Source organism: Yoonia sp. 67-2 (assembly GCF_035117555.1).
GTDB lineage: Bacteria > Pseudomonadota > Alphaproteobacteria > Rhodobacterales > Rhodobacteraceae > Yoonia.
In genome coordinates, this window is the sequence record NZ_JAYKPK010000002.1 from 10,001 (window position 1) to 123,167 (window position 113,167).

Below are 113,167 nucleotides of genomic sequence, written 5' to 3' on the forward strand. Positions count from 1 at the left end.
GGACTGAACGCCGACCTGACCCAGAATATCGGCCAGTTCGATCCCATTCCAAGGGATCACCATCGACCAGGCCTCGACACAGCGGAAACGGTAGATGCGTTCTTCGACCGTCAGCCCGGCCAGCAGATCACCCAAAGCATAGGTGCCGGGGCGGTCCACCAGACCATCCACAGTGATCGACCAGGGGGATGTCACAAGCTGATGGGCGTTGGCGGCAGGATCACTCTTGCCGGTGCCGAATTCAAAGAAATTGTTGTAGCTGGTGATTTCTTCCAGCGTATTGGGTTCCATGTTCGATTGCGCCTGCGCTCTGCCGACAAGGCCAATCGCCCCCAACCCGGCGGTACCCGCCAGAATCTGGCGACGGTTCAGATATTGCGCCTTGGGCGTCACATCCGCTTGCGTCAGGTCGTTCTTCCAGCGATAGGCCATTGCTCTCTCCTTTGGTCAGTTGTCTTTATATACGACAAAAACCGCGCAATGGTTTCTCACGTTGCTGCCAGCCTCTGAAATGTTGCAGTTTCCCACATCGTTTTCACATCATTTCACGGCAGAGTGATTTGAAATTCTGACGGTCGCAGGCTTAGTCCGCCCGCTTTTTTGGTCAAGCGCGCTCGGCGGGAATCCCCTCTGATCCAGGTGCAGAGCGAGACGTAAAAAGCGCGATGCCAAAGCAAAGGCATTATAAATGAAAGAGGAAATTACCATGCTACGCAGAACTTTCATCGCACTTGCTACGACAACCGCCATGTCGTCTGTCGCTTTCGCCGATAACCACGAGATGGATATCGTCGACACCGCCGTCGCCGCAGGCACATTCACCACGCTGGTCGCCGCTGTTGAAGCCGCCGGTCTGGTCGACACGCTGAAAAGCGAAGGCCCGTTCACCGTCTTCGCCCCAACTGACGAAGCTTTCGCAGCGCTGCCAGAAGGCACCGTTGAGGGCCTGCTGGAAGATCCAGAAGCCCTGGCCGCGATCCTGACCTACCACGTTGTGGCAGGTGCTGTGATGTCGACAGACCTGACAGATGGCATGACAGCGACAACCGTGAACGGCGCTGACATCACCATCGGCACCACAGACGGCGTGACTGTGAACGACGCCAATGTCGTGACAGCAGATATCGCAGCATCGAATGGCGTCATCCACGTCATCGACGCTGTGATCCTGCCCCCAATGTAATCTGTCCCCCTTTGGACAAGGCAAAGCCCCGGTCACTGACCGGGGCTTTGTTATTTATTGCGACCGGCCGTGGGTGTGGTTGGACCTGAAGCCTCCGGCGGGGATATTTAGGCTCGGAAGATGCGAAAGATCAGTGCAAGGGCAGGTTAGGCGGCGCGATCCGGCTGCTAGTGGCAACCCGGTCGCCCACGATCAGCCCGTCCGACCCCGCCGTGACCTTGACCACAGCACCATCCATGACATCACCGCTCAGGATCATCTCGGCCAGTTGGTCTTGCAAGGCGCGCTGGATCACCCGTTTCAGCGGGCGTGCGCCGAACACAGGATCATAGCCTTCATCCGCCAGCCATTGCAGCGCGGCCTGATCCAGATCGAGGTGGATATTCCGCCCCGCCAGCCGTTTTTCCAGCAAACCCAACTGGATCGTCACGATCCCGGTCATATCCTCCCGCGCCAGACGGTCAAAGATGATGGTCTCATCCAGACGGTTCAAGAATTCGGGACGGAAATGCCCGCGCACGGCCTCCATCACATCGCGTTTCGCGGCGCTGGAATCCACCCCATCGGGCAGTTGGCTCAGCGCCTGCGCGCCAAGGTTCGAGGTCAGGATGATCAGCGTCTGCTTGAAATCGACATGCCGGCCCTGCCCATCGGTCAGCACACCGTCATCCAACACTTGCAACAGCACGTTGAACACATCGGGATGGGCCTTCTCAACCTCATCAAACAGGATCACCTGATAGGGTCTGCGGCGGACAGCCTCGGTCAGCACGCCGCCCTCATCATAACCGACATAGCCCGGAGGCGCGCCGATCAGCCGTGACACCGCATGTTTTTCCATGAATTCGGACATATCGATCCGCACCATGGCGCTGTCATCATCGAACAGATATTCCGCCACCGCCTTGGTCAGTTCGGTTTTCCCGACACCGGTTGGCCCCAGAAACAGGAACGACCCCAGCGGGCGGTTCTCGTCATTCAACCCCGCCCGCGCGCGGCGCACAGCATTGGCCACGGCCCGCACGGCGGATTTCTGGCCAATCACGCGCTTGCCCAATTCCTCTTCCATGCGCAGCAGCTTATCGCGTTCACCTTCCAGCATCTTCGACATCGGGATGCCAGTCCAGCGTTCGACGACTTCGGCGATCTGTTCGGGGCGCACGGCCTCTTCGACCATCAGGTCGTCATTCGCCTCAACCTCGGCCAGTTTGCGTTCCAACTGCGGGATCACGCCATAGGACAGCTCCCCCGCCTTCGCCAGATTGCCTTCACGCTTGGCGATATCCAGATCGGCGCGCGCGCGGTCCAGCCGTTCCTTGACGCCGCGGGTGTCTTCCAGCTTGTCACGCTCGGCCTGCCATTTCACCGTCATTTCTGATGCGCGGTCCTGCACATCGGCGAGTTCCTTTTCCAGCTTTTCCAGCCGGTCCTTGGACGCCTTGTCGTCTTCTTTCTTCAACGCCTCCGCCTCGATCTGCAATTGCAGGATCTGCCGGTCGAGCGCGTCAAGTTCCTCTGGCTTGCTGTCCACTTCCATCCGCAACCGGCTGGCGGCCTCGTCCATCAGGTCGATGGCTTTATCCGGCAGGAAACGATCGGTGATATAGCGGTGCGAAAGCGTGGCGGCGGCAACCAAGGCGCTATCCGAAATCCGCACCCCATGGTGCAATTCGTATTTCTCCTTAATCCCCCGCAGAATGCTGATCGTGTCCACGACAGTCGGTTCCTCGACCAGCAAAGGCTGGAACCTGCGGGCCAGCGCTGCATCCTTTTCCACATATTTGCGGTATTCGGCCAAAGTTGTCGCACCGATACAATGCAACTCCCCCCGCGCCAGCGCAGGTTTGATCAGGTTCGCCGCATCCATCGCCCCGTCAGCCTTGCCCGCGCCGACCAGCGTGTGCATCTCGTCAATGAACAGGATGATTTCACCCGCAGCGGCTTCGATTTCTTTCAGAACCGCCTTCAGCCGTTCCTCAAACTCGCCGCGATATTTCGCACCGGCGATCAAGGCCCCCATATCCAGCGCCATCAGTTTCTTGTTGCGCAGGGATTCCGGCACATCGCCATTGACGATGCGCAGCGCGAGGCCTTCGGCAATCGCGGTTTTACCGACGCCAGGTTCCCCGATCAGCACCGGATTATTCTTGGTCCGGCGCGACAAAACCTGCATCGCGCGGCGGATTTCCTCGTCCCGGCCAATGATCGGGTCGATCTTGCCTTGCTCGGCAGCCTCGGTCAGATCGCGGGCATATTTCTTCAGCGCGTCAAAGCCATCTTCGGCGCTCGCACTATCGGCGGTGCGGCCTTTGCGCATGTCATTGATCGCGGCGTTCAGCGCCTGCGCTGTGACACCACCGGCATCCAGCGCATCCTTGGCCTTGGATTTCACCAGCGCGAGCGCAGTCAGCAGCCGTTCCACCGGCACAAAACTATCGCCTGCTTTCTTGGCGATCTTTTCAGCCTCATCCACCACCTTGGCGGTGATATTGTCGAGATAGACCTGTGCGGCATCGCCCGTGACCTGCGGCAGCTTGGCAAGGCTCGCGTTGACCGCAGCCAGCACATCGGCAGGGCGGCCACCGGCGCGGGTGATCAGATTGGCGGCCATGCCTTCGGCATCATCCATCAAGGCTTTCAGCAGATGTTCGGGGGCCAGTCTTTGGTGATTTTCGCGCATCGCGATCGTCTGGGCCGCTTGAATGAAACCGCGCGACCGTTCCGTGAACTTGGTCAAGTCCATGGGCATTCTCCTTTGCTAAAGCACCCATGCGGCGGGACGCCCGATAGACGGCACATCCCCAATGGGCCTTACACAAAAGATGGGCGCGCGCGCAGGCTGGTTCAAGACCTATCAGCGCGGTTTCGGCGTCAGCAAACGGGCCGGTCTGATCCGTTCTGCCGCGTCAAACAGGCTGAAGGTCTGGTTGACGTAATTGACCACGCCGGACAGCTTTTCCAGATAGGCGGACAATTCCGGCGTGCGCTCCGCCGCAACCAGATTGATGGGGCGGTCCGGGCCTTCACCTTCAAACTGGCAGTAGAACAGCGGCTCACCCCGGCGCAGGATCAGGGGCTTCGTCGGGTCATGCCATTCAAAGGCCCACATCAACGGGCGCGGCCAGATATGGATCGGGAACCGCCCGCCGAAAATCGTGCCGGGCAAAGGATCAGCGCGGTAATGCGCAAAGGTGCCGAGCTGGGTCAGATAGACAGGCTCATCCGCGATAAAGAGATAAGGCAGCGTTAATTGCACCGTGGGCCGGTCGGCAAAGCGCCATTCGGCCTCATTCACCAAGGTCAGCACCTGCACCAGCTTGTTCGCGCGCACCGGTGATAAAGCACCGGCAAGATTGACCAAGACGGCCTTGCCATTCTCGTCGCGTTTGAACCCGATATGCAGATCAAACGGGCATTTCACCACGAAATACCGGCTTTCCATCTGCACCACTGCCGGACAACGGGCCGCCGATTTCGCATGGGCGCTGCTGGCACCCCGCCGCCCCATCAGCCGTTCGGGTGGGTCATAAAGCACCGCAGCTTTGTCATCCTGTAGCAGCCAGCCAACGTTGATCGGGCCAGATTTCGGATCCGCAGGATCGCGGTCAAAGGTGACGGAAAACTGCATGCAACCTCGCAACTGAACGCAGCCATGATGCGGCGGCAAGGCCGGGCGGTCAATCCAAAGCCTTGCCTGACAGCGCGCCAGCCGTTACCAGCGCGCAACAGCAAAGGAATGCCAAAATGCCCGATGACCGCCTGATCGTTGCGATGGATCTGCCCAATGTCGTGGCCGGTCTGGAACTGGCAGCCGCCCTTGGCGACAGCGTCAGTTTCTACAAGATCGGTCTGGGCATGCTGACAGGCGGCGGTCTGGCCTTGGCCAATGAACTAAAGCAGGATCAGGGCAAGCGTATCTTCCTTGATATGAAACTCTTCGATATCGGCGCCACGGTCGAGGCGGCAGTGCGCGGCATCGCGCAATTCGATCTGGATTTCCTGACCGTGCATGGCGACCCGCATGTGGTGCGCGCAGCCCGCGAAGGGGCGGCAGGGTCGGATATGAAAATCCTCGCCGTGACAATCCTGACCTCGCTGGACCGCGATGATCTGGATGCCTCCTGCATGAAGGCAGGCGATCTGACCGATCTGGTGCAGGAACGCGCCGGGATCGCCTTGATGAACGGCGCAGATGGAGTGATTGCCTCACCGCAAGAGGCCGCCTTGATCCGCGCCCTGCCAGAATCCGCAGGCAAGCTGATCGTCACCCCCGGCGTGCGGCCTGTCGGCGCTGACCTCGGTGATCAGAAACGTGTCATGACCCCGGCACAAGCCATCGCCAATGGCGCAGATCACGTCGTCGTCGGTCGCCCGATCTGGCAAATGGCCGATCCGAAAGCCGCCGCCGAAAGTATCCTGCGCGAATTGTTATCCCCGCAGGCCACAGCCCCTAATCGTTGATATCGGTTTCCCAGACCTTGACCTGCCCTTTGCGCAGCGCAAAAAACCGGCGCATCGCCAGATAGGACAAAAGCGAGAGCACCGCAAAGATCACCAGCGTCAGCGCCAGCCCGATGCCAGACACGCCGATCAGGATCAACAATCCCATCAGCCCCGCACCGATGGCAAAGCCCAGAAAGATATAGCCGGGGATCAACACCTCTGCCGTCGCCAGCACCAAGGCGGCTGACATCCAGACCCACCATTCTGCCCACAATGTCATATCAGCGCCCTTTCAACATCTTGAACGCATCGGCAAAGGCATCCAGCGCATTGGCGGGCAAGACCACGGTCTGGTTCCCCTGCCCCGCGCCCATCTTGGATATCGCCTCGACCTGTTTCAGCGCGACCTGATATTGCGCGGCCTCCAGGCCATTCTCGGCAATCGCGACAGCCACAACCTGCGTCGCATAGGCCTCCGCATCCGCCAGCACGCGGCGCGCTTTCGCCTCTTGCTCTGCCGCATACAAATCGGCATCGGCCTGCAATTCGACCGACCGTTTCTTGCCTTCGGCCTCGGTCACCTGCGCGCGCCGCGCGCGTTCGGCGTTCAACTGCTGCAACATCGCAGCACGGGTCGCCTGATCAAGGTTCACATCCAGAATTTCAGCCCGCGTCACCTCGATCCCCCAATCATCGACCTGTTGGGCGACCTGTTCGCGCACCGCCTCGATCAACCGGCTGCGATTGGCCTGCACCTGATCCAGCTCCATCCGGCCAATCTCGGACCGGACGATCCCCGCAACAGTCGTCGCAATCGCCGCATCCACGTCGCGGATCCGGTAAACCGTCTTTTCCGGCTCGATGATCCGGTAGAATACCGAGGTTTCGACCTGCACCAATACGTTATCCGAGGTGATCGCATCCTGCGTCATCGGCGGCAACTGGCGTTCTAGCACCGACACTTTATGCCGGACCCGGTCCAGAAACGGCACGATAAAGTTGATGCCTGGCCCCAGCACCGATTGGAGACGGCCAAGACGTTCGACCACATATTTCTCGGACTGCGGCACGATCCGCACACCGGCCATGATGCAGATGATGATGAAAACAGCCAGCACGAAATATACGATATTGGCCCCGATCATCTCGGCGATAAATGGATCGGGGTTCATGAGTGTATCCTGTCTGTTGCTGCGACTTTACTTAAGCACAGGTGCCGCCGTTTGCAATTGCGCCGCCGCAGGGGCATTGCTGCGAAACCGCGCCATGACCGCCGCACCAATCGCATCCGCCGTGGCCGGGCTCAGCGTCCAGCCCAAATGGCCATGGCCGGTGTTATAAAACACACGGTCATTCTTGCCCGGCCCGACACGCGGCATCATATTGGGCATCATCGGGCGCAGCCCAGCCCAAGGCACGCAGTTTTCGGTCGACACATCGGGGAAATGCGTCTCGCACCACGCGATCAGCGGGCGCACGCGGCGTTCCAGAATATCGCGGTTTTCACCGTTGAACTCCGCTGTCCCTGCCACTCGCAGTCGGTCCTGCCCCAGACGCGACGTCACAATCTTCGCCTTGTCATCCAACAGCGATGTCGTCGGCGCCGCCGCCTGACTGGCCGCATCGTTCAGATTGACCGTGATGGAATAGCCTTTGACCGGATAGATATTGACGCGATCCCCCAGCTTGGCCGCGAATTTACGGCTGGCGACACCGGCGGAAATGACGATCCCGTCAAACCGCGCCTCATCCCCGCATTCGACATAAACCCCATCATCCTTGACATGCAGATCAGTGACCGGCGCCCCCAGACGAAACTGCACGCCCTTGGTTTTCAGCCATTCCGCCAGCCCCATGGTGAATTTGTGGATATCCCCGGTGCTGTCGCTTTCGGTCCAGAACCCGCCGATGATATCGCCGCGCAGGGTAGGTTCGCGCGCCAGCACCTCATCCACCGTCAATTCGCGACGGTCCAGCCCGCCTTCGCGCAACAGACCATTGACCATCCGGGCATGGCGCAGATCCTTGTCGGTCTTGTAGAAATGCAAAATCCCCGCCGGGCTGAAATCGAAATCCACACCGGACTTTTCCGCCATCTCGGCCAGCCCCGCACGGGCCGCAACGGCAAGCCGGGCAGTCTTGACCGTATTGGACTTGTAATTCGGGATATTGCCCAGAAATTCCATCATCCAGCTGACCTTGTGCCAGCCGGGGCGTGGGTTCACGAACAAGGGCGCATCGCCCTGCAACATCCATTTGATGCCTTTCAGCACCGTGGACCATTGGTTCCAGACCTCAGCGTTGGAGGCACTCAACTGCCCGCCATTGGCAAAGCTCGTCTCCATCCCGGCATAACGCTGACGGTCATAGACCGTCACGTCGAACCCGCGGATCATCAGGGAATAGGCAGTGGTGACGCCGGTAATCCCGGCACCGATAACAGCAATCGAAGGCATGGCTATACTCCGCCAATCAGGCGCTTGCGCGCGTTCGCCCCCGCCGTTGCTGTGCCTGAGAGATTCACCCATTTACGGGCTTGCTCCTTCGGCGGACCATTCAAGGCCACTCTTCGGCGTGTTGCACCCCAACCGGTCCTTTGTGCCTGAGAGTGACCGGGGCGGTTGCTCCTTCGGCGACGGACATCCGTTCTCTCCCGGATGGCGTGTTCTGGGGCACGGTTAGGCCAGAACCTGCGACCACGCAAACAAATTCCCGCATCGTCCGAGCGTAAATATCCCCGCCGGAGGCATAAAGTCTCTTTTTTGTGCACCCGCAGCGACTATGATGCGCCATGCCCGCATTATGCCGCGATTGCCTGACAACATTCGACAGCGAAACCCGCTGTCCGGCCTGCCGCTCACCCCGCGTGACGCGGCACCCGGAATTGTTCGACCTCTCCATCGCGCATATGGATTGCGACGCTTTCTATGCTTCGGTCGAAAAACGCGATAACCCCGACCTCGCCGATAAACCCGTGATCATCGGCGGCGGCAAACGCGGCGTGGTCTCCACCGCCTGCTATCTGGCGCGGATCAAAGGCGTGAAATCCGCCATGCCGATGTTTCAGGCCCTCAAACTCTGCCCAGAGGCGGTGGTGATCAAACCGCGCTTTGACGCCTATACCAAAGCATCCCGCGCGATCCGGGCGATGATGGATGAACTCACACCGCTGGTCGAACCCTTGTCACTGGACGAGGCGTTCATGGACCTGCGCGGCACCGCCAAATTGCATCACGCGCCACCTGCCGTCATGCTGGCGCGGCTGATCAAGCGGATGAAGGATGAGCTGGGCCTGACCGGTTCGATCGGCCTGTCGCATAACAAATTTCTGGCCAAGGTCGCCTCTGACCTCGAAAAACCGCGCGGCTTTTCGATCATCGGCAAGGCGGAAACGACAGAATTTCTGCGCCCCCGCTCGGTGCGGTTGATCTGGGGCATCGGCCCAGCGGCACAGGCGAGCCTCGAAGCCGCAGGCATCCGTACCTTCAACGATCTGCTGCGCTGGGACCGGCGCGATCTGCATGCGCGATTCGGCAATATGGGCGAAAGGCTCTATGCCTTGGCGCGGGGCGAGGACGCGCGCCGCATCACCGCCAATGCGCCGGTCAAGACCCTGTCCAATGAAACCACCTTTCACGAGGATACCAGCGATGCAGATATCCTTGACGGCCATCTGTGGCGGATGGCCGAAAAGGTCAGCGCGCGGGCCAAGGCGACGGACAAGGCCGGGCGCGTGGTGCAGCTGAAGCTGAAAACATCGGATTTCAGACTGATCTCCAAACGCCACAGCCTGCATCACCCGACGCAACTGGCCGATGTGATCTATCGCACCGCACGCGGGCTTTTTGATCAGGTGTCAGGGTCCGGGCCTTACCGGCTGTTGGGGGTCGGCATATCCGACATATCCCCCGCCGCCGGGGCCGACCGCAGCGGCGATCTGCTCGATCCCGATGCGGGCACGCGCGCCAAGGCGGAAAAGGCCGCCGATGCGATCCGCGAAAGATACGGCGCTGATGCAATCATCAAAGGCCGCGCCCTGCGGTAAGATGGAACCCGTTCCACCCTACTCCGCCGCCACCCGCAGCGGCGGCCCACGCCCGATATCGGCAAGCTGAACAATCACCCCCGCCAAAAGATCACGAAACGCGGTAAACTGCGCGCTCGGCTCCAGCGTCTTTTCATTCATGTAAAGCCCGCGATCAATCTCCACCTGCACCGCATGCTGTCCGCGCGACGGGCGCCCATATTGCTGCACAATATACGCCCCCGCAAAAGGCATGTTGCGCGCAACCTTCAGCCCCGCAGCCGTAAAAGCCGCCTCAATCTGATCCATCACCAGACCAGAGGCTGTCGCGCCAAACCGGTCCCCCAGCACGACATCAGGACGCCCCGCGCCGGGCGGGCCCATATTCTCCAGCGCCTCATGCGGCATGGAATGGCAATCGATCAGGATCGCCTCACCAAACTGCGTGATGCTCTGATCCAGCAGCATCTGCAATTGATCATGATAGGGCCGCCAGTATTGCGTCACCCGCTGATGCGCCTCGACCAAGGTCAGTTTACCACGGTAAATCTGCCGCCCGTTTGCCACGACACGGGGAATCACGCCCAGCCCGCTGGCGATCCGCGGATTATGCGCATTGCGCCGCGCCCCTTCGACCAAGGCAGGGTCCAATTCATCCGGCCCACGGTTCAGATCCAGAAAGGCACGCGGCGCGGTCGCACAGAGCAAAGGCGCGCCCTGCAACGGAACCGCCGCAAAAAGCTGATCCACAAAAGCATCCTCGGAAGACCGGATTTCGCGCGCATCCAGCACCGACCGGCGCAGAAACGACGCCGGATAATCGCGCCCGCTATGCGGCGAGGCGAAAACCACGCTGGTCGTGCGGGACAATGGCTGCGTCAGATGATAGGGAAATGTCAGCAAAACGGCTCCTTCACCGCCCAAGCTAGCGCATTTCATGAATTGAGCAAAAGCCCTTGATCCCGGTTCCGACTCCTTTTATAGACCGCACGACTGACGCGGTTCATGCCGCGTCCTATTTCTTTGTAGGACGCTCATGACACGCTGACGACATGGATGATTAGCTCAGCGGTAGAGCACTTCGTTGACATCGAAGGGGTCACTGGTTCGATCCCAGTATCGTCCACCATGATTTCACGGGCCATTCCGGCCTTAATGCAACCCAAGGCGCAATCCGCGCGCCGCGACATGAAGGACACGCACCATGAAGGTCCGTAACTCCCTCCGCTCGCTCAAGCAGCGCCATCGCGATTGCCGCGTCGTGCGCCGTAAGGGCCGCGTCTATGTGATCAACAAGACGCAACGCCGGTTCAAAGCCCGTCAGGGCTAAGACCTGCGAAAGCAGCAGATTGAAAAGGTCGCACCTCCGGGCGCGGCCTTTTTTCGTTCCGGATAACCGCCCGAGCAAAATGGTCAGGAATTTCCCATCTCGCCTCTAAGACGACTGGTCAGGGGTGCGACAATCGGTCTAACCTCGCGCCAGACAAACGACCCTGGCAAAGGATGATGCGATGACCAGAACAACGATCATGAAAACAACAGCGATCTGCGGCGCTCTGCTTGGCTTTGCCGCGCCCGCGCTGGCGCAGGTCACCTGCGGTGGTGCCGGAACCGGCGGGCAATGGATCGGCGGGGATGAGGCGACATCAGACATCGCCACCGCTGATACCTATCGCGAACAGATGGCATTGGTGCTGGGCGGCAATGATTACGTCGCCCTTTTCACGCTGAGCGAGGCGACAGATATCCGCGTCGAAGCCGCCGGGCGCGGCGCGGGCGATCCGATGATTGACCTGTTGGATGAAGATGGCGGCATCATCCTGTCGGATGATGATTCGGGCGGCAATGCCGCATCACGTGCCGAAACCAATCTGGAACCGGGCAGCTATTGTCTGGCGATGCGCAGCTATGATGGCGGCCCGATGACCGCCTTCGTGCGGATCGGGCGGCAGGAACATGACCCGCTGACCGATGGCATCATGGATGATGCAGAACCCGCCGTCACCGGCAGCTGCGCCGATGCCACCCCGATGGGCCCCTTGGGCAGTGATGTCAGTGGCAGCGCCGCTGAAACGCCTTATTGGAGCTTCACCCTGGACGAGCCGACCCCGGTCACGATCACGGCGGTCAACGAATCAGCCGATCCGGTGATCACGCTTTACGATACCGCTGAAAACTATCTTGGCGAAAACGACGATTACGACGGTTTCAATTCCCGGCTCGACATGGCGACGCCACTGGAGGCCGGGACCTATTGCCTGAATGTCCGCGCGCTGTCGGATGATACTTTGCCGATCACCCTGAACGTCAGCCCCTATGACGCCCAGGCCGCGATGCTGGACATCTACGCCCGTGGCGAAGCCGCCCCACCGCTGGACGGCAGCGTGCCGGTCACCGATCTGGGTCTGATCAACACAAGGCTGCGGCAGGATGTGACCTCCAGCACAGATGTGGATTGGTTCACCGTGCAGGTCGATTCCTCCAGCCTCTTGCTGATCGAGGCGATCGGCAACGGCAATGTCGATCCCTGGCTGATCGTCTATGACGATCTGGGCCGCGAGATTGGTCAGAACGACGATTACGGCGGATCGCTCGACAGCCTGCTCGCCGCACGGGTGCAGCCCGGCGATTACCTGATCGGTGTGCGGCAATATGGCGACGGGCAGGGCCTGATCCGGCTGGTCATCGAACGCTTCGTGCCTGCGCAATAAGTCGGGCACCTGCCGCGATTGGATGGCGCAGTACCCCGCAGAAAGGCCTTCATTCTGCGGGGTATTGCAACCCGTTTCCAGATCAGTGAAATTTGCCCTAATAGCTTGATAGTAAAGGAGATATCAGGATGTTGCCAATTGGCAATTTTCTCATCCTGCGTGCTGCCGGACAGCCCTAGCGCCCGAAAGCATCCGCCAGCAACCGGGCCAGCGTCGGCTGATCCAGATAGCCGGTCGCTGGCATGCTGCGCTCTGACTGATATCGCCCGATGGCGCGTCTTGTATCATCGTCAAAGCGGCCATCGACGGACCCCGGATCAAACCCCATCTGCGACAACCGGCTTTCGATCAGCCGCCCCATCACCGGGTTGATGTTCAGCGCCTCCTCCTGGTTGCGCGCCTGATTATCGTCCACCGTCGGCGTCAGTTCGCGGTTCGCCTCTTGCGCAAAAATCCCCTCGGGATAGCGGTTCAGATAGGCGCGATAGCCCGCCTGCGTGCCGCGCGCGCCGGTTTCTTCCCAATAGGCGCGGTCAAGCCGTTCCGCCTCGGCCTGTGCGGCGGCATCGGCCACGTCAATCTCGGCCTGTCGGCGGCTCGCCTGCGCATCGATCCGGTTGATCTGTTCCGCCGTCAGATAGGATGTCTGTTCAAAACCATTGATCTGTTGCCAGTTGCGGACAGCCCGGCGCGTGCCTTGCCCGAAAATTCCGTCCACGCCGCGCGTGTCATAGTCAAGCAAGGTCAGATTGCCCTGAATGACACGGCGCTGGTCGCGGGTCAGGCCCAGCATCGCCTCGGCCTGTTCCGCCAGACGGACCGGATCATTCTCGATCTGGTCCAGACGGCGGCGCGCCTCGGCTGCATAGGGGCTGCCCGGATGACCCAGCAGAAACACACGATACGCATCGACGGTATTGGCCGCCTGCGCATCCTGCCAGAATGACAGCGACGGATCATTGGCCTGCGTCGGCTCCACCACGACAGAGCGGTCGGTCTGCATCACCAGAGAACGCGGCTGATAGCCCGCGATCTGCACCGCGCGGGTGTTGCGCGCAAATGCCATCACATCGCCGCCCTGCACGGCAATCGCATCGGTCATGATGTTGTCAGCCACATTGGGCGGGCCGGAAAACACGGTCACGCCTTGCGGAATGTCCAGATCGCCCAAGCCCTGCCGCAGATAGGGATCGATCTGGCTGGTATCGCTGGCATCCAGCCCCAGCACCAGCACCGCACGGCCGGGGGCCTGCCCCAGCACGGCCAGCACAGAGTCGATGCTCACCGCATTTTCCAGCGCGAACAGGCCCGCTTCTGCCGGTGCATCCGTTGCCAGCAACCATGTCCGCCGCCCATCGGTGACAAAACGGCCCGACAGGCCGACGACCATCCGTTCCGCGCCCCCGGCATCACCGGCCAGCGCATCCAGCAAGCGGCGCATATCCTGCCCGCCACCATTTTCCAGCGAACTGACGCGATACCCCGCATCCCGCAGGGCGCTGATGCCCACGACAACATCGGTCCCCCCCGCGACACGGCGGAACTCCTGATAGCGGTCCACCCCCATCAGCAAGGCCAGATCATCCGCGAAAAGCGGTGACGCCAGAACGGCAAAGACGGCGGAAAGGGTCAGTCGGCGCATGATGCGATATCCTTCAGTCAGGTTTCATAGGTCCGGCGATCCTCGATCACCAGACCGTCGCGCGGCAGGGTGCCGGGGGCGACACAGGTCACTTCGCCTTTCAGCTTCAGCACATCCACGACGATGACGGCGATGGCCTCCGCCACAAGCCCTTCGCCTTCGACATGGACCTGCATCACATCGGCATCGCCCTGCCGGTCCGCAATCACCCGCGCACGCAAAGCGCCCGGCACTTTCGCGACCAAAGCGGCGACCTGTTCGGGGCGCACGAACATGCCTTTGATCTTGGTGGTCTGATCGGCCCGGCCCATCCAGCCTTTGATACGGATATTGGTCCGGCCACAGGGGCTGGTGCCCGACAACACCGCGCTCAGATCGCCGGTGGCAAAGCGGATCAGCGGGTAATCCGGGTTCAGCGATGTCACCACGACCTCACCCACCTCACCATCGGCAACAGGATCGCCGGTGCCGGGGGTGACGATTTCGACGATCACGCCTTCATCGACGATCATGCCTTCGCCCGGCGCGGACTCGAAGGCGATATGCCCCAGATCGGCGGTGGCATAGCATTGCAGACAGGTGATCCCGCGATCTGCATAATACTGGCGCAATTGCGGGAAAAGCGCGCCACCCGACACAGCCGCCTTGGTGATCGCCAAGGTCACACCCATCTCATCCGCCTTTTCCAGCAGGACCTTGAGGTAGTCGGGCGTCCCCGCATAGGCGGTCGTGCCAATATCTACCGCCGCACGAACCTGCAATTCCGTCTGCCCGGTGCCTGCAGGCAAGACTGCCGCACCGACAGCCCGCGCCCCGTTTTCAAACATCGTGCCCGCAGGGGTCAGGTGATAGCCAAAACAGTTCTGCACGATATCGCCCGCGCCGATCCCGCAGGCATGCAGGAACCGGCCAAAGCGCCACCAATCATGCGATGACCCGCCCGGTTCATAGATCGGGCCGGGCGATTGGAACACATGGGTCAGGTTTGACACATGCAGCCCGCCAAAGGGTGGCTTGGACTTTTGCCACCCCCCCAGACCGGATTTGCGCAAGACCGGAAACAGCGTCAGATCAGCCAGCGAAGTGATGACCACATCCGGCAGGCAGGCATCCGGCATCGCGCGGACCAAAGCGATCTGCGCGCGCAACGCATCCAGTTGGGCGGCCTGCCGTGCCGCCGGACTGCGGGTTTCAAGATCATCAAAAAACGGGCTCATCATCTTCTCCTGTTCACATCCATGCAGCGACGTGAACAGGAACAGACCTGACCCTGCACGCGCTGCTATTCAATAACGGTCTATCAAGCGGCGCGCATAACTGTGTGACAACTCACGCCAGCCAGCGTTTGCGCCGCCGGTAACTGCGCACATCGCGGAACGATCTGCGGCCTTCATCCGACATGCCCAGATAGAATTCCTTCACATCCGGATTCTCGCGCAGCTCTGCCGCAGGCCCTTCCATCACGACACGGCCACTTTCAAGGATATAACCCTGATGCGCGAACCGCAGCGCGACATTGGTATTCTGTTCAGCGAGCAGAAAGGCGACACCTTCCTTTTCATTGAGGTTCTTCACAATGGTGAAAATCTCTTCCACCAGCTGCGGCGCCAGACCCATCGACGGCTCATCCAGCAGGATCGTCTCGGGTCGCGACATCAGCGCGCGACCAATCGCGCACATCTGCTGTTCCCCGCCCGAGGTATAACCCGCCTGACTTTTGCGCCGTTCTTTCAGACGCGGGAAATAGGTATAGACCATCTCCAGATCCGCTGCGACCGCCGCACCGCCGTCACGGCGGGTATAGGCACCCGTCAGCAGATTTTCCTCAATCGTCAGATGTTCAAAACAATGGCGACCCTCCATCACCTGCACGACACCTTTTTTGACGAGCGCTTCGGGCGACAGATGCTGCACCCGTTCACCGCGATAGATGATCGACCCTTTCGTCACCTCGCCGCGTTCGGAATGCAGCAGATTGGAAATCGCTTTCAGCGTCGTCGTCTTGCCCGCGCCATTGCCCCCCAAAAGCGCGGTGATGCCGCCTTTCGGCACTTTCAGCGACACGCCTTTGAGCACAAGAATGACGTGATTATAGATCACTTCGATATTATTGACCTCGAGCAAGGTCTCTGGCTGGGCTGTGTCTTGCATCCTAAACCTCCGGGAAATCGGACGGCCCGAAGGCCGCCCGCGTTGGGTTGGTTACAGGCAACCGGGGGTGATCCCGCTTTCCGCGGCAAAGGCAGCGGAATCTTCAGCCACCAAAGGCGCGATGACAGCGGCATCGGGCGAAATGAACCCAGTCAGCGGTTCCCAGACACCTGTCGATGCATTCCACTGCTGCACCAGACCCTGACCCGCGCCGCCATGGTTCTGGCAGGTCACGGCAAATTCCGGCCCGATCCCTTCCATACCCAGTTCGGCCATCCGCGCCTCGGTGATTTCCAGCGCCTCCATGCCGTCACGCACCATCGCCGCCGTCACATCAGCCACACCGTGGATTTCCTGCGCCTTGGCAATCGCTTCGGCGGCCAGCATCGCCGCATACATGCCGCGCACATAAAGGACCGATCCCAGATGCGACCCGTCACCGGCAGCATCGCCCGCATCATGCACCAGCGTGCTGATCTCGCTCAGCACCGGATAATCGGCCACCGGGTTCATGTTCAGCGATTTGTAACCATTCGCCGCCATCCCGGCAGGGGCCACATCATGTTCGGCACCGGCCCACCAATTGCCGATGAAATTCTCCATCGGGAAACCGATATTGGCGGCTTCCTGTACCGCGACCTGATTCATCACGCCCCAGCCCCACATGATCACATAATCGGGGCGTTCCCGGCGGATCTGCAACCATTGGGATGTCTGCTCTTGGCCGGGGGGATCAATGGCCAGCTGCGTCAGGGTAAACCCATGCATCGCCGACAGGTCTTCCAAGGTGCGGATCGGTTCCTTGCCATAAGCGGAATTGTGATAGACCAGCGCGATCTTCTTGCCATCCAGCGACCCGCCGTTTTCATCCAGCAGATAATTGATCGCGACCGAAGCCGCATCCCAGTAATTGGCAGGATAGTTGAACACCCAGTTGAACACCTCGCCATTCACGGCGGATGTCCGGCCATAGCCCATCGTGTGCAGCGGAATGCCATCCGCCGCAGCCTTGGGGATCAGCTGATAGGTGATGCCGGTGGACAAAGGTTGATAGATCAACGCGCCTTCGCCCTTCGTGGCCTCATAACATTCCACACCGCGTTCGGTATTATAGGCGGTTTCGCATTCGATCACGCGCACCGGCTCGCCACCGATGCCGCCATCGCGGGCGTTGAGCAGTTTGAAATAATCCTGATAGCCATCCGAAAACGGCGCGCCACCCGCCGCATAGGGGCCGGTGCGATAGCTCAGATCAGGGATGACCAGATCGGCCAAGGCGGGTGCTGCGGCCATGGTCCCCGCAAGGGCCATCGCAGCCAGTGTCTTCATCTTCATCGGTGTCTCCTCCCAATGGTTAAGATATGATGTGCCGGGGTGTGCCCCGATCCGTGTTTTTAATAAGGGAAAGGCCAAAGGCGCAGTTTCTCTTTCGCCAGCCGCCATAATTGCGCCAGCCCATGCGGTTCCTTGATCAGAAAAAACATGATCAGCCCGCCCACGATCACCAGTTGCAGATGCGCGACCAGATCGGTGGGCCAGCCCAGCACATCGACGCCAACCACCTTCAGCGCGACCGGCAGCAACACCAGAAACGCCGCCCCGGCAAAGCTGCCAAACAGCGACCCCAGCCCGCCGATGATGATCATGAACAGCACCAGAAATGATTTCTGGATGCCAAAGGCCTCACCCACCTCGACAGCCCCCAGATAGACGGCAAAGAACAAAGCCCCTGAAATGCCGATAAAGAACGACGATACCGCAAAGGCGGTCAGCTTGGCCTTGAGAGGATTGACCCCGATAATCTCGGCCGCGATATCCATATCCCGGATCGCCATCCAGGACCGGCCAATCGTGCCGCGCGTCAGATTGCGGGCGATCAGCGCACAGATGGTCAGGAATACCAGACAGATCATATATTGCGCCCAGGGTGCCGTATTCGGCCCGGTCACCGCGACCCCTGCGACAAAGCGTTCGGGCGCATTGATCTGGCCAGAGGCGGAATAATTGTAAAACCAGCTGACCTTGTTGAACATCCAGACAAGGAAAAACTGCGCCGCCAAAGTCGCGACCGCCAGATAGAACCCTTTGATCCGCAGGCTCGGCAGGCCAAAAGCCGCGCCCACCGCCGCCGTGATCCCGCCTGCCAGAATGATATGGATGACAATCGACACATCCGGAAAAGACGTCATCAGCTTGTAGCAAGCATAGGCGCCCACCGCCATGAACCCGCCGGTGCCAAGGCTGACCTGCCCGCAATAGCCGGTCAGAATATTCAACCCGATGGCCGCAATCGCATAGATCAGAAACGGCACCAAGATTGCATTCGCCCAATAGGCATTGACGAAAAACGGCACCACGCAAAAGGCGACAACCAAAACCACCCAGAACCGCCAGCGATCAAAGGCAATCGGAAAGGTCTGACTATCCGCCTGATAGGACGTCTTGAAATCGCCCGCCTCACGATAGAGCATGACAGCCTCCTTTCGCATCGTCCGAGCCTAAATATCCCCGCCGGAGGCCTAAAAGTTCTTTTGAAACGACCGATCCGTCACACACGTTCGATGATCCTTTCGCCAAACAGCCCCTGCGGGCGGAACACCAGAAAGATCAGCGCCAGCATATAGGCGAACCAGTTTTCGGTCGCGCCCCCCAGAAACGGCGCGCCGATGGTGTACTCAAACAGCTTTTCGCCGACCCCGATGATCATCCCACCAACAATCGCGCCGGGGATCGAGGTGAACCCACCCAGCATCAGGACCGGCAAAGCCTTCAGCGCGATCAGCGACAGCGAAAACTGCACGCCGGACTTGGCCCCCCACATCACCCCCGCGACCAGCGCCACGATCCCCGCCAGCGACCAGACCAGCACCCAGATGTAGCTCAGCGATATCCCCACGCTCAGCGCCGCCTGATGGTCATCCGCCACCGCCCGCATCGCGCGGCCCTGTTTGGTATATTGCGCAAAGGCAACCAGCCCCGCGACCAGCACCAGCGCCACCAGGCTCGCGACCATATCCAGCTTGTCGATGAAGAAACCATAGAAATCATCGCCGCCCAGACCGCTGGTCAGGTCCTCGACCCAGAGAGCGCCGCCCTGCGGCAGGCCCAGCGCGATGGTGCGGATGCCCGACCCCCACATCAGATCGCCGACACCTTCCAGAAAATAGGCCAGCCCGATGGTCGCCATGAACAGGATGATCGGTTCCTGCCCGACCAGATGGCGAAAGACAAAATATTGCACCGCCCAGGCAAAGCCGATCATCACCAGCACGGTCAGGAAAATCGCCAGCACCGCCGGCACCTGCCAGCCGAAACTATGGATCGAGGTGCCGAAAATTGCGTTAATCAGATGCGCAAAAGGCACCTGCCCTTCCATGATCCCGACCAGCGTCAGCGCCGCAAACAGCGCCATCACCCCTTGGGCAAAGTTGAAAATGCCCGAGGCCTTGAAGATCAGCACGAAGCCCAGCGCCACCAGCGCATAAAGCACCCCGGCCATCAGCCCGTTGATGACGACCTCGATGCCATAAAGAAATTCAGCCGACATAAGCGCCTCCGCAGCCCCGGACCTGCGCCGGGGCCTCGTGCTTGTGGGTGGGGTGGAGGTCCCGGAACAGGTCCGGGACTGCGTTGCGGTTACTCATGCGCACATCATCAGCCGTGCCGTCGCCGATCTTGCGTCCGTCATCCATCACCACGCCCAGATCATGTGCGATCAGCGCATTCATCGTGCCGACATAAGCCCCCCCGCAGCCCCGGACTTGCTCCGGGGCCTCGTGCCAATGGGTGGGGTGGAGGTCCCGGAACAGGTCCGGGACTGCGTTGCGGTTACTCATGCGCAGCTCATCGGGCGTGCCGTCGCCGATCTTGCGTCCGTCGTCCGCCACCACGCCCAGATCATGTGCGATCAGCGCATTCATGGTGCCGACAAAAGCACCCCCGCAGCCCCGGACTTGCTCCGGGGCCTCGTGCCTGTGGGTGGGGTGGAGGTCCCGGAACAGGTCCGGGACTGCGTTGTGTTTACTCATGCGCCACCCCCAGATAGGCATCAATCACCTCTTGGTTATTGCGCACCTCATCGGGCGTGCCGTCGCCGATCTTGCGCCCGTAATCCATCACCACCACACGGTCCGACAGATCCATCACCACGCCCATGTCATGTTCAATCAGCGCAATGGTGGTGCCGAATTCATCATTCACATCCAGAATAAAGCGGCTCATATCCTCTTTCTCCTCGACATTCATGCCCGCCATCGGCTCGTCCAGCAGCAACAGCTTGGGCTCCGCCGCCAAAGCACGCGCCAGCTCGACCCGCTTTTTCAACCCATAAGGCAGACGGCCCACCGGCGTCTTGCGGATGGCCTGAATTTCCAGGAAATCGATGACTTTCTCGACAATCTCACGGTTCGCAACCTCTTCGCGCTCGGCCCGGCCTTTCCAGACCATCTGCGCCAGCAGGCCCGTGTTCATATGGGTCAGCCTGCCGGTCATGATATTGTCCAGCACGCTCATCCCCTCGAACAAGGCGATGTTCTGAAACGTGCGCGCGATGCCCAGACTGGCCACCTGATAGGGTTTCATCGGCTTGCGCTTTTCGCCGCGAAACCAGACCTCGCCATCTTGCGGATGATAAAACCCCGAAATGACGTTCAGCATCGATGATTTCCCCGCGCCATTGGGGCCAATGATCGCGCGGATTTCGCCCTCGCGGATATCAAAGGAGATATTCTTGATCGCCTCGACCCCGCCGAACCGCAGGGTGATGCCGCGCATATCCATCAAGACGCCACCGATCTGGCGGCCATCTGCGGTGATGTATGGTTCTGTATCTGCCATCATTCCGCTGCCACCTGATGTTCCGCCGCCACCACGGCATCACACAGCGCAAGTGTCGCGGTGATCTTGCCCTTGCGCCCGTCTTCATAGGTCACTTCGGTTTCGGTGTAGATCTCTGCCGCGCCGCTATAGAGCGCGGTGATCAGATCATGAAACTTCTCTTCCACGATCCGGCGGCGGACCTTGCGGGTGCGGGTCATCTCGCCATCATCGGCGTCCAGTTCCTTGTGCAGCACCAGAAACCGATGGACCTGACAGCCCGCCAGCATCGGATCGGCGGCAACGGATTCATTGACCGCCGTCACATGGCCCAGGATCATGTCCAGCACGCGGCTGTGCTGCGACAATTCCTGATAGCTGGAATAGGCGATATTATTGCGCTCCGCCCAATTGCCCACAGCTGTCAGGTCGATATTGATAAAGGCCGTGCAATAATCGCGCCCCGCGCCGAACACGACGGCTTCCAGAATATTGGGATAGAATTTCAGCTTGTTTTCGACATATTTGGGCGCGAACAACCGCCCATCCGCCATCTTGCCGACATCCTTGGCGCGGTCAATGATCCGCAGATGGCCGCTGCCTTCCTCGATAAACCCCGCATCGCCCGTCGCGACCCAGCCTTCGGCATCCTTGGTCGATGCCGTGCTTTCGGGGTTCTTGTAATATTCCACGAATACACCGGGCGAGCGATAGAACACCTCACCATTCTCGGCGATCCGCAGTTCAACGCCGGGGCTGGGGACACCCACCGTGTCTGACCGCACTTCCCCATCAGGTTGCTGGGTGATGAACACCGTCGCCTCGGTCTGGCCGTAAAGCTGTTTGAGATTGATGCCCAGCGCCCGATAGAAATCAAAAATCTCCGGCCCAATCGCCTCACCCGCCGTATATCCGACACGGACGCGGCTGAGGCCCAGCGTATTCTTCAGCGGCCCGATCACCAGCAATTTCGCCAGATGATAATTCAGCCGGTCAAACAGCCCGACGTTCTTGCCATCCAGCAACAAAGGCCCGACACGCCGCCCGACGGCCATATAATGGTGAAACAGCCATTTCTTGAACCGCCCGGCATCTTCCATCCGGATCATCACATTGGTCAGCTGCTGTTCGAACACCCGCGGCGGGGCAAAGAAATAGGTCGGCCCGATCTCGCGCAGGTCCAACTGCATCGTATCAGCACTTTCCGGGCAATTGACGCAGAACCCCGTCCACATCGCCTGCCCGATGGAAAAGATGAAATCACCGACCCAGGCCATCGGCAGATAGGCCAGCACCTCATCCTGCGGGCGCAGATGGTCGAATTCGGCGGAATTTTTCGACGTCTCAATCACATTGCGGTTCGACAGCACCACGCCTTTGGGCCGCCCGGTGGTGCCCGATGTATAAAGCATCACACAGGTATCGTCATAGGTCCGCGCAGCAGAACGCGCATTGACCTGATCGATCAATCCCGATGCGCGGCCCGCCTTTTGCACATCAGCATAGCTGGTCATCGCCGCATGATCATATTTGCGCAGCCCGCGCCCATCCAGATAGATCACATGCTCCAGCGCTGTCAGCCCGTCGCGCACATCGGCGATCTTGTCGACCTGTTCCTGATCGCCGACCACGGCAAAGCGCGCGCCGCAATGATCCAAAGCATAGGCAATCTCTTCCGCCGCAGCCTCGGCATAAAGCGGCACAGGAATGCAGCCGATCCGTTGCGCCGCGACCATCGCCCAATAAAGCGCGGGGCGGTTGCGCCCCGATACCGCGATATGATCACCCACCGCCGCACCCAGCGTCAAAAGCCCCATCGCCAGCGCATCAATCTGCTCTGCCGCCTCGACCCAGGTCCAGCTTTGCCAGATCCCGAATTCCTTCTCACGATAGGCCGCTTTCGCACCGTGCCGGGCCACGTTGCGGGCCAGCAGATCAGGAACAGTGACAGCGCCGCCGTCAGCGGGTGCAAGCATCTTGATGATCCTCCCTAAACGGCCAAACATGCCGCGCCGGTGCGAGTCGCCTCCTCACAACTCACACCAGTAGAGCGATCTTGCGGATCAATCCGCGATCCGTCAAATCTTTTTTGAACACTTGTTCAGTTAATCGCGCATCACGCCTGCGCCATAACGTCGCCGCCGACCTTTTCCACCCGCACAGCCGCAAATTTGAACTCCGGGATCTTGCCGTAGGGGTCCACAGCGGGGTTGGTCAGCACATTCGCCGCCGCCTCGACATAGGCGAAGGGGACAAAGACCATATCCAGCGCCACCGCCCGGTCCGCACGCGCCATGATATCAATCGATCCGCGCCTTGTGGTCAGCCGGACCATGCCGCCGGGGTTCACGCCCAGTTTGCGCAGGGTCGCGGGATGCAGCGAACAATTCGCCTCCGGCTCGACCGCGTCCAGCACGCGCGACCGCCGTGTCATCGACCCGGTGTGCCAATGTTCCAATTGCCGCCCCGTCGTCATGATCATCGGATAATCCGCGTCGGGTGCCTCATCCGGGGCAATCACATTGGCGGGCGTGAATTTCGCGCGCCCGTTTTCGCGGGGGAACCCATCAGTAAATACAATCGCCTGCCCCGGATCATCCGGCGTCAGCGACGGATAGGTGACGGCATTCTGCGCCTCTAACCTGTCCCATGTGATGTTGTTGAGCGAGCGCATCACCTGCCCCATCTCCGCGAACACCTCGCGCGGATGCGTATAGGTCCACGGCAGCCCGAGCCTTTTGCCCAGTTCCACAGTGATCCACCAATCCGCGCGCGCCTCCCCCGGTGGGGACACTGCCATGCGGCCCATCTGCACCTGCCGGTTGGTATTGGTCACCGTCCCGGTCTTTTCGGCAAAGGCACTGGCGGGCAGGATCACATCGGCGAAATTCGCCGTCTCGGTGATGAAAATATCCTGCACCACCAGATGATCCAGCTTCGCCAGCGCCGCGCGGGCATGGTCCACATCCGGGTCCGACATGGCGGGATTTTCACCCAGAATATACATGCCCCTGATGTCGCCATCATGCACCGCATCCAGAATCTCGGTCACGGTCAGACCCTTCTGCGGATCAATCTCGCCGTGCTGCCACAGGTCTTCAAACGTGCTGCGGATGCCTCTATCACCCACCGGCTGATAATCCGGCAGAAACATCGGGATCATCCCCGCATCCGACGCGCCCTGCACATTGTTCTGCCCGCGCAACGGATGCAGCCCGGTGCCCGGACGCCCGACCTGCCCGGTCATCAGCGCCAAGGATATCAGACAGCGCGCATTGTCCGTCCCATGGATATGCTGGCTGACACCCATCCCCCAAAAAATCATCGCCGCCTTCGCCCCGGCAAATGTCCGTGCCACATCGCGCAGCGTTTCGGCGTCGATCCCGCAGATATCCGCCATCTTTTCAGGACTGAAATCGGCCAGATGCGCCTTTTCCGCCGCCCAATTCTCGGTATAGGCGGCGATATACTGGCGGTCGTAAAGCTCTTCCTCCACGATCACATGGCAGATCGCGTTCAGCAGCGACACATCCGCGCCGGGGCGAAATTGCAGCATATGTGACGCGTGCCGCTTCAGCGCCTGCCCGCGCGGGTCCATCACGATCAGCTTGCCACCGCGTTTGGCAAATTGCTTGAAATAGGTCGCAGCGACCGGATGGTTCTCCACCGGATTCGCGCCGATGACGATGGCCACATCGGCATTCTGAATCTCGTTAAACGTCGCGGTCACCGCCCCCGATCCGACATTCTCCATCAAGGCCGCGACGGATGAGGCATGGCACAGCCGCGTGCAGTGATCGACATTGTTATGGCCAAAGCCCTGACGGATCAGTTTCTGAAACAAATACGCCTCTTCGTTGGTGCATTTGGCGGAACCGAAACCGGCCACGCCCTTGCCACCAATCGCCTGCAATCCGTTCGCGGCGACATCAAGCGCCTCATCCCAACTCGCTTCACGAAAATGCGTCTGCCAATTGCCGGGATCGACGTTCAGCCCCTTCGCGGGCGCATCAGCACGGCGGATCAAGGGCACCGTCAGGCGGTGCGGATGGTGGATATAATCAAACCCGAACCGGCCCTTGACGCACAACCGCCCCTCGTTCGCAGGGCCATTCAACCCTTCAACAAACTTCACCTTATCATCCTTGATCTTCAGACTGACCTGACAGCCTACCCCGCAGAACGGACAGATGCTGGCAACTTCACGGTCAAAATCCGCCGTATCGCCCTGCTGCTGCGCATCCGTCACCGTCGCGGGCAACAGCGCGCCGGTGGGACAGGCCTGCACACATTCACCGCAGGCGACACAGGACGACGCCCCCATCGGATCATCCATATCGAACACAGGATAGGCCGTGGCCCCGCGCCCAGCCATGCCGATCACGTCATTGACCTGCACTTCACGACAAGCGCGCACGCAAAGCCCGCATTGGATACAGGCATCAAGGTTCACCGACATCGCCACATGACTGTCATCCAGCAACGGCACGTGATCTTTCACCGGAAAGCGGCTCTCCGCCACCCCCTGCGCGCCCGCCATCGCCCACAGATGGCTGGACCGGTCATGCGCCACATCCTGCGGCGGTTGATCGGCGACCAGCAATTCCATCACCATCCGCCGCGCCTGCACCTCGCGCGGTTGCGCAGTGGTCACGACCATACCGTCGCGGGGTTCGCGGATGCAGGACGCGGCCAAGGTTCGCTCGCCTTCAATCGCGACCATACAGGCCCGGCAATTGCCGTCAGCGCGATAACCGGGGCTGGGTTTGTGGCACAGATGCGGGATCACCAGACCGCGACCATGGGCAATTTCCCAGATGGTCTGGCCCGCATCGGCGGTGAGTGTTTCACCATCAAGGGTAAAGGTGACCTGTCCGGACATGCATAAACCTCCCGCTGCTGGCCCCGAATAGAGCATGCGGCGCAGCCTAGCGAAAGGTCAGCCGCGACGGCCAGCCACGTTTTCGCGACGGGTCAGGTCAGACGAAGGACATCATATTGTTGATCAGGAAGATGCGCAGGATTTCCAGACCCACCAGCACCAGCACCGGCGACAGATCAATCCCGCCCATATTGGGCAGCATATTGCGGATCGGGCCATAGATCGGCTCCAGTACCCGTTCCAGCGTATACCAGACCTGCCCGACGAATTGCTGACGGACATTCAGCACCTCAAACCGGATCAGCCAGCTCATGATGAAATGGGCGATGACGAAAAAGCGCAGGACGCCAATGATCACAAGCAAGGCTTGAAAGATGGTCAGCATGGTGGACGGGCCTCTTTATACAATGTCGCCCTGACCTAATCCGTCCGTTCCAATCCGGCAAGCCCCGGACTTGCCGCCAACTGTCGTATGCTATCCGAAAGCGGCTTAAACCTGTGGGTTTTCTGAATCCTGTCAGAAGGCCGTGGCAAGCACTCCCGATTCAGAACGGACCTTCGTTTCGGGACGGTCAAGGGTCCGGTGAGCGGGACTTTCCTGCCTTTCGCCGCAGGTGCGCCAATGTCCGGTTCGCTGAACGGTTCAACAAACGGTGGTTTTTAGAAAATCTTCTGCCGATAAAATTTGGACTTCATAAGTGTGGTATGCATAAGTAAACGTGCCGTTTGGGGAGTGTTTCTTTGAGAGCCGAGATTGAAAGTATCATTGAAAGCGATTGCCAAAATGAGCTTGCCCCATTGGTCCCACTCGGTGAACAACATATTACAGAGATAGCAACTCGCCATCCCAACATATCCGTTCAGTATCTGCAGTTCCTTCAACATATTGGTGTTGGGACGACGACTACTGAAATGCATATATATGAGCCTCAACCCATCAACGACATAATAAACCACCCCTCGTTCAAGATTTACAATTCGAAACCGTCGCGTAGACTTTTCGGGTTAGTTGCTGAAAAATCAGTGTTTCCGACGGATGCCTTAATTATCGCGGACAGTGGTGCATCGTGGCGCTATTGCCTTCGCTTGTCTAAGCCAGACACAGTGTATATCGCAGATATGCTTGGCCCCACTTTTGATACCGAAGCCACTGATTTTTTCACCTTTGTACGCAACACAGTCCTTCTTGGCACAGAGCCATAAACCCTCGTTTTTGGAACACCCGCAAAGCACCTAGTTTGATGCTGCTACAAACCCGGTTCAAAACCCACTAAGTTGTTGAATCGGGTTTTGGCTTACTCGCAATAGCAGACATCCACGCGTCATGCAGCATCGGTAACCTTGGGCTCACTCCCGACATTCGCCGCGATCTGCCCAAATGGCCCCTTCCCGCTCTGCGCCCGCGCCAACGATGCGCCACAAAAGCAGACCACGTCTGCAACCTCACCCCACCCTTTCCCCAAGGTAAAAGTTGACGCACACGTCATGCCCCGCCATGCCGGGCGCAACCACAAGAGGCATGCCATGTATCCGATCATCCGCACCTTCAAGGAAGTCTTCGTCAACAAACGCAGGCCCAAGCTGCCTCCGCTGGGCACGCATGTGTCGTATCACCGCTGCTGGCCGCAGGATATCGACGTCTATCTGGAAATGAACAACGGCCGCATCCTGACGATCATGGATCTGGGGCGTACGGGCCTTGGCATCCGCACCGGGCTGGTCGCGACCTTGCGGCGCAATGGCTGGGGGCTGACGATGGCGGGGGCCTCGGTCCGGTATCGCAAAAGGATCAGGCCGTTTACCCGGTTCCGCATGGTCAGCAAGCTGATCGGCTGGGATGATAAATTCATGTATCTGGATCAGTCGATCTGGATCGGCAGCGATTGCGCGGTGCAGATCCTCTATCGCTCTGCCGCGACCAGCAAGACCGGGATCGTGAAACCGGAACGGCTGCTTTCCGAAATGGGCCTGTCCGATACCACCCCGCAACTGCCCGATTGGGCGCAGGGCTGGATCGACGCGGACCGGGGCCGGCCTTGGCCGCCGGTCGATCACAGCGTGACATGAAACCTTATCTTGCCAGAGCGATCCTTTGCAGTGTCTAGTCTGCAAAAGGACGAGTACAGGGGCAGGTCATGGCAGTCAGCAAGAAACGCATCTGGGGATGGATGGCTTTTGACTGGGCGTCACAGCCGTTTTACACGCTGGGTCTGACCTTTATCTTCGGCCCCTATTTCGCGGTGGTCGCGGCCCAGCATTACCTTGGCATGGGGCTGGATGAATTCGCAGCCAACGCCCGCGCGCAATGGATCTGGTCGGCGGGGCAGACCGTGGCTGGCTTGCTGATCGCCTTCAGCGCGCCGTTTCTGGGGGCCTTCGCTGATAATTCCGGGCGCAAGATGCCGTGGATCGCATTCTTTTCCGTGCTCTATGTGGTCGCCACATGGATGCTTTGGGGGCTGACACCGGATGGGGCGAACCTGATCTTTATCCTGATCGTGTTCTATGTGGGCTTTATCGCCGCCGAAAGTGGGTTGAATTTCACCAATGCGATCCTGCCCTCCTTGGGCAATGATCAGGAGGTCGGGCGGATATCCGGCTCTGGCGCGGCCTTTGGCTATTGGGGCGGTGTGGTCGCGCTCTTCGTCATGCTGCTGCTTCTGGCCGAGAATGATCAGGGTGTGACGTTGCTGGGCAATGCGCCGCTGTTCGGGCTGGACCCTGAGATGCGCGAAGGCACAAGGTCGGTCGGGCCGTTCATCGCGATCTGGTATGTGATCTTTATCATTCCGTTCTTCCTTTATGTCCGCGACGATCCTTTTGCCCTGCGCCGGTCCACCAAGCTTAGCGCTGTCGCGGGTGAGCTGATGACGACCCTGCGGTCCGTGGTGCAGCGCAAAAGCCTGCTGAATTTCCTTGTCGGGTCAATGTTCTACCGCGATGCGCTGAATGCGCTTTACGCCTTTGGCGGGGTCTATGCCGCATTGGTGCTGCAATGGCAGACCGTCCAGATCGGGGTGTTCGGGATCATCGCGGCGATTGCTGCGGCCATCGTCACTTGGCTGGGCGGGTTGACCGATGCGCGGCTTGGCCCGAAACCGGTGATCAGGATCTGCGTCTGGGTGCTGATCGGCGTGTCGATCATCATCGTCGGCATGTCGCGGCAGGCGATCTTTGGCATCCCGCTGCCCGAAGGGTCGATGATCCCCGACCTGATCTTTTACACCTGCGGTATCTGTATCGGCGGCGCGGGTGGTGCGCTGTATTCAGCGTCGCGGTCGATGATGGTGCGCCACACCCATCCCGACCGCCCGGCAGAGGCTTTTGGCCTGTTCGCCCTGACCGGCAAGGCCACTGCTTTCCTTGCCCCCGCATTGATCACGCTGTTCACGATCATGACAGGCAGCAACCAATTGGGCTTTCTGCCGATTATCTTTCTTTTCATGATCGGGCTTTACCTGCTACGCTTCGTCAACAAGAACGGAGATCGCGACACATGGTCCGCATCGCAGCAGCCCTTATCCTAAGCCTCGGCCTTGCCGCCTGCCAGTCCGAGGATGCGCCGGTAGCGCGTGCCGAAGCCATGCAGAACGCCGGTGACAACCGGATCGCGAAAACATTGTTCGGCGCGGCTCCGGTGCCATCACCGCAAGCCCCCGCCGCTTTGGGCGGTTATTCGCAGGGCTGTCAGGCTGGTGCGGTGGCGCTCCCCGAAACCGGGCCGACATGGCAGGCGATGCGGCTGTCGCGCAACCGTAACTGGGCGCAGCCGGTGACTGTAGATTACGTGCAGAACCTCAGCCGCTTTGCCGCCACATTGCCGGGGTGGAACGGGATCTATGTCGGCGACATGAGCCAGCCACGCGGCGGGCCGATGCTGACCGGCCATGCCAGCCACCAGACCGGGCTGGATGCGGATATCTGGATGCTGCCCGCGACACGGCTGGACCTGAACCGGGCGGAACGGGAATCTTTGTCTTCCATCTCCATGCAGCGGGCAAGCGGCGCTTATGTGAACAGCAGCTGGACGCCGCAGCATGAGGCCTTGATCCGCGCTGCCGCATCCGACCCGCGCACGGCACGGATTTTCGTCTTTGCCGGGGCCAAGGTGGAAATGTGCCGCAATGCCACGGGTGATCGCAGCTGGCTGAACAAGGTCCGGCCCTGGTATGGGCATCATTATCATTTCCACCTCCGACTGAACTGCCCGGCAGGCGATGCGTCCTGCGTCGATCAGGCCCCGCCGCCACCCGGTGACGGTTGCGCCGAAGCGCAGGAATGGGTCAACAATATCATCAGCCCACCCCCACCCCGCCCGCGCGATCCCAATGCGGCACCGGTCACGCCACGCGGTGAATTGACGATGGCCAGCCTGCCCGGCCAATGTCTGAACGTGTTGAACGCGAACTGATCCGCGCGAACCTTATCTTTACTGTTGCAGGCCTAGGCTGGCGCAACTTGCCCCAGTCATGAAATGAACCTTGCCTTGCAACTGACCCTTTTACCCGCGCTGCTGCTGGCGCTGCCTGCCTTGTCACAGGCTGAATTCATCGATGCGCAAAGCTGGCAGATGGATGATCCCCGCTTTGGCGGCTTTTCCGCGATTGAGGTGCTGGAGGATGGCAACAGCTTTGTCGCGCTCAGCGACCGGGCTTTGTTCATCACCGGCAGTCTTGAACGGACAAATGGAAAAATCACCGGCATCAGCTTTGGCCCTCTGGTCCCGCTGACCGGCCCCGGTGGGCGCGCCTTGACCCAGGCCGAAAGCGACAGTGAAGGGCTGGCCATCGCACCCGATGGCACGATCTATGTATCATTCGAATGGATGCATGGCATCCGCAGTTTTGCCAGCGTTGATGCGCCGGGATCAGAATTGATGACGACATCCGCCTTTAACGGGATGCAGAATAATGCCTCGCTGGAGGCTTTGGCCATCGGTGATGACGGCGCGCTTTATACGATTCCGGAACGGTCGGGCGCGGTGAACCAGCCATTTCCAGTTTACCGGCTGAAGGATGGTGTCTGGGATCAGCCCTTTACCCTGCCCCGGCGCGGCAGTTTTCTGGTGGTGGGTGCCGATATCGGGCCGGACGGGCGGCTTTACGTGCTGGAGCGTGATTTCATCGGCATCGGCTTTCGCAGCCGGGTGCGGCGGTTCGACATGACAGGCGGCAATGAAGAAGTGCTGCTGGACACCCGCCTGCGCGAACATGACAATCTGGAAGGGATCAGCGTCTGGCAGGATGAGGATGGTTTGCGGATCACGATGATTTCCGACGATAACCTGAGTGTTTTCCAACGGACCGAGATCGTGGAATATCGGTTGACGGAGTGACCGGCGGGCGTTAACTCGCGCTGTCCCCATGATGGGGGCCAAGTGCCGCACCCTTGTCAAAACGGAAATATTCAAATGACACGTATCCTTCCCGGCGTTATCGCCATGGCCATTATCGTTGTGGCCTCCAATATCCTTGTGCAATTCCTGATCCTTGATGGTCTGCTGACCTGGGGCGCCTTTACCTATCCGCTGGCGTTTCTGGTCACGGATGTGATGAACCGGGTTTATGGCCCGACTGCCGCGCGCAAGGTCGTCTTTGTCGGCCTGATCGTCGGGATCATCTGCAGCCTGATCGGCACGCAAGTGATGCTGCAAGGTGACGGCTTCACCTATCCGGCTGTCGCGCTGCGGATCGCCATCGGTTCGGCGACGGCATTTGGCGTCGCGCAACTGCTGGATATCGCGATCTTTGACCGGCTGCGCGCCGGGTCCTGGTGGAAAGCGCCGCTGACCAGCACCTTGATCGGGTCGACGGTGGATACGGCGATCTTCTTTACCATCGGGTTTGCCTCTGTGTTCAACGGGTTGAGCGCATCAGCCGCCGAGGAAATCATCTGGGCACAGGATGCCGTGCCGTTCCTGAACATGGGGCCGCTGGTGCCGCTTTGGGTGTCGCTGGCCGTGGCGGATTGGGGGGTCAAACTGACCGTGGCGCTGCTGGCGCTGGTCCCGTTCCGCCTGATTGTTGGGCGTTTACAGCAGGCGAAAATATAATCGCGACAGGTGGTATATTTTTACTTGAAATATACCAAATCTGTGCGAATCTAGCTGTAACGCAACAATTGAAAGGAGGTGATCCAGTGCATCATGAAGTATTGGAAACGTGTGGCGGGACAACTTGGGGGGCGATCAGCTAAGGCAGCCCTTGGCTGAATGAACCCTAAGGTGGTAATCCTAACCGACCCACCTCCGACATTCAGGAAAGGACTATCCCAGACCGGGGTGGTCCTTTTTCCGTTGAAAGCATAGCTTTCAACATTGCGGGTCAGCGTTTGGCGCAGCCAAATGCGGCCGCACTGCCCCTTGTAAAGAGACCCGCCATGACCTTGCGCATCACCAACCAGATTGAGATTGCCGATTGGGAGCTGACGGAAAGCTTTGCCCGCGCCTCGGGCCCCGGCGGGCAGAATGTGAACAAAGTGTCCACTGCGGTCGAGCTGCGGTTCGAGGCGGAGCGATCCCCCAACCTGCCCGATCCGGTGAAACGGCGGCTGCGGCGGCTGGCCGGGCGGCGCTGGACGCTGGACGGGGCCATCGTGATTTTTGTCCAAGACACCCGCAGCCAGGCCCGCAACCGCGAGATCGCGCGCCAGCGGCTGGCGGAACTGATCCATGCCGCGACCTTGGTGCCGAAACGGCGCGTCGCGACGAAGCCGACCTATGGGTCGGTCAAACGGCGGCTGAAAGAGAAAAAGGTGCGCGGCGAGGTCAAGGCGATGCGGGGGAAGGTGGAGGAGTAGGGTGCGCATTCTGCGCACCTGCGCCGGGTGGGGGCCGGGGTGGTGCGCAGGATGCGCACCCTACGGGACCTTCCCCGCGGGGAAGATATCTGACCGCTGTGGAATTGGGCCGTCTTTGGGATGATGGGTCATCGACCAAGCGGCATCCGGTTCTGGCGCGACCTTCCCCGCGGGGAAGATATCCGGTTCGCCTGCGCCGTGGAGTTGGTCTGTGGGCAGGTGGATTGGGGGAGTTTACACCGGGAGGGGTTGAGGAAGGGTTAAGGGGGCGTGCGGTGGGTTATTGGGGGCGTGGAAATGTTGCCGGATTGGTGCGCATGATGCGCATCATACGCTTGCTGACGCACGCTCACATGGCAACTTTATAAAAATAACTTGAGATTGGCACCCAATCACGTCATTTAAAGACACTAATAGTATGTTTCAGCCGCTAGTGCTCTGGAGATCAGTATGAAAATTATTTCGGTAATTAACTATAAAGGCGGTGTAGGTAAAACTACATTGACAGCGAATCTTGGTGCCGAGTTAGCATGGAGAGGCAAGAAAGTTCTTTTAATCGACATGGATGCACAAGCGAGTTTGACATTTTCATTTATAACACCAAGCGAATGGCAAAGCACTTACGAAAAAAGTGATACGATAAAGTCTTGGTTTGATGATTTTATGGATGGAAAGTCAGGATCACTTTCAAAACTAATTAACACTCCACACAAGGTAAACGACCGAGTTAGCCTAAATAGTGGTCAACTTGATGTGATTTACAGCCATCTAGCACTGATTAACCTCGACTTAGATTTAGCAACCAAACTTGTAGGCGCAAACATAGGTCAGGCCAAAGCAAATTTTTTAAAGGTCCATACAAGACTTAAAGATGGCCTTACGGAAATCCAGAACGCCAAATACGATGTCGTGTTAATTGATTGCCCCCCAAATTTTAATATTGTCACGAAAACCGCAATCGTTGCTAGCGACCATATACTTGTCCCAACGCGTCCAGATGAACTATCAACCCTCGGAATCGACTACTTAATGCGTAGCATCGATCAGTTGACATCCGACTTCAACGATTACGTTAAGCATGGTGAGCAGACAACGACTCAAGAGATTGCACCGACAGTTTTGGGAGTCATATTTACCATGATCCAAGAGTACTCTAGCGCGCCCATCCAAGCGCAACAGCAGTTTGTGAACAGAGTGCGCAAGACTAGCAGGCTTCCAACATTTGAATCTTACATGAAGCGAAACGACACAATTTTCGCTGATGCCCCTGCTTACGGCTCCCCAGTTGTGCTAAAAGCATATAACAACGCGAGTCATCAAAGCGTCGTAGATAGCCTAGAGGCGATCTGCGACGAGTTCATACGTAAGGCTGGTATATGAAAAACATGCAAGAGGAATGGGGAAAGCTCCTTGTGCGCTTTATCCGTATGTCCCAGAGACTTGACGAAGAGGGAGTTCGAGAACTCTCCAAACACCTAGACAGTTTTAAGCCTGTGAAAGTGTTGAAACCGGCAACGTACAGTGAAGATAGGGGTGATATTTTTGAGCTGCTTCCTCGGCTTAAGAGTCAAAAATCCTCTGGCGGGGTAGTTGCATTGCTAGACGAAGCGAAGCTGCGGAAGGTCGACTTAGTTATGCTCACGCGGGAACTTGAGATACACACGCTTAAAGAAGACAAAGTCGAGGACATTAAACAGAAAATTGCACAGGAGTTAGTCGGGTCAAGGCTCAACTCCGACGCAATACGTGGCAAGCCCTCCTAAACCACAACCTCCACCCTCTCCTGATCGCCCACCCCGAACACCCGCTTATACCGCGCGATCTCGTCCACCGGCCCCATCGCCTTGTTCGGGTTATCGCTCAGTTTCACCGTGGGGCGGCCGTTCGCGCTGACGGCTTTGCAGACCAGTGAGAAGGGGGCCAGCGCGTCATCCTCTACCAAGCCTTTGAAATCATTGGTCAGCATCGTGCCCCAGCCAAAGCTGACACGGACCCGGCCGTCGAATTGGGCGTGCAGTTCGATGATCTTGGCGACGTCCAGACCGTCGGAGAAGATCACCAGTTTCTGGCGCGGGTCCTCGCCTCGTGATTGCCACCAGTTGATCGCGGTTTCGGCCCCGGCGGCGGGGTCGCCGCTGTCGACGCGGATGCCGGTCCAGCCGGCCAGCCAATCGGGCGCGCGGTCGAGGAAACCTTTGGACCCGAATGTATCGGGCAGGATGATGCGCAGGTTGCCGTCATGTTCGTCCTGCCAGTCGGCCAGCACGGTATAGGGGGCCTGCCGCAACGCCTCGTCACTTTCGGCGAGGGCGGCATAGACCATGGGCAGTTCGTGGGCGTTGGTGCCGATCGCCTCGATCTCGCGCATCATGGCGATGCGGCAGTTAGAGGTGCCGCGGAAATTATCGCCCAGACCCTCGCTCATCGCTTGCACGCACCAGTCCTGCCAGAGGTAGGAATGCCGCCGCCGCGTGCCGAAATCGGCGAGTTGCAGGTTGGCAATGGGTTGCAGTTGTTCGACTTTTTCCCAAAGCTTCGTCATGGCGCGGGCATAGAGGACCTGGAGTTCGAACCGCCCCATTTCTTTCAACACAGCCCGGCTGCGCAGTTCCATGATCACGGCGAGGGCGGGGATTTCCCAGAGCATGACCTCGGGCCATGACCCCTCAAACGTCAGTTCATATTGCCCGTCGATCTTTTCCAGATGGTAGGGCGGCAATTGCAGGTTTTCGAACCATTCCATGAAGGCGGGGGTGAACATCTGCCGTTTGCCATAGAAGGTATTGCCGCGCAGCCAAGTGCTTTCGCCCCGCGTCAGGCGGAGCGAGCGGATATGGTCAAGCTGTTCGCGCAATTCGCCTTCGTCCACCAGATCGGCGAGGCGGATGGATTTGGTGCGGTTGATCAGGCTGAAGGTGACTTGTGTGTCCGGGTGGTTGCGGAACACCGACTGGCACATCAGCAGTTTGTAGAAATCGGTATCGATGAGCGACCGCACGATGGGGTCGATCTTCCATTTGTGGTTCCAGACGCGGGTGGCGATATCGACCATGGTATTCCCCTGTAGGTTTGGGGTGTTAGAGCAAGCGTGCCGGGGAAGGGCAAGCCTTAGCTGCGCGCCAGATGTGTGGTGCTGCGGGGGTGCCGGGTCTGCGCGCGGCGTTTCGCGATCTGCCAGAGGACCCAAGCCCTGATCCGCCAATCAAGCGGTGTGAGGTCGCGGAGCAGCTTTAGCGCGGGCGCGTCGGCCCGGTGCAAGGCGGCGGCGTGCAGGCAGCGCTGGATCAAGGCCCAGCGGTCGGGGAATCGCGGGGCGAACAGGGCTTGGTTGCGCTGAAAGGTGCGCAGATAGGCCTGGGCGCGGGCGATGGGGTCCGTCTGCTCCGTGGGCGTCACATCCTTTTGCGCGGTGCAGCCGGGTGTGTCGTCGTGCCAAGCTTTGTGACCATGGCCGTAAAGCCGGACGGCGAAATCGACGTCCTGATCGATGGTCTGATCGGTCAGGATCGGGCCGAGTTTGTGAAACAGGGGTCGCTTGACCCAGAAACCGGCGTTGAAGGTCGGCAGCCGGTCCAGCAGCGGCACATCATCGGGGATAAAGCCGGTGACTTGCGTGACTGTTTCGGCACCGGGCCGCGCGGAAAAACCCCAGTCTGCGCTTTCGCCTGCGGCCAGCAGCACGCGTTTTGGATAGTCGCTGGCCATCTCATCCGTATCATCCAGAAACATCACGATTTCGCCCAGTGCCTGTGCGACGCCGTGGTTGCGCGCGCCTGCTGCACCTTTGTCGCCGGTATTGGTGATGATCCGCAGGCGGGGATGATCATCGACGCTGCGCAAGGCTTTGACGGCGGTGTCAGAGCGATCATCGACCACGATCACCTCACCATCGCCCGGGCAGGCGACGAGCGCCGAGGCGACCGCGCGTTGCAGCAGCGCGGGACGGTTAAAGGTCGGGATGATGATCGACACCATCATGTCAGCGTCACCCCTGCGGCCTGCATATCGGCCTTGGCCTGCGCCAGTGACTCGTTCAGGTCAATCGCGCGGCAGAGGTCCAGTTGCACGGTGACGTCGAACCCCAGTTTCGCCGCATCCAGCGCGGAATAGGCGACGCAGAAATCCAGCGCCAGACCGACCAGCGTGATCTGGCTGATCCCGCGTGTGCGCAGATAGCCTTCCAGCCCGGTGGGCGTGGTGTGGTCGTTCTCGAAAAACGCGGAATAGCTGTCGATGGCCGGGTTATGCCCTTTGCGGAGGATCAGATCGGCGCGATCCACGGTCAGATCGGGGTGGAATTGCGCGCCGAGCGAGCCTTGGATGCAGTGGTCGGGCCAGAGCACCTGCGGGCCATAGGGCATGTCGATCATGCTCATCTCTGTCGCGCCATGGGTGGAGGCGAAGGAGGAATGCCCCGCCGGGTGCCAATCCTGCGTCAGGATCACCACGCCGAAATCATTCATCACGGCATTGATCCCCGGCACGACTTGATCGCCGCCTGCCACGGCCAGCGCGCCGCTGGGGCAGAAGTCTTTTTGCACATCGATGACGATCATTGCATGGCTCATGGCGGTTTTCCCGTTAAAGTGGTTTGCCCGCAATCTGCCATTGATTTGCCCTGAACGAAACCCAAGGGCTTGCGCGCGCCGTGCAATTTTTCTATCGCCTGCGTTTTTGCGGGGGACCCTATGGCAAAGCTCGGGATCGATTTTGGCACATCCAACACGGCCGCCGGGGTGATGGTTGCGGGCCGTCCGCATCTGATCGCGGTTGAGCCGGGGCGCACTACCTTGCCGACATCGGTGTTCTTTGATGCGGATCGCAAGATCACCAGCTACGGCTCTGCCGCCAATGCCGCGCTGATCGACGGGCGTGAAGGCCGGTTCATGCGGGCGCTGAAATCGGTCCTTGGTACGCCTTTGCTGCGCGAACGTCGCCAGATTGCGCATGAACGGCTGACCTTGCTGGATGTTGTCGCGCGGTTTCTGGCGATGATCCGCGAGAGGGCCGAGGCGGAGACGGGGCAGAGCTACACCCATGCCCTGTCCGGTCGCCCGGTGCGGTTTCATTCCAGCGATGCCGCCCGCGATGCGCAGGCCGAGGTGGACCTGCGCGAGGCCTATCTGCTGGCCGGTTTCAGCGACGTGACCTTTATGTATGAACCAGAGGCGGCGGCGCTGGCGGCGGGTCCGCTGGAAAAAGGTGCGCTGGGGCTGGTCGTGGATATCGGCGGCGGCACGTCGGATTTTTCGATCTTCGCGCGTGATGGTGATGCCACGCGGATCATCGCTAGCCACGGGGTGCGTGTGGGTGGCACCGATTTTGACCGCGCGATCAATCTGGCGCAGGTGATGCCGCTGCTGGGTCGCGGGGCTGAGATTGGCAATGCGATGGGCAGCGGGACGCATACCGCGCCGAATACGATCTACAATGATCTGGCGACATGGCAGAAGATCGCCTTTGTCTATACGCCCGAAAACCGGCGGATGGCGGCGAGTTTTGCGAAACTTGGGATTGATCCGGTGCTGTTTGCGCGCTTGCAGACCGTGCTGGATATGGAACTGGGGCATGACATCGCCTTTGCGGTTGAGGCGGGCAAAATCCGGCTGAATGCGCCGGATGTGGATCAGACGGGGATTGATCTGCGGGTGATCGCGCCCGATTTGTGGGCGCAGGTGCGTCAGGCGGAGATGGATGCGGCGCTGGCCGATCATACCGCTGCGATCCGCGCCTGTGCGGTGGAGACGCTGGAGATTGCAGGGATCACGCCTGACAAGATCGCCAAGATTGTTTTTGTCGGCGGGTCCAGCCTGTTGCAGAATATCGAGGCGGCGATGGTCGATCTGTTCCCGCATGCCGCACTGGAACGGGGTGAGGCGTTCACGGCGGTGGCTGACGGGTTGGCCTTGGCGGCTGGCCCCTCTTGAACCCCGCGCCGGGCAGGCGTAATCCCATGCCTATGCATATTGTCGCAGCGCTTTATCATTTCACCCGCTTCCCCGACCCCGCCGCCCTGCGCGGGCCGTTGCAGGATCTGTGCCGTGCACGCGGCGTCAGCGGCACGCTGCTTTTGGCGCAAGAAGGGATCAACGGCACCATCGCGGGTGATCGTGCGGGGATCGACGCGGTGCTGGCGCATATCCGCGCGCTGCCCGGTTGTGCCGGGCTGGAATGGAAAGAAAGCACGGCGGAAACCGCCCCTTTCCACCGGATGAAGGTGCGGCTGAAGCGCGAGATTGTCACGATGGGCCAGCCGGATATCGACCCGGTGTCGCGGGTGGGGCATTATGTTGATCCTGCCGATTGGAACGAACTGATCTCTGCCCCCGATGTTGCCGTGATCGACACACGCAATGATTATGAGGTCGCGATTGGCACCTTTGACGGTGCGATTGATCCGCAGACCAAGACATTCGGTGAGTTTCCGGCGTGGTGGGAAGCCAACAAGCATCGGTTCCACAACAAGAAGATCGCGATGTTCTGCACCGGGGGTATCCGCTGCGAAAAATCCACCAATTACCTGATGGGGCAAGGGGTGGATGAGGTGTATCACCTCAAAGGCGGCATTCTGAAATACCTTGAAGAAGTCCCGCAAGAGCAGAGCAAATGGGGCGGCGAATGTTTCGTCTTTGACGGGCGTGTCAGCGTGGGCCATGGATTGACCGAGGGGCCGCATTTTCTGTGCCATGCCTGCCGGTTGCCGCTGGTCCCCGAGGACCGCAACCATCCGCAATATGAAGAAGGCGTCGCCTGCCACAATTGCGCCGATCTGACGAGCGAGGCGGATAAGGACCGTTTCCGCGAAAGGCAGAAACAGATCGCCTTGGCCAAGGATCGCGGGACCCGGCATATTGGCGGGCTTTAACCGCAAAACCCTGCTGGCGCTGGCCATCGGGCTGGCGGGTGGCGTGCTGGCCTTTTTCGCAGGTCTGCCTTTGCCGTGGATGCTGGGGCCGATGATCGCCAATGTCATCGCAGCGATGCTGCGCGCGCCAGTGGCGGGGCCAGCGCCGCTGCGCAACGTGGTGGTCCCGGTGATCGGGGTGCTGCTGGGGTCTGGCGTCACGGCGGAATTGTTCGGGATGCTGTCGTCCTGGGTGCTGACGCTGGTCCTGTTGCCGCCGTTTTTGTTCATCGGGGCAGGTGTGTCTTTCGTGATCTACCGCCGTGTCGGCGGCTATGATCCGGTCACCGCCTATTATGCGGCCATGCCCGGCGGGTTGAATGAGATGATCATTCTGGGCGGAGAGGCGGGCGGGATCGAACGCCAGATCGCCCTCGCCCATGCGGCAAGAGTGATGATCGTGATCATCTTTGTGGCTTTGTTCTTTGGCCTGGTGCTCGGGGTTTCTGCTGGCGGGTCAAATAATGCCAACTGGACCGCGCTTGATGCGCTGACCCTGCAGGATTACGCGATCCTTGGCGCTTGCGCGGCTGTTGGGGCATGGCTCGGTAAGCTCGCCCGGCTGCCTGCCGCGCCGGTCTTTGGCCCGATGATCCTGAGCGGGATTGCGCATTTCACCGGCTGGGTCACGGTGCCGCCGCCCAGCCTGTTCGTGATCATCGCGCAGATCACCGTGGGCACGATCATCGGCACCCGTTTTGTGGGGGCGACGCTGGCCGATATCCGTCGCGATATCGGGCTGGCGGCGCTGTCATCAGGCGTGATGCTGGTGATCGCTGTCGGCTTTGCGCAGGTCATCGTCTGGGCGGGCGGCATGCCGCTGGCCCAGGCGTTTCTGGCCTATGCGCCGGGGGGGCTGACGGAAATGTCGCTCTTGACCCTCGCGATGCAGCAGGATGCGACCTATGTGTCAGTGATACATGTGATCCGCATCACGCTGGTGATCGGAGCTGCCCCCATTGTCTTTGCGATGATCCGCAAACGCCCGACCTGATTGGAAATTTCGATGTTCAAACATTTGCCCGACGCGCCCTTGGCCGATAAACGCCCGACGCAAGTCACAGTGCATGGTGTGACCCTGCAGGATGATTTCGGCTGGCTGAGGGCGGATAACTGGCAAGAGGCGATGCGCGATCCGGCCAAACTGCCCGAGGATATCGCGGATTATCTGAAGGCTGAGAATGCCTATTACGACCGCGCCATGGCCGATACCGCCGATCTGCAAGCCACGCTGATCGCGGAAATGCGCGGGCGGATCAAGGAAGACGATGCCTCTGTCCCGCGCAAGAACGGGGCCTATGCCTATGTGATGCGCTATGCGGAAGGCGATGAACATCCGGTTTTCATCCGCACGGCCCGCGATGGTGGCGATGAAGTCGCCTTGCTGGACGTGAATGCGGAGGCTGCAGCGCATGAATACTTCGATCTGGGGTCCATCGCTGTGTCCCCCGGTCACGGCATGCTGGCCTGGAGTGCGGACACTGCCGGATCGGAATTTTTTACCCTGCGCCTGCGTGACACGACGACAGGTCAGGACAGCGCAACGCTGATCCCTGATGTTGGCTCTGTTGCATGGGTCGATGACCGGACGTTGCTTTATGTCCGTGTCGATGACCGGCATCACCCGAACAAGGTGTTCCGTCACCGGATCGGCAGTGACCCCACCGATGATGTGCTGGTTTACGAGGAAAAAGACCCCCGCTATTTCGTCGGTGTCAGCCGGATGCGCTCGGGCGCTTATGTCCAGATCTCCACCGGCATGAATGACGAGAATGAGGTTTGGGTGATCCCCACCGCCACGCCAGATGCCGCGCCTGTGCTGATCGAAGCGCGCACAGAAGGGCTGGAATATGAGATTGACCATCAAGGCGATTATTTTGTCATCCTGACCAACGCCGATGGCGCGGTGGATTTCAAGATCGTCGCTGTCCCCGTCGCCACGCCGCAGCGTGCCAATTGGGCCGATCTGATCGCCTATCGCGCGGGCCGTATGATCATCGGGCTGGCCGCCTATCGCGACTGGCTGATCTGGGTGGAACGTGAAAATGCCCTGCCGCGCATCTGTTACCAGCGCAGCGGGCAGGATGATGTGCAGAGCATCAGCTTTGATGAAGAAGCTTATGCTTTGGGTGCGGACCCGAGTGCGGACTATGACACAGACATATTCCGTTTTACCTATTCATCGCCCACAACCCCGTCACAAGTGTTCGATTTTGATCTGGCCACGGGCGACCGTGTGCTGATGAAGCAGACCGAATTGCCAAGCGGCCACGACCCGGCAGATTACGTCACCCGCCGGATCATGGCACCGTCGCATGATGGTGCTTTGGTCCCGGTCACCATCCTGCATCACGCGTCAACCAAGATCGATGGCACAGCGCCTTGCCTGCTCTATGGCTATGGCTCTTACGGTGCATCGATGCCCGCAGGCTTTTCCGCCAACCGTCTGTCGCTGGTGGATCGCGGCTTTGTCTATGCCATTGCCCATGTGCGCGGTGGCGAGGAAAAGGGCCGCGCCTGGTATGAGGACGCGAAATTCGGGCGCAAGGTGAATACGTTCCATGATTTCATTGGGGCGGCGCAAAGCCTGATCGCGGATAACTACACCAGCCAAGGCCAGATCGTGATCCAGGGCGGATCGGCGGGTGGGCTGCTGGTCGGTGCTGTCGTCAATATGCGCCCTGACCTTTGGGCCGGTGTGATCGCCGATGTGCCTTTCGTCGATGTGCTGACCACGATCCTTGATGATACGCTGCCCCTGACACCCGGCGAATGGTCGCAATGGGGCAATCCGATTGACAGCAAGACCGCCTTTGACGATATCCGCGCCTATTCGCCCTATGACAATGTCACGGCACAGGATTATCCGGCGATGCTGGTCACGGCAGGCGTGTCCGACCCGCGTGTGACCTATTGGGAACCGGCGAAATGGGTCGCCAAACTGCGGATCACCAAGTCTGACGACAATATCCTGCTGCTGAAAACCAACATGACATCGGGCCATTTCGGCAAGACGGGACGTTTTGCCGCACTTGAGGATGCGGCACGATCCTTTGCTTTCGCGCTGAAAGCGGTCGGAAAGGCCTGATTGCGACAGGGCGTTCTCAAAACTGTCACATAGCTGTGATTTTCGCACGATAGGCGTCCCCGGAACCTAACCCGAGGAGACGCTTTCGATGAATAAACTGAACAGCACCGCCCTGACCGCTGCGGCCTTTGCCGCTTTGCTGGCCGCACCTGTCGCCGCACAATCAGTCGCAGAGGTCTGCCCCGCACCATTGCGCATGGCCGATACCGGCATCGAAGGCATGGGCGATCTGTCCGAGGCTTTCGGCCCCTTCGCCGAGAAATTCGAAGAAATCACCGGAGTGGAACTGGCGCTGTATTCGCTGTCCAACCGCACCGCCGCTGGCACAGCATTGCAGTTTGACGAAGTCGAATTCGTCTTTGCAGGCCCATCCGAATTCGTGCTGTTCCAGCAACTGGCCGAAATGGACGTGCTGTTTTCGGTCGTGCGCCCCAGCTATGGCTCCAGCTTTGTGGTCAAGGCCGACAGCGACATCATGACGATGGCCGATCTGGCCGGTCGCCGTGTCGCGCTGAAGGATGTGGGCTCTACCTCTGGCCATATCTTCCCGATGATGATGATGGCCGAAGCCGGTCTTGACCCGATGAGCGATGCAGAAATCATCATGGCGGGTGATGCCCGCATTCAGGTTCTGATCAATGGCGACGTCGACGCCATGGGCGGCGGCAACAAAGATTACGACGCCGTGCGCGAACAGGACCCCGATACAGAATATCGCCTGATCGGCCAGACTGAAACGCTGCCCGGTGATCCGGTTGTCATGCGCGCCACACTGCCACAGGATTGCCGCGACGCTCTGCGCGCCACACTGCGTGAAAACGAAGATGAGCTGTGGGCAGCGCTGACCGCGACTGAACGCAACGCGGATAAGTTCATCGAAGACGATTCTTATATGTCCTTCGACACCGATCCTGCGATCTATGACGTGGTCCGCCGCGCCTATGAAGTCGCTGGCATCGCACTGGACGAATAATCACCGCCAGATCTGACCGGGGGCGGCCATCCGAATGGATTGGCCGCCTTTTGGCTATTTATACCGAGGAAAGGACAGGTTTATGACCCCCGCTATCGAGGCCGAAAAGCTGGTCGTCAGCTATGGCAAGTTGCAAGTGTTGCGCGGTATTTCATTCACCATACCGGCCGGTCAGGGCGTTGTTCTGCTGGGGGCCAATGGCTGCGGCAAGTCCACCCTGATGCGCAGCCTGAACGGGTTGGAAAAGCTGCAATCCGGCACGATCCGCATTCATGGAGAGGCTTTGTCGGGGGCCAGCCGCAGCGAATTGCGCAAAATCCGGCAGGGCATGGGCTATGTCTTTCAGCATTTCAATCTGGTGCCGCAGTTGAATGCGTTTCAGAATGTGCTGTTCGGCTCACTTGGGCGGCAACGCTTTGGGCTGCTGTCCTGCCTTGGCATCACCGCCTCTGCCGCGGATCGCGAAAAGGCGATGCATTGTCTGGACCGTGTCGGCATGGCCGACCGCGCCTTGCACCGCCCGTCGGAATTGTCCGGCGGGCAGCAACAGCGCGTCGCGATTGCGCGGATGCTGATGCAGAACCCCAAGGTCGTGATCGCCGATGAACCTATCGCGAGCCTTGACCCCAAGGCGGGGCGCGAGGTGTTGGACCTGCTCTGGCGGATCGTGACCGAAGAAAAACTGTCCATGCTTTGCACGTTGCATCAATTGGAACTGGCGCAGGAATATGGTGACCGGATTCTGGGGATGAAGGCGGGTCATGTCGAAATCGATGCGCCGATTGCGCAGACCGATACCGCCCAATTGAACGCGCTTTATTCCGGGATGACCCGCGTAGACGCCAAACCGCAAGAGGAAGCCGCATGAGCGATCACAGCCAACTCCCCCCGCGTTTTCGCGCGCCATCGGCCCTGACGTGGGTTGTCGCCGTCGGTTTCGCAGCGTTTTTTATCCAGGGGATGATTTCTTCCGATATCTCGATTGACCGGCTGGTGCGCGGCGCGAGCAACCTTGTGCGTTTCGTCGGCCAAGCCGTGCCGCCCGATTTCACCCGCATGCCCAATATCGCTGATGCGATGCTGGAGACGATGAATATCGCCATCGTTGGCGTCACCTTTGGCTGCCTGTTTTCGATCCCGCTGGCGATTTTGGCCGCGCGCAACACCGCACCCAATATGGTGGTGCGGACCATCGCGCGTTTCGTGATCTCCGTGTCGCGGACGATCCCCGATCTGATCTGGGCGCTGATTTTCGTCGTAACCGTGGGTTTGGGGCCTTTGGCCGGTATCCTCGCCATCATTATGGACACGATTGGCTTTGCCGCACGGTTCTACTCCGAACGGTTCGAGGAGGTGCAGAAAGGCCCGTCAGAGGCGCTGACCGCCACGGGTGCGGGCCGTCTGTCGGTGATCTTTGGCGCGATCCTGCCGGAAAGCTTTGCCTCGATGACGGCGACGTCGCTGTTCAGCGTGGAAAAGGCGATCCGGTCTGCCGTGACGCTGGGCTTGGTCGGTGCAGGCGGGATCGGGGTGGAATTGTCCACGGCGATGCGGTTGTTCCGCTATGATCAGGCGGCGGCGATCATTCTGGTGATTTTGGTCGTGGTGATCGGGTTCGAGCAATTGTCGAGCATGATCCGCAAGCGGATTATTTGACGGGGTGGCGGGGTGAACCCCGCCCTACGGCATATTGGTAGGGCGGGGTTTTACCCCGCCGCACCCCGCCACATCAAAAGTCCAGATTTTCCACATTCAACGCATTGGTCTGGATAAACTCGCGCCGCGGTTCCACGACATCACCCATCAGCTTGGTGAACAGATCGTCAGCTTCTGCCACATCCTCCACCTTCACCTGCAACAAAGTCCGCGCGTCCGGGTCCAGCGTGGTTTCCCACAACTGATCGGGGTTCATCTCGCCCAGACCTTTGTAGCGTTGCAGTGACAGGCCCTTTTCGCCCTCTTCCAGAATGGCGCGCAGCAGGTCCAGCGGGCCGTGGATCAACTGGCTACGGTCCTTGCGCACCAAGGTGGCCGGCAGGTTATAGACGTCCTGCAGGCTTTGCGTGAACGTGCCCGTGCGCCGCGCCTCGCCCGAGCGCAGCATGGTGCCGTCGAGCGTGCGCACCTCTTCCACACCGCGCAGGATGCGGGCCAGACGCATACCTTTGTCCTGCGTGATCCGGCCTTGCCAGCCGCGTTCCCATTCCAGCGCGATCAGGTCGAGCCGGGCTGCCACGCGGTCTGCGGTGCCTTGCAGGTCGCTTTCCACGACGCCCGGCACGAAGGCCCCGGCAATCGCGGCCTGTTCCAGAATGTGACGCGGGTAGTGGGTGGGGAAGGCTTCCAGCACGCGTTTCAGCTGGCGGGCTTCTTCGACGATGCGGCGCAGGTCGGCACCGGCGATTTCTTCGCCATTGCCCTGGCGCAGCATCGTTGAATCGATGCCCTGTTCGATCAGATATTCATCCATCGCCGCCTGATCCTTGAGGTAAACCTCGGACCGGCCCCGCGATACTTTGTAAAGCGGCGGCTGCGCGATATACAAATGCCCGCCTTCGATCAGTTCGGGCATCTGGCGGAAGAAGAAGGTCAGCAACAGGGTGCGGATATGCGCGCCGTCGACGTCCGCATCGGTCATGATGATGACCTTGTGATAGCGCAGCTTGTCGATGTTGAATTCACCCCGGCCAATGCCAGTGCCGAGTGCCATGACGAGCGTGCCAATCTCCTGGCTTCCCAGCATCCGGTCAAACCGGGCGCGTTCGACGTTCAGGATCTTGCCCTTCAACGGCAGGATCGCCTGCGTACCACGGTCGCGGCCAGTCTGTGCAGAGCCCCCGGCGCTGTCACCCTCGACGAGGAAGACTTCGGTTTTGGACGGGTCTTTTTCCGAACAATCCTTCAGCTTGGAAGCGTTGAAATTTACATCCATCGCCGATTTTCGGCGGATTTCGCGGGCTTTGCGCGCAGCTTCACGGGCGGCGGCGGCCTCGACGATTTTGGAAATGATCGACTTGGCGATGGCGGGGTTTTCCTCGAACCATTCGTTCAGCTTTTCGCCCATCAGGTTTTCGACGGCGGGCCGCACCTCCGAACTGACCAGTTTATCCTTGGTCTGGCTCGAAAATTTCGGATCGGGGACCTTTACCGACAAAACGCAGGTCAGGCCTTCACGCGCGTCATCGCCGGTGATCGCGATCTTTTCCTTTTTGGTGATGCCAGTTTCCGTCGCATATTTTGTGATCGCACGGGTCAGCGCACCACGGAAACCGGCCATATGCGTGCCGCCATCGCGCTGCGGGATGTTATTGGTGAAGGGCAGCACCATTTCATTATAGCTGTCGTTCCACCACATCGCGACCTCGACCCCGATTTCGTCGCGTTCGCCGACGACATAGATCGGGGTTTCCATCAGCGGGGTTTTGGAGCGGTCCAGATATTTGACGAATTCGCGCACGCCGCCTTCGTAGAAGAGTTCCGTGCGGAGCGGTTCTGCCGGACGCAAATCTTCCAGAATGATCCGCACGCCCGAATTGAGGAACGCCAGTTCGCGCAGACGTTTTTCCAGAATGTGGAAATCGAATTCGCGGTTGCTGAAGGTGGTCAGCGCGGCGAGGAAGGTGATCTCTGTCCCTTTGCGGCCATCGGCATCGCCGACAACGCGCAGGGATTCGACGGTAAAGCCACCTTCAAAGCGGGCATAATGTTCCTTGCCCTCGCGCCAAATGCGCAGGTCCAGAAAATCCGACAGGGCGTTGACGACCGACACACCCACGCCGTGCAAACCGCCCGAGACCTTGTAGGAATTGCTGTCGAATTTGCCGCCCGCATGCAGCTGGGTCATGATGACCTCGGCGGCAGACACGCCTTCGCCTTCGTGGATGCCAACGGGAATCCCGCGCCCGTTATCGCCGACGGTGACAGAGCTGTCAGCGTTGATCCGCACATAAACATGGTCGGCGTGACCGGCCAAAGCCTCATCAATGCCGTTGTCGACGACCTCGTAAACCATGTGGTGCAGGCCGGACCCGTCGTCGGTGTCGCCGATATACATGCCGGGACGCTTGCGAACAGCCTCTAACCCCTTAAGAACCTTGATGGAATCGGCGCCATACTCTTCTTGTTTTTTGTCGTCATCGGCCATTGGGTCAGTCCTGTTCCTTGATCCGCAAAATATATGCTTTCCGGGCCGGGATGTCACGCAGATGACACTATATTTTGTAGGTTTTCAGGCAGCTTAGCTGAGCGCGATCACCCATCCGACCGCGACCAGCAGACAGCCCGCGACGATATTGATCCGGCGCAGGGTTTCGGGCGATTTCAGCACACCGCGCATCCGCCCGATAAAGCCCGCCAGCACCAGATTGCCGATCAGCGGCACCATGAAGCTAAGCGTGCAGATCACGATGATATCCGGTACCGTGACCTGCGTCAGGTCAAAGAAACCGGGCAGCACGCCCATGTAGAACAGCACGGCCTTGGGGTTGCCGAGGATCACCGCGACACCCGCCACGAAGCCCGCCCAATGGCCCGGTTTGGTCAACCGGCTGTCGGCGCGCAGACTATGTCCGGCGCTGCGGATCAGCCCGATGCCCATGACGATGAACACCGCCACAGCGATCCATTTCATCACCAGCATGATGCCCGCAAAGGCCGAGACCAGCCAAGTCACCCCCAGGATCGCGACCAGTGGCCAAAAGATATCGCCCAAGGCAACGCCCACGGCGAGCGGCCAGGCCGCGGTGAACCCGCCCGACAATGAGCGTGCCAGCAAGGCGACCCAGACCGGGCCGGGGGTGATGAACAGGATGAAAAGCGCGCCCACGTACAACAACAGGGCCGAGGCGGTGACGGTCATATCAGGTCTTTGCGTTGCACGCTGGACAGGCCCTGCGCTTCGGTGACTTCGGCATATTGCGCGCGACTGCCCAGTTCGGTGAATAATTCCGGCCCGGTGCCGGTCATGAAAGCCTGCGCGCCAAGCGCGCAGATTTCGTCATAAAGCGCCGCACGGCGGGTGGCGTCAAGATGGGCCGCGACCTCGTCCAGCAGTAAAATCGGCGGTGCGCCGAAATCCTGTGCAAGGGCGCGCGCATTGGCGAGGATCAGGCTGATCAGCAGCGCCTTTTGTTCGCCGGTGGAACAATCGCTGGCGTTGATGCCTTTGTCGGCGAAGACGGCGTCAAGATCGGCCCGGTGCGGGCCGAGCAAGGTGCGCCCGGCGGCCATGTCGCGGTGGCGATGATCGGCCAGCGCGGCTTGCAGATCATCCGGCAAGGGGTCGGCATAGGTCAGCGTCAATGTGGCAGTGGGAAAGGCGGTCACCGCTGCGGCCTGTGCTGCGGTCAGTTCATCAATCGCGCGGTTGCGGTTGGCGGTGATCTGGGTCGCCGCCTCGGCCATCTGCGCCTCGATTGCGGCATACCAATGCGGATCGCGCACCATGTCTTTGAGCAGCCGGTTGCGTTCACGCATCGCCTTTTCATAGGTCAGGGTGGCATCGGCATGGGTTGGCTCGAAACTAAGCGTGGCGCGGTCCAGAAAGCGCCGCCGCCCTTCGGCCCCTTCGATCCAGAGCCGGTCCATGGAGGGGACCAGCCACAACACCCGCGCGATGCGGCCAAGGGCGGTTTGCGGCGCGGCCTTGCCATCAATGCGCAATTGACGCGGGCTGCCAGCCTCGGCCCAGGTTTCAAGCTCGTGAGTCTGATGCAGGGATTGCAGGATCGCGGTGATCTTCCAGCCAAGCGCCTCTGGCCTGCGCGCCAGATCCTCTGCCCCGGCGCGGCGCAATCCGCGACCGGGGGAGAGCAGTGAAATCGCCTCGATGATATTGGTTTTGCCCGCACCATTCGGCCCGTAGATCGCCATCGGGCGGGGGTCGAGGTCGAGCACGGCGCGTTTATGCGACCGGAAATGCGACAGCGCAAGCTGCGACAGGGCAAGTCCGGTCATGGCGGCATGTCAGCTGCCGTATCGCCCGTCACACGCGCATCGGCATGACGACATAGATCGCCGACATATCATTGCCTTCGCGCATCAGGGTCGGATCGCCGGAGGAATTGAACATGAACACAGCATTTTCGCGGTCCACCTGACTGGCAATTTCCAGCAGATATTTCGCGTTGAACCCGATTTCCAGCCGTTCATCGGAATAGGCGACGGCGAGTTCTTCCTCAGCCGCACCGCTGTCAGGCGAATTGACCGACAGGATCAGACGGTCCTCGTCCAGCGACAGTTTCACCGCGCGGGACCGTTCCGATGACACTGTCGCCACACGGTCCACCGCGCGGGCGAATTCGCTGGCGTCGACTTCCAACCGGCGGGTGTTGCCCTGTGGGATAACGCGTGTGTAGTCCGGGAAGGTCCCGTCAATGACCTTGGATGTCAGGGTGATGTCGGGCGTGGCAAAGCGGATTTTGGTTTCCGACACAGACACGGCGATTTTCATCTCATCATCATCTAGCAATTTGCGCAATTCACCGACCGTTTTGCGCGGCACGATGACACCGGCCATGCTTTCCGCACCCATTGGCAATTCCGCATCAATCCGCGCCAGACGGTGACCATCGGTTGCGACACAGCGCAGGACCTTGCCGGATTCGCCATCGGCGACATGCATGTAGACGCCGTTGAGGTAATAGCGCGTTTCCTCGGTCGAGATCGCGAATTTCGATTTGTCGAACAACCGACGCAGCACGGGCGCTTTGATCGAGAAATTCGCGGCATATTCGGAGGTCGCCATCACCGGAAAATCTTCTTTCGGCAGTGTGGCGAGCGAGAAGTTGGAGCGCCCCGCCTCAATCGTCAGACGGCCTGTGGCGCTTTCTTCGGTCAGCGACACCAGCGACCCATCAGGCAATTTGCGCACGATTTCGTTCAACGTCACGGCGGATACGGTCGTGGCCCCTGCGCGTTCGACCTTGGCCGGGGCCTTGTCGACGATTTCGATGTCCAGATCCGTGGCGCGGAAATGTACCTCATCCCCTTGTGCCTCGATCAGCACATTGGCGAGGATCGGGATCGTGTTGCGCCGTTCGACCACCGATTGGGCCTGTGCGACGGCTTTGAGCAATGCCGCGCGTTCGATGCTGAATTTCATATCCCAATCTCCGCCTATCTTGGTGCCGGACAAGGCCGGGACGCAAAACCTACTGCATTCCGCGCCCGCCTCAAGTGTTTTGTTTCTTATGCAGATGCAAGCGTCAAGCGCGCTTACGCCTCCAGCGCGCGGCGTAGCAGTTCCAGATCATCGGCGATCTGGCTGTCGATCACTTTCAGCTCTTCAATCTTGCGCACGCCGTGCATCACGGTCGTATGGTCGCGCCCGCCAAAGCGGCGACCGATTTCGGGCAGGGACCGGCTGGTCATCTGCTTGGCCAGATACATCGCCATCTGCCGGGGCCTTGCGTAATTGCGCACGCGTTTCGGGCCGATCATGTCGGACAGGCGGATGTTGTAATGTTCCGACACTTTGCGCTGGATTTCTTCCACCGTGACCTTGCGGTCAGAGGCTTTGAGGATATCGGACAGGCAATCCTGCGTCAGTTCCAGATTGATCTCGCGCCCGACGAGTGAGGCGAAGGCGAAAAGCCGTGTCAGCGCGCCTTCCAGCACGCGGACATTGGTGGAAATCCGATGCGCGAGGAATTCCAGCACGCCGGGGGCAATCTGCAGGCCCGGATATTGCGCGGAAAAGGCATCGACCTTGGATTGCAGAATGCCAAGGCGGAGCTCGTAGTCAGTCGGGTGCAGATCGACGACCAGCCCGCATTGCAGGCGCGATCTGATCCGGTCTTCCAGATCCTTGATTTCACCGGGCGCGCGGTCGGCAGAGATGATGATCTGCTTATGGCCATCGACCAAGGCATTGAACGTATGGAAAAATTCTTCCTGGGTGCTGTCTTTGCCCGCGATGAATTGCACGTCATCGACCATCAGCACATCGACAGAGCGAAACAATTGCTTGAAATCCATCATCTTGCGTTCACGCAAGGCGGTGACAAAGCGATACATGAATTGTTCGGCGGACAGATAGAGCACGTTCAGTTCGGGCGACCGGCGCTGCAATTCATGCGCAATCGCATGCATCAGGTGGGTCTTGCCCAGACCGACGCCGCCGTAAAGAAACAACGGGTTGAACGTCACCGGGCCACCATCGGCGACACGGCGCGCGGCGGCATGGGCGAGTTCATTGGGCTTACCGACGACGAAAGCGTCAAAGGTGAACCGCGCATCCAAAGGCGCGCCGGTAATCTCATCCAGACCGGCAGGTTTCGTAGCAGGTTTCAGGGCCGGTTTGGGCGCGGCCTGCATCTGGCTTGGCACTTTGAATTGCAGGCGCTGCACGTCTTCGCCCTGCTGGTTCAGATGATAGATGATCTGATCACCGAAATTCTGGGAGACGTAATTGCCGATGAAATTCGTCGGCACATGAAACACCGCCACGCCGCCGATCAGCTGGGAAAATTCCAGCGGCTCGATCCAGTTGGAAAAGTTATTTGCCCCTAGCGCCCCTTTGAGTGTGTGCAGCACGTTCGCCCAGATATCGTTCGTCATTCTTCTCTTTACCTTCAGCCCCCGCACGACCCCACAGCAGAGCCGCACCTTCATCGCGCGATTACACCGCACATTTGACACAGCTCGTCCAAGGTCAGAGTGTCCCCTCTCTAACCGGAAGATCGATCAAAATGTACTAACTAACTTCGGCACACGGATCACCGTGGACCGCAACAGCAGTCGTTTGGATGCATGACAGCAAGCGGAACCAGAGAGCAGTCTCTGGTGCCATTGCAGACACAAAAAGACGGGTATCTCAGCCTAGGCTGGTAAATCCCCAATCACATTTGCATGAAGTCCGACCCGTTCATTGATCTGTCAAAAAACGCACCAACAGGTGGTTCACTTTATCACAGATCGGGCCGATCCCCCCATGTCCCCCCGGAACGATGTGAATCGCTTGGTCAAGGTAGCAAGGGGTCTGGGCCTCCTTCAACACAACATCGCGCTTGACTCCGGCTTTGTCGGAAAAGAATCCCCGCTGCATATATTTTGCCCATAAAATCCGGCAGCGCAGCAACACTGGCACAAAAAAACGCGCCCAAAAATGGACGCGCCTTTTTTCGAATCTGGTCGTTCCGGACCGGACGGGTTTAGCCGATGGCTTTGACCCGTGCGGACAAGCGCGACATTTTCCGTGCGGCTGTGTTTTTGTGAACCACGCCTTTAGTGACGCCGCGCATCAGTTCGGGCTGGGCCGCGCGCAAAGCAGCAGCAGCGACGGTCTGATCGCCAGCGGCGATCGCTTCTTCGACTTTGCGCAGATAGGTGCGGATGCGCGAACGGCGCATTTTGTTAACCTGAAAACGCGCGTCGTTCTGACGGGCCCGTTTTTTGGACTGTGGTGAGTTTGCCATGGGTCTTTCCCTTCGTCGGGTCAAATTGATACTGTTAAGCGCAAAAAGCCCCGACCGGGTTCAGTACCGGTGATTCTGGCCAAAGCGGGCCTCTCGCGCATGTGCCGTTCGCCTTAGATGGTTTTGTGGCGAAAGGAAAGCCGCAATCTTAGCGGTCGCGGAACTGCGCCTCGCGTTTTTCCAGAAAGGCCGCCATGCCTTCGGTCTGATCTTCGGTGGCGAACAAAGACTGGAACAGGCGGCGTTCGTAACGCAGGCCTTCGGCCAATGTCGTCTCATAGGCGCAATCCACCGCATCCTTGGCGGCGATGGTCGCGATCTGGGATTTTTCGGTGATCTTGATCGCGGCTGCGCGGGCCTCGGTCATCAGATTCTTGGCAGGCACGACCCGGCTGACCAGCCCGCTCCGCTCGGCCTCTTCGGCATCCATGAAACGCCCGGTCAGATGCATATCCATCGATTTGGATTTCCCGACAAAGCGGGTCAGACGCTGGGTGCCGCCCAGCCCGGCGATGACACCAAGGTTGATTTCGGGCTGGCCGAATTTTGCATTATCCGCTGCAATGATGAAATCGCACATCATCGCCAATTCGCATCCCCCGCCCAAAGCATAGCCTGCGACAGCTGCGATGATCGGCTTGCGGGTCCGGTTGAAACGGTCGGTTTCATTTTCAAAGAACCGGGTCGTATACATCTCGACAAAGCTTTTGTCGGCCATTTCGGCGATATCCGCCCCAGCGGCAAAGGCCTTTTCCGAGCCGGTGATGATGATGCAGCGGGTCTTTTCGCTGGCGTCCACCTCTTCCAGCGCAGAGCATAATTCGCGCAGCAGCTTGCCGTTCAGCGCATTCATCGCATCTGGCCGGTTCAGCGTGATCGTCGCCACATAGTCGCGGACGTCCAGAATGATGCTTTCATATGCCATAAAGCTGTCCCTTTGCTGATGGTCAGACCCTGTGCTTAACAAAGGGCGCAGACGGATCAAGTTATCTTTGGCATTGCGGACAAAAGAAAGATGATCTGCCCGATTGCACGATTCGCTGGATCATGCGGTCGCAACCCTGTGTCACGCAAGGCGCATTTTCGCGGTCATAGACCTGAAATCCATGCTGAAAATAGCCCAAGGCGCCATCACTTTGCCGGTAGTCACGCAGGGACGACCCGCCAGCGGCAATCGCCTCAAGCAAAACTGTGCGGATCAGCGGTACCAGAGAGGCCACCCGTCGCGCCGAAATCTGCCCGGCCTTGCGCCTAGGGTGAATACCGGCACGGAACAGAACCTCGCAGACATAGATATTGCCCAGCCCTGCGACAATCCGCTGATCCAGCAAGGCGGATTTGACCGGCGTGTTGCGCCCTTTCAGCCGGGCGACCAGATAATCCTCGTGAAATGCATTGCCCAAAGGCTCCGGCCCCAGATCGCGGATCAGCCAATGATCCTCTTGCGCGGCGGTGGGCATCAGATCCATCGCGCCGAAACGACGGGCATCGTTGAACGTGATCCGCCCGCCGCCTGCCATATGCAGCACGACATGATCATGTTTCACCGGTGCCGGATGGTCGAGGTAAAAGGCGCCCTGCGCCACGCCCGACACCAGCATCCGGCCCGACATGCCCAGATGGATCAGCAGGGTTTCGCCACTGTCCAGATCGACCAGAATGTATTTCGACCGCCGCCGGAGGCCCAGAACCCGCCGCCCGGTCAAGCGTTCGGCCATGTTTTGCGGGAAAGGCCAGCGCAGATCGGGGCGGTTCACCTCGGCCTTTGTGATCACCTGCCCGGTCATCGCGGGCGCAATCCCGGCTTTGACGGTTTCAACCTCGGGCAATTCGGGCATGGCGGACTTTCTATCGGCGGGGCGGCGTTGTAAGCCTTGGCTCGCGTCCTATAATTGGGACAAGCGCAAAGGACCACAAGCCCGATGACCCACCCATCAGACAAGACAACCCACTTCGGTTTTGAAACCGTCCGCGAGGATGACAAAGCCGGTCGTGTGCAGGGGGTGTTTTCCTCTGTCGCCAGCAAATATGATATCATGAATGATGTGATGTCGGGCGGCGTTCACCGGATCTGGAAAGATGCGATGATGGATTGGCTGGCACCACGGCCCGGCCAGCGGCTGCTGGATGTGGCGGGCGGGACGGGCGATGTCTCGTTTCGGTTCCTCAAACGCGCAGGCCGGGGCCATGCGACGGTGCTCGATCTGACCGAATCCATGCTGGTCGCAGGGCGGCAACGGGCCGAGGCGGCGCAGATGTCGGATAATCTTGACTGGGTCGTCGGCGATGCGATGGCGCTGCCGTTCGAGGCCAATACTTTCGACGTTTACACGATTTCCTTTGGGATCCGCAACGTCACCCGCCCGCAGGATGCGCTGGCCGAAGCCTACCGCGTCCTCAAACCCGGTGGCCGCTTGATGGTGCTGGAATTCAGCCAGATCCCCAATCCGATGCTGCAGGCCGCCTATGATGCCTATTCCTTCAACGTGATCCCCCGGATGGGGCAGATCATTGCCGGGGATCGCGAGTCTTACCAGTATCTCGTTGAATCGATCCGGCAATTCCCCGATCAGGACACCTTCCTCAGCATGGTCCGCGATGCCGGTTTCGGCAATGCCAAATACCGCAACCTGACCATGGGTGTCGCAGCATTGCATTCGGGCTGGAAGCTGTAGGTGCGCGGCCCGCATAATATCATCCGCCTGATCCGCACTGGCGCGACGCTGGAACGCACCGGCGCGATGAAGGTGATCCTCGACGCTTTCGATGTCGGGCCTGTGCTGGGGCTGACCCTGCGCGCCTTTGTCTGGCCGTTCAAATGGCTGGGCTACAAGGGGGATCCGTCGATGCCGCCCGCGCCCCGCGCGCTGACAGCCCTTGGCCCGGCCTACATCAAATTCGGGCAGGTCCTGTCCACCCGCCCCGATGTGGTGGGCGATGATATGGCCGTGCAATTGCGCGTCTTGCAGGACAAACTGCCGCCGTTTTCGATGGCCGAGGCAAAGGCCGAAATCCAGCGCGAGCTGGGGATGCCGGTCGAGAAACTCTTTTCCAGCTTTTCGCCGCCGGTCGCCGCCGCCTCGCTGGCGCAGGTCCATAAGGCGCATCTGGCCGACACGGGCGAGGCTGTGGCCGTCAAAATCCTGCGCCCCGGCATCGAAAAGGCGTTTCGCAAGGATATCGACGCTTTCTATTTTGCTGCCCGTACGATCGAGGTTTTGTCGCCCGCGTCGCGCCGGTTGCGCCCGATGGATGTGATCGTGCATTTCGAAGGCGTGGTCATGGGAGAGCTTGACCTGCGGCTGGAAAGCTCTGCCGCCGCAGAATTCGCGGCCAGCACCAAGGATGATGTCGGCTTTACCGTGCCGCAGGTGCGCTGGCATCTGTCCGGGCGGCGGGTGATGACGCTCGACTGGGCCGAAGGTGCGGGGATTGGCGACAATGCCGCGCTGGATGCGGCGGGCCATGACCGGCGCGAACTGGCGACGCGGGTGCTGAGCCTGTTTTTGAACCATGCCCTGCGCGACGGCTATTTCCACGGCGACATGCATCAGGGCAATCTGAAGGTCAGCGCCGGTGGCGATATCATCGCCTATGATTTCGGCATCATGGGCCGGATCGATGAATATACCCGTCGCGTCTATGCCGAGATTCTGTTCGGTTTTATCCGCAAGGATTACCAACGCGTCGCCGAGGTGCATTTCGAGGCGGGCTATGTCCCCGCCAACCGCGATGTCGATGAATTCGCCCGCGCACTGCGCGCTGTGGGCGAACCCATCTTTGGCATGGATGCCAGCCGCATTTCCATGGCGCGGCTTTTGTCCTATCTGTTTGAAGTCACAGAACGTTTCGGCATGGAAACAAGGACCGAACTGATCCATCTGCAACGCACCATGGTGGTTGTCGAAGGGGTGGCGCGGTCGCTCGACCCACGGATGAACATCTGGGAAGTAGCCAAACCCGTGGTCGAGGATTACATCAAACAAAGCATCGGTCCCAAGGCCCTGCTGCGCGATCTGGGACGCACGGCGATGATCCTGTCGCGCTTTGGCCCGCAATTGCCGCGGCTGGCCGAACAGGCGCTGATACGCCTCAACAACCCACCACCAGAGCCGAAACCACAACGCCGCATCGCACGGCTGTCCTGGATGGCCTTGGGTGGCGTGCTGGTCGGCGTGTCGATGTGGATCGGGCAGATGATGTAGGCAACCTGCCAACTGCACCCCGGCACAAGATCCGGTCACGGCGCATCACGCAAGGCGGTCACATCCTTGACGGGTACGGCAACCCCGCCTTTCGTGATCAATTGTTTTTCTCCGTCGACAGAACGGACCTCTGCAACCTGCGCGTAGATTTCGACGCCAGTATCCCCGATCGATTTGCCCTCCCGACTGCTGATGTAGGTGAATTGATAAACGCCCGCAGGCAATTGCACACCAGTCGGCAAGGCCCCTGTCCATGGCAGCGGGTCACCAGACGCCGGCGCCGCAAAGCGGTGAACAATCCCTCCCGTCTCATCACGCACGACGATTTCGCCCGTTTCGGCACCCGCCATCGGTTGAGGATGCAAGGTCATCGGTGTCGTGCCGTCGAAATAGACAGGTGCCGCCGCACGCGCCTCTTTCCCGACCCATCCGGCCATATCGGCAAGCCCGGTTTGCGACATAAGCCCGCGCAGAAGGTCATTGGTCAGCACCGCCTGCTCGACCGACGAAAAGGTCGCAAGCTGCGTGGCAAAATCGGCTGATTCAATCGGATTAAGCGGGTCCTGATTCTTCATCTGCGCGGTCAGCATCTGTAGAAACGTGTCGAAATCCGAAGTGATCCGGGGCTTGGCAGCAGCCGGGGCCGCGCTGCCTGCCGTCGCGGGTGTCGTTTGTGCAATATCCATCGTCATCCTCTATAAACGCAGGTCAAGAGAGCCGCGCGCCGGTCTTGGCGGGGCGGCGGGTTGGTCAGTTACGGTCAATTCATCAGGCGCCGGGGGCTGCGCGCCCGTGATCTGGCCGGTATCCGGATCACGGGGGCGGCCGTTGCCGAAAGAAAACGCAATATCGCTGAACCCCAATGTGCGGAATTCTTGTGCGAGTGTTTCGATATGGCGGCGCAGCAAATCCGTCGTTTCCGGCCGTTCCGCCAGAATCTGGACCATCACCGCCCCGTCACCGGCGACGATCTGCATCCGCACGCGCCCCAATTCTTCGGGATTCAGTGCAATTTCCGTTGGCTGGCCCGCCGTCTGGGTCACCGCCACAGCGATTTGCTGAGCCATCATCCGCGGCGTTTCGGGCAAGACAACCCCACTCGGGCTGGTGACATGCAGAACCGGAGTAGGTTTTTCGCTCAGAATACTGACGGGTAGACTTTCCCCGTTTGTCAGCAAATCAGGAACCAGTCTGCCGTAATCCTGCGCCCGCAGGCCCAATTCGGCCAATGTGCTGCGTGGCTCGGGCTGCCCCTTTGCACCAGGAGGGCGCGGCGCGACCTCTTCCACAGGATCACGGGCTTTGATCTGCAGCTTTTCACCGTCAGCCAAGCGGACCTTAACCTGTCCATCGTCAATGACCGGCGTTGGTGCCGTGACCGGCAGCTTTATCAGACTTCCGGTGTGATCAGGACGGCGCAGCGCGATATCCGCCACCATCTCCTCGGGTCGAGGATTGGAATCAACCGGCATCACCTGATCCGGTTCTTTGACGCTCGGTCCGGCCCGGACAGGCATCACCGCAAAACTCTGCGGCGCGTGATGCTGCGGCGGCAAAATCTGTGGTGGATGTGGTGGCGGCGTCGGTGACATATCCCCTTGATTCGCCGTCATTTGGCGCAGCACAAAGCGCTGTACGAAAGGAGCCGGCTCATCAAGATCCCCAGCCGAAACCGATGCGCCAGACTTTTCTTTTACGGAATCGGGCAAAAGAGCGGCCAATTGCACTGGCAATGGCGAATCAGCCTCCGGATTATCCGTAACCTCCGGCCAAGCATCATCCGCCAGATCAACCGCGCCCTCAGGCGGTTGATCTATGTTGGCAGCGGTTTCAGCAAACATTGCCACAGGCTCGGCCAAAGCGGCCTCTGGCTGTGGGGTGGCATCCATCAACGCGCTGAAAACATCGCCAAAAAGGCCAGTATCAGCCTGGCCAATCTTCACTGCTTCCGGGACGGATGCGGTGACCGTGACTAAGGAGAGGAGCGGCGGCAACATGCGGTGTCCTGACAATAACATTACCACCGTTCTCGCAGGAAAAACTTACTGAATGTTTACGGCTTTGCGGCAGATTGAAAAAAACACTGCCGGAGCCTGCCATGACCATCATCCCCGTTTTACCTGCCCCCCGCGGACCTGCGAGCATACCCGAATTCGACACGACGGACGCCAGATTGCGTGACGCGGCGCAAAAACTGGAAACCACATTTCTGGCTGAAATGCTGAAATCAGCAGGGTTTGGCGCCAGCAGAGCCAGTTTTGGCGGCGGCATCGGCGAGGATCAGTTTTCATCCTTTCTGCGCGACGCACAGGCCAGCGAGATGGCAAAGGCCGGTGGGGTCGGCCTTGCCGAAGCATTGTTTCACGCCATGAAAGCCCGCAACGATGCGTGACCCGCAGCTGACAGATTTGCTGACCCTGCTCGCGGCAGAGGCGGCGGCAATCATCGCCGGTGACTACGCCGCATTGGACAATCTGGCCGCACGGAAAACAGCGTTAATTGACCATTTGCCGCAGGCTTTGGCACAGTCACAGGATCTGCGGCTTGTTGCGGATGCATTGACGCAAAATCAAGCACTTCTGGGGGCCGCTATCACAGGGATCGGCGCTGCCCGCGACCGTCTTGCGGCCCTGCGCAAGGTCCGGGAAGGCTTGCAGGTCTATGACCAATCCGGCCAGTTCGCAGCGCCTGCGATCACGCGCCCGGATCTGGTGAAAAAGGCGTAATTTGCTTCAAATGCAGGATATTACCGTCCGCCGCATTAATCAGATCTTCACCCACCATATGGCAGGATCGTCGCACTGCCAAAAGGCGGGGCCCGATCAAAGGGTCAAAGTCAGAATGGCTGTCTGATCTGCAACTTTGCAGCATTGTAAACCAACCCGGCGCAAAGCGCCGTCAAAAGGACCAAAACTTATGTCCAGTATTTTAACCAACAACAGCGCCATGGTTGCGCTGCAGACATTGAAATCTGTCAACACCGACCTCGCGAAAACACAGGCGATGATCTCGACCGGGAAGGCGGTCGCATCGGCCAAAGACAACGCCGCCGTCTGGGCAATTTCCAAGGTCATGGAAGCAGATGTGCGCGGCTACCGCGCCATTAACGACAGCTTGGCATTGGGGCAATCAACCGTCGCCCTGGCCCGCAACGGTGCGGAAAAGGTGACTGAACTGCTGACGTCGATGAAAGAACGGATCGTTACAGCACAGGGGAAAAACGTTGACCGCGGCAAGTTGCAGGCCGACGTCACAGCCTTGGCCGATCAGGTGAAATCTGTTGTCAACGGGGCCCAGTTCTATGGGCTGAACCTGCTGAAAGGCAATGAAGATGTCGATATCATGTCATCACTTGACCGCAACAGCGACGGCGTCGTGTCAGTCAACAATATTGCGATTTCCCGGCAGGATCTGTCCTTTGACAGCGGCACCTATGGCACTGGCGCAGATCTTGGCGCGAATGTCACTACGGCCTTGGGCGGCAACAAGGCCGCCGATGGGACCGGCGGGGCATTTTCCGGCGGGGCCAACAAGCTCACCGCGACGGTTGCCGGGACCATTGTCGCAGGCGAGACCTATAATATTCAGGTCGCTGACAAAACCGTCAGTTTCATGACGACAACAACCGCCGCCAACGACCTTGCTGCCGGTCTGACAGCCGCCGTCAACGCCGCCGGGATCGAAGGGATTTCAGCAAATGTTGCCGCCGATGTCATCACGATCAACTCGACGTCCAAGTTCAGCGATGTCGCGGTCAATACCAGCGGCAATGGCGCGGCGACATTCGCCCTGACCGCGAATGGCAATACCGCTGCCGCGGCAACGAACAACAGCCAGACCATCACCGCACGCGCTTCGGAGCTGACCTTCTCAACCACAGCCGGTGTGTCGGCAGGTGACGGTTATCGCGCAACGATCGGTGGCGCGAACTACGATTACGTCGCAGGCAAGGGTGAAACATTTGAAGATGTCGCACGCGGCTTGAAAAGCATCATCGACGGGGCCGGGGTGGCCAATATCAGCACGAATGTGCGGCAGAACGCGACCACGGGTGCCTGGACCCTGCAGATCGACAATGATGGGACTGCACTGACCTTGACCGATGCAGGCCGCGCGGGCGGCAAGGCAACCGGCGGTCTGGTCGGCCTCGACAAGCTCGATGTGCGCAAAGACACCGGCGTTCAGGCCGCGCTCGCCAATATCGAGACGATGATCAATACATCGATCAATGCGGCTGCCGGCTTTGGCTCGACGCAAGGGCGGATCGAAACACAGAGCGAGTTCATCGGCCAGTTGACCGAAGCCTTGCGGTCGGGGATCGGCACGCTGGTTGATGCCAATATGGAAGAGGCGTCCGCAAGGCTGCAAGCGTTGCAGGTGCAACAGCAGCTGGGCATCCAGTCGTTGTCGATTGCCAATCAGGCACCGCAAACGATCCTGTCACTCTTCCGCTAAGGTCGAAGGCGGCGCCAGAATATCGGCGTCGCCCGCCCTTTGCTGCGTCAGGCAGCGTCATATTCACCAACGTCCGGAAAGGACATCCCCGTGAATGCCATAGAACAAGCCCGGCAAGCCTATGCCCCGACCGCGGTCGCCACCCGTACTGATCGGGCCGTTGAGGCCCAGTTGTTCGGCCAGATCACCGCACGATTGCGCAATGCCATGTCCGATCAGCCCCAGAATTTCGCAGCACTTGTCGCAGCGATCAGCGACAACCGTCGGCTGTGGTCGACATTGGCGGCAAGCGTGGCCGACAAGGACAACCAATTGCCCGCACAGCTGCGCGCGCAAATCTTCTATCTGGCGGAATTCACCGAATATCACAGCCAAAAGGTATTGCGGAACAGCGCCAGTGCTGACGTCCTTGTCGATATCAACACGGCCGTCATGCGTGGTCTGAACGGACAGGGGAAACCCTGATGTCTGGCCTCGTATTGAAGCTTAATCCGCGCGAACGCCTGCTGGTGAATGGTGCCGTGATCGAAAACGGCGATCGGCGCAGCAGCTTTTCCATCCTGACACCCAACGCCAATATCCTGCGCCTGCGCGACGCGATCCACCCCGAGGAGGTCAATACGCCCGTGCGGCGGGTCTGCTATATCGCGCAGCTGGTGCTGTCCGGGGATGCGACACAGATTGACGCCAAACGCCAATTGCTGCGCGGCATCGAACAGCTGAGTCAGGCCCTGCGCGACGGTGACAGCCGCGTGCATCTGGATGCGGCAACGGCCGCCGTCATTGATGACGACTTTTATCGCGCCTTGAAATCGTTGCGCCATCTGTTGCCACGCGAGGCGCGCCTGCTTGCGGCAGCTTCACCATGAGCTTTCAACCTATTCTGCCGATGACCGGCTATGTCGGGTGGCGCTTTCTTGAACGCACGCTTGAGACGCAGCGGGCCAGTTTTGCCAAAAGTCCGCCCGTGCAGCGTGCGACAGATTACTTTCGTGAAAACATCGGCAATATCCGCAGCGCTGAAGATCTGGTTAAGGACCGGCGACTGTTGTCCGTCGCACTTGGCGCATTCGGTCTGGATGACGATATCAACAACACATTTTTCATCCGCAAAATACTGGAGGATGGAACCGAAAGCGATACCGCCTTGGCCAATCGCCTCTCGGATAATCGCTATGCAGAGCTCAGCCGCGCCTTCGGCTTTGGTGATCTGGCCGTCCCGCGCAGCGTTCTGCCCAGTTTTGCGACCGAAACCATCGCCCGCTATGAAAAGCGTCAATTCGAAAAGGCGGTCGGGACACAGAACAATGATTTGCGTCTCGCGTTAAACCTGCGCGAAAGCCTGGCAGAAATCATCGACAGCAGCAGCAACGATGGCGCGCATTGGTTTTCGGTGATGGGCAATGCGCCTTTGCGCAAGGTTTTTGAAACGGCTTTGGGCCTGCCGTCCAGCATTGGCAGCATCGACATCGACAGGCAGCGCGACATCTTTCGGTCACGTGCCAAGGCGCTGATCGGGACAAACAAGGTTGCCGATCTTGCCGATCCGGCACAGCAGGAAAAGCTGATCCGTCTGTTTCTGATCCGCGCAGAGACGGCACAATCCAACAATTTCAGCACCGCCGCTGCGGCGTTGAGCCTGCTGCAATCGGCCCCGCGCATCGGGCGCCTGACCTAGGATCAATCAGACATTGTGCAGAACGGACCGGATCATGGAAGAAGCTCCACAAAGCCCAAGACATCTGCTGTAACGGGCAGACGCGCCGTGACCTGCCCAGGACAAGACGACCACAGTCACGACCCAAACGCAGTGCGTTGATCAACTTTATCAACCACGTTTACCCGGATCACCGTACACTGTCTTCATATCCGTCCCGCCACCTGCCAAGGCCTGTCGCAGCTTGGCAAAATGCGCAAGCGCGCCACGCTGATCCTTGATCGTCAGAAACTGATCCAGCGCGGCATAGCAGGCCATTGCCGCATCAACCGATTTGTCAGACCCGGCGGTATAGAGCCCGGCCCCGATCATCAGCGCAGACCTGTCATAGGTCGCCAGATGCGCCCGTGCCTGCGCGATCATCGCGTTTTCCTGCGGCGTCGCAGCGGCAGGCAGGGCGCGCGAGACGGAACGCACAACATCAATGGCGGGAAACCGCCCTCTTTCCGCAATCTCGCGATCAAGGATGACATGCCCGTCCAGAACGCCGCGCAGCATATCCGCGACCGGTTCTTCCATATCCGACCCTGCGACAAGGACCGAAAAGACCGCGGTGATATCGCCGCTTTCACCTGCGCCGGGCCCTGCCCTTTCACACAGGCTGGCGATGGCCGCACCGGTCGACACCGGATAGCCGCGCAGATTGGCAGGTTCGCCGCCGGCGACGGCAACTTCGCGATGTGCCTCGCAAAAGCGGGTGACCGAATCGATGATCAGCAGGACCTGTTTGCCCGCGTCGCGGAAATGCTCTGCCACGGTCATCGCGGCCCAGGCGCAGCGCCGTCGGACCTGTGGCGCGCGATCAGAGGTCGCAGCGATCACGACTGCTTTGGCCATGCCGTCCGGCCCCAGCACATCCTGTATGAAATGGCGCAATTCGCGGCCACGTTCGCCGACCAGGCCAATCACAATGACATCGGCGGAATTGCCGCGCGCCAGATCGCCCAGCAGCGTTGACTTTCCAACGCCAGATCCGGCGAAAAGCCCGATCCGTTGGCCGCGCACAATCGGCAAAAGCGTGTTGAACACCGCCAGATCAGTCTCCAGCCGCGCGCCCAGGCCGCGACGATCCTGCGGCGCAGGGGGTGGCGCGCGCAAAGACCGGACCACGGGCCCCGGCAGAATGCTGCGCTGATCCAGTGGGCGACCGTCCGGATCGATCACGCGCCCGATCCAGCGGTCATCGGGGGCAAAAACCGCCGGGGGATCAATGACGACCCGGTCACCGATCGCCACGCCGTCAACGGCACCATCCACCAGAATATGTGCGGACAGGGCATCCAGCCGGACAATTTCCCCCTGCAGGCAATGCGCGCGGGTCAGAATACGGACGCGATCCCCCAGTTGCACATGGGCCGGTAGACCGCTGACCTGCACAATGCCGGAGGTGACACAGGCAACCCGCCCTGCGGCATGCACCGGATCAAGGCGTTCGATCGCCCCGCGCAGCTGATCAAGCAGATTGTCGGGCATGATTTGTCCTTTCTTGGCGTTGCTCACGTCTTCTTAAGGAATCGGCGTTAATCAATGATTGAAACCAGCAGCGGGAGAATCCCCAATGTATCAGTCACTGGACCTGTTCCAGACCGCCGTTGCCATGGCCCGCCACGCCGGGACACGTCAGGCCGTCGTCGCGCGCAATATCGCCAATGCCAATACCCCCGGCTATCGCGCGCAGCAGATTGCGCCCTTTGGCGATGTCTATGGCGCAGCACCCATGTCGCAGATCCGCCAAAGCAGGCCGGGCCATCTGGCCCCCGATCCTAGGCTCCGCGTGACGGCGGCGCCCGTCGTCGGCAGCACCGAAGCATCGCCCAATGGCAATACGGTATCGCTGGAGGATGAGATGTTGGCCTCGGTCGCTGTCTCTCGCGACCACAACCGTGCCCTGGCGGTTTACCGGCATGGGCTGACGATTCTGCGCACAGCGCTCGGGCGGGGATGAATCATGAATGATTTCTCTGACGCCATGTCTGTGGCCAGCAGCGGGATGAAAGCACAGGCCACCCGCCTGCGGCATCTGTCGGAAAATATTGCCAATACCGACACACCCGGGTTTCGCCGCAAGATCATATCGTTCGAAGAACAGCTCAGCCTGGGGCGGCGCACCGGGGCGGTGACCGCCGGACCGATGCGTCTCGATCAATCTGACCTGCCGCAGATCTATGACCCGGCCAACCCGCTGGCGGATGCAGCGGGCTATTACCAAGGGTCCAACGTCAACCTGCTGGTCGAAATCGCCGACGCCCGCGAAGCCCAGCGCAGCTATGAGGCCAACCTTAAAATGTTCGATCAGGTCAGGCAAATGTCCTCGGCCCTGATGGATTTGCTCAGACGCTAGGAGGAGCGATATGGAAATCGGCGCAATCGTTGCCCAGAATTACACCGCCAGCAAAAAGGCGACCGCCCCAGAGGCTGGCTCATCCGGGGCCACAATTGCCAATGCCGCAAAAGACTTCGCGGCGACGATGCGCGCCAGCGAAACCACCGCGATGCAGGCGATGACCACCGGGGCCGATCCGCATGCTTTGGTGCAGGCCTTGGCGCAGACCGAACTGGCCGTGCAGACCGCCGTGACCGTCCGTGACCGCGTGGTCGAGGCCTATCAGGAAATCCTGCGGATGCCGGTATGATGTCAGAGGATCTGTTTTACGACACATTGCGTCAGGGGCTTTGGACAGCCTTCGTGATCTCGATCCCGATCCTGACGGTGGCTTTGGCGACCGGCCTGATTGTGGGCCTGTTTCAGGCGCTGACATCGGTGCAGGAGATGACGCTGACCTTCGTGCCGAAACTGGCCGCGATCATCGCGACCTTCTGGGTGACGATGGCATTCATGTCAGACGCCTTGGTCGACCTGTTCCAGAATATTCTGATCCCGATCATCGCAGGAGGATAACATGGACAACACAACCTATGTCACATTGACCCGCCAATCCGGGCTGTTGCAGGAAATGCAGGTGCTGGCGAATAACATCGCCAATACCAACACCACCGGGTTCCGCGCCGAAGGCATTCTGTTTTCTGAACATATCAAAAATCTGGGCCCCGGGATGCCATCGCTGTCGATGGCGACTGCACGGGTGCGCGATACGGCAACGACTCAGGGCAGCCTGGCCCAGACCGGCGGTACATTTGATCTGGCCATTGAAGGTGACGGGTTCTTTCTGATCGACACGCCCCAAGGGCAAAGGTTGACGCGCGCCGGTGCCTTTGGCCCCAATGACCTCGGCGATCTGGTCACCCCGGACGGCTACCAGGTGCTTGACGCCGGCGGTGCGCCGCTTTTCGTGCCGGTTGGCGCTGGCCCTGTCGGGATCGGGTCCGATGGCACGATCAGCGTGGGAGGTGAACCGATTGGTCAGATTGGCCTCTTTGCCCCGGTCGACCCCAATCAGATGATCCGCGAAAGCGGCACATTGTTCGACCCGCAAGGCGGCATCGCCCCGGCACAAGATGGGCGCATCCTGCAAGGCTTTCTGGAAAGCGCCAATGTGAATCCGATCCAGCAGATCAGCCGCATGATCGAAGTGCAGCGCGCCTATGAGCTGGGCCAAAGCTTTCTGGATAAAGAACATGACCGCATCCGCAGCGTCATCGACGCTGTCCGCCCCTAGAAAGGAGACATCATGCGAGCCTTACAGATCGCCGCTGCGGGCATGACCGCCCAGCAGACCCGGGTCGAGGTGATTTCCAACAACCTCGCCAATATGAACACGACGGGATACAATGCCCGCCGCGCCGAATTTGCCGACCTGCATTATCAACAGCTTGTCCGCCCCGGCACGATCAATGCGTCTGACGGCACCGCCGTGCCGACCGGCGTACAACTGGGCCTTGGGGTGCGGGCGAGTGCCGTGACCGTGATGCTGGCGCAGGGATCACTGGCCGCGACCGGCGGCGATCTGGACGTGGCCATCGAAGGTGACGGCTATCTGGAGGTGACGCTACCCGATGGGCGGCCAGCTTTCACCCGCGATGGCGGGCTGAAACTGACCGGCGACGGGTTGATCGTGACATCCGATGGCTACCCCGTCGTCCCCGACATCGCGATCCCCCCCGATACAAACTCCATCGCGATCAATGCCGAGGGCGAGGTTTACGGGTTCTTCGACGACCAGATCGAACCGCAATTGCTGGGTCAGTTCACGCTGGCCGGTTTCACCAACCCCAAAGGGCTGGAGGCGATCGGATCAAACCTGTTCCTTGAGACGCCCGCCTCCGGCCCATCGGCGATCGGGACGCCGGGCGAAGACGGGCTGGGCGTGTTGCGGCAGGGCTATCTGGAAAACAGCTCTGTCGATCCGGTGCGCGAGATCACCGATCTGATTTCTGCCCAGCGCGGCTATGAATTGAATTCCAAGGTGATCACCGCGGCCGATCAGATGCTGGGCGCGATGGTGCAACTGCGATGATCCGCGCTCTGGCCATCATCTTTATGCTGACGGGCCCGGCGGCGGCAGAAACGCTGGTCGCGGCCCGCACCATCCCCGCCCAATCGATCATCGGCGCAGAGGATCTGACGCTGTCACCCCAAATCATCCCCGGCGGCGTGACAGATCCAGCCGCCATTGTCGGCATGGAAACCCGCGTGGCGCTCTATGCGGGACGCCCGATCCGTCCCGGCGATGTCATCTTTCCCGCAATCGTCGAACGCAACCAGATCATCATGCTGACCTATCAAAGCCATGGTCTGGCGATTTCGACGGAAGGCCGCGCGTTGGGCCGGGCCGGGCCGGGGGATCTCATTAGGGTGATGAACCTGAGCTCGCGCGCGACCGTCACGGCGCGGATCGGGCTTGATGGCACCGGATATGTATCGCAATGAAGAAAGGACCGGCCATGCGCCCCTTCGTCGTGATGTTCCTGTGCCTTGCCGCCTGCAGCACGACCCCTGTTGGCGCACCTCCACCATTTTCACAGCAGCCGTTCAATGCCGAACGCGATGCGATGATCAACCCCGGCCTGCCCGCAATTATTTCGCCCACGCAGCTCGGCCCGTCTGCACAGGCATCGTTGTGGACGGGCGAGCGTGGGTCGCTGTTGGGTGACAAACGTGCGCGCCAGCGCGGCGATATCATGACCGTGGTGATTGAAATCGACGACAGCGCCTCGATCAGCAATTCCAGCGCCAGATCGCGGAATGCATCGCAACGGGCGGGGGCACCGCAATTGTTCGGTGTGCCGCAGCGGATTGCGCGGCGACTGCCCGAAGGTGCCTCGGTCGGATCGCTGGTCGATCTCAATTCCCAAAGCAATGCCAGCGGCAATGGCAATGTCCGGCGGCGCGAGGAACTGACCCTGCGCGTTGCGGTGACGATCACGGATGTTCTGCCGAATGGCGTTTTCGCGATCCTTGGCCAGCAAGAGGTGCGGGTCAATTTCGAACTGCGCGAACTGATCGTGACCGGATTCGTCCGGCCAGAGGATATCAGCCGCCAGAACGAAATCACCTACGACAAGATTGCATCAGCGCGCATTTCCTATGGCGGGCGCGGCCAGATCACCGATATGCAGCAACCGCGCTATGGCCAGCAAGCGCTTGAACGCTATCTGCCGTTTTAGGAATTGGCGATGAAAGCCTTCCTCATCCCCGCCATTTTCGCTGCGGTTGGCACCGGGTCCGGCATTGCCGCCGCCATGATCCTGCAAAAACCGGAGGCGGATCTTCCCTTGCAGGCCGACACGCCCTGCGGCGATGTGCAGGACCCGGTCACGGCCCGCGACGCCGCGCCGGATATCGGCCCGGCGCGGGAATATGCACGGCTGAACAATCAGTTCATCATTCCCATCGTTGAAGGCGGGCGCGTCGTCGCATTGATCGTCATGTCATTGAACGTTGAAGTCACACCCGGCAATGCAGAGGCCGTTTTTGCGGCCGAGCCCAAGCTGCGCGACGGATTTCTGCAAAATATGTTCAATCACGCCAATATCGGCGGCTTTTCGGGCAATTTCACCCAAGGCACCAATATGCGCAATCTGCGCAACGACCTGTTGCAGACGGCACAGAATATTCTGGGCAGTGCTGTGACTGATATTCTGATTACCGATATCGTGCGTCAGGATTCATAAAGCGCGGCACGGTCTGTGCGTGTTTGCCGGTCGCGCAACGCCTGCGCCGCAATCGACCGCGCGACCTGATCGCGCCCGAAGGCCCGCTGCAACCGCTGCTGGCAATTGGCCATCAAGGCCAGCACCTGGGCCAGTTCCATGTTGACCATGGCGCGGCGTTGATCGACCCATTGCTGCCAGCGCAGATCAGCACCCGCGATCAGGGCCGGATCATCAGCCGCGCGCATTCCTTGCGTGGCCCGTTGCGCGGTCAGGTCAGACAGATTCTGGCGCAAAGCCTGTTCCTTGGCCGACAGCCGGTGCATTTCCGTCTGTAGCGCGCGCAACGCGAGCCCGGTCAGATCTTGCAGCTCTGCGATCTGGTCAGCTTTGCTGGTCATCTGTCGCGGGCCTTTTGCCGGATCATCTCTGCAAAGCGGATCGCTGCGGCAACCGCCTGATAATGGGTCGGCGCAATTTCTTGCCCGATATCCACGCTGGCATGCAGCGCCCGCGCGGTTGGCGGGTCGGAATGCAGCGGGATGGCATGTTCACGCGCCAGTTCCCTGATCCTGGCGGCGACTTCATCGACACCCTTGGCCACGCAGATCGGGGCAGAGGCCGCCTGCCTGTCCCATTTCAACGCAACAGCGTAATGCGTCGGGTTCACGATGATCACATCGGCCTGCGGCACATCGGCGAGCATCTTGTTCATCGCAATCTCCTGGCCGCGCAGGCGACGTTGCTGTTTCAGCATCGGATCGCCTTCGGATTGCTTGAGTTCATCCATCATTTCTTGGCGGCTCATCCGGTTTTTGCGCAGGTGTTCGCCCGACTGCCACAGATAATCGCCGCCGCCCAAGACCAGCGCGACACCAAACACGATCCCCATCAGCATGACCAACATCTGAGTCAGCGTCATCATCACCAGCGCCGGCGGCAAATGCACCGACCCGATCATGACTGCGACCTGCGCCCGTAAAAACACAGCCAGGATCACAAGATAGATGATTAATTTGGCCATGCTTTTGCAGAATTCGAACAGGCCCTGTCGGCCAAATTTGTTTTTCATCCCCGACACCGGGGAAATACGGTTCAGCTTTGGTGCGATGCGCGACGGGGTAAACACCAGGGCCCGCTGCGCCAGAATGGCCAGCAGCGCCAGTATCGCGGGTAAAGCGAACCATGGCAGTATCGGCCCGACGACGGACCGGATCAGCCCAGCTGCCATTGCCCGGCCAGATCCGTCAAAAATCACCCGCGCCATATCCGGCCCCTGATCAAGCATGACCACCATCGCATTGCCCAAGGCGGATATCGTGGGCTGTGCAACCGACAGGCAAATAAGGAAAAACCCGCCATAGGCCGCAGCCGTCGTCAGGTCTGCTGATTTTGCAAATTCGCCTTTGGCGCGGGCATCCTCCAGCTTTTTCTGGCTCGGGTCGAAGGGTTTTTCGCTGCTGTCGTCCTCACCGCTCATCACGGATCACCAAAAGGGTTCTGCATAAAATCACTGAACGCCAGCGCCCAGAGGCTGAGCAAAAGCGGGGCAGCCAGCAAAAGCAGGATCAACCCGCCCGCCGTCAAAGCCGGAGCCCCGACAAACGACACCATCAGTTGCGGCATGGCGCGGTTAATCACACCCAGCACGATATTGTAGATCAAAGAGGCGATCAGAAAGGGCGCGGCCAGCGAAAACCCAAGGCTGAACGCCGTTGCCACCTGCTGAACGCCGGCCTGTGCCACCAGACTCGGGCCCAGCGCAGTGCCGAACGGCACCAGCGCATAGCTATGGATCAGATAAGCGGCTGCCTGCACATGCAGCCCTGACACGGCAGCCAGAGCCGTGCCCGCCACCACAAACAGATGCCCGATCGCTGGCTGTGGATCAGCACCCGCTGTGCCGCCAAAAATCTGCGACAAAGATGTCGCCTGTGCTGCAGTGGCCCCTGCAATCTGCAAGGCAAAGATAAAAAACCGCAAAACCAGGCCAAAAAACAGCCCGGTCACCACCTCTGGCGCCAGTAGGATGGCGGCAGCCATCGTACTACCTGCCATAGGATCAAAGTCCGGCTGCACAGCAGGCGCCACGATCAAGGTGAACGCGATGGCAAGCGCCAGCCGCACCCGCAGCGGCACTGACTGATCCCCGAAGCCCGGCAAAACGGCCATCACCGCCCCGATCCGGATAAAGACCGCCAAAATAGTCCAGTAGAGCGGCTGAAGCTCCGCCAAAAACGGCAGCAACGGCTCCATCACCCCGGCACCATGCCGACCAGCGCCGGACGTGCATCGATCCCGATCTCCTCAAAAGACAAGACCGGGTTCATGATCCCCTTGGCTGCCATGACCGTCCGCAGAAACCGCCGCCGCCGCATCGTTGTGACCACCGCCGCATAGGCCCCCGCATTTGCCGCCTGCCCCAGCTTTTCAGCCAACCCATCGGCAAGCGCATTGAACCGGTCGGGCGGCAAGGCCACATCACCGGCGCCGCGATCTGACCGGATTTCAAAACTGGTAAATGTATCCTCCCATTCCGGAGCAAGCTGAATGAGCGGAATGGTGCCATCGGACCGCCGCAACGCCGCAACAAGCTGAAACCCAAGCCGCTGCCGCACATGCTCCGTGATCGCGTCAACCGAAGGATAGATCTGACGGGCCTCGGCCGTTGCTTCGATGATCAACGACAAGTTGCGGATCGACACCCGTTCCTCAAGCAAAAGCCGCAAGACCGACAGCAAAATATCAACCGGCACTTTGTCGGGGATAAGTTCGTCGAGCATTTTGCGATTTGCCTCACCGCGTGCGCGGTCCGTCAGGTTCACCATCTCATCCAACCGGCGGCGCAACGCCTTGAATGTCAAAAGACGCGGAAAATTGCGTTTCACGACCTCCAGCAGGTGGGTGGCCAAAACCTCGGTCGGCTGCACCGTTGTCAGCCCGTTCAACGCAGCAAGCTCTTGCTGGGTCGGATCAATCCAGCGCGCGGGTGCGCCGTAAACCGGTTCTTTAACCGATGTTCCGGGCAGATCAATGGGTTCAGAATCGGTCAACAGGGCAAGTATCTGCCCCGGTCGCAGGCTGTCCCGCACCTGTTCGACGCCCTGGATCTTGATCACATAGGAACCAGGCGGCAGCGCTGCGTTATCGGTCAGCCTGATTTCGGGCAGCAAAACACCAAACAGGGTCGCGACATGATTGCGCATATTGGCGATCCGCGCGTCCAATCCGGTGCCGGGATCAAGCACCATATCGACAAGATCGGGTGCAAATTCGACATGAATATCGTCCAGATCCAAGGTATCACCGATCAATTCCTGGGCCGGTGCCTGTTCCTTTGCCGGGGTCACATCTGCGGCTGATAGCCTGCGTTTCTGCGCGGCCGCGGCAAGCGCATAGGCGCAGCCGCCCAGCACCAACCCGCCGACGATGAAGGGCAAAAACGGTAAACCCGGCACCAGCGCGAAGAGGATCATCAGCACCGCCACCGTGGCAAGTGCAGCGGGATGACGCCCCAGTTGCGCGACCAGCGCCAGATCTGTTGCCCCCGTCGCACCGCCGCGCGCCAACAAAAGCGCCGATGCAATGGAAATCACGACAGCGGGGATCTGCGACACAAGACCATCGCCAACCGTCAGAATCGTATATGTTTCAAAGGCACGGCCTAGCGGCATGTCATGAACCGCAATGCCGATGATCAGCCCCATGATCAGGTTCAATGCCGTGATCAGCAGCCCGGCAATGGCATCGCCTTTGACAAATTTCGACGCCCCATCAAGCGAGCCAAAGAACGTCGTTTCGGCCTGTTCACGTTCGCGGCGCGCCTTGGCTTCTTGATGGTCGATCGCCCCCGCCGACATATCGCTGTCAATCGCCAGCTGCTTGCCGGGCATAGCATCAAGCGCGAAACGCGCACCCACCTCGGCCATGCGGGTGGCCCCTTTGTTGATTACCACGAAATTCACGATCAGCAGGACGCAAAAGACCACAAGCCCCAACAGAATGTTTCCCCCCATGACGAACATGGCAAAACCTTCGATCACCTCGCCTGCGGCGCTGGTTCCGGTATGGCCTTCGCCGATGATCAGTTTGGTGGATGACACATTCAGCGACAGCCGCAGCATCAAGGAGGCCAGCAAGATTGTCGGGAAGGCCGAGAAATCCAACGGCCGGTCGATGAACAATGTGACCGTGAAGATCAGGATCGCCAAGGCGAAAGACGCCGCCAAGCCGATATCAAGCACCCAGGCTGGCATCGGCAGGATCATCATCACGATGATCGCCATCAAGGCCAGCGCCAGCAGGATGGTCGGCTGGAAGATGTCGCGCAGTGACAGGCCCAGCATCATCGAACCCTACCCGCAAGTGTCTGTAGTCTGGCGATTGCCAGATGTCGGGCAAGAAACCACTGGTCACACAAGTTTCTGCTGATCATGTGCTGGCGCCCCATTTGAACCCTGAACCCCATTCTGGCACCAAATCCTTGCCAATCCGTTAGCGCGCTGGATCAAAACTCCTCTGGTGACGCAAACCTGTCCAACAGCCCGTCAAGCATGGCCCGCGATTGCGCCGCCTGATCCAGCAAGGCGCGCCCGCTCGTCAAAGGTTGCGCGCCATCAAAGGCCGGACCGTCAAAGTCCAGCATCGCGGCTACTGCGTCTGCGATCAGCGGATCGCCCGTTTGTGCGAGGCTGGCCCAGTTACTGTTGCGCCAGTTGGTTTCGGTGGAATCGGGGGCTACAAGACTCGTCAATGCCGTATCGTTTCCGGCTTGCATCGCGCGTGCGGCCTGCCGGAATATCCCCGCCTGATCGGAACTGTCATCGCGCAACAGCCGCAAAGCGGCCTCCGGGTCGCGCAATGCCAAAAATGCTTTCGATTGCAGGTAGATGCGCTCACTGCCGGGTAATGCCGGGGCATTGCCAAGGACCCGAAGGGCCTGATCGGGAAAGCCCAGTGTGATCAGACGTCGCGCGATATTGTCTTGCAGCGCCGGGTCAGTCGCGCCGGGCGGGGCCACGACAGCAAATGTCAGAAAATCAGCATCTGTCATCCTGTCTGCTGCGGCTTGCGCGTAGTCGGCGGACAAAGCGGCATGGCGATCCGGGCCCAAAGCGGCAAGTTCATCTGCCAAAAGGGCCGCCGCCTGTGCAAAATTGTCGCCCGCCAGATAGGCTTGCACCTGCGCCGCAGCCAGCGCGCCCGCAGCAGGCGTATTCGCATATTCAAACCGCAGCGTATCCGCCAGGGTCATTTTATCGGCAGGGACGGGCTGATTTTGTTGCACGGCCTCGGTCAGATAGCGGGTCATCGCCTCTGGCGTGATCCGTGGATCGCCCTGAGCGATCTCGGCCAGGGTCTGCAACGCCGCAGCGTCATCGCCCTGCTGCGTAGCAAGTGTTGCTGCGGCCAACCTTGTAGCCACGGTCGGAACCGGCGTGTTCTGAGCCATGGCCAGCGCTTGCTGCGCCGCGTCATGATCATCATCTGCGGTAAAATGTGCGGCCAGACGCGGCCCCAAATGCCGTTGAAGCGGCAGCGGCAGATTCTTGAAGGCGCGCAAAATGGCATTGCGGTCGTAATCGCGGCGCATGTCGTTCACGGGCCGCGCAAGGAAAGCCCAAAGTGCCACCTGTGACGGGCATGAAAGCTGCTGGTCACGGTCGGGAAAAGTGACCGGATCGTCGTCGATGATAGTGGCAAGCAACCGCAGATACTGCCGCTCCTGCGACCTGACCCCGTCCAGTGCAAGCGCCTGCACCGCTTCTCGCCCAAATCCGAAATGCAGATAGAGACGCGCCAGTTTTTCCACCGCTTCGGGATCGAACCGGTCAAATTCGTGGATGAGATCGGATCGCGCTTGCGCAAGCTGCGCCCCGAAAGGCCGGTCATCCGCCCAGGTCGCAAGATCGACAAAAGCATCAGGGGTGCAGGGCAGGCCGTCAGCATTCTGCGCGGTGGCATTGTTCTGGGGGATTGCGAAAGGATCGGCATTGTCACGCACGGCCAGCCCCGGCAAAGAGATCGGCAGCATGTCCTGCACAAGGCTGGGGGCGGCCGTAGGTAACGATAACGGGTCCGGATCAAGTACCCCGGCCGACAGACCGCGACCCAGACTTTCGACGACCAGCTGTTCCATGGCTGTCAGGTTCCCCGTCACAGCGGGCATCTGTGGTTGGCGCGGCGCATTGGACCAGCCTGTTCGGTCGCTGCCGAATGGCAAGGCTGTTGGCGTTGGTCCGGCGCGTGGCAGGATCACCGGCAAAACACCGGCGGGCGCGGCGGGCGGTGGGGCCAGCGCCTGCTCAAACCGCGAGTCCGGATCGGCGGCCCCGTTGGCGATATCAATCACGAGAAAAGCGGTATCGCTGATAAACACATCCGCGCGGCATTCGCAATTCAACGCCAGCCGCAATTCACCCAAAGCGGCGTCCTGACTGACCGCCCTGATCCGCGTCCGGGGGATCAGATCGAAAAAGCGGTTCAGGTCAAAACCATCGGCGACGGCCAGCCGCAGCACATATCCATCGGTGCCGCGCCCGAAATCCCATGCCGCTCCGGCAGGAAGTTCAACAACAACCCGCGTGAAATTGCCGTGTTCCCCCGTCCGCACCACGACCGGTTGCGCCAGCAGCGTCACAGGCCAACAGATCATGATCAGGGCGAGGAGAGCGCACCTCATGCGGCCTCCTGCTTGGCGGTTTTTAACGCGTCTTCCATTTCGGAAAAACTGGGGCGGTAGTGGCTGGGCATATTCTGGCGACCAACCTCGATACAAATGTTCGGGGCATGGGCATAAAGATTGGCGACCAAAACTTCCCGGATCAGCTGATGGAAATGTGCATCCTCTTCGACCACAGCTTTGACCTTGTTGGAAAAGGGCCCGACAAACCCATAGGCGAGAAAGACCCCCAGAAAGGTGCCGACCAAAGCGCCGCCGATCATCTTGCCCAGAACTTCCGGCGGCTGATCAATCGAGGCCATCGTCTTGATCACGCCCAGAACGGCGGCCACGATCCCAAGCGCGGGTAGACCATCGGCAATCGTCTGCAACGCATGCGAGCTGTGCAACTTATGGTGCAGCGTTGCTTCAATCCGTTTTTCAAGGATTTCTTCAACCTGATGCGGATCATCGTAATTCATCGACGCTGACCGGAGCGTATCGCAAATCAGGGCAATCGCCTCTTTGTCACCCAGAATTTTCGGATATTTTCCAAAGATTGCAGAAGTTTCAGGCGCCTCGATATGGCCTTCGACGGCGACGGGATTGGTGCGCGCGACCCTGATCAGTTCAAACAAAAGACAGAGCAGATCACGGTAATCGGCCGCCTGCCATTTCGGCCCTTTGAAAACCTTGCCCATATCCCTGATCGTGGCCTTGATCGTGGTGTTATCGTTGCTGATCACGAAAGCCCCGACAGCGGCACCGACAATCATCAGCATTTCATAGGGCAATGATTTTAGAATGATCGCCATCTTGCCGCCGGCCAGCAAATACCCACCAAAGACGGTGGCAAAAACGACGACGATGCCGACAAGACCAATCATTCTGACACTGCCCTTCGGACCAGTTGCGATTCCCTGCACTGGATTAAAGCCAAGACCTTAACGTTTCCTGACCTGCTATTGATCTGGCGCATTGGCATTCCGACCGGCCAGCACGACGCTGAAAGAATAGGCCACGGAGGGTGGTAATTCCGCCATGATCGCTGCCGCAGATTGCGGTTCCATCATGCCCAGAAACCCCGCGGCAAAGGGCGGTGGCATTTCGACAAACAAAGCGGCAGCCTCTTTCGGTTTCATGTTTTCATAGACCGCGCGCAACAGATCCAGATCACTGGCCGAGGCCGTCTCTGCCCGGGCGATTGTGGCGTTCAGCGCCTCTTCCGCGGCGCGCATCGCCTGTAGTTTTTCGGCGATCTCTACCTCTGCGACCCGCAGGGCCTGCAAACGGTCGCGCAGCTGGCCTTCGCGCTGGGCAAGACGGTCTTCGCGGGCTTGAAAGGCGGCCAGCAGATCGGCGGTCTGGCCATCGCCCGGGACCTGACTTTCGACGGGCGCAGGCGTGCTGACATCCTCGGCCAAGGCGGGGCCGACCTGCGATCCGGCGCGCAGAACAGCCGACAGAATCAGCAATCCGGCCAGGATATGCAAAGGTCCGTGCGGGCGTTTGCGCCTGATCGTTTTCGTCATGGCGCGCCCCTTGGCGCGCTGTCGCGCCTGGAAAACACCGGGGGCGGCTCTGCCCCGCGCGGTGCGGGGGCGGGCAGGTCATGCAACGATGCGACAAGCAGTTCCAACCGGCCTGCCGCAGCCTCTGCCCGCTGGCTGACCTGCGCCAGCGTTTCCACCGAACCTTTCGCCGTCGCCTGCGCCCGGTTCAGCGTTTTTGTCAGATCATCCACCTGTGCCGACAGCACCGCCACCGCACCGCCGACGCCCTTTTCCAGATCGGTGAACCGGCGCAACCGGCGCGACAGGATAAAACAGTAAAACGCTGCCCCAAATGCGCCTGCGACCAACAGCATGTCGGCAATGAATGCCATGGCTGTCCTCCTTTATCCCAGTACAAATTCCATGATCAGCAGGTCGGAAATGCGACCTTCCCCAGCGACAACCTGAACCCGGCGCAGCATATGGCTGCGCAGGCGCGACAGGGCGGTCGGATCTTCCAGTTCGGCCAAGTCCACAGCCCGCAGATAGCCGTTCAGAACATCGACGATGCGGGGTTTGATCGCCTCGACCTCGGCCCGGTGGACAAGCGGCACCTCAAGCTGTGCTGAAAACCGCAGGTGATCGCGGCCCTGGGTTGCGGGCAAGGAAATCACCAGCGGATCAAGCGGCACGAAAGCGACGTTCAAAGGCAAGGCCGCCGGGCTGGCCGCACCACCAGCGTCAGAAAATCCGGGCAGCACGCCGGACCGCACCGCCACAAATCCGCCGCCACCGCCCAGCAAGGCCAAGACAAGCCCGATCACCATAGGGATTTTCGACCGTTTCTTCGGCGTCCCGTCCGTGGCATCATTGGGGCTGCGCATCTGCTTTCCTTTCCGCTGTCAGAAATATGCATAGCGCACGAGGCCCTAACCGATTGTTAACGCCCCTGTGTCAAACTGACCAAACGCGCAAAAAGCCCTGAATCGGAGAACCGCTTTGAAAAATCTGGGATCGGTGTGGTCAACACTCGACATGACACGGCGTCTTCTCGTCGTCGTCGCGACGCTGATTGTCTTTGCGGCAATCCTGCTGCTCGCGCGCGGCGCAGGGACGAAGGACATGGCACTACTTTACGGCGGGCTGGAGGCACGCGCCGCAGGCGATGTAATCGCCGCGCTCGACCAGCGCGGCGTGATTTATGAGGTGCGCGGCACCGGCATTTACGTGCCGACCGCGCTGCGCGACAGCCTGCGCATGGGGCTGGCCGGTGAGGGGCTGCCCGCGACGGGCAGTCAGGGCTATGAATTGCTGGATCAGCTGTCGGGTTTCAGCACCACATCGCAGATGTTCGACGCCGCCTATTGGCGCGCCAAGGAAGGGGAACTGGCGCGCACTATTCTGGCCAATCCCAATATCCGGGCCGCACGGGTGCATATATCGCCCGCGCCGAACCGGCCCTTCGACCGCGACCAGACGGCAACGGCGGCTGTCACGGTCACTACGGGGGGCGGCACTCTGGCCGCGTCACATATCAAGGCGTTGCAGTTTCTGGTCGCTGCCGCGGTGCCCGGCCTTGCGCCGGACAGCGTGGCGGTGATCGACGATAATGGCGGGCTGTTATCCGACGGTGACGGGCAGAACAGCCATCAAAGCGGGGAAGACCGGGCCGCCGCCCTGCGGTTGCGGGCCGAACGGCTGTTGGCGGCACGGGTCGGTATCGGCAATGCGGTGGTCGAGGTTGCGATCGATACCATCATGGAAACCGAATCCATCAGTGAGCGGCGGGTTGATCCCGAAAGCCGGATCGCTATCAGCACAGATGTTACGGAAAGCACCGGGGTGGCCACCGACAGCCGCAACAGCGGGGTCAGTGTCGCGTCCAACCTGCCTGATGGCGATGCCGCGCGGGGTGAAGGTGCCTCCAGCACCGAAAACAGCGAAAGCCGGACACTGACGAATTACGAAATCTCTGAAACGCAGCGTCAATTGCTGCGGCAACCCGGTGCCGTCCGGCGGTTGACGGTGGCTGTGCTGGTGAACGATGTCAGCGTGACCGCCGCTGACGGCACTGTCACGACCGAGCCGCGCAGCCCCGAAGAACTGGCATCGTTGCAAGAACTTGTCGCCTCTGCCGTAGGAATCGATCCTGCGCGCGGGGATATCATCACGTTGAAGTCGATGCGCTTTGACCCGATTGCGCCGCTTGGTACGGCGGCCAGCGTTGGGGATGCGGCACCGCTGTTTGATGTCATGCAGCTGATCCAGATGGCCGTGCTGGCGGTTGTCGCCTTGATTCTGGGGCTGTTTGTCGTGCGGCCCATTCTGGCCGCGCAGCGTCTGCCACCGCCACCACAGCGCGACCTGATCGAAGGCATCAGCGACACCGCCCCACCGATGGCCTTGGCGATGAACGACGTCGCGATGCCGGATTTCATGGGGGGCGATTTTGATCTGGCCGGGGCCAGTCAGGATGATCCCGTCACCCGCCTGCGAAGGATGATCGCAGACAGGCAACCGGAAACGATCCGGATATTGCAGGACTGGATTGAAGACCCGACACCGGCAGGCAGGACATGATGGCCGGTCTTCTGAACCTCGAAGCCTTTGATGCCGCGGAGCTTTCCGATACCGGTCCCAGTGAGGACTATCATAAAGGCTATGCCGCGGGCCATAATGCGGGCTACGACGCCGCTTGCGCCCAAGCAGATGCATTGCGCCGGGATCTTGCTCAGACCCTGATGGATATCAGCTTTACCTATAACGAAGCGCGCCATGATGTTCTGTCTTCGCTCGCGGTTTTGGTGACGGCATTGACCGATACGATCCTGCCACATTGCGTTGCGCAAGGATTTGCCCGGCAAGTTGCAGATCTGGTGCTGACGCGCTTCACCCCGGGCGCAGAGGATGGCATCTGCATTCACGTCCATCCCGATCAGGTCACGGCGCTGCAATCCGTGACCGATGCGATTCCCGGGGGGGTCGCGGTCATCGCGGACCCGACATTGCCGCCCCACGCGGCGTGGATCGGGCAAGGTCAGGTCGAAACCTACCTCGACATGGATGCCCATCTGGCCCGGATTTCAGAGCTTCTGTCCAATATTTCACCTATCGATCAAAGGAATACAGCAAATGGATGAACCCGGCACAAAGGCGCGGCCATCACCGGACGATCACCCGCTGCACCGCATCCCGATCGAGATTTTGGTCTCTGTCGGCAAGGCGCGGCCATTGGTCAAGGACCTCCTGTCACTGGGTGAAAACGCGATTCTGGTACTCGACAAACGGATCGATGACCCGGTCGAGCTGTTTATCGGTGACCGGCTGATAGCCCGCGGTGAATTGCAGGAACTTGACGGGGGGGAGCCGGGACAGCTCGCCGTGCGGCTGACAGAAGTGGCCAGCGACACAGGCGATCTGGGTTAAGATGCGCGCGCTTTTGCTTGCCCTGTCTGTATCCGTGCTGCTGACGGGGACAGCCGCGCCAGCGCAGGATTTCGCAATCCCGCTTGGGGATGACGGATCGCTGACCACGCGGACTGTTCAGTTGCTGGTTCTGATCACCGTGCTCAGCCTGGTGCCGGGCATCGCGATCATGGTGACCTGTTTTCCGTTCATCGTGACCGTCTTTGCCATCCTGCGTCAGGCGATTGGACTGCAACAATCACCGCCGAACATGCTGATCATCTCTTTGGCGCTGTTTTTGACCTATTTCGTGATGGAACCGGTTTTCACCGAAGCCTGGGCCGCTGGTATCGTGCCGTTGATGAACGAAGAACTGCCGCTTGATGACGCATTTTTGCGGGTGATGGCGCCATTGCGCCAATTCATGGCGGCACGGATCGAGGTGGATACTTTCGCCACCCTTGCAGCCCTGCGCCCCGATATCGACACCGGCGTTCCGCTGCACGACGCGCCTTTGTCGATCCTGATGCCGTCATTTCTGCTCAGCGAGATGGAACGGGCATTTCAAGTTGGGTTCATGATTTTTCTGCCGTTTCTGATCATCGATCTGGTTGTCGCTGCCGTGTTGATGTCAATGGGGATGATGATGGTGACCCCGGCGATTGTTTCGCTGCCGTTCAAACTGGCGTTCTTTGTGGTTGCCGATGGCTGGGGCCTGATCGCAGCGAGCCTTGTCCGCAGTTATGGCTGACCTGTTGGGCAAATGAGCCATAACTGCGGGCAAGGCTGGTCTGCTGTGTCGACCTGCGAAAGAGGTATTGGCGCATGAACAGTGACCTGGCGTCGGGACACCGGCAACAGGCGGCGCTGTGCATCGGCCCCGTTCAGCGCGGCAGTACCGTCAAACAGCCCCGATTGTACTTCCTCCGCTTTGCACAAGAAACTATCGTTGCGCTTCTATCGTACAATGAATTCCGCATGCAGCGCACCACTTGCCTTGATGCTTTTCAGAATGTCGATCATGTCCCGCGGCGCCACGCCAAGCGCATTCAACCCGGCGACAACCTCGCTCAGAGAGGTTCCGCCCGCGACTTCTGCCAGCCCGATGCCGGGGTCTTGCTGCAAGTCTACCCCGGTCTGGGGCACGATCACCGTCTCACCGGCGGAAAACGGGTTCGGCTGGACGACCAATGGCGCTTCCTGAATGCGCAAGGTCAGGTTACCCTGGCTGACGGCCACACGGCTGATGCGCACATCCTCGCCCATCACGATAGTGCCGGATCGTTGGTCGACGACGACACGCGCGCGGCGTTCGGGTTCAACCAGAATATTTTCGATCCGGCCCAGAACATGGGCCGGCGATGACATGCGCGTTGCGGCGATATCCAACTCGACCGTGCCAGCGTCGGTCATCACGGCGACAGGGCCACCAAAATGATTGTTGATCGCCTGTTCAATGCGGCCAGCGGTCGTGAAATCAGCCGTCCGCAGCGCAAGACGCAGACGTGTCATCCCTGTGAAGTCGAATGCAACCTCGCGTTCGATGATCGCACCCGAGGGGATGACACCCGCTGTCGGCACACCCTGGATCACCGCAGCCGCATCACCGGTTGCAGAGGCGCCGCCCGCGATAATCGTGCCTTGCGCAACGGCGTAAATGTCGCCATCCGCAGCGTTGAGCGGCGTCATGATCAACGTGCCACCCAGAAGACTGTTGGCATCGCCAATGGCCGAGACGGTGACATCGATCGGACTGCCTGCGCGCGCGAAGGGCGGCAGGCTCGCGGTGACCAGTACGGCCGCCACGTTTTTCGGACGAAACTGTTCGCCGGTGACATTGACACCCAGCCGTTCCAAGGTGCTGCTGAGTATTTCTTCGGTGAATGGGGCGTTACGCAGCCCATCGCCGGTGCCGTTCAGACCAACAACCAGACCATAACCGACCAGGTCGTTCGACCTGACCCCGTCGAATTCGACCAGATCCTTGATCCGAATCGGTGCGGCGGCGGCCCATTGCGGCAAGATGATGATAAGCACACAAAGCCAGCGGGTCAGTAATTGCATCAAATGAACCTCAACAGGCTTAGCTGTGACAACCGGCCGACCATTGTGTAATGGGTTTCCAATTGTAATTGCACGGCTTTCAGCCGCGCTGCCGTATCAAGAGGATCTGCCGACACCAGATCATTGACGGCCATTTTCAGACCTGTTGCCTGCGCTGTCGTTTCTGCCCGCGCTTCGGCAAGTTGGGCCTGCGCCCCGCCGATCCGCGCCTGCATCGACGCCAAGCCCGAGACCGCACCAAAAAGCTGCGTACCGGCGGCCTGAACCAGATCCGATTTCACCTCGACTGCCAGGCCCGGCAGATCAACCGTGATCGCGGCAAGAACCGTTGCCTTCAGGATATCGCGGATCGCGGGATCATCGGCGCGGGCCGCGATATCGACCTGACGCCCCTCTGCTATCTGGCGCTGGATCACGCCCCCTGCGTCGCCGCGATACCCAAAAGCGGCAAAACCACCAGCCGGATCGTCAAACCAGTCCGAAATCGCCGCAGTGATCGCCGCAAAACTGCGGTCTGGACCAAGAGTAGCTTGGACCTGCGTGATCATCGCATCGGCGGACATCAGCGGCGTAGTGTCAAGATCACGCCCGCCCAAAAGGCTCCGATCGGCGACCCGCATGTTCAACGCGCTGACCATCGTATCCAGCCCAGCGCGCGCGGCGCGCGCCGCCACATCGACCTGCGCGCGCGTGTCCTTGGCCAGCAGCAATTGATCCGTCAGTTGCGCGCGCGTTGTATCGACCCGCGCCAGCGCTTGCTGCACACCGTCAAGTATCTGGCCCGTCTCGCGCGCCACCTGCGCGTAACCATCCAGCTGCGCCAATTTGTGATGAAGCCCGGAAAATTGTGCGGTTTCACCACGCAGATGGCGCGAAATGTCGGTCACCCGCCCGGATGACAGGCTTTCCGACAGCTGCGCAAGATCGGATTTGAGGGCGGTGCCTGCGCGCATCGACAGGAAATGTTGCGCCGCATCGCCAATCGAGGTCACGGCCATGGCTAAATCTCCAACAGGCGTTGCATCAAAAGATTGACGGTCTCGATGACCTTTGCATTGGCCCCGTAGGCCTGTTCGACGCGCAGCAGCATCTGCAATTCGACATCGGTATCTATCCCATTGGCCAGTTCAGATTGTTTCAGGCTGTCGCGTTTCGCAGTGGCAAAGCTGACCGCCTCTTGCGCTGCCAGCCGTCGGGTGCCCAGTTGCGCTGTGAAATCAGCGATACGCCCGGCGGATGACCGGCTGCTGCTGCCCGGGGCATCACTACGGTGCTGGGCCAAGGCATCGATCCAGCGGTTCAGCTGCGCGCTGTCGCCGGTCAAACCCGTCGCAGCCGCATTTAATCCGTCGCGCAACGCAGCAGGATCACCCCCCTTTTTCGAGTCAATGGCGGTGTTGATAGCGATCCGTCCGGCCAGCCCGGTGAGGTCAGTCAGGTCCAGAGGCCCGCCCTGATCGGTCAGCACCCCCGGTGCGCCTTGGGCCAGAGTCGGGTCATGGGCGGGATCCTGAAACCGGGCGATCAGATCGGCAGCGATCACATCAAGGCCAGACTGCACTTCGACCAAGGTCTTGTCGCGCATGGCAAAACCGGCCCCCAGAGACCCGCCGTCCAGCCGCCCGATGCCGTTGGCCGGATCAACCGGCCGGTCATCCAACGTCAGACCGGACAAGGCACCGGATGCCAAGGTCATATCTGCGGTGATCGTCGGGGTTCCGGTAAATCCGAACCTCGCTGCCCGCCCGTCCAGCAATGTCGCGCCGGTGGTCGTCATCAAGGCGACGCTTCCATTGTCACGTGGCACTTCGCGCAGCGGCACAATCGTCGCGATATCATCTATGATCCGTTGCCGCGCATCCACCAAAGCGGAGGAATCGCTGCCTGCGGATCTGACCCGCAGGATATCCTTGTTCAGGTCAGCCACTTGCTGCAGTCCGGCGTTCAGCTTTGCCACATCACTGGCAATCGCCGCATCGGCATCCTGTCGCAATGACTGGGTGTTCCGGGTGGCGGCCTGCAATGTGCCCGCAACATCCGACAATCGTGAGACCGCCGTCGTCAGCCGCGTCTGCGAGGCCGGGTCGCCACTGGCGCTGATCAGTGCACGTTCAAATGCAGCAAATCGTGCGGCAAGCCCCGTGTCACCATTAACACCGCCAAAGGCCGTTTCAAGCCGGACCAGACTTTGCGCGCTGCGCTGCTGGCCGGTCAGCGTCGCATCGGCAAGCCTGCGATCAGCAAGCAATCCAGGGTCGGCAAAGCGGGTCACGCCATCCACCTGCACCCCACCGCCCTTTGCGCCGACCTGCATCGCGGACAGTTCAACAGACCGCCGCCCATATCCTTCGGTCAGCGCGTTGGACAGGTTTGATGACACAACCTCGGCCAGCCGGGACGAGGCGGTCAGGCCGGATACGGCGTTGTTGAGAGCGGCAGAAATGCTCATCCCGGCGGGTCCTGACGGTTAGCGTTTGATATTCGTGGTTTCCTGCAACATTTCATCGACTGTCTGAATCACCTTCGCATTCGACGAATAGGCGCGCTGCGTCTGGATCAGCGCCGTCAGTTCACCGGCCACATCGGTGGCGGATTCTTCCCGGGCAAAGCTGACGATATCGCCGGTCGGTCCATCCCCCGCATCCCAGAGAAAGAATGTCCCACTGGCGGGCGTGACCCGAAAGCTTTGCTGATCGAGCGGTTCCAGACCATTGACGTTCGGCACATCGACAAGCGGGACCTGATACAGAACCCGGTTGATGCCGATGTCGAATGTCGCGCGCACAAAGCCGTTCTGGTCCACCTCGATCGAGGTCAGGCTACCGACAGGTGTGCCGTTCTTGGAGATCGACACCGGCGCGAAAGCATCTGACAATTGGGTCAGACCGATCGAACTGCCCAATTCGCCGACGGCAATCTCCATCGGGCCGCCGTTTACCGCAATCGTCAGGCTGCCACTGGCCGGGTCATAGGGGCCGCCAGGCCCGGTCGCTGTATTGGTGACCGAGGCAAGTGTGCCGCCGCCGCCCCGGGATGCATCGAAGGTCAGCGTATATTCGCCGACAAGATCGGGCTGGCCATCCGCGTTCACATCGGTTTCGCTGTCCCTGATCTGCATGGTCCAAGTGTTGGATGCACCGTTCTGCGGCACGGTCGGCGTGAAACTGAAGCTGAGGTTGGATGACGCGCCAAGATTGTCAAAATATTCGACCGACAGCGTTTCATCCCCCGCCGTCGCCGCTTCCCGTGTTGATGTGGCGGGCAGGTTGACCGCCAGGCTGATCCGCGTCGTTGCTTCACCCGCGAATTGGTTGGCATTGATCTGCACCGGCACCAGCCCGTCCACCGAATCGCGTGGATAATTTGGCATCGTCCCATCGGCCAGCGCAGGCACGCCCATCAGGACCAGCCCACCCGGACTGACAAGATAGCCCCGCGAATCGGGCCGGAATGAACCGGTGGTCGTCAGCAGCAGCGGATTTTCACCATTGCCGATGGCGACCGAGGTTGCCGTCGTCACAGGCAGCATGCCGCGTCCACGCACCGCAAGATCGGTCGCGTTTGACGTTGCGACCAAGGCACCACGTTCGTCGATCCGGCGCGCAACACTGGTCCGCACACCGCCAGCAGAATAGGTGCCACGCCCGCTTTCGATGACCATGGATTCAAAATCGGTGATCGCCCGCTTATAGCCATAAGTCCCTGAATTGGCGATATTGTCAGAAATAGTGGCCAGCCGCGATGCATTTGCCGCAAGGCCAGCCACGCTGGCGTTCATGGAAGATGAGATGCTCATTCAAGGACCTTTCAGAATCATGGCGCAAAGGGTGGTCCCCCCGTTCTAGCCACATGGTCTTAAGATCACCCTAACGCCGAGAACCGGGTGCAGTTTTTATCAGATGTCGGACCGCAGCAGGGTCACTTCGATCCGGTTGTTGCGGGCTGCTGACCTGTTTGCCACCGCAGGCCTGCGGTCGCCTGCACCAGTCTGGCGGATGATGCGCAACGGGTTCAGTCCGCCGTTTTCCAGCAGAATCCGCATCTGCGCGGCCCGGTCGGTCGACAGATCCCAGACCCCGGTATCACGCTGCGGGACAGGTCGGGCGCTGAGGTAGCCGTTGATCGCGACAGGATTGCGGACAGCGCCGAACAGCCGGGCCAGAACATTGGCAATCTCGATGGTCACAGGCTGCGGATCGGTGCTGTCGGGCGCAAATAACTGCACATCCGGCAGATCAAAAATCTCGATCACCAGTCCTTCGTCGGTCAAGCGGGTGATGATATGGCGCAGGGCCTGTTCGGAAATCAGGCTTTCGCCGCCCTGCCCCAGCAGGATCGCCTCGATCTGTTGCAGGGCTGCGACCTGCGCTGCGGCAGCCGCATCCTCGTCTGATTCGGCCTGTGTCCGCAGGGGCTGGTCCCCGATGCTGGTCTGGCGTGCGCCGGTCCCGCTTTGTGCCAATGTCTGGTCGGTAAAGACGTTTTCACCGCCGAATGCCCCGCTGCCGCCGCCCGATATCCGGTTGATCGGGATGCTGGGCGCGAAATAGTCGGAAATCCCCTTGCGCTGCTGTTCTGTCGTCGCATTCAGCAGCCACATCAGCAGGAAAAATGCCATCATCGCCGTGACAAAATCGGCATAGGCCACCTTCCATGCCCCGCCATGGTGCCCGCCACCGGCGATCACCTTTTTACGCTTGATAATAATTGGCGCGGTCGTTCCCCTGTCCATGGCATACCTCTTTCACCCCGGCACGGTCGTAACCGGCAAAGTGTAAAGGCCCGCTTAATGGCGCAATTCACATCAAAATGGATCTTTCAAGCGTCAGTCCGGCCGGTGGATGCCGGTATCACCGGGGCCACATGGCTGTTGATCGCGCCTTTGATCCTGTCAAGTGCCGTCATTGCAGCCAGCAAGGATTGCGACAAGGCGACGAATGCGGTGCTGTAATCCTTGCGCGCGTCGCAGGCCAAAAGCTCCTGAGTCAGATTGAAAATGTCGCTGCGAGCGGTGAATAATTGCTCGGTCAGGTCTGCCAAGTCATCATCGGGGGGCATGATCCGTCCGGCAAGGCGGGTCAGCAGGTCGCGCTTGCGCAGCATCTCGGACCGCTGGTTGGCCGGCATCGCGTCGATGCGCAATTGCAATTCGATGATTCTGTCAATCAGATCAGCCGGGTCGGCGGGGACAAGAATTTCATTCATGAGCAGTTCCACTTCGCGCTGCGACTTTGCAGAGGTCTGGACAGGTGCCAGCACCTCAATGGAACATGACGGCAAACAGTTAATCTTGTCAAAAGACCCACCGTACGGTGGTCTGATCAAACCTCTTGATCGCGGGAGAGATTTGTGTCTGAGACAACCGCCGCATCCAGCACCCGTTGCAGGGCGGCACCCCGGGCAAAGTCTGGTTTCACCATATCCCCGTCCCGAATGGCCGCGATGAACCGGGCGTAGTTGGTCTGCACCACGGGCGTGTCGACATCCACCCAGCGCCCGGTCATCAGATTATCGCCCAAGGACGCCATCAGATGGCTGGTGTCCTTTTCAAAGCTGACCCTCAGCCCGCCTTTTGTCCCGAAAATCCGCAAGGCCAGGTCATTGTGATGGCCGGCAGCAAAGCGGCTGGCATGGATCACCCCGGTCGCGCCATTATCCAGCGCCAGATGCATCGACATGCTGTCGTTGGCATCCAGATGGTAAGGGCCGATCTGATCGCCCGGCGCCTTGGCAAAGGTTTTCAACCGGCAGGATATGCGCGCGACATCAGACCCGGCGGCAAAGGTCGCGTAATCGAGGATATGCACACCGACATCGCCCAAAACACCCATCGACCCATGCGCCGACGACAGCCGCCAGAGCCATTGATCCTCGCTCGCCCAATCGCCCCAGGCGGGTTGGACCAGCCAGCTTTGCAGATAGGAGGCCTCGAAATGCCGGACCTCGCCGATAGCACCCTGGGCGATCAGATCGGCGGCATGCATCAGGGCGGGGACATTGCGATAGGTCAGGTTCACCATATTCACGACACCTGCGGCCTGTGCCGCCTGCGCCATGTCAGCGGCATCCGCGTGGCTGGTCGCCAATGGCTTTTCGCAGAGCACATGCTTGCCTGCCGCCAGCAAAGGCATTGTCGTGCGGTGATGCACGGCATCGGGGGTCACGTTGGACACAGCATCAAATTCACCCCAAGCCAGCGCAGCAGTGACCGAGGCAAAGCGGTGCGGAATATCCCATTGATCGCAGAACGCGGCGAGGTTGTCGGCATTTGTATCGACGCCACCCACGACCTGCACGTCGGGGATGGTGCGATAAGCCTCGACATGTGCGCTGGCCATGCCGCCGGTGCCGAGGATCAGCACACGTGTCATCGAAAGCCATCCTCGCCGTCCTGATGCAGGCGCGGGCCACGTGCGGTGATCGGTTCCAGCGCGGATTCGACCGGGACGTTGGGCGCATCGTTCACATCCATGATGCGCGGCGCGGGGTTATGGGCCCAGCGCACGGCGTTGCGCAGAACGGTTTGCACATTGGCATCGTGATAGGTTGGATAGGTTTCATGGCCGGGGCGGAAATAGAACACATTCCCCGCACCGCGTTTATAGGTCAGGCCAGAGCGGAACACCTCACCCCCCTGAAACCAACTGATGAAGACGGTTTCCAAAGGTTCCGGCACGCCAAAGGGTTCGCCATACATTTCTTCGTTTTCCAGCGTGAAATGATCGGGCAATCCGGCGGCGATCGGGTGGTTGCGCGATGTGACCCAGAGCCGCTCCCGCTCCCCCGCCTCGCGCCATGTCAGGTTGCAGGGGGTGCCCATCAGCCGTTTGAAGATTTTGGCAAAATGCGCCGAATGCAGCAGGATCAGGCCCATACCGGCATGGACATGGGCCGCCACACGTTCGACCACCGCATCCGCCACATCCCCATGTGCGGCATGACCCCACCAGAGCAGGACATCAGTCTGCGCCAGCCGTTCTTCGGTCAGCCCATGGTCGGGATCCTGCAAGGTCGCGGTCTCCGCCGTGATTCCATCCGCGCGCAGGGCGGAGGCGATGGCTTCATGCATCCCGTCAGGATAGATATCGGCCACTGTTTTATTGGTCTGTTCGTGAACATTCTCACCCCAGACAAGGGCGCGGATCTGCATAGGTGACTCCTCCCAAAGCGCTTTGGTCGCCATGCTTAGAGGTAATTTCGGCCGTGGCAAGGGCCTGTCGCGACGGCATTCATCGCCACGCGACGGATTGGCGCAGTGTCAGCTTTAGTTTACACTTGCTCGAAGGTATAATGTCATTTTAGAATGACAGTATGAGCGCCATGACCGATATCACCACGACCCATCCCCGCCGCTGGCCCGAGCCAAAGGCGATGCTGCGGCTGATCAAACCTGTCACATGGTTCCCACCGATGTGGGCGTTTTTATGTGGCATCGTGGCGTCGGGCGTCAGCCCTGCGGGTAATTGGTTTCTGATCTTACTGGGCGTGCTGCTGGCCGGTCCGGTGGTCTGCGGCATGTCGCAGGCCGCCAATGATTGGTGCGACCGGCATGTGGATGCGATCAATGAACCGGACCGCCCGATCCCGTCAGGCCGGATACCGGGGCGCTGGGGTCTATGGATCGCGCTGGCGATGACCGGGCTGGGGCTGGGCCTTGGCTATCAACTGGGGCCATGGGGTTTTGGCGCGACGATCCTCGCGATCATGGCGGCGTGGGCCTATTCGGCGGAACCTCTGCGTGCCAAGAAATCCGGCATCTGGGGGCCTGCTCTATGTGGGTTGGCCTATGAAACGCTGCCATGGATCACCGGGGCCGCGATCCTCGCTGCCGGTGCGCCAACGGTCCCCGTCATCACCATCGCCGTGCTTTACGGCTTGGGCGCGCATGGCATCATGACGCTGAACGATTTCAAAGCGGTCGAGGGCGACAGGGCCATGGGCTTGCGGTCTTTGCCTGTCACACTCGGCCCTGACGGTGCCGCGCGCGTTGCCTGCTGGGTGATGGCCGTGCCGCAGGTGGCCGTGATCGGCCTGCTGTTTTACTGGAGCCATCCATTCCACGCCTTGGGCATCACCGCGATGCTGGCCGTGCAAATCGCCGCGATGCGGGTGCTGCTGCGCGACCCTTTGGGCAAGGCGCAATGGTATCAGGGCATGGGCATTCTGTTTTACATCAGCGGTATGATGATCGCCGCCTTTGCGTTGCGAGGCATCGCATGACGCTGACTTGGGTGCAGATTATCCGGCTCGGTCTGGTGCAGATGGCGCTGGGCGCGATTGTGGTGTTGATGACATCAACCCTGAACCGGCTGATGGTGGTGGAACTGGCGCTGCCCGCCGTGATCCCCGGCCTGCTGGTCGCCTTGCATTACGGGATCCAGATGTCGCGGCCGAAATGGGGTCATGCCTCTGACGCTGGTGGGCAGCGCACGCGCTGGATCATCGGCGGGATGGTGGCATTGGGTGCCGGGGCGCTGATCGCCACCTTCGGGCTGATCGTGCTGGAGGCGTCGTTTATCTGGGGCATGGTCATTTCCGCCTTGGCCTATGCGCTGATCGGGCTGGGCGTGGGGGCATCCGGCACATCGCTGCTGGCTTTGCTTGCAACGACCACGGCACCGCATCGGCGCGCGGCGGCGGCGACAATCACATGGCTGATGATGATCTTCGGCATTGCCATGACCGCTGGTATCGTGGGGTCGCTGATCGACCCTTACACCCCGCTGAAACTGCTCGAAATCGTCAGCGGAGTCGTCCTGATCGCGATCACCCTTACCATTCTCGCCGTCTGGGGCGTCGAGCGGGGGCTGAAAGTCACCCGCGAACCCGACCCGACGCCGTTCCGCCAAGGGCTGGCCGAGGTCTGGGCCGAACCCAAGGCGCGCAATTTCACGCTGTTCGTCTTCCTCGCCATGACCGCCTATTTCATGCAGGAGCTGATCCTTGAGCCTTACGCCGGATTGGTGTTTGGCCTGACGCCCGGTCAAACCACGTCGCTGTCAGGTGCGCAAAACGGCGGCACCTTTATCGGGATGCTGACCGTGGGCATCATGGCCACGGGGCTAAAGATCGGGGCTTTGCGCAACTGGGTCATGGCGGGTTGCCTTGGGTCAGCCGCGGCGCTTGCGGTCATTTCCATGCTGGGGCCGATGGGTCCGGGTGCGCCGATTGTGCCTGCCGTCGTTGCTCTGGGCTTTTTCAACGGCATGTTCGCGGTCGCCGCCATCGGCTCGATGATGGCGCTGGCTGGCGAAGGCCGCGAGCGGCGCGAAGGTACGCGAATGGGGCTGTGGGGCGCGGCGCAAGCGATTGCCGCCGGGTTCGGCGGCTTGCTGGGTGCTGCCATGGCCGATGTTTTGCGCCTGACCTTGACCGACACACAAGCCTTTGGCGCTGTGTTCCTTTTTGAAGCCTCACTTTTCATCGCTGCGGCCCTTGTCGCCGCCAGAATCATGGACCGCAGAATGCCGTCCGCAACCCTCGTTCCGGGAGAATAGCCAATGCAATATGATGTCGTCGTCGTAGGTGCGGGGCCTTCCGGGGCTACTGCCGCAGAAGATCTTGCGCGTTCCGGCCACAAGGTCGCGTTCATCGACCGTGAAGGCCGGATCAAACCCTGTGGCGGTGCGATTCCGCCGCGGCTGATTGCGGATTTCTTTATCCCCGACGACCAGATCGTGGCAAAGGTGAACACCGCGCGGATGATTTCCCCCACCGGTCGTCAGGTCGATATCCCGATTGAGAACGGCTATGTCGGTATGGTCGACCGCGAACATTTCGACGCTTTCCTGCGGCAACGTGCGACTGATGCTGGCGCGCATCGCTATGCCGGCACATTCACCAAGATCACCCGTGATGAGACCGGCACCCATGTCAATTACCGCGACAAGGTGACGGGCGAGGATATGAAACTGACCACGAAATTGGTGATCGGCGCCGATGGTGCGCGCTCCAACGTGGCGCGGGCCGAGGTCAAGGATGGCGACAAGATCCCCTATGTCATTGCTTACCATGAGATTATCGAGGCACCGGAAGCCAACGCCGCATACGACCCTCTGCGCTGTGACGTCATCTATGACGGGCGTATCTCGCCTGATTTTTATGGCTGGGTCTTCCCGCATGGCGCACAAGCCAGCGTCGGCATGGGGTCGATGATCAAATCGGTCGATGTCAAACAGGCTACCGCCGATCTGCGCGCCAGCGCCGGTCTGAGTGATTGCAAGACGATCCGCCGTGAAGGTGCGCCGATCCCGCTGAAACCGCTGGATTGCTGGGACAATGGCAAAGATGTCGTGCTGGCCGGTGATGCTGCTGGTGTCGTGGCACCGTCATCGGGCGAAGGCATCTATTACGCCATGGTCGGGGGCCGTGTTGCGGCGACGGCTGCGGCGGCTTGCCTGGCATCCGGTCGGGTCAAAGACCTGCAACTGGCGCGGAAACTCTTCATGCGCGAACATAAACAGGTTTTCCGGGTTTTGGCCGCGATGCAGAACGCCTATTACCGCAGCGATGAGCGGCGTGAGCGGTTTGTGTCCCTGTGTCATGATGTCGACGTGCAAAAGCTGACGTTTGAGGCTTATATGAACAAGAAACTCGTGAAAGCCCGCCCCATGGCCCATCTGAAAATCGGCATTAAGAACCTTGCGCATCTGACGCGGCTGGTCTCGCCCTTGCGCACATGACGATCATGATCCCGGCCTGGGTCGACGGCACGTTGCAACCAGTGGAAAAGCTCGCCGCGCATCAGCGCGGGCTGAAACACAAGGCGGTCAGTGTGTTCGTGATGAACCGCGGGCGCGTGCTGATCCAGCAACGGGCGATGGGTAAATACCATACGCCGGGGCTCTGGGCGAATACCTGCTGTACCCATCCGGAATGGGATGAAGACCCAGCCATTTGTGCTTTGCGCCGGCTGGACGAGGAATTGGGGATCACCGGGATCTACCCCGCGCATCGCGACCAGATCGAATATCGCGCCGATGTCGGCGATGGGTTGATCGAACATGAACTGGTCGAGGTTTATGTGGCCGATGCGCCGAATGATCTAAAGATCACGCCCAACCCGGCAGAGGTAATGGCGACACGCTGGGTCGATTTTTACGACCTATCCGCCGATGTGATCCGTCATCCCGCGCAATATACGCCTTGGCTGCGGATTTATATGCAGGATCATCAGGATGCGATCTTTGGCGATATGATGCGCGCGGTCTGAGCCCTTTCCGTCGGCCCCCAAAAGGTGTTTACCGGGGGCAACAGGAAAGGACGGCAGATCATGGCGCTTTGGGTTTTCGGATATGGGTCGCTGTTGTGGAACCCCGGCTTTACGCCGATCCGTCAGGTCACCGCCAGACTTCCCGATTATCACCGCAGTTTCTGCATGCTGTCCATCCATCATCGCGGCACGCCGGATGATCCCGGTCTTGTGCTGGCGCTGGACCATCAGCCCGGCGCGCAATGCACCGGCGTCGCGTTAAAGGTCGATCCGGATGAGGAAGCCGACGTTCTTGCCATGTTACGCGAACGCGAGCTGGTCAGCTCTGCCTATTACGAGGCCAATGTCGAGCTGATCTGCAGTGATGGCGAAACGATCACTGCGCTGACCTATATCGTCGATCCCGACCATGCCCAATATTGCCAGTTCGATCTGGAAAAACAGGCGCAGATGATCGCCCAAGCGGTGGGCGGGCGCGGGCCGAATACGGAATATCTGTTCAATACCGTCACATTGCTGACCGAAATGGGGATCAAGGATGACGATATGCGCTGGCTGGCCGACCGGGTGCGTGCCTTGACAGCAACAGAGGGCCATCGTGCGTAAAATTCGGTTTGTCCGTCTGGCGGCATATGCTGCTATGCAAAGGGCAAATCGGACCAGATCAGGATAAACCTTCGTGGCAGACAAACGACCAGCCAAAATAACGGCACAGTTTTCCCAACCGATCCGGCAATTGTTGTTCATGTTGACCGTGATCGTGCTGGTCGCGGCGGGGTTATATCTGGGATTGGACCAGATCCGGGCGATCTTTTTGTCCAACCCCTATCTGAATGGGGTGATCCTGGGCGTCTTCGTCCTTGGGGTCTTGTCCTGCTTTAATCAGGTGTTCCTGCTGATGACCTCGGTCCGCTGGATCGAAGATTTTGCACGCGGCATCAGCGGGCATAACATCACAACCGCGCCATCCTTGCTGGCGCCGCTGGCGACATTGCTGCGATCACGCGGGGCGCGGACGCAGATTTCATCCAGTTCGGGCCGCTCGATCCTTGATTCCGTGGCACAGCGGATCGACGAAGACCGCGAAATCACCCGCTATATCGGCAATGTGCTGATTTTCCTTGGGCTTTTGGGGACATTCTATGGGTTGGCCACGACTGTTCCCGCCTTGGTGGAAACGATCCGGTCGCTGAACCCCGGCGATGGCGAATCCGGGGCGGATATTTTCAGCCGCCTGCAGGACGGGTTGGAAGACCAGCTTGGCGGCATGGGCACGGCCTTTTCAAGCTCGCTTCTGGGGCTGGCCGGATCGCTGGTCGTCGGTCTGCTCGAACTTTTCGCAGGACATGGCCAGAACCGTTTCTACCGCGAATTGGAAGAATGGATGTCCACCATCACCCGCGTCGGTATCGACGGCGATGAAGGTGCTGCACCCGGTGCCGGCGTCGTCGACCAGATGGGCGAATTGATGGATTCGATCCAGTTGATGATGGATCAGACTGCCGCTGACCGCGAAACTACTGACCGGCGGTTCCATTCGCTGGCCGCCGCAATCGAAATTCTGGCGCAGGCCACAACCACAAGCGAGGTGCCTGCGCTGCTCGAACGGGTTGCCACTGCGCAGGAACAACTGGTCAGAAAACTGGACGACAGCGGCATGGGCGGGATCGATGCCGAAAGCCGGATGCGGCTGCGGTCCATCGATGTGCAATTGCTGCGCATCGCCGAAGATATCGCTGCCGGACGCCACGAAAGCACCAGTGCCTTGCGCGATGATCTCGCCGCGCTGACCAATCTGATCCGGGAGCGGAGCTGATCCATGGCGCTGAGCCGCAGATCATCCAACCGTTTCCAGAACGCGATCTGGCCGGGCTTTGTCGATGCGATGACCGGCATTCTGCTGGTGCTGATGTTCGTGCTGACGATCTTCATGGTGCTGCAATTCACCCTGCGCGAAACGATCACCGGGCAGGCCAGTGAGCTTGACACCTTGTCCAGCGAAATGGCCGCCCTTGCCGCGACCTTGGGTCTGGAACAGGACCGGACCGCCGCCTTGATCGCCGAACGCGAAGCGCAGGATCAGGCGCTGGCCGCAGCGCAGGACCAGATCACCGGGTTTGAGGCGCAGGTCGCGGGCCTGCTGGCCGATCAGCGTGATGCCCAGCAGACCATCACCGGGCTGGAACAATCGCAGGAACGGCTGATGTCAGAGCAAGAGGCGCTGAACCTCGCCCTTGCCCAAGCCCGCGATGAGATCGACGAAAGCGCCGAAGCCGCCCGCCTTGCCGCCGCCCGGCGTGAAGCATTGCAGGCGATGATCGCCGATCTGGAAATTGAACGCGATGAAAGTGCTGCCCAGATCTCCGAACTGGAAGCCGCCCGCCTGACCGATGCCGCCACCGCCGCCGCCCTGCGCGAAAGGTTGGAAAACGCCGATGCCGAACTAACGGCGATGACGCTGAACCTTGAACAGCAAAGGCAAGAGGCCGAGGAAACCCTGACCCTGCTGGCCGCTGCCCGCGCCGCACAGGCGGAACTAGAGAGAGCGCGGAGCGAAGCCCTGACCGAGGCAGAGCGACAGGCCGGGCTGCTCGCCATCGCCAATGCGGCCTTGGCCGAGCAGGAAGAAACCTCGACCGAGGCACAACGGCAAACCGCCGCACTGAATGAACAGCTTCTGGCACTGCGCAATCAGGTCGGCACCTTGCAGACCCTGCTGGACCTTGCCGAAGATACCGACCGCGAGGCACAGGTGCAGATCGAAACACTGGGATCACAGCTGAATACTGCATTGGCCCGCGTCGCATCGGAAGAACGGCAACGCCGCGCGCTGGAAGAGGCGGAACGGATCCGGCTGGAAGAAGAAACCGCCCGCCTGCTGGCCGAGGCCGAAGACCTCAACCGGTTCCGGTCGGATTTCTTTGGCCAGTTGCGGCGGGTGCTGGAAGGGCAAGACCGGATCAGGATCGAAGGCGACCGTTTCGTCTTTTCCTCGGAAGTTCTGTTCGAGGTCGGGCAGGCCGATCTGTCCGCCCAGGGCCGCGCCGAGATTGCCAATATCGCAGGCATCCTGCGCGATTTCGCCGATGACATCCCCGATGGTATCGACTGGATCATCCGCGTGGACGGACACACGGACGACATACCGATCACCGCAAACGGACGTTTCGCCGATAACTGGGAGTTGAGCCAGGCGCGGGCGCTCTCCGTGGTCCGTTTCATGGCCGAGGATCTGGGCATCGACCCCCGCCGTCTGGCTGCCAATGGGTTCGGCGAATATCAACCGCTGAACCCGGCGAACACGCCTGAAGCGCGTGCGCAGAACCGCCGGATCGAGTTGAAACTGACGGAGCGGTAGGGCGGGGTTTACCCCGCCATAGAACAGGTCGGGGAGAACCCCGACCTACGACGTCGATGATCCGGAGCCAATCAAAGTTACCCGGACGCCAGCCTCACACCAGCGCCCGATCTTCCGTTTTCAGATCACTCCAGCGCCTGATCCGTGATCAGATGGGTCCAGGCCCCCTCTGGCTCGGCAGAAATCACCGGATCTGACCCGCCGCCCAGCAGTGTCGCGACGGTCCGTTCGTAATCCGCAGGGTCCAGCGCGCCGTTCGATCCAGCGGTCAGTTTCGCGATTTCCTGCATCATGCGGATCTGTGCTTCTTCAGACTGGGCGCCGGTTTCATCATATTCTACGATGATCGCACCTGCAGCTTCTGGGTTTTCCTCGGCCCATTTCCAGCCCTTCATCGAGGCGCGCACAAAGCGGACCATTTTATCGACGAATTCCGGGTCCTCAAGGTTCTCTTCCAGCACATAGATCCCGTCTTCCAGCGTGGCGACGCCCTGATCCTCATACATGAAGGTGATCAATTCATCCGGATCGACGCCCGCATCCAGCACCTGCCCATATTCATTATAGGTCATGGTCGAGATGCAATCCGCCTGCCGCTGCAACAAAGGATCAACGTTGAACCCTTGCCGCAGGACGGTCACGCCATCCTCGCCGCCTTCGGTCGGGATACCGGCCTGCGCCATCCAGCTCAGGAACGGATATTCATTGCCAAAGAACCAGACGCCGATGGTGCGGCCGCGGAAATCCTCGACCGTCTCGATCCCGGTATCTTTCCAGCAGGTCAGCATCAGCCCCGATGTCTTGAACGGCTGCGCGATATTCACCACCGGCAGACCGCGTTCGCGCGCGGCCAGCGCCGATGGCATCCAGTTCAGCATCGCATCGGCACCGCCGCCCGCCAGCACCTGTGGCGGCGCGATGTCGGGACCACCGGGCAGGATCGTAACGTTCAGACCCTCTTCCTCATAATACCCCTGATCCAGCGCCACATAATACCCGGCGAACTGGGATTGCGTGACCCACTGCAATTGCAGTGACACGTCATTGTCCTGGGCATGAGCGATACCGCCAAGACCGGCAGCACAGGCCGCCGCGAGTAGTGTTGTCTTCATTTTGACCTCCAAGTCAGTGTGATGCCCTCTTGCCGGGGCTTGTTATTTTCGTTGCGACGGATGCCAGAATGTCACCCGCCCCTCGACCCATGCGACAGCCCCGTAAAGCGTGCTGCCAGCAATCGCTGCGACCACAATTTCGGCCCAGACCATATCCAGCGCAAGCCGCCCGACCGATGTCGATATCCGAAAGCCCATGCCAACCGTGGGAGAGCCAAAAAATTCAGCAACAATTGCCCCGATCAGCGCCAAAGTCGTCGCAATTTTCAGCCCGTTGAAGATGAACGGCATCGCGGCGGGCAGGCGCAGTTTGAACAGACTCTGCCAATAGCCCGCGCCATAGGTCCGCATCAGATCGCGCTGCATCGCGGATGTGTCGCGCAGGCCAGCAACGATATTCACGAGGATCGGGAAAAACACCATGACGGCGACGACGGCCGCCTTGGATTGCCAATCGCTGCCCAGCCAACGCACAAAAATCGGCGCGATCCCAACGATGGGGAGCGCCGCCATGAACCCGCCTACGGGAAGAATACCGCGCGTCAGGAAATCTGACCTGTCGGCGAGCACCGCCACGCCGAAGGCACAGATCGCCCCGATAATATAGCCGGTCATCGCCCCTTTGATGATCGTCTGCTCAAAATCCGCCCAAAGGATGGGCAGCGAACTGCCGAACCTGTCGGCAATCGCCGAAGGCGCAGGCAGGATGATCGGACTGATCCCCAGCATCCGCACCAGCATTTCCCACATGATCAGCAGGGTCAGGCCAAAAATCGCGGGCACCAGCAACCGCACAATCCTGTTCTGCGCCGCACGGCTTGTGGCAAGGCGGGCGTTGACGAACCACCCCACACCCCAGACCGCCAAAGCAGAGATGATCGCCATATTCATGCCTGCACCATCCCCATCCGGCGCAGTGTGAACCGCTCCATCGCGGTGAATATCCCCACAAGCGCCGCTGCCGTAATCGCCGCCGCAAACAAAGCAGCCCAGGTCACCAAAGGCTGGCCATATTGATCCCCCACCAGCATCCGCGCGCCAAACCCGGCCCGCGCCCCTGTCGGCAATTCCGCGACAATCGCGCCAACCAGCGCCGCCGATATCCCGATCTTGAACGAGGCAAACAGATACGGCACCGAGGCCGGCAGGCGCAATTTCCAGAATGCCTGTGCCGAGCTGGCATAATAGGTGCGCAGCAAATCCATCTGCATCGCATCGGGGCTGCGCAACCCTTTCACCATACCGACGACAACGGGAAAGAACGACAGATAGGCGCTGATCACTGCCTTGGGCAGCAAGCCTTGAATGCCAATCGACCCCATCATCACGATGATCATCGGTGCCAATGCCAGAATAGGAATGGTCTGGCTGGCAATCGCCCAAGGCATCACGCTCATATCCATGGCGCGGTTATGCACGATCCCCACCGCCAGAAGGATACCCAGCGTCGTCCCAATAACAAAGCCAAGCAAGGTTGCGGACAAGGTGACCCAGCCATGAAACACCAAGGACCGGTTCGAGGTGACATTCTGCATCACAATCGTCTGCCACATCTCGCCCGCCACCTGATGCGGCGATGGCAGGCGCGGCCGCTCCAGTGAATAGGTCAGCCCGATCAGCCCCGGATTGGCAAAACTCAACCCCAGCCCGGAATATCCCTGCCGTTCCGCCGGGGTTTCCGGTGTCACCACAAGCCCATCGCGCTGCGCCTGATCGGCGGTCAGATGCATATTCATCGGCACGACCGCGACGACCCAGATCAACAGGATCGCCCCGACAATACTCAGGATCGGCACCAGTGATTTCACAGCGCCCCTCCCTCGCTTTGTGCAAAATACTCCCGCCGGAGGCAGCGCCTACACATCCACATGCCCCGCCCGCAAACCTTCTCGCACACGATGCGCAATCTCGATAAACGCCGCGCTCTCGCGGATATCCAAGGGCCGTTCGCGTGGCAGCGGGCTGTCGATCACATCGGTGATCCGGCCGGGACGCGGCGACATGACGACGATCTTGGTGGACAGATAGACCGCCTCGGGGATCGAATGGGTGACGAAACCGATGGTCTTTTCCGTCCGCGCCCAAAGCTGCAAGAGCTGCTCGTTCAAATGGTCGCGCACAATCTCATCCAGCGCACCGAATGGTTCATCCATCAGCAGGATATCGGCATCAAACGCCAGCGCGCGGGCAATGCTCGCGCGCTGTTGCATCCCGCCTGACAATTGCCAGGGGAATTTCTTTTCGAACCCCGCCAGATCAACCAACGACAAAACACGCGCCACGCGTTCGGCCTGTTCGGCTTTGGAAAATCCCATGATCTCCAACGGCAGCTTCACATTGCCGCCAATCGTGCGCCACGGATAAAGCCCCGCCGCCTGAAACACATAGCCATAGGCCCGCGCACGCCGCGCCTGATCCGGTGTCATGCCGTTGACATTCAGCGTGCCACCGGTGGGCGTTTCTAACCCCGCGATACAGCGCAGGAATGTCGTCTTACCGCAGCCGGACGGGCCAATGAAGCTGACAAATTCGCCCTTGCCGATATCAAGGTCCACGTCTTTCAACGCATGGACGGGGCCATCATTCGTCTCAAACGTCAGGTTCAACCCCTTGGCGCTGATCACAGGTTCAGCGGTCATCAAACCCCCGTCGCGGGAATACCCGTCCGCTGCACCGGGCGTGGGGCCGTCAGCTCTTTCCACTTGGATAGCGCCGTATTCGTCGGCGTATTCGGCGCACGCTTGACGAATTGGCCATGCCCTTCCTGCGTGCGGATTTCGCCATCATGCACAGCGACATGGCCGCGGGTCAGGGTAAAGCGTGGCAGGCCAGTGACCTCTTTTCCCTCGAACACGTTGTAATCAATCGCGGATTGCTGCGCTGATGCGGTAATCGTCTTGGATTTCTCCGGGTCCCAGACCACCAAATCGGCGTCGGCACCCACCAGCACGGCGCCTTTGCGCGGATAGCAATTCAGGATTTTCGCGATATTGGTCGATGTCAGCGCGACAAATTCATTCATCGTCAGCCGCCCGGTACGCACACCATGGGTCCAGAGCATCGGCATCCGGTCCTCCAGCCCGCCTGTGCCATTCGGGATCTTGGTGAAATCGCCGACGCCATAACGTTTCTGATCGGTGGTAAAGGCGCAATGATCCGTCGCGACCACGGACAGGCTGCCCGATTGCAGCCCGGCCCACAGCCCATCCTGATGCATCTTGTTGCGGAACGGCGGCGACATGACGCGCCGCGCGGCATGATCCCAATCCTGATTGAAATATTCGCTTTCATCCAGGGTCAGATGCTGGATCAGCGGTTCGCCCCAGACGCGTTTGCCCTGCATCTTTGCGCGCCGGATCGCCTCATGCGCCTCTTCACAGGATACATGGACGATATACAGCGGCACCCCGGTCATATCGGCGATCATGATGGCACGGTTCGCCGCCTCGCCCTCGACCTGCGGGGGGCGGGAATAGGCGTGCGCCTCTGGGCCGGTATTGCCCTCGGCCAGCAGTTTAGCAGAGAGTTCGGCCACAACATCGCCATTCTCAGCATGGACCATCGCGATGGCACCCAGCGAGGCGAGGCGCGAGAATGACGCATACATTTCATCATCATTCACCATCAGCGCGCCTTTATAGGCCATGAAATGCTTGAACGTGTTGATGCCACGGTCGCGGACGACGCTTTCCATCTCGTCAAAGACCTGTTCGCCCCACCATGTCACCGCCATGTGGAACGAGTAGTCGCAATTGGCGCGGCCAGATTTGTTGTCCCACATCTGCAGCGCATCATGCAGGCCCTGACCGGGGGCAGGCAGCGCGAAATCGACAACCATCGTCGTGCCGCCGGCCAGCGCCGCGCGGGTGCCAGATTCAAAATCATCCGCCGAATAGGTACCCATGAACGGCATTTCGAGATGGGTATGCGGATCAATCCCGCCCGGCATGACATAGCAGCCTGTGGCGTCCAACTTTTCGTCACCTTGCAGGTTCGGCCCGATCTCGATGATCTTGCCACCATCGATCAGAACGTCCGCCTGATAGGTCAGGTCCGCCGTGACGATGGTGCCGTTTTTGATCACTGTTGTCATCTCTGTCTCCTCTCACGATCCGCAACCCCGGACCCGATCCGGGACCTCAGAGAAATGAAGCCTCCATGATCAGATCGGACCAGTTTGGATTGATTTCCTTGATCAGCGCGTTCTTCCAGTCGCGCCGCCATCGTTTCAGCTTGCGTTCCCGCGCGATGGCCTCTGGCAAGGTTGCATAAGTCTCGAAATACACCAGCTTGCGGATGCGGTATCTGGCGGTGTGGACACTGCCTTGCCCGGAATGATGTTCCGACATGCGTTTGAACAGATCGCCGGTCACGCCGATATAGATCGCCGTGTTGGAATTGCAGGAAGCGATGTAGGTGTAAAAGGCCATGCTGAATGCATAGTCGCGAAAGGTTAAAAAACCCCCAACGCAGTCCCGGACCCGATCCGGGACCTCCACGCCAGCATGGTAAGAGGTCCCGGAGCAAGTCCGGGACTGCGGATGTGTTCACCGACACCCTCACCCGACAATCTCCGCCGTTTCGACCACCGCGTGAAACAGCACATCCGCCCCGGCTGCCGCCCATTCTGGCGTGATCTCTTCTGCCTCGTTATGGCTCAACCCATCGACACAGGGACACATGATCATCGCGGTCGGATAGACTTCATTGATCCAACAGGCATCATGGCCTGCGCCGGAAATGATATTCATATGGGAGTAACCCAGCCGTTCCGCCGCATTGCGCACGGCGGCGACGCATTTTTCATCAAAGGCAGGCGGGTCGAACTGGCCGACAATTTCGGCCTCGAATGTCACGCCGATATCTTCACAGAGCCTTGGCGCCCGATCCATCAGCTCCACAACCATCGCATTCAGCTTGTCCAGCAGATGGGTGCGCATATCGACGGTAAAGACTACCTTGCCGGGGATAATATTGCGGCTGTTGGGAGAAACATCGATATGCCCAATGGCACCCACCGCATTGGGCTGATTCTTCATCGCGATTTCATGGACCAGTTCGGTCACCAACGCGAGCCCGCGCCCCGCATTCCTGCGCATATGCATCGGCGTCGATCCGGTGTGGCTTTCCTTGCCGGTCACCGTGCATTGTACCCAGCGCAACCCCTGCCCATGGGTGACGACGCCGATCTGTTTGCCTTCGGCTTCTAATATCGGGCCTTGTTCGATATGTAATTCAAAGAACGCATGCATCTTGCGTTCACCGACCTTTTCGGGGCCTTTCCAGCCGATGCGGTCCAGTTCATCACCAAACTTTTTACCCTTGGCGTCCACCCGGTCATAGGCCCAATCCAGCGAATGTTTGCCTGCAAAGACGCCGGAGGCCAGCATCGCCGGCGCGTACCGCGTGCCTTCCTCATTGGTCCAATTGGTCACCACAATCGGATGCCTGGTCTTGATATCCAGATCATTCAGCGTGCGGATCACTTCCAAGCCGCCCAAAACCCCCAGGACACCATCATATTTACCGCCCGTGGGCTGGGTATCCAGATGCGACCCGACATACACCGGCAGCGCATCGGGATCAGTGCCCTCACGCCGGGCAAACATATTGCCCATTTCATCCACACCCATGGTGCAGCCCGCCGCATCGCACCATGACTGGAACAGATGCCGCCCTGCGCTATCCTCATCGGTCAGGGTCTGGCGGTTATTGCCACCCGCCACGCCGGGGCCGATCTTGGCCATCTCCATCAGACTGTCCCAGAGACGTTCGCCATTGATCTTGAGGTTCTCGCCGGGGGATGGCATCGGGCTCTCCTGTTTCTTGGTTTGACCAGATGGTCAAAACAACGCTAACAGAGGAACAGCACCAGTCAAGTTTTCTGCGTGAACCATTGGCAGGTGCTTATTATGCCAGCAAACCGGACCCATCCGGGGCGCTACAGCCTAAAAAATGAGCGCCCGCTGATCATGACAAAACCGCCGACCCGCATCCAGAAACGCAATCAGGCGGCGATCCTTTCGGCGGGGCTGGATATCTTTTCACAATTCGGCTTTCGCGGCAGCACATTGGATCAGATCGCAGATGCGGCGGGGCTGTCGAAACCCAATCTGCTGTATTATTTCCCGTCGAAGGAGGCGATTCATGCCGCCCTGCTGGCACGTCTGCTGGAAACCTGGCTCGACCCGCTCAAGGCGCTGAACGGCAATGGAGATCCGGTCAAGGAAATCATGGGTTATGCGCAACGCAAACTGGCGCTGAGCAAGGATTACCCGCGCGAAAGCCGCCTGTTTGCCAATGAAATCCTGCAAGGCGCACCACGGATCGAAACCATCCTGCACAGTGATCTGAAAAACCTGGTGGATGAGAAAGCCACGGTTATTCGCTCTTGGGCCGATGCGGGCAAGATCGCACCTGTCGACCCCTATCACCTGATCTTTTCGATCTGGGCGCTGACCCAGCATTACGCCGATTTTGATGTGCAGGTGCAGGCGGTGATGCCCGGCAGCGATCCCTATGCCGGGGCCGCCACCTATCTGGATCATGTGATCAGCCGGATATTGCAGCCCTGATCATTCGGCCGCGACAGCCCCCGGATTGTTCGGATGCGTTGTCCAGTTGGCATATTCCTTTTGCACGACCTTGCCGGTGCGCGGATCGACCTGCCCCGGTGCCATCGCCTCCATCGTGATGCAATTCTCGACCGGGCAGACATCGACGCACAGGTTGCAGGCCACGCATTCGGCGTCGATCACGGTAAATGTCCGGTCTGCCGACATCGCAATCGCCTGATGGCTGGTGTCCTCACACGCGGCGTAGCAACGCCCGCATTTGATGCAATCATCCTGGCTGATCTTGGCTTTCGCGATGTAATTAAGGTTCAGATATTGCCAGTCGGTCACATTGGGCACCGCGCGGCCGACGACCTGCTCGACCGAAGTATAGCCCTTTTCATCCATCCATTCCGACAGCCCGCTGATCATTTCCTGCACGATCTTGAACCCATAGGTCATCGCCGCCGTGCAGACCTGCACATTGCCGCAACCGAGGCTGATATATTCCGCCGCATCGCGCCATGTGGTGACACCGCCGATACCGCTGATCGGCATGCCGCGTGTGTCCGGGTGGCGCGCGATTTCGGATACCATCGACAAAGCGATGGGCTTGACCGCCGGACCACAATAGCCGCCATGTGATCCTTTGCCGTCGATGGATGGCTCCGGCGACATGGTATCAAGATTCACCGAGGTGATCGAATTGATCGTATTGATCAGGCTGACCGCATCGGCCCCGCCCCGCTTTGCAGCGGCTGCTGGTTGGCGGATATCGGTGATATTGGGCGTCAGTTTCACGATCACCGGCTTGTCATAATATTGCTTGCACCAGCGCGTGACCATTTCGATATATTCGGGCACCTGCCCGACAGCCGCGCCCATGCCGCGTTCGGACATGCCATGCGGGCAGCCGAAGTTCAGTTCGATCCCGTCTGCACCGGTTTCGGCCACACGCGGCAGGATGTCTTTCCACGCCTGTTCTTCGCAAGGCACCATGATTGACACGATGATGGCGCGGTCGGGGTAGTCGGCCTTGACGCGGGTGATTTCATCCAGATTGGTCTGCAAGGGGCGGTCGGTGATCAGTTCGATATTGTTCAGCCCCAACAACCGCCGGTCCGCCCCATAGATCGCGCCGTATCGCGGGCCGTTGACGTTGACGACGGGCGGCCCTTCGGAGCCGAGCGTTTTCCACACCACGCCGCCCCAGCCCGCCTCAAAGGCGCGGCGGACGTTGTATTCCTTATCAGTGGGCGGGGCAGAGGCCAGCCAGAACGGGTTGGGGGATGTGATGCCCAGAAAATTTGTTGTCAGATCAGCCATGGCTTTATCCTTTGTGTTCCGCCGCCGTCCCGGGCCTGTGCCCTTGGACCTCGCGGTCGGTTTTGTCAGAGGTCCCGGATCAAGTCCGGGACGCGTTGCGTTCAGACGGTCAGGGCCGCGTGGATATCCATCGCCGCATCGCGCCCTTCGGCCACGGCGGTCACGGTCAGATCGTTGCCACCGCTGGCGCAATCGCCGCCTGCCCAGACACCGGCGCGGCTGGTGCGGCCTGTGCCGGTTACCGCGATCTTGCGACCTTCCAGCGCCAGTCCGGCATCGGTTTCCAGCGTCTGACCGATCGCCTTGAATAGCTGATCGACGGGCAGGCGGATCGTCTCACCTGTACCTGCCAGCCCAGCGCCGGTATCGGCGGTATATTCCAGTTCCACCTCGCGCACGGCACCGTTGCCGTGGATCGCGACAGGCTGGACGTTGAGCAACAGCCGTACGCCGCGGGACGCGGCGAGGTCCTGTTCATAGCGGCTGGCACCCATCGCGTCGCGACCGCGCCGGTAGGCGATGGTCACGTTCTGCGCGCCAAGCAGTTTCGACTGCACCGCCGCATCTACCGCCGTCATGCCACCGCCGATGACCACGACATCGCGACCCACCGGCAGAGCCGTCAAATCACTGGCCTGTCGCAGCACAGAAACGAAATCGACAGCGTTATAGACGCCGTCCTTGTCCTCGCCCGCCGTATGCAGGGCATTCACACCGCCAAGGCCGACAGCAAGGAACACCGCGTCATAATCCTCGGCCAGCGCATCGAGCGTCAGATCTGCGCCCAGTTTCTTGCCGGTTTGCAGCGTGATCCCGCCAATCCCCATCAGCCAATCCACCTCGCGCGCGGCGAAATCATCGGTGGACTTATAGGCGGCGATGCCGAATTCGTTCAGGCCACCGGGTTTGGTCCTGGCGTCAAAGATCGTCACATCATGCCCCAGCATTGCAAGGCGATGTGCACAGGCCAGACCCGCAGGCCCGGCGCCAACCACGGCCACGGTTTTGCCGGTCACCGGCGCACGGTCATACGGATGGCTTTGTCGCGCCATCAGCGTGTCCGTGGCATAGCGTTGCAGGCGGCCGATTTCGACCGGCTTGCCCTCGGCCGTTTCGCGCACGCAGGCCTGTTCGCACAGATCCTCGGTCGGGCAGACGCGGGCGCACATGCCGCCAAGGATATTCTGGTCAAAGATGGTTTTCGCCGCTGCATCCGGCGTGCCGGTGCTGATCTGGCGGATGAACAGCGGGATGTCGATGCTTGTCGGGCAGGCCGTGACGCAGGGCGCGTCGTAGCAGAAATAGCACCGGTCCGCCGCAACCCGCGCCTCATGCCGGTCAAGCGGCGCGTGCAGATCGGTAAAGTTCTGGGCGAGCTGGTCAGCGGGCAATCGCGCTGGTGCTATTCCGGTAGTCATCGGGTTGGACATGGCTGCATCCTGTCTGGCTTGTCCAGATCATGCTGCCACAGTTTTATTTTTTATCAAATGGTAAATTTTTGGCAGTTTGTGAACGCCGGATTGCCCCTCCGGGGCAGCCTCCGGCGGGGATATTTTTACGTCGACGATGCAAGGGTTTAGTCAGAAATCAAACGCCTCGACCACGTGGCGTTTGCCAAGGGTCAGCGCGTCGGCGACATGGATCATCGGGGTGATATCCACCTCGGATGCCGCTGTTTTCACCAGTGCGGCCATGCGGTCATAGAGGGCAGGATATTCGCGGTCGGCACCTGCCGCCACCTCTGCCCCGTCGATCACGAGCCGTGCGCCGCCGTCATGCAGGGCGAGCATGCCTGTGGTGGTTTCTACCGTGATGTCCCAGCTTTGCGGGCCTTCCTGACGCCAGTCGAATTGACCCGTCACATTGCCGGTCCATGTCAGATCAGCCGCAATCGGCGTGTCGCGGTTGGCGGGAAAGAACAGATCGGCCTGCCGCAAATGCACAGGAGCGGGCAGGATTTCCGTCATAATCGACAGCGCATTACTGCCCGGATCAAACACGCCCATGCCGCCCGGTGCAAAGACCCAGTCCTGACCGGGATGCCAGCGGCGCACGTCCTCTTTCCAGGTGATATGCGCGGCGGTGATGGTTTTGTCCGCCAGCCATGCTTTGGCGGGTGCGACACCTTTCGCCATCCGGCTGTGCCATGTGGTGTAAAGCGTGACGCCTGCATTCTGCGCCATGGCGCCCAGCGCCTGCACCTCGGCCAAGGTCGCGCCGGGGGGTTTTTCCAGCATCACATGACGCCCCGCCGCGATGGCGGCGGCGGCGTAATCATAGCGCGGCACCGGCGGCAGGCAGAGCGACACGACACCGATGTCGGGCCGGTCTGCCAGCATCTGCGCAAAGTCGCTGTGGGCGGGCACGCCGTCCACCGATCCGGCGCGGCTGACGGTGGCGGCCAATTGCCAGTCGGGGCTGGCGGCGATGGCGGGGACGTGCTGGTCAACGGCGATCTTGCCGATGCCGACAAGGCAGATGTTGCGCATCAATGCGCCTCCTTGCCGACAGCATTGCCGCGATGCCCGACGAGAAAATCGAAATCGGCACCTGTATCCGCCCCCATGACGCGGTCATGATAAAGCATCGCATAGCCGCTGGTCGGGCGCGGGTTGGCACCAGATGTATCCGCCGACCAGGCCGCCAGACGGGCCTGCAATTCATCGTCGGAAATATCCAGATGCAGGCGACGACCGGCCACATCCACCTCGATCATGTCGCCGTTCCGGACCACGGCGAGGGGGCCGCCCACCGCCGCCTCGGGCGATGTATGCAGGACCACGGTGCCAAAGGCGGTGCCGGACATCCGCGCATCGGAAATCCGCACCATATCGGTGATGCCCTTTTTCAAAATCTTTGGTGGCAGCCCCATATTGCCGACCTCGGCCATGCCCGGATAGCCGCGCGGGCCGCAGTTTTTCAGCACCATGACGCAGGTTTCGTCGATATCGAGATCATCATCGTTGATGCGGGCCTTGTAATCGTCGATATCCTCGAACACCACGGCACGCCCGCGATGCTGCATCAAGGCAGGCGTCGCGGCGGATGGTTTCAGCACCGCGCCACCGGGGGCGAGGTTGCCGCGCAGCACGGCAATGCCGCCTGATTTGGTCAGTGCTTTTTCCACCGGCAGGATCACATCCTCATTCCAGTTGCGGACCTCTTTGACCTCGTCCCAGATGCTGGTGCCGGACACGGTCAGCGCGTCCTTGTGCAGCAACCCCGCCTCGCCCAGACGTTTGATCACGACAGGCAGGCCTCCGGCGTAAAAGAATTCCTCCATCAGGTATTTGCCCGACGGCATCAGGTTCAGAATCGTGGGTACATCGCGGCCCAGCCGGTCCCAGTCGTCCAAGGTCAGTGTCACATCCTTGGTCCGGCCCGCCATGGCAAGCAGGTGGATCACTGCATTGGTAGACCCGCCGATGGCCGCATTGGTCCGGATCGCGTTTTCGAACGCCTGTTTGGTCATCACATCGGATGGTTTCAGATCATCCTTGACCATCTGCACGATACGGCGCCCGGTCAGATGCGCCATCACGCGGCGACGGCTGTCGACGGCGGGAATGGCCGCATTGCCGGACAGGGCCATGCCCAAGGCCTCTGCCATTGAGGCCATCGTGCTCGCCGTGCCCATCGTGTTGCAGGACCCGGGCGAGCGGGACATGGACGCCTCTGCCTCGACAAATTCTTCTGCCGTCATCTCGCCCGCGCGCACGGCTTCGGAGAATTTCCACAGATGCGTGCCGGACCCGATTGTTTCGCCACGGAAATGGCCGTTCAGCATCGGCCCGCCAGAGACGAGGATCGCGGGCAGATCGACCGATGCTGCCCCCATCAGCAGCGCAGGCGTGGTCTTGTCGCAGCCAGCGAGCAGGACAACGCCATCCATGCTTTTGCCACGGATCGCCTCTTCGACATCCATGGCGCAAAGGTTGCGATACATCATCGCGGTGGGGCGCAGGCTCGATTCAGCGGGCGAAAATACGGGGAATTCAACCGGGAAACCGCCAGCCTCATAGACGCCGAATTTTACCCGTTCGGCCAGATCGCGCAGATGGGCGTTGCAGGGGGTCAGTTCCGACCATGTGTTGCAGATCCCGATGACAGGACGGCCATCCAGCAAATCAGCAGGCAGGCCTTGGTTCTTCATCCAGGACCGGTGATAAATCGCATCCTTTGACGACCCTCCGAACCATTCCTGCGACCGCAGTTTGCGTGGCCATGTGGCGGGCTTGAATGTCATGATGCTTTCCTTTTGCTATTGTCAGCGCAACCTTTACGCTGCGCTAACCGAAAATCCAAGGAGCCGCCATGAACCAGCACACACAAAACATGACCCATTGGGCTGAACGCGTTGATATGGCTGCGGCCTTTCGCTGGACCGCGCGGCTGAACCTGCATGAAGGTGTCGCCAATCATTTCAGTCTGGCCATCAATGATGATGGCACGCGATTCCTGATGAACCCCAATCAGATGCATTTCAGCCGGATCAAGGCCAGCGATCTGATCGAGGTAGACGCCAATGATCCCAGCACGCTGGAAGGGCCGAACGCGCCCGACCCAACCGCCTGGGGCCTGCATGGCGGCATTCACCGGTTGGTGCCGCATGCCCGCTGCGCGATGCATGTGCATTCGATCTTTGCCACGGTGCTCGCGTCGCTCAAGGACAGCCGCCTGCCGCCGATTGACCAGAATTGCTGCACCTTTTTCAACCGCTATGTGATCGATGACGGCTATGGCGGGCTGGCGTTCGAGGATGAAGGCGCGCGTTGTGCATCCCTGTTCACTGATCCCAAGCAAAAGGTGATGATCATGGGCAACCATGGCGTGCTGATCATCGGAGCCACGGTCGCGGAAACATTCAACCGCTTGTATTATTTTGAACGCGCGGCAGAGACTTATATCCGCGCCCTGCAGACCGGCCAGCCCCTGCGCGTGCTGCCTGACGATATCGCCGAAAAGACCGCGCAGGAGTTGGAAGCCTATCCCGAACAGGACATTCGCCATCTGGCCGAGCTGAAGGCGATCCTCGACGAGGAAGGGGCAAGCTACGCAGGCTAACAAGGCATTGTTGTAGAAATAAATTTTCTGATGGCGCGAGGTTTTTGACAGACTATTTTACTTAAATTGTAAAATTATTTACATTACAATCGAACAAAATCTCTATCTTATTTGAAACTTCCAGCATTCTGCTACTTTGTCACCCGAGGAGATGGCGCAGTGATCATGCAAATGATCCGCGCCAGCGGCTGTAAAAGCCGGGGATAGAATTGGAGGATTCATGACAAATACAACGAATACTGACGCCCGTTTTGCGCCTTCTGCGGACTTTGTTGCAAAGGCCCATGTCACGGCAGAGCAGTATCAGGCGATGTATGACGCATCCATCGCGGACCCGGAAAAATTCTGGGCCGAACATGGCAAAAGAATCGACTGGATCAAGCCCTTCACCAAGGTCAAAAGCACCAGCTTTGCACCCGGCAATATCGATATTAAATGGTTCGAAGACGGCACCCTGAACGTCAGCGCCAATTGCATCGACCGGCATCTGGCCACCCGTGGCGACCAGACAGCGATCATCTGGGAACCTGATGATCCCAAGGATGCGGCCCAGCATATCACCTATAAGGAATTGCACCGCCGGACCTGCCGGATGGCCAATATCCTCGAAACGCTCGGCGTGCGCCGGGGCGACCGGGTGGTGATCTATCTGCCGATGATCCCAGAGGCTGCCTATGCCATGCTGGCCTGCGCTCGGATCGGCGCAGTGCATTCCATCGTTTTCGCAGGCTTTTCGCCTGATGCGTTGGGCGCGCGGATCAACGGTTGTGATGCGAAGGTCGTGATCACCGCCGATCATGCGCCGCGCGGTGGCCGGTCAACGCCGCTGAAATCCAACACCGATGCTGCCCTGCTGCATTGCAAGGACAGCGTGAAATGCCTTGTCGTGCGCCGCACCGGCGGGCAGACAACATGGACCGAAGGCCGCGATTACGATTACAATGAAATGGCGATGGAGGCGGATGATTACGCCACCCCGGTCGAGGTGAATGCCGAAGACCCGCTGTTCATCCTTTACACATCGGGTTCCACCGGCCAGCCAAAGGGCGTTGTGCATACATCAGGCGGCTATCTGGCCTATGCCGCAATGACGCATCAATACACGTTCGATTACCATGATGGCGATATCTTCTGGTGCACCGCCGATGTGGGTTGGGTCACCGGCCACAGCTATATCGTCTACGGGCCGCTGGCCAATGGTGCCACGACGATCATGTTTGAAGGTGTTCCGACCTACCCCGATGCGGGGCGGTTCTGGGCGGTGTGTGAAAAGCACAAGGTGAACCAGTTCTACACCGCCCCCACAGCCCTGCGCGCGTTGATGGCACATGGCAACGATCCGGTCGCGAAATACGACCTGTCCAGCATCAAGGTGCTTGGCACAGTGGGCGAACCCATCAATCCAGAGGCGTGGAACTGGTACAATGATGTCGTCGGCAAGGGCAAATGCCCCATCGTCG

110 protein-coding genes, 1 tRNA gene, 1 pseudogene and 1 riboswitch (2 of these 113 cut by a window edge) are annotated in these 113,167 nt (G+C 60.0%); of the genes and pseudogenes, 52 read left to right on the forward strand and 60 right to left on the reverse strand.

What is annotated here, in order from left to right:
* A protein-coding gene (msrP, locus tag VOY09_RS03340) for a protein-methionine-sulfoxide reductase catalytic subunit MsrP (protein WP_322892968.1) crosses the window boundary here: on the reverse strand, nt 1-432 show its beginning. 468 nt of this gene lie to the left of the window's left edge; only the first 432 of its 900 coding nucleotides appear in the window; it begins with the start codon at nt 430-432; its stop codon lies off the left edge, out of view.
* A 274-nt stretch (nt 433-706) separates the two neighbouring features.
* On the opposite strand from msrP, the gene VOY09_RS03345 reads away from it, so the two are divergent.
* Nucleotides 707-1,183, forward strand: a complete 477-nt coding sequence (locus VOY09_RS03345; protein ID WP_322892969.1) for a fasciclin domain-containing protein — start codon at nt 707-709, stop codon at nt 1,181-1,183.
* A gap of 130 nt (nt 1,184-1,313) precedes the next feature.
* On the opposite strand, the gene clpB is transcribed toward VOY09_RS03345, so the two are convergent.
* Both clpB and VOY09_RS03355 read right to left on the reverse strand, forming a co-directional pair.
* On the reverse strand, nt 1,314-3,926 hold the full coding sequence (gene clpB / locus VOY09_RS03350) for an ATP-dependent chaperone ClpB (protein WP_322892970.1): 2,613 nt from the start codon (nt 3,924-3,926) through the stop codon (nt 1,314-1,316).
* Nucleotides 3,927-4,037: 111 nt separating this feature from the next.
* Entirely contained in the window at nt 4,038-4,811 is a 774-nt protein-coding gene (locus VOY09_RS03355; RefSeq protein WP_322892971.1) for a hypothetical protein, read from the reverse strand.
* Between the two features lie 116 nt (nt 4,812-4,927).
* Between VOY09_RS03355 and pyrF the strand changes: the two genes are divergently transcribed.
* On the forward strand, nt 4,928-5,644 hold the full coding sequence (pyrF, locus tag VOY09_RS03360) for an orotidine-5'-phosphate decarboxylase (RefSeq protein ID WP_322892972.1): 717 nt from the start codon (nt 4,928-4,930) through the stop codon (nt 5,642-5,644).
* On the opposite strand, the gene VOY09_RS03365 is transcribed toward pyrF, so the two are convergent.
* From VOY09_RS03365 to VOY09_RS03375, 3 genes are read right to left on the reverse strand one after another with little or no spacing between them, the layout of a single operon-like run.
* Nucleotides 5,634-5,906: a hypothetical protein gene (locus tag VOY09_RS03365; RefSeq protein ID WP_322892973.1), complete on the reverse strand. Its 273-nt coding sequence runs from the start codon at nt 5,904-5,906 to the stop codon at nt 5,634-5,636. The genes pyrF and VOY09_RS03365 overlap by 11 nt on opposite strands.
* A gap of 1 nt (nt 5,907) precedes the next feature.
* On the reverse strand, nt 5,908-6,798 hold the full coding sequence (locus VOY09_RS03370) for an SPFH domain-containing protein (RefSeq protein WP_322892974.1): 891 nt from the start codon (nt 6,796-6,798) through the stop codon (nt 5,908-5,910).
* Nucleotides 6,799-6,825: 27 nt separating this feature from the next.
* Nucleotides 6,826-8,082, reverse strand: a complete 1,257-nt coding sequence (locus tag VOY09_RS03375; RefSeq protein WP_322892975.1) for a D-amino acid dehydrogenase — start codon at nt 8,080-8,082, stop codon at nt 6,826-6,828.
* A gap of 33 nt (nt 8,083-8,115) precedes the next feature.
* Nucleotides 8,116-8,209, reverse strand: a riboswitch (glycine riboswitch).
* 208 nt (nt 8,210-8,417) lie between these two features.
* Between VOY09_RS03375 and VOY09_RS03380 the strand changes: the two genes are divergently transcribed.
* The gene (locus VOY09_RS03380) at nt 8,418-9,671 is read left to right on the forward strand and encodes a DNA polymerase IV (RefSeq protein WP_322892976.1); all 1,254 of its coding nucleotides are present in this window, start codon (nt 8,418-8,420) and stop codon (nt 9,669-9,671) included.
* 18 nt (nt 9,672-9,689) lie between these two features.
* On the opposite strand, the gene VOY09_RS03385 is transcribed toward VOY09_RS03380, so the two are convergent.
* The gene (locus VOY09_RS03385; protein ID WP_322892977.1) at nt 9,690-10,553 is read right to left on the reverse strand and encodes an N-formylglutamate amidohydrolase; all 864 of its coding nucleotides are present in this window, start codon (nt 10,551-10,553) and stop codon (nt 9,690-9,692) included.
* Between the two features lie 151 nt (nt 10,554-10,704).
* Between VOY09_RS03385 and VOY09_RS03390 the strand changes: the two genes are divergently transcribed.
* From VOY09_RS03390 to VOY09_RS03400, 3 genes are all read left to right on the forward strand, one after another.
* Nucleotides 10,705-10,779: transfer RNA gene (locus tag VOY09_RS03390), tRNA-Val, on the forward strand.
* 75 nt (nt 10,780-10,854) lie between these two features.
* The gene (gene ykgO, locus VOY09_RS03395) at nt 10,855-10,980 is read left to right on the forward strand and encodes a type B 50S ribosomal protein L36 (RefSeq protein WP_010141322.1); all 126 of its coding nucleotides are present in this window, start codon (nt 10,855-10,857) and stop codon (nt 10,978-10,980) included.
* A gap of 181 nt (nt 10,981-11,161) precedes the next feature.
* On the forward strand, nt 11,162-12,361 hold the full coding sequence (locus VOY09_RS03400) for a DVUA0089 family protein (RefSeq protein ID WP_322892978.1): 1,200 nt from the start codon (nt 11,162-11,164) through the stop codon (nt 12,359-12,361).
* Between the two features lie 175 nt (nt 12,362-12,536).
* Here VOY09_RS03400 and VOY09_RS03405 read toward each other — a convergent pair whose 3' ends face one another.
* From VOY09_RS03405 to VOY09_RS03455, 11 genes and pseudogenes are all read right to left on the reverse strand, one after another.
* Nucleotides 12,537-14,003: a peptidoglycan-binding domain-containing protein gene (locus VOY09_RS03405; RefSeq protein ID WP_322892979.1), complete on the reverse strand. Its 1,467-nt coding sequence runs from the start codon at nt 14,001-14,003 to the stop codon at nt 12,537-12,539.
* A 17-nt stretch (nt 14,004-14,020) separates the two neighbouring features.
* A complete protein-coding gene (locus tag VOY09_RS03410) occupies nt 14,021-15,220 on the reverse strand; it encodes a phenylacetate--CoA ligase family protein (RefSeq protein WP_322892980.1) in 1,200 nt (399 codons plus the stop codon).
* Between the two features lie 112 nt (nt 15,221-15,332).
* Nucleotides 15,333-16,154, reverse strand: a complete 822-nt coding sequence (locus VOY09_RS03415) for an ABC transporter ATP-binding protein (RefSeq protein WP_322892981.1) — start codon at nt 16,152-16,154, stop codon at nt 15,333-15,335.
* Between the two features lie 51 nt (nt 16,155-16,205).
* On the reverse strand, nt 16,206-17,489 hold the full coding sequence (locus VOY09_RS03420; protein ID WP_322892982.1) for an ABC transporter substrate-binding protein: 1,284 nt from the start codon (nt 17,487-17,489) through the stop codon (nt 16,206-16,208).
* Between the two features lie 59 nt (nt 17,490-17,548).
* Nucleotides 17,549-18,625: a branched-chain amino acid ABC transporter permease gene (locus VOY09_RS03425; RefSeq protein WP_322892983.1), complete on the reverse strand. Its 1,077-nt coding sequence runs from the start codon at nt 18,623-18,625 to the stop codon at nt 17,549-17,551.
* Between the two features lie 77 nt (nt 18,626-18,702).
* A complete protein-coding gene (locus VOY09_RS03430) occupies nt 18,703-19,701 on the reverse strand; it encodes a branched-chain amino acid ABC transporter permease (protein ID WP_322892984.1) in 999 nt (332 codons plus the stop codon).
* Nucleotides 19,691-19,888 (reverse strand): annotated as a pseudogene (locus tag VOY09_RS18260) (hypothetical protein); the annotation flags it as partial. The pseudogene VOY09_RS18260 and the gene VOY09_RS03430, both read right to left, overlap by 11 nt.
* Before the next feature lie 286 nt (nt 19,889-20,174).
* Nucleotides 20,175-20,993, reverse strand: coding sequence for an ABC transporter ATP-binding protein (locus VOY09_RS03440; RefSeq protein WP_416236728.1), 819 nt, complete (start codon nt 20,991-20,993; stop codon nt 20,175-20,177).
* Complete coding sequence (locus tag VOY09_RS03445; protein ID WP_322892986.1) at nt 20,990-22,945, reverse strand: AMP-binding protein; 1,956 nt, start codon at nt 22,943-22,945, stop codon at nt 20,990-20,992. Before VOY09_RS03445 ends, VOY09_RS03440 begins: the two co-directional genes overlap by 4 nt.
* A gap of 140 nt (nt 22,946-23,085) precedes the next feature.
* A complete protein-coding gene (fdhF, locus tag VOY09_RS03450) occupies nt 23,086-25,851 on the reverse strand; it encodes a formate dehydrogenase subunit alpha (protein ID WP_322892987.1) in 2,766 nt (921 codons plus the stop codon).
* 97 nt (nt 25,852-25,948) lie between these two features.
* Nucleotides 25,949-26,236 carry a YggT family protein gene (locus VOY09_RS03455; RefSeq protein ID WP_322892988.1) on the reverse strand — a complete coding sequence of 96 codons (288 nt, stop codon included), beginning with the start codon at nt 26,234-26,236 and terminating at the stop codon, nt 25,949-25,951.
* Between the two features lie 1,139 nt (nt 26,237-27,375).
* Between VOY09_RS03455 and VOY09_RS03460 the strand changes: the two genes are divergently transcribed.
* The 8 genes from VOY09_RS03460 (at nt 27,376) to VOY09_RS03495 (ending at nt 34,412) form a co-directional block, all read left to right on the forward strand.
* Nucleotides 27,376-27,918, forward strand: coding sequence for an acyl-CoA thioesterase (locus VOY09_RS03460; protein ID WP_322892989.1), 543 nt, complete (start codon nt 27,376-27,378; stop codon nt 27,916-27,918).
* Nucleotides 27,919-27,986: 68 nt separating this feature from the next.
* Complete coding sequence (locus VOY09_RS03465; RefSeq protein ID WP_322892990.1) at nt 27,987-29,378, forward strand: MFS transporter; 1,392 nt, start codon at nt 27,987-27,989, stop codon at nt 29,376-29,378.
* Complete coding sequence (mepA, locus tag VOY09_RS03470; RefSeq protein WP_322892991.1) at nt 29,348-30,262, forward strand: penicillin-insensitive murein endopeptidase; 915 nt, start codon at nt 29,348-29,350, stop codon at nt 30,260-30,262. The genes VOY09_RS03465 and mepA overlap by 31 nt, the downstream gene beginning before the upstream one ends.
* A 75-nt stretch (nt 30,263-30,337) precedes the next feature.
* On the forward strand, nt 30,338-31,186 hold the full coding sequence (locus tag VOY09_RS03475; protein WP_322892992.1) for an esterase-like activity of phytase family protein: 849 nt from the start codon (nt 30,338-30,340) through the stop codon (nt 31,184-31,186).
* A 75-nt stretch (nt 31,187-31,261) separates the two neighbouring features.
* A complete protein-coding gene (locus VOY09_RS03480) occupies nt 31,262-31,903 on the forward strand; it encodes a queuosine precursor transporter (RefSeq protein ID WP_322892993.1) in 642 nt (213 codons plus the stop codon).
* A gap of 326 nt (nt 31,904-32,229) precedes the next feature.
* Nucleotides 32,230-32,649: an alternative ribosome rescue aminoacyl-tRNA hydrolase ArfB gene (gene arfB / locus VOY09_RS03485; RefSeq protein ID WP_322892994.1), complete on the forward strand. Its 420-nt coding sequence runs from the start codon at nt 32,230-32,232 to the stop codon at nt 32,647-32,649.
* Between the two features lie 450 nt (nt 32,650-33,099).
* Nucleotides 33,100-34,029, forward strand: a complete 930-nt coding sequence (locus VOY09_RS03490; RefSeq protein WP_322892995.1) for a ParA family protein — start codon at nt 33,100-33,102, stop codon at nt 34,027-34,029.
* Complete coding sequence (locus VOY09_RS03495) at nt 34,026-34,412, forward strand: hypothetical protein (protein ID WP_322892997.1); 387 nt, start codon at nt 34,026-34,028, stop codon at nt 34,410-34,412. The genes VOY09_RS03490 and VOY09_RS03495 overlap by 4 nt, the downstream gene beginning before the upstream one ends.
* Here the strand turns inward: VOY09_RS03495 and pncB are convergent.
* From pncB to pncA, 3 genes are read right to left on the reverse strand one after another with little or no spacing between them, the layout of a single operon-like run.
* Complete coding sequence (gene pncB / locus VOY09_RS03500; RefSeq protein WP_322892998.1) at nt 34,409-35,701, reverse strand: nicotinate phosphoribosyltransferase; 1,293 nt, start codon at nt 35,699-35,701, stop codon at nt 34,409-34,411. The two genes, VOY09_RS03495 and pncB, sit on opposite strands and share 4 nt — an antisense overlap.
* Nucleotides 35,702-35,757: 56 nt before the next feature.
* Nucleotides 35,758-36,627, reverse strand: a complete 870-nt coding sequence (locus VOY09_RS03505; RefSeq protein WP_322893000.1) for a glycosyltransferase family 2 protein — start codon at nt 36,625-36,627, stop codon at nt 35,758-35,760.
* Entirely contained in the window at nt 36,624-37,217 is a 594-nt protein-coding gene (gene pncA, locus VOY09_RS03510; RefSeq protein ID WP_322893001.1) for a bifunctional nicotinamidase/pyrazinamidase, read from the reverse strand. The genes VOY09_RS03505 and pncA overlap by 4 nt, the downstream gene beginning before the upstream one ends.
* A 120-nt stretch (nt 37,218-37,337) precedes the next feature.
* Here pncA and VOY09_RS03515 point away from each other — a divergent pair, with 120 nt between their 5' ends.
* From VOY09_RS03515 to phnE, 7 genes are all read left to right on the forward strand, one after another.
* Nucleotides 37,338-38,576 carry an Hsp70 family protein gene (locus tag VOY09_RS03515; RefSeq protein ID WP_322893003.1) on the forward strand — a complete coding sequence of 413 codons (1,239 nt, stop codon included), beginning with the start codon at nt 37,338-37,340 and terminating at the stop codon, nt 38,574-38,576.
* Between the two features lie 32 nt (nt 38,577-38,608).
* Nucleotides 38,609-39,514 carry a rhodanese-related sulfurtransferase gene (locus tag VOY09_RS03520; protein WP_322893368.1) on the forward strand — a complete coding sequence of 302 codons (906 nt, stop codon included), beginning with the start codon at nt 38,609-38,611 and terminating at the stop codon, nt 39,512-39,514.
* The gene (locus VOY09_RS03525) at nt 39,501-40,547 is read left to right on the forward strand and encodes an AbrB family transcriptional regulator (RefSeq protein WP_322893004.1); all 1,047 of its coding nucleotides are present in this window, start codon (nt 39,501-39,503) and stop codon (nt 40,545-40,547) included. The genes VOY09_RS03520 and VOY09_RS03525 overlap by 14 nt, the downstream gene beginning before the upstream one ends.
* Before the next feature lie 12 nt (nt 40,548-40,559).
* A complete protein-coding gene (locus VOY09_RS03530; RefSeq protein WP_322893005.1) occupies nt 40,560-42,641 on the forward strand; it encodes a S9 family peptidase in 2,082 nt (693 codons plus the stop codon).
* Between the two features lie 88 nt (nt 42,642-42,729).
* Entirely contained in the window at nt 42,730-43,614 is an 885-nt protein-coding gene (locus VOY09_RS03535) for a phosphate/phosphite/phosphonate ABC transporter substrate-binding protein (protein WP_322893006.1), read from the forward strand.
* An 82-nt stretch (nt 43,615-43,696) separates the two neighbouring features.
* Nucleotides 43,697-44,482, forward strand: a complete 786-nt coding sequence (locus VOY09_RS03540) for a phosphonate ABC transporter ATP-binding protein (protein ID WP_322893007.1) — start codon at nt 43,697-43,699, stop codon at nt 44,480-44,482.
* A complete protein-coding gene (phnE, locus tag VOY09_RS03545; RefSeq protein WP_322893008.1) occupies nt 44,479-45,270 on the forward strand; it encodes a phosphonate ABC transporter, permease protein PhnE in 792 nt (263 codons plus the stop codon). Before VOY09_RS03540 ends, phnE begins: the two co-directional genes overlap by 4 nt.
* 73 nt (nt 45,271-45,343) lie before the next feature.
* Here the strand turns inward: phnE and gyrB are convergent, their stop codons facing one another.
* From gyrB to mutM, 8 genes are all read right to left on the reverse strand, one after another.
* Nucleotides 45,344-47,758 (reverse strand): DNA topoisomerase (ATP-hydrolyzing) subunit B, encoded by a 2,415-nt coding sequence (gene gyrB, locus VOY09_RS03550; protein ID WP_322893009.1) that lies wholly within the window; start codon nt 47,756-47,758, stop codon nt 45,344-45,346.
* Nucleotides 47,759-47,851: 93 nt separating this feature from the next.
* Nucleotides 47,852-48,472: a LysE family translocator gene (locus VOY09_RS03555; RefSeq protein WP_322893010.1), complete on the reverse strand. Its 621-nt coding sequence runs from the start codon at nt 48,470-48,472 to the stop codon at nt 47,852-47,854.
* Nucleotides 48,469-49,569: a DNA replication/repair protein RecF gene (gene recF, locus VOY09_RS03560; protein WP_322893012.1), complete on the reverse strand. Its 1,101-nt coding sequence runs from the start codon at nt 49,567-49,569 to the stop codon at nt 48,469-48,471. Before recF ends, VOY09_RS03555 begins: the two co-directional genes overlap by 4 nt.
* A gap of 28 nt (nt 49,570-49,597) precedes the next feature.
* Entirely contained in the window at nt 49,598-50,716 is a 1,119-nt protein-coding gene (gene dnaN, locus VOY09_RS03565) for a DNA polymerase III subunit beta (RefSeq protein ID WP_322893013.1), read from the reverse strand.
* A 113-nt stretch (nt 50,717-50,829) separates the two neighbouring features.
* Nucleotides 50,830-52,173 carry a chromosomal replication initiator protein DnaA gene (gene dnaA / locus VOY09_RS03570; protein ID WP_322893014.1) on the reverse strand — a complete coding sequence of 448 codons (1,344 nt, stop codon included), beginning with the start codon at nt 52,171-52,173 and terminating at the stop codon, nt 50,830-50,832.
* Nucleotides 52,174-52,766: 593 nt separating this feature from the next.
* Nucleotides 52,767-53,030 (reverse strand): 30S ribosomal protein S20, encoded by a 264-nt coding sequence (rpsT, locus tag VOY09_RS03575; protein WP_322893015.1) that lies wholly within the window; start codon nt 53,028-53,030, stop codon nt 52,767-52,769.
* 148 nt (nt 53,031-53,178) lie between these two features.
* Nucleotides 53,179-53,955 (reverse strand): enoyl-CoA hydratase, encoded by a 777-nt coding sequence (locus VOY09_RS03580; protein WP_322893016.1) that lies wholly within the window; start codon nt 53,953-53,955, stop codon nt 53,179-53,181.
* Nucleotides 53,956-54,016: 61 nt separating this feature from the next.
* Nucleotides 54,017-54,868 carry a bifunctional DNA-formamidopyrimidine glycosylase/DNA-(apurinic or apyrimidinic site) lyase gene (gene mutM, locus VOY09_RS03585; protein ID WP_322893017.1) on the reverse strand — a complete coding sequence of 284 codons (852 nt, stop codon included), beginning with the start codon at nt 54,866-54,868 and terminating at the stop codon, nt 54,017-54,019.
* 84 nt (nt 54,869-54,952) lie between these two features.
* On the opposite strand from mutM, the gene ubiE reads away from it, so the two are divergent.
* Both ubiE and ubiB read left to right on the forward strand, forming a co-directional pair.
* Nucleotides 54,953-55,705, forward strand: a complete 753-nt coding sequence (gene ubiE / locus VOY09_RS03590; protein ID WP_322893018.1) for a bifunctional demethylmenaquinone methyltransferase/2-methoxy-6-polyprenyl-1,4-benzoquinol methylase UbiE — start codon at nt 54,953-54,955, stop codon at nt 55,703-55,705.
* Nucleotides 55,706-57,235 (forward strand): 2-polyprenylphenol 6-hydroxylase, encoded by a 1,530-nt coding sequence (gene ubiB / locus VOY09_RS03595; RefSeq protein WP_322893019.1) that lies wholly within the window; start codon nt 55,706-55,708, stop codon nt 57,233-57,235. It begins immediately after the preceding gene.
* A gap of 35 nt (nt 57,236-57,270) precedes the next feature.
* Here the strand turns inward: ubiB and VOY09_RS03600 are convergent, their stop codons facing one another.
* Together VOY09_RS03600 and VOY09_RS03605 are read right to left on the reverse strand one after the other, a co-directional pair.
* Nucleotides 57,271-57,921, reverse strand: coding sequence for a flagellar hook capping FlgD N-terminal domain-containing protein (locus VOY09_RS03600; RefSeq protein ID WP_322893020.1), 651 nt, complete (start codon nt 57,919-57,921; stop codon nt 57,271-57,273).
* 9 nt (nt 57,922-57,930) lie between these two features.
* Nucleotides 57,931-59,232 (reverse strand): flagellar hook-length control protein FliK, encoded by a 1,302-nt coding sequence (locus VOY09_RS03605; RefSeq protein WP_322893021.1) that lies wholly within the window; start codon nt 59,230-59,232, stop codon nt 57,931-57,933.
* Between the two features lie 101 nt (nt 59,233-59,333).
* On the opposite strand from VOY09_RS03605, the gene VOY09_RS03610 reads away from it, so the two are divergent.
* The 6 genes from VOY09_RS03610 (at nt 59,334) to VOY09_RS03635 (ending at nt 63,368) form a co-directional block, all read left to right on the forward strand.
* On the forward strand, nt 59,334-59,627 hold the full coding sequence (locus VOY09_RS03610) for a rod-binding protein (protein ID WP_322893022.1): 294 nt from the start codon (nt 59,334-59,336) through the stop codon (nt 59,625-59,627).
* Nucleotides 59,620-59,961, forward strand: a complete 342-nt coding sequence (locus tag VOY09_RS03615) for a flagellar protein FlgN (protein ID WP_322893023.1) — start codon at nt 59,620-59,622, stop codon at nt 59,959-59,961. Before VOY09_RS03610 ends, VOY09_RS03615 begins: the two co-directional genes overlap by 8 nt.
* A 190-nt stretch (nt 59,962-60,151) precedes the next feature.
* A complete protein-coding gene (locus VOY09_RS03620; RefSeq protein WP_322893024.1) occupies nt 60,152-61,690 on the forward strand; it encodes a flagellin in 1,539 nt (512 codons plus the stop codon).
* A gap of 90 nt (nt 61,691-61,780) precedes the next feature.
* On the forward strand, nt 61,781-62,155 hold the full coding sequence (gene flaF, locus VOY09_RS03625) for a flagellar biosynthesis regulator FlaF (protein WP_322893025.1): 375 nt from the start codon (nt 61,781-61,783) through the stop codon (nt 62,153-62,155).
* Nucleotides 62,155-62,559 (forward strand): flagellar biosynthesis repressor FlbT, encoded by a 405-nt coding sequence (flbT, locus tag VOY09_RS03630; RefSeq protein ID WP_322893026.1) that lies wholly within the window; start codon nt 62,155-62,157, stop codon nt 62,557-62,559. Before flaF ends, flbT begins: the two co-directional genes overlap by 1 nt.
* Nucleotides 62,556-63,368 (forward strand): DUF1217 domain-containing protein, encoded by an 813-nt coding sequence (locus tag VOY09_RS03635; protein WP_322893027.1) that lies wholly within the window; start codon nt 62,556-62,558, stop codon nt 63,366-63,368. The genes flbT and VOY09_RS03635 overlap by 4 nt, the downstream gene beginning before the upstream one ends.
* Before the next feature lie 150 nt (nt 63,369-63,518).
* On the opposite strand, the gene VOY09_RS03640 is transcribed toward VOY09_RS03635, so the two are convergent.
* Complete coding sequence (locus tag VOY09_RS03640) at nt 63,519-64,880, reverse strand: FliI/YscN family ATPase (protein WP_322893028.1); 1,362 nt, start codon at nt 64,878-64,880, stop codon at nt 63,519-63,521.
* Nucleotides 64,881-64,965: 85 nt separating this feature from the next.
* Here VOY09_RS03640 and VOY09_RS03645 point away from each other — a divergent pair, with 85 nt between their 5' ends.
* The 9 genes from VOY09_RS03645 to VOY09_RS03685 are packed head-to-tail and all read left to right on the forward strand — an operon-like array spanning nt 64,966 to nt 69,479.
* Nucleotides 64,966-65,352 (forward strand): FlgB family protein, encoded by a 387-nt coding sequence (locus tag VOY09_RS03645; RefSeq protein WP_322893029.1) that lies wholly within the window; start codon nt 64,966-64,968, stop codon nt 65,350-65,352.
* Nucleotides 65,353-65,355: 3 nt separating this feature from the next.
* Entirely contained in the window at nt 65,356-65,748 is a 393-nt protein-coding gene (gene flgC, locus VOY09_RS03650; protein WP_322893030.1) for a flagellar basal body rod protein FlgC, read from the forward strand.
* Between the two features lie 10 nt (nt 65,749-65,758).
* Nucleotides 65,759-66,040, forward strand: coding sequence for a flagellar hook-basal body complex protein FliE (fliE, locus tag VOY09_RS03655; protein WP_322893031.1), 282 nt, complete (start codon nt 65,759-65,761; stop codon nt 66,038-66,040).
* Nucleotides 66,037-66,306 (forward strand): flagellar biosynthetic protein FliQ, encoded by a 270-nt coding sequence (locus VOY09_RS03660; protein ID WP_322893032.1) that lies wholly within the window; start codon nt 66,037-66,039, stop codon nt 66,304-66,306. Before fliE ends, VOY09_RS03660 begins: the two co-directional genes overlap by 4 nt.
* A gap of 1 nt (nt 66,307) precedes the next feature.
* Nucleotides 66,308-67,024, forward strand: a complete 717-nt coding sequence (locus tag VOY09_RS03665) for a flagellar hook-basal body complex protein (protein ID WP_322893033.1) — start codon at nt 66,308-66,310, stop codon at nt 67,022-67,024.
* A gap of 12 nt (nt 67,025-67,036) precedes the next feature.
* Entirely contained in the window at nt 67,037-67,822 is a 786-nt protein-coding gene (flgG, locus tag VOY09_RS03670; RefSeq protein ID WP_322893034.1) for a flagellar basal-body rod protein FlgG, read from the forward strand.
* The gene (gene flgA / locus VOY09_RS03675) at nt 67,819-68,235 is read left to right on the forward strand and encodes a flagellar basal body P-ring formation chaperone FlgA (protein ID WP_322893035.1); all 417 of its coding nucleotides are present in this window, start codon (nt 67,819-67,821) and stop codon (nt 68,233-68,235) included. The genes flgG and flgA overlap by 4 nt, the downstream gene beginning before the upstream one ends.
* Before the next feature lie 14 nt (nt 68,236-68,249).
* Entirely contained in the window at nt 68,250-68,972 is a 723-nt protein-coding gene (gene flgH, locus VOY09_RS03680; protein ID WP_322893036.1) for a flagellar basal body L-ring protein FlgH, read from the forward strand.
* Nucleotides 68,973-68,981: 9 nt separating this feature from the next.
* Nucleotides 68,982-69,479, forward strand: coding sequence for a flagellar basal body-associated FliL family protein (locus VOY09_RS03685; RefSeq protein ID WP_322893037.1), 498 nt, complete (start codon nt 68,982-68,984; stop codon nt 69,477-69,479).
* On the opposite strand, the gene VOY09_RS03690 is transcribed toward VOY09_RS03685, so the two are convergent.
* The 9 genes from VOY09_RS03690 to VOY09_RS03730 form a co-directional block, all read right to left on the reverse strand.
* Nucleotides 69,467-69,859 carry a hypothetical protein gene (locus VOY09_RS03690; RefSeq protein WP_322893038.1) on the reverse strand — a complete coding sequence of 131 codons (393 nt, stop codon included), beginning with the start codon at nt 69,857-69,859 and terminating at the stop codon, nt 69,467-69,469. The genes VOY09_RS03685 and VOY09_RS03690 overlap by 13 nt on opposite strands.
* Nucleotides 69,856-70,938, reverse strand: a complete 1,083-nt coding sequence (locus tag VOY09_RS03695) for a flagellar type III secretion system protein FlhB (protein ID WP_322893039.1) — start codon at nt 70,936-70,938, stop codon at nt 69,856-69,858. The genes VOY09_RS03690 and VOY09_RS03695 overlap by 4 nt, the downstream gene beginning before the upstream one ends.
* Nucleotides 70,938-71,714: a flagellar biosynthetic protein FliR gene (locus VOY09_RS03700; protein WP_322893040.1), complete on the reverse strand. Its 777-nt coding sequence runs from the start codon at nt 71,712-71,714 to the stop codon at nt 70,938-70,940. Before VOY09_RS03700 ends, VOY09_RS03695 begins: the two co-directional genes overlap by 1 nt.
* Nucleotides 71,714-73,804, reverse strand: a complete 2,091-nt coding sequence (gene flhA, locus VOY09_RS03705) for a flagellar biosynthesis protein FlhA (RefSeq protein WP_322893041.1) — start codon at nt 73,802-73,804, stop codon at nt 71,714-71,716. The genes VOY09_RS03700 and flhA overlap by 1 nt, the downstream gene beginning before the upstream one ends.
* 161 nt (nt 73,805-73,965) lie before the next feature.
* A complete protein-coding gene (locus VOY09_RS03710) occupies nt 73,966-76,140 on the reverse strand; it encodes a hypothetical protein (protein ID WP_322893042.1) in 2,175 nt (724 codons plus the stop codon).
* Nucleotides 76,137-77,006, reverse strand: a complete 870-nt coding sequence (gene motA, locus VOY09_RS03715) for a flagellar motor stator protein MotA (RefSeq protein ID WP_322893043.1) — start codon at nt 77,004-77,006, stop codon at nt 76,137-76,139. The genes VOY09_RS03710 and motA overlap by 4 nt, the downstream gene beginning before the upstream one ends.
* 75 nt (nt 77,007-77,081) lie before the next feature.
* Nucleotides 77,082-77,651, reverse strand: coding sequence for a hypothetical protein (locus tag VOY09_RS03720; RefSeq protein WP_322893044.1), 570 nt, complete (start codon nt 77,649-77,651; stop codon nt 77,082-77,084).
* A complete protein-coding gene (locus VOY09_RS03725) occupies nt 77,648-78,004 on the reverse strand; it encodes a hypothetical protein (RefSeq protein ID WP_322893045.1) in 357 nt (118 codons plus the stop codon). The genes VOY09_RS03720 and VOY09_RS03725 overlap by 4 nt, the downstream gene beginning before the upstream one ends.
* Before the next feature lie 12 nt (nt 78,005-78,016).
* Nucleotides 78,017-78,496: a flagellar basal body-associated FliL family protein gene (locus VOY09_RS03730; RefSeq protein WP_322893046.1), complete on the reverse strand. Its 480-nt coding sequence runs from the start codon at nt 78,494-78,496 to the stop codon at nt 78,017-78,019.
* A gap of 151 nt (nt 78,497-78,647) precedes the next feature.
* On the opposite strand from VOY09_RS03730, the gene fliF reads away from it, so the two are divergent.
* From fliF to fliP, 4 genes are read left to right on the forward strand one after another with little or no spacing between them, the layout of a single operon-like run.
* Nucleotides 78,648-80,192: a flagellar basal-body MS-ring/collar protein FliF gene (gene fliF, locus VOY09_RS03735; protein WP_322893047.1), complete on the forward strand. Its 1,545-nt coding sequence runs from the start codon at nt 78,648-78,650 to the stop codon at nt 80,190-80,192.
* A complete protein-coding gene (locus tag VOY09_RS03740; protein ID WP_323811264.1) occupies nt 80,192-80,752 on the forward strand; it encodes a hypothetical protein in 561 nt (186 codons plus the stop codon). Before fliF ends, VOY09_RS03740 begins: the two co-directional genes overlap by 1 nt.
* Nucleotides 80,745-81,038: a FliM/FliN family flagellar motor switch protein gene (locus VOY09_RS03745; RefSeq protein WP_322893049.1), complete on the forward strand. Its 294-nt coding sequence runs from the start codon at nt 80,745-80,747 to the stop codon at nt 81,036-81,038. Before VOY09_RS03740 ends, VOY09_RS03745 begins: the two co-directional genes overlap by 8 nt.
* 1 nt (nt 81,039) lies before the next feature.
* A complete protein-coding gene (gene fliP / locus VOY09_RS03750; protein ID WP_322893050.1) occupies nt 81,040-81,768 on the forward strand; it encodes a flagellar type III secretion system pore protein FliP in 729 nt (242 codons plus the stop codon).
* 206 nt (nt 81,769-81,974) lie between these two features.
* On the opposite strand, the gene VOY09_RS03755 is transcribed toward fliP, so the two are convergent.
* The 8 genes from VOY09_RS03755 to VOY09_RS03790 all read right to left on the reverse strand — a co-directional run bounded on the left by VOY09_RS03755 (nt 81,975) and on the right by VOY09_RS03790 (nt 90,231).
* On the reverse strand, nt 81,975-83,081 hold the full coding sequence (locus VOY09_RS03755; RefSeq protein WP_322893051.1) for a flagellar basal body P-ring protein FlgI: 1,107 nt from the start codon (nt 83,079-83,081) through the stop codon (nt 81,975-81,977).
* Nucleotides 83,081-84,079 carry a flagellin gene (locus VOY09_RS03760; RefSeq protein WP_322893052.1) on the reverse strand — a complete coding sequence of 333 codons (999 nt, stop codon included), beginning with the start codon at nt 84,077-84,079 and terminating at the stop codon, nt 83,081-83,083. The genes VOY09_RS03755 and VOY09_RS03760 overlap by 1 nt, the downstream gene beginning before the upstream one ends.
* A gap of 2 nt (nt 84,080-84,081) precedes the next feature.
* Nucleotides 84,082-85,530, reverse strand: a complete 1,449-nt coding sequence (gene flgK / locus VOY09_RS03765) for a flagellar hook-associated protein FlgK (protein WP_322893053.1) — start codon at nt 85,528-85,530, stop codon at nt 84,082-84,084.
* Nucleotides 85,531-85,548: 18 nt separating this feature from the next.
* On the reverse strand, nt 85,549-86,877 hold the full coding sequence (locus VOY09_RS03770) for a flagellar hook-basal body complex protein (RefSeq protein ID WP_322893054.1): 1,329 nt from the start codon (nt 86,875-86,877) through the stop codon (nt 85,549-85,551).
* Nucleotides 86,878-86,976: 99 nt separating this feature from the next.
* Nucleotides 86,977-87,813 carry a flagellar motor protein MotB gene (locus tag VOY09_RS03775; RefSeq protein ID WP_322893055.1) on the reverse strand — a complete coding sequence of 279 codons (837 nt, stop codon included), beginning with the start codon at nt 87,811-87,813 and terminating at the stop codon, nt 86,977-86,979.
* A gap of 86 nt (nt 87,814-87,899) precedes the next feature.
* A complete protein-coding gene (locus VOY09_RS03780; protein WP_322893056.1) occupies nt 87,900-88,286 on the reverse strand; it encodes a hypothetical protein in 387 nt (128 codons plus the stop codon).
* Between the two features lie 116 nt (nt 88,287-88,402).
* Complete coding sequence (locus VOY09_RS03785; RefSeq protein ID WP_322893057.1) at nt 88,403-89,452, reverse strand: Gfo/Idh/MocA family oxidoreductase; 1,050 nt, start codon at nt 89,450-89,452, stop codon at nt 88,403-88,405.
* The gene (locus tag VOY09_RS03790) at nt 89,449-90,231 is read right to left on the reverse strand and encodes a ThuA domain-containing protein (RefSeq protein ID WP_322893058.1); all 783 of its coding nucleotides are present in this window, start codon (nt 90,229-90,231) and stop codon (nt 89,449-89,451) included. The genes VOY09_RS03785 and VOY09_RS03790 overlap by 4 nt, the downstream gene beginning before the upstream one ends.
* Nucleotides 90,232-90,401: 170 nt before the next feature.
* Between VOY09_RS03790 and chlG the strand changes: the two genes are divergently transcribed.
* The 7 genes from chlG to VOY09_RS03825 all read left to right on the forward strand — a co-directional run bounded on the left by chlG (nt 90,402) and on the right by VOY09_RS03825 (nt 97,651).
* Nucleotides 90,402-91,301, forward strand: a complete 900-nt coding sequence (chlG, locus tag VOY09_RS03795) for a chlorophyll synthase ChlG (RefSeq protein WP_322893059.1) — start codon at nt 90,402-90,404, stop codon at nt 91,299-91,301.
* On the forward strand, nt 91,298-92,578 hold the full coding sequence (locus VOY09_RS03800) for a BCD family MFS transporter (RefSeq protein WP_322893060.1): 1,281 nt from the start codon (nt 91,298-91,300) through the stop codon (nt 92,576-92,578). The genes chlG and VOY09_RS03800 overlap by 4 nt, the downstream gene beginning before the upstream one ends.
* 3 nt (nt 92,579-92,581) lie before the next feature.
* The gene (locus tag VOY09_RS03805; RefSeq protein WP_322893061.1) at nt 92,582-93,763 is read left to right on the forward strand and encodes a geranylgeranyl diphosphate reductase; all 1,182 of its coding nucleotides are present in this window, start codon (nt 92,582-92,584) and stop codon (nt 93,761-93,763) included.
* Nucleotides 93,760-94,293 (forward strand): isopentenyl-diphosphate Delta-isomerase, encoded by a 534-nt coding sequence (gene idi, locus VOY09_RS03810; protein WP_322893062.1) that lies wholly within the window; start codon nt 93,760-93,762, stop codon nt 94,291-94,293. Before VOY09_RS03805 ends, idi begins: the two co-directional genes overlap by 4 nt.
* 60 nt (nt 94,294-94,353) lie before the next feature.
* Nucleotides 94,354-94,899 carry a gamma-glutamylcyclotransferase gene (locus VOY09_RS03815; RefSeq protein WP_322893063.1) on the forward strand — a complete coding sequence of 182 codons (546 nt, stop codon included), beginning with the start codon at nt 94,354-94,356 and terminating at the stop codon, nt 94,897-94,899.
* Between the two features lie 139 nt (nt 94,900-95,038).
* Nucleotides 95,039-96,109 (forward strand): biopolymer transporter ExbB, encoded by a 1,071-nt coding sequence (locus tag VOY09_RS03820; RefSeq protein ID WP_322893369.1) that lies wholly within the window; start codon nt 95,039-95,041, stop codon nt 96,107-96,109.
* A 3-nt stretch (nt 96,110-96,112) separates the two neighbouring features.
* Nucleotides 96,113-97,651 carry a peptidoglycan -binding protein gene (locus VOY09_RS03825; protein ID WP_322893064.1) on the forward strand — a complete coding sequence of 513 codons (1,539 nt, stop codon included), beginning with the start codon at nt 96,113-96,115 and terminating at the stop codon, nt 97,649-97,651.
* Nucleotides 97,652-97,776: 125 nt separating this feature from the next.
* Here VOY09_RS03825 and VOY09_RS03830 read toward each other — a convergent pair whose 3' ends face one another.
* From VOY09_RS03830 to VOY09_RS03860, 7 genes are all read right to left on the reverse strand, one after another.
* The gene (locus VOY09_RS03830; protein ID WP_322893065.1) at nt 97,777-98,763 is read right to left on the reverse strand and encodes an ABC transporter substrate-binding protein; all 987 of its coding nucleotides are present in this window, start codon (nt 98,761-98,763) and stop codon (nt 97,777-97,779) included.
* A 42-nt stretch (nt 98,764-98,805) separates the two neighbouring features.
* Nucleotides 98,806-99,648, reverse strand: coding sequence for an ABC transporter permease (locus VOY09_RS03835; protein WP_322893370.1), 843 nt, complete (start codon nt 99,646-99,648; stop codon nt 98,806-98,808).
* 2 nt (nt 99,649-99,650) lie between these two features.
* A complete protein-coding gene (locus tag VOY09_RS03840) occupies nt 99,651-100,571 on the reverse strand; it encodes an ABC transporter permease (protein WP_322893066.1) in 921 nt (306 codons plus the stop codon).
* A 48-nt stretch (nt 100,572-100,619) separates the two neighbouring features.
* The gene (locus tag VOY09_RS03845) at nt 100,620-101,402 is read right to left on the reverse strand and encodes an ABC transporter ATP-binding protein (protein WP_322893067.1); all 783 of its coding nucleotides are present in this window, start codon (nt 101,400-101,402) and stop codon (nt 100,620-100,622) included.
* Entirely contained in the window at nt 101,402-102,856 is a 1,455-nt protein-coding gene (gene hydA / locus VOY09_RS03850) for a dihydropyrimidinase (protein WP_322893068.1), read from the reverse strand. The genes VOY09_RS03845 and hydA overlap by 1 nt, the downstream gene beginning before the upstream one ends.
* 46 nt (nt 102,857-102,902) lie before the next feature.
* Nucleotides 102,903-103,193 carry a GIY-YIG nuclease family protein gene (locus VOY09_RS03855; RefSeq protein WP_322893069.1) on the reverse strand — a complete coding sequence of 97 codons (291 nt, stop codon included), beginning with the start codon at nt 103,191-103,193 and terminating at the stop codon, nt 102,903-102,905.
* A gap of 129 nt (nt 103,194-103,322) precedes the next feature.
* Entirely contained in the window at nt 103,323-104,573 is a 1,251-nt protein-coding gene (locus VOY09_RS03860) for a Zn-dependent hydrolase (RefSeq protein WP_322893070.1), read from the reverse strand.
* A 162-nt stretch (nt 104,574-104,735) separates the two neighbouring features.
* Here VOY09_RS03860 and VOY09_RS03865 point away from each other — a divergent pair, with 162 nt between their 5' ends.
* Nucleotides 104,736-105,338 carry a TetR family transcriptional regulator C-terminal domain-containing protein gene (locus VOY09_RS03865; RefSeq protein ID WP_322893071.1) on the forward strand — a complete coding sequence of 201 codons (603 nt, stop codon included), beginning with the start codon at nt 104,736-104,738 and terminating at the stop codon, nt 105,336-105,338.
* Here the strand turns inward: VOY09_RS03865 and preA are convergent, their stop codons facing one another.
* From preA to araD, 4 genes are all read right to left on the reverse strand, one after another.
* Nucleotides 105,339-106,643 carry an NAD-dependent dihydropyrimidine dehydrogenase subunit PreA gene (preA, locus tag VOY09_RS03870; RefSeq protein WP_322893072.1) on the reverse strand — a complete coding sequence of 435 codons (1,305 nt, stop codon included), beginning with the start codon at nt 106,641-106,643 and terminating at the stop codon, nt 105,339-105,341.
* 101 nt (nt 106,644-106,744) lie between these two features.
* Entirely contained in the window at nt 106,745-108,073 is a 1,329-nt protein-coding gene (locus tag VOY09_RS03875) for an NAD(P)-dependent oxidoreductase (protein WP_322893073.1), read from the reverse strand.
* Between the two features lie 150 nt (nt 108,074-108,223).
* Complete coding sequence (locus VOY09_RS03880; protein WP_322893074.1) at nt 108,224-109,132, reverse strand: Gfo/Idh/MocA family protein; 909 nt, start codon at nt 109,130-109,132, stop codon at nt 108,224-108,226.
* Entirely contained in the window at nt 109,132-110,889 is a 1,758-nt protein-coding gene (araD, locus tag VOY09_RS03885) for an L-arabinonate dehydratase (protein WP_322893075.1), read from the reverse strand. The genes VOY09_RS03880 and araD overlap by 1 nt, the downstream gene beginning before the upstream one ends.
* Before the next feature lie 68 nt (nt 110,890-110,957).
* On the opposite strand from araD, the gene VOY09_RS03890 reads away from it, so the two are divergent.
* Nucleotides 110,958-111,707: a class II aldolase and adducin N-terminal domain-containing protein gene (locus VOY09_RS03890; RefSeq protein WP_322893076.1), complete on the forward strand. Its 750-nt coding sequence runs from the start codon at nt 110,958-110,960 to the stop codon at nt 111,705-111,707.
* Between the two features lie 220 nt (nt 111,708-111,927).
* Nucleotides 111,928-113,167, forward strand: the 5' portion of a protein-coding gene (gene acs, locus VOY09_RS03895; RefSeq protein ID WP_322893077.1) for an acetate--CoA ligase. 725 nt of this gene lie beyond the right edge of the window; the window shows 1,240 of its 1,965 coding nt (coding positions 1-1,240); it begins with the start codon at nt 111,928-111,930; the stop codon falls past the right edge of the window.

What these genes read in the sequence shown, in the direction of transcription:
- VOY09_RS03345 (WP_322892969.1), top strand. Translation starts at nt 707, where the DNA reads ATGCTACGCAGAACTTTCATCGCACTTGCTACGACAACCGCCATGTCG.
- clpB (WP_322892970.1), bottom strand. Translation starts at nt 3,926, where the DNA reads ATGGACTTGACCAAGTTCACGGAACGGTCGCGCGGTTTCATTCAAGCG.
- VOY09_RS03355 (WP_322892971.1), bottom strand. Translation starts at nt 4,811, where the DNA reads ATGCAGTTTTCCGTCACCTTTGACCGCGATCCTGCGGATCCGAAATCT.
- pyrF (WP_322892972.1), top strand. Translation starts at nt 4,928, where the DNA reads ATGCCCGATGACCGCCTGATCGTTGCGATGGATCTGCCCAATGTCGTG.
- VOY09_RS03365 (WP_322892973.1), bottom strand. Translation starts at nt 5,906, where the DNA reads ATGACATTGTGGGCAGAATGGTGGGTCTGGATGTCAGCCGCCTTGGTG.
- VOY09_RS03370 (WP_322892974.1), bottom strand. Translation starts at nt 6,798, where the DNA reads ATGAACCCCGATCCATTTATCGCCGAGATGATCGGGGCCAATATCGTA.
- VOY09_RS03375 (WP_322892975.1), bottom strand. Translation starts at nt 8,082, where the DNA reads ATGCCTTCGATTGCTGTTATCGGTGCCGGGATTACCGGCGTCACCACT.
- VOY09_RS03380 (WP_322892976.1), top strand. Translation starts at nt 8,418, where the DNA reads ATGCCCGCATTATGCCGCGATTGCCTGACAACATTCGACAGCGAAACC.
- ykgO (WP_010141322.1), top strand. Translation starts at nt 10,855, where the DNA reads ATGAAGGTCCGTAACTCCCTCCGCTCGCTCAAGCAGCGCCATCGCGAT.
- VOY09_RS03400 (WP_322892978.1), top strand. Translation starts at nt 11,162, where the DNA reads ATGACCAGAACAACGATCATGAAAACAACAGCGATCTGCGGCGCTCTG.
- VOY09_RS03405 (WP_322892979.1), bottom strand. Translation starts at nt 14,003, where the DNA reads ATGCGCCGACTGACCCTTTCCGCCGTCTTTGCCGTTCTGGCGTCACCG.
- VOY09_RS03410 (WP_322892980.1), bottom strand. Translation starts at nt 15,220, where the DNA reads ATGAGCCCGTTTTTTGATGATCTTGAAACCCGCAGTCCGGCGGCACGG.
- VOY09_RS03415 (WP_322892981.1), bottom strand. Translation starts at nt 16,154, where the DNA reads ATGCAAGACACAGCCCAGCCAGAGACCTTGCTCGAGGTCAATAATATC.
- VOY09_RS03420 (WP_322892982.1), bottom strand. Translation starts at nt 17,489, where the DNA reads ATGAAGATGAAGACACTGGCTGCGATGGCCCTTGCGGGGACCATGGCC.
- VOY09_RS03425 (WP_322892983.1), bottom strand. Translation starts at nt 18,625, where the DNA reads ATGCTCTATCGTGAGGCGGGCGATTTCAAGACGTCCTATCAGGCGGAT.
- VOY09_RS03430 (WP_322892984.1), bottom strand. Translation starts at nt 19,701, where the DNA reads ATGTCGGCTGAATTTCTTTATGGCATCGAGGTCGTCATCAACGGGCTG.
- VOY09_RS03440 (WP_416236728.1), bottom strand. Translation starts at nt 20,993, where the DNA reads ATGATGGCAGATACAGAACCATACATCACCGCAGATGGCCGCCAGATC.
- VOY09_RS03445 (WP_322892986.1), bottom strand. Translation starts at nt 22,945, where the DNA reads ATGCTTGCACCCGCTGACGGCGGCGCTGTCACTGTTCCTGATCTGCTG.
- fdhF (WP_322892987.1), bottom strand. Translation starts at nt 25,851, where the DNA reads ATGTCCGGACAGGTCACCTTTACCCTTGATGGTGAAACACTCACCGCC.
- VOY09_RS03455 (WP_322892988.1), bottom strand. Translation starts at nt 26,236, where the DNA reads ATGCTGACCATCTTTCAAGCCTTGCTTGTGATCATTGGCGTCCTGCGC.
- VOY09_RS03460 (WP_322892989.1), top strand. Translation starts at nt 27,376, where the DNA reads ATGTATCCGATCATCCGCACCTTCAAGGAAGTCTTCGTCAACAAACGC.
- VOY09_RS03465 (WP_322892990.1), top strand. Translation starts at nt 27,987, where the DNA reads ATGGCAGTCAGCAAGAAACGCATCTGGGGATGGATGGCTTTTGACTGG.
- mepA (WP_322892991.1), top strand. Translation starts at nt 29,348, where the DNA reads ATGGTCCGCATCGCAGCAGCCCTTATCCTAAGCCTCGGCCTTGCCGCC.
- VOY09_RS03480 (WP_322892993.1), top strand. Translation starts at nt 31,262, where the DNA reads ATGACACGTATCCTTCCCGGCGTTATCGCCATGGCCATTATCGTTGTG.
- arfB (WP_322892994.1), top strand. Translation starts at nt 32,230, where the DNA reads ATGACCTTGCGCATCACCAACCAGATTGAGATTGCCGATTGGGAGCTG.
- VOY09_RS03490 (WP_322892995.1), top strand. Translation starts at nt 33,100, where the DNA reads ATGAAAATTATTTCGGTAATTAACTATAAAGGCGGTGTAGGTAAAACT.
- VOY09_RS03495 (WP_322892997.1), top strand. Translation starts at nt 34,026, where the DNA reads ATGAAAAACATGCAAGAGGAATGGGGAAAGCTCCTTGTGCGCTTTATC.
- pncB (WP_322892998.1), bottom strand. Translation starts at nt 35,701, where the DNA reads ATGGTCGATATCGCCACCCGCGTCTGGAACCACAAATGGAAGATCGAC.
- VOY09_RS03505 (WP_322893000.1), bottom strand. Translation starts at nt 36,627, where the DNA reads ATGATGGTGTCGATCATCATCCCGACCTTTAACCGTCCCGCGCTGCTG.
- pncA (WP_322893001.1), bottom strand. Translation starts at nt 37,217, where the DNA reads ATGAGCCATGCAATGATCGTCATCGATGTGCAAAAAGACTTCTGCCCC.
- VOY09_RS03515 (WP_322893003.1), top strand. Translation starts at nt 37,338, where the DNA reads ATGGCAAAGCTCGGGATCGATTTTGGCACATCCAACACGGCCGCCGGG.
- VOY09_RS03520 (WP_322893368.1), top strand. Translation starts at nt 38,609, where the DNA reads ATGCATATTGTCGCAGCGCTTTATCATTTCACCCGCTTCCCCGACCCC.
- VOY09_RS03530 (WP_322893005.1), top strand. Translation starts at nt 40,560, where the DNA reads ATGTTCAAACATTTGCCCGACGCGCCCTTGGCCGATAAACGCCCGACG.
- VOY09_RS03535 (WP_322893006.1), top strand. Translation starts at nt 42,730, where the DNA reads ATGAATAAACTGAACAGCACCGCCCTGACCGCTGCGGCCTTTGCCGCT.
- VOY09_RS03540 (WP_322893007.1), top strand. Translation starts at nt 43,697, where the DNA reads ATGACCCCCGCTATCGAGGCCGAAAAGCTGGTCGTCAGCTATGGCAAG.
- phnE (WP_322893008.1), top strand. Translation starts at nt 44,479, where the DNA reads ATGAGCGATCACAGCCAACTCCCCCCGCGTTTTCGCGCGCCATCGGCC.
- gyrB (WP_322893009.1), bottom strand. Translation starts at nt 47,758, where the DNA reads ATGGCCGATGACGACAAAAAACAAGAAGAGTATGGCGCCGATTCCATC.
- VOY09_RS03555 (WP_322893010.1), bottom strand. Translation starts at nt 48,472, where the DNA reads ATGACCGTCACCGCCTCGGCCCTGTTGTTGTACGTGGGCGCGCTTTTC.
- recF (WP_322893012.1), bottom strand. Translation starts at nt 49,569, where the DNA reads ATGACCGGACTTGCCCTGTCGCAGCTTGCGCTGTCGCATTTCCGGTCG.
- dnaN (WP_322893013.1), bottom strand. Translation starts at nt 50,716, where the DNA reads ATGAAATTCAGCATCGAACGCGCGGCATTGCTCAAAGCCGTCGCACAG.
- dnaA (WP_322893014.1), bottom strand. Translation starts at nt 52,173, where the DNA reads ATGACGAACGATATCTGGGCGAACGTGCTGCACACACTCAAAGGGGCG.
- rpsT (WP_322893015.1), bottom strand. Translation starts at nt 53,030, where the DNA reads ATGGCAAACTCACCACAGTCCAAAAAACGGGCCCGTCAGAACGACGCG.
- VOY09_RS03580 (WP_322893016.1), bottom strand. Translation starts at nt 53,955, where the DNA reads ATGGCATATGAAAGCATCATTCTGGACGTCCGCGACTATGTGGCGACG.
- mutM (WP_322893017.1), bottom strand. Translation starts at nt 54,868, where the DNA reads ATGCCCGAATTGCCCGAGGTTGAAACCGTCAAAGCCGGGATTGCGCCC.
- ubiE (WP_322893018.1), top strand. Translation starts at nt 54,953, where the DNA reads ATGACCCACCCATCAGACAAGACAACCCACTTCGGTTTTGAAACCGTC.
- VOY09_RS03600 (WP_322893020.1), bottom strand. Translation starts at nt 57,921, where the DNA reads ATGGATATTGCACAAACGACACCCGCGACGGCAGGCAGCGCGGCCCCG.
- VOY09_RS03605 (WP_322893021.1), bottom strand. Translation starts at nt 59,232, where the DNA reads ATGTTGCCGCCGCTCCTCTCCTTAGTCACGGTCACCGCATCCGTCCCG.
- VOY09_RS03610 (WP_322893022.1), top strand. Translation starts at nt 59,334, where the DNA reads ATGACCATCATCCCCGTTTTACCTGCCCCCCGCGGACCTGCGAGCATA.
- VOY09_RS03615 (WP_322893023.1), top strand. Translation starts at nt 59,620, where the DNA reads ATGCGTGACCCGCAGCTGACAGATTTGCTGACCCTGCTCGCGGCAGAG.
- VOY09_RS03620 (WP_322893024.1), top strand. Translation starts at nt 60,152, where the DNA reads ATGTCCAGTATTTTAACCAACAACAGCGCCATGGTTGCGCTGCAGACA.
- flbT (WP_322893026.1), top strand. Translation starts at nt 62,155, where the DNA reads ATGTCTGGCCTCGTATTGAAGCTTAATCCGCGCGAACGCCTGCTGGTG.
- VOY09_RS03635 (WP_322893027.1), top strand. Translation starts at nt 62,556, where the DNA reads ATGAGCTTTCAACCTATTCTGCCGATGACCGGCTATGTCGGGTGGCGC.
- VOY09_RS03640 (WP_322893028.1), bottom strand. Translation starts at nt 64,880, where the DNA reads ATGCCCGACAATCTGCTTGATCAGCTGCGCGGGGCGATCGAACGCCTT.
- VOY09_RS03645 (WP_322893029.1), top strand. Translation starts at nt 64,966, where the DNA reads ATGTATCAGTCACTGGACCTGTTCCAGACCGCCGTTGCCATGGCCCGC.
- flgC (WP_322893030.1), top strand. Translation starts at nt 65,356, where the DNA reads ATGAATGATTTCTCTGACGCCATGTCTGTGGCCAGCAGCGGGATGAAA.
- fliE (WP_322893031.1), top strand. Translation starts at nt 65,759, where the DNA reads ATGGAAATCGGCGCAATCGTTGCCCAGAATTACACCGCCAGCAAAAAG.
- VOY09_RS03660 (WP_322893032.1), top strand. Translation starts at nt 66,037, where the DNA reads ATGATGTCAGAGGATCTGTTTTACGACACATTGCGTCAGGGGCTTTGG.
- VOY09_RS03665 (WP_322893033.1), top strand. Translation starts at nt 66,308, where the DNA reads ATGGACAACACAACCTATGTCACATTGACCCGCCAATCCGGGCTGTTG.
- flgG (WP_322893034.1), top strand. Translation starts at nt 67,037, where the DNA reads ATGCGAGCCTTACAGATCGCCGCTGCGGGCATGACCGCCCAGCAGACC.
- flgA (WP_322893035.1), top strand. Translation starts at nt 67,819, where the DNA reads ATGATCCGCGCTCTGGCCATCATCTTTATGCTGACGGGCCCGGCGGCG.
- flgH (WP_322893036.1), top strand. Translation starts at nt 68,250, where the DNA reads ATGCGCCCCTTCGTCGTGATGTTCCTGTGCCTTGCCGCCTGCAGCACG.
- VOY09_RS03685 (WP_322893037.1), top strand. Translation starts at nt 68,982, where the DNA reads ATGAAAGCCTTCCTCATCCCCGCCATTTTCGCTGCGGTTGGCACCGGG.
- VOY09_RS03690 (WP_322893038.1), bottom strand. Translation starts at nt 69,859, where the DNA reads ATGACCAGCAAAGCTGACCAGATCGCAGAGCTGCAAGATCTGACCGGG.
- VOY09_RS03695 (WP_322893039.1), bottom strand. Translation starts at nt 70,938, where the DNA reads ATGAGCGGTGAGGACGACAGCAGCGAAAAACCCTTCGACCCGAGCCAG.
- VOY09_RS03700 (WP_322893040.1), bottom strand. Translation starts at nt 71,714, where the DNA reads ATGGAGCCGTTGCTGCCGTTTTTGGCGGAGCTTCAGCCGCTCTACTGG.
- flhA (WP_322893041.1), bottom strand. Translation starts at nt 73,804, where the DNA reads ATGCTGGGCCTGTCACTGCGCGACATCTTCCAGCCGACCATCCTGCTG.
- VOY09_RS03710 (WP_322893042.1), bottom strand. Translation starts at nt 76,140, where the DNA reads ATGAGGTGCGCTCTCCTCGCCCTGATCATGATCTGTTGGCCTGTGACG.
- motA (WP_322893043.1), bottom strand. Translation starts at nt 77,006, where the DNA reads ATGATTGGTCTTGTCGGCATCGTCGTCGTTTTTGCCACCGTCTTTGGT.
- VOY09_RS03720 (WP_322893044.1), bottom strand. Translation starts at nt 77,651, where the DNA reads ATGACGAAAACGATCAGGCGCAAACGCCCGCACGGACCTTTGCATATC.
- VOY09_RS03725 (WP_322893045.1), bottom strand. Translation starts at nt 78,004, where the DNA reads ATGGCATTCATTGCCGACATGCTGTTGGTCGCAGGCGCATTTGGGGCA.
- VOY09_RS03730 (WP_322893046.1), bottom strand. Translation starts at nt 78,496, where the DNA reads ATGCGCAGCCCCAATGATGCCACGGACGGGACGCCGAAGAAACGGTCG.
- fliF (WP_322893047.1), top strand. Translation starts at nt 78,648, where the DNA reads ATGACACGGCGTCTTCTCGTCGTCGTCGCGACGCTGATTGTCTTTGCG.
- VOY09_RS03740 (WP_323811264.1), top strand. Translation starts at nt 80,192, where the DNA reads ATGGCCGGTCTTCTGAACCTCGAAGCCTTTGATGCCGCGGAGCTTTCC.
- VOY09_RS03745 (WP_322893049.1), top strand. Translation starts at nt 80,745, where the DNA reads ATGGATGAACCCGGCACAAAGGCGCGGCCATCACCGGACGATCACCCG.
- fliP (WP_322893050.1), top strand. Translation starts at nt 81,040, where the DNA reads ATGCGCGCGCTTTTGCTTGCCCTGTCTGTATCCGTGCTGCTGACGGGG.
- VOY09_RS03755 (WP_322893051.1), bottom strand. Translation starts at nt 83,081, where the DNA reads ATGCAATTACTGACCCGCTGGCTTTGTGTGCTTATCATCATCTTGCCG.
- VOY09_RS03760 (WP_322893052.1), bottom strand. Translation starts at nt 84,079, where the DNA reads ATGGCCGTGACCTCGATTGGCGATGCGGCGCAACATTTCCTGTCGATG.
- flgK (WP_322893053.1), bottom strand. Translation starts at nt 85,530, where the DNA reads ATGAGCATTTCTGCCGCTCTCAACAACGCCGTATCCGGCCTGACCGCC.
- VOY09_RS03770 (WP_322893054.1), bottom strand. Translation starts at nt 86,877, where the DNA reads ATGAGCATCTCATCTTCCATGAACGCCAGCGTGGCTGGCCTTGCGGCA.
- VOY09_RS03775 (WP_322893055.1), bottom strand. Translation starts at nt 87,813, where the DNA reads ATGGACAGGGGAACGACCGCGCCAATTATTATCAAGCGTAAAAAGGTG.
- VOY09_RS03780 (WP_322893056.1), bottom strand. Translation starts at nt 88,286, where the DNA reads ATGAATGAAATTCTTGTCCCCGCCGACCCGGCTGATCTGATTGACAGA.
- VOY09_RS03785 (WP_322893057.1), bottom strand. Translation starts at nt 89,452, where the DNA reads ATGACACGTGTGCTGATCCTCGGCACCGGCGGCATGGCCAGCGCACAT.
- VOY09_RS03790 (WP_322893058.1), bottom strand. Translation starts at nt 90,231, where the DNA reads ATGCAGATCCGCGCCCTTGTCTGGGGTGAGAATGTTCACGAACAGACC.
- chlG (WP_322893059.1), top strand. Translation starts at nt 90,402, where the DNA reads ATGACCGATATCACCACGACCCATCCCCGCCGCTGGCCCGAGCCAAAG.
- VOY09_RS03800 (WP_322893060.1), top strand. Translation starts at nt 91,298, where the DNA reads ATGACGCTGACTTGGGTGCAGATTATCCGGCTCGGTCTGGTGCAGATG.
- VOY09_RS03805 (WP_322893061.1), top strand. Translation starts at nt 92,582, where the DNA reads ATGCAATATGATGTCGTCGTCGTAGGTGCGGGGCCTTCCGGGGCTACT.
- idi (WP_322893062.1), top strand. Translation starts at nt 93,760, where the DNA reads ATGACGATCATGATCCCGGCCTGGGTCGACGGCACGTTGCAACCAGTG.
- VOY09_RS03815 (WP_322893063.1), top strand. Translation starts at nt 94,354, where the DNA reads ATGGCGCTTTGGGTTTTCGGATATGGGTCGCTGTTGTGGAACCCCGGC.
- VOY09_RS03820 (WP_322893369.1), top strand. Translation starts at nt 95,039, where the DNA reads ATGTTGACCGTGATCGTGCTGGTCGCGGCGGGGTTATATCTGGGATTG.
- VOY09_RS03825 (WP_322893064.1), top strand. Translation starts at nt 96,113, where the DNA reads ATGGCGCTGAGCCGCAGATCATCCAACCGTTTCCAGAACGCGATCTGG.
- VOY09_RS03830 (WP_322893065.1), bottom strand. Translation starts at nt 98,763, where the DNA reads ATGAAGACAACACTACTCGCGGCGGCCTGTGCTGCCGGTCTTGGCGGT.
- VOY09_RS03835 (WP_322893370.1), bottom strand. Translation starts at nt 99,648, where the DNA reads ATGGCGATCATCTCTGCTTTGGCGGTCTGGGGTGTGGGGTGGTTCGTC.
- VOY09_RS03845 (WP_322893067.1), bottom strand. Translation starts at nt 101,402, where the DNA reads ATGACCGCTGAACCTGTGATCAGCGCCAAGGGGTTGAACCTGACGTTT.
- hydA (WP_322893068.1), bottom strand. Translation starts at nt 102,856, where the DNA reads ATGACAACAGTGATCAAAAACGGCACCATCGTCACGGCGGACCTGACC.
- VOY09_RS03855 (WP_322893069.1), bottom strand. Translation starts at nt 103,193, where the DNA reads ATGGCCTTTTACACCTACATCGCTTCCTGCAATTCCAACACGGCGATC.
- VOY09_RS03860 (WP_322893070.1), bottom strand. Translation starts at nt 104,573, where the DNA reads ATGCCATCCCCCGGCGAGAACCTCAAGATCAATGGCGAACGTCTCTGG.
- VOY09_RS03865 (WP_322893071.1), top strand. Translation starts at nt 104,736, where the DNA reads ATGACAAAACCGCCGACCCGCATCCAGAAACGCAATCAGGCGGCGATC.
- preA (WP_322893072.1), bottom strand. Translation starts at nt 106,643, where the DNA reads ATGGCTGATCTGACAACAAATTTTCTGGGCATCACATCCCCCAACCCG.
- VOY09_RS03875 (WP_322893073.1), bottom strand. Translation starts at nt 108,073, where the DNA reads ATGTCCAACCCGATGACTACCGGAATAGCACCAGCGCGATTGCCCGCT.
- VOY09_RS03880 (WP_322893074.1), bottom strand. Translation starts at nt 109,132, where the DNA reads ATGCGCAACATCTGCCTTGTCGGCATCGGCAAGATCGCCGTTGACCAG.
- araD (WP_322893075.1), bottom strand. Translation starts at nt 110,889, where the DNA reads ATGACATTCAAGCCCGCCACATGGCCACGCAAACTGCGGTCGCAGGAA.
- VOY09_RS03890 (WP_322893076.1), top strand. Translation starts at nt 110,958, where the DNA reads ATGAACCAGCACACACAAAACATGACCCATTGGGCTGAACGCGTTGAT.